At 47.3% G+C, this 115,343-nt stretch carries 103 protein-coding genes and 4 pseudogenes (1 of these 107 running past the window's edge); 88 read left to right on the top strand and 19 right to left on the bottom strand.

What is annotated here, in order from left to right:
- From L696_RS0122275 to L696_RS0122260, 4 genes and pseudogenes are all read left to right on the top strand, one after another.
- Positions 1-633: the 3' portion of an acyltransferase gene (locus L696_RS0122275; RefSeq protein ID WP_025685618.1), read on the top strand. Its footprint begins 540 nt before the window's first position; 633 of the gene's 1,173 nt are visible here — the last part of the coding sequence; its start codon lies off the left edge, out of view; its stop codon occupies positions 631-633.
- A 167-nt stretch (positions 634-800) separates the two neighbouring features.
- Positions 801-1,440: pseudogene (locus L696_RS0122270) on the top strand (CatB-related O-acetyltransferase).
- 245 nt (positions 1,441-1,685) lie between these two features.
- On the top strand, positions 1,686-2,048 hold the full coding sequence (locus L696_RS0122265; protein ID WP_014281229.1) for a replication termination protein: 363 nt from the start codon (positions 1,686-1,688) through the stop codon (positions 2,046-2,048).
- 19 nt (positions 2,049-2,067) lie between these two features.
- On the top strand, positions 2,068-3,072 hold the full coding sequence (locus L696_RS0122260; RefSeq protein ID WP_025685617.1) for a Gfo/Idh/MocA family protein: 1,005 nt from the start codon (positions 2,068-2,070) through the stop codon (positions 3,070-3,072).
- A 116-nt stretch (positions 3,073-3,188) separates the two neighbouring features.
- Here L696_RS0122260 and L696_RS0122255 read toward each other — a convergent pair whose 3' ends face one another.
- A complete protein-coding gene (locus L696_RS0122255) occupies positions 3,189-3,758 on the bottom strand; it encodes a TraR/DksA C4-type zinc finger protein (RefSeq protein ID WP_025685616.1) in 570 nt (189 codons plus the stop codon).
- Positions 3,759-3,912: 154 nt separating this feature from the next.
- Here L696_RS0122255 and L696_RS0122250 point away from each other — a divergent pair, with 154 nt between their 5' ends.
- The 7 genes from L696_RS0122250 (at position 3,913) to L696_RS0122220 (ending at position 7,931) form a co-directional block, all read left to right on the top strand.
- Positions 3,913-4,290: a DivIVA domain-containing protein gene (locus tag L696_RS0122250; protein ID WP_014281231.1), complete on the top strand. Its 378-nt coding sequence runs from the start codon at positions 3,913-3,915 to the stop codon at positions 4,288-4,290.
- Positions 4,291-4,389: 99 nt separating this feature from the next.
- Positions 4,390-4,824: an Rrf2 family transcriptional regulator gene (locus L696_RS0122245; RefSeq protein WP_025685615.1), complete on the top strand. Its 435-nt coding sequence runs from the start codon at positions 4,390-4,392 to the stop codon at positions 4,822-4,824.
- Between the two features lie 23 nt (positions 4,825-4,847).
- Positions 4,848-5,348: a metallophosphoesterase family protein gene (locus L696_RS0122240; protein ID WP_025685614.1), complete on the top strand. Its 501-nt coding sequence runs from the start codon at positions 4,848-4,850 to the stop codon at positions 5,346-5,348.
- Positions 5,349-5,380: 32 nt separating this feature from the next.
- Positions 5,381-5,695 (top strand): (2Fe-2S) ferredoxin domain-containing protein, encoded by a 315-nt coding sequence (locus L696_RS0122235; protein ID WP_025685613.1) that lies wholly within the window; start codon positions 5,381-5,383, stop codon positions 5,693-5,695.
- A gap of 112 nt (positions 5,696-5,807) precedes the next feature.
- On the top strand, positions 5,808-6,038 hold the full coding sequence (locus L696_RS0122230) for a hypothetical protein (protein WP_025685612.1): 231 nt from the start codon (positions 5,808-5,810) through the stop codon (positions 6,036-6,038).
- A gap of 105 nt (positions 6,039-6,143) precedes the next feature.
- Entirely contained in the window at positions 6,144-6,746 is a 603-nt protein-coding gene (locus L696_RS0122225; protein ID WP_025685611.1) for a nitroreductase family protein, read from the top strand.
- Positions 6,747-7,007: 261 nt separating this feature from the next.
- The gene (locus L696_RS0122220; protein WP_025685610.1) at positions 7,008-7,931 is read left to right on the top strand and encodes an NAD(P)/FAD-dependent oxidoreductase; all 924 of its coding nucleotides are present in this window, start codon (positions 7,008-7,010) and stop codon (positions 7,929-7,931) included.
- A 10-nt stretch (positions 7,932-7,941) separates the two neighbouring features.
- On the opposite strand, the gene L696_RS0122215 is transcribed toward L696_RS0122220, so the two are convergent.
- Complete coding sequence (locus L696_RS0122215; protein ID WP_025685609.1) at positions 7,942-8,271, bottom strand: hypothetical protein; 330 nt, start codon at positions 8,269-8,271, stop codon at positions 7,942-7,944.
- 134 nt (positions 8,272-8,405) lie between these two features.
- Positions 8,406-8,726, bottom strand: a complete 321-nt coding sequence (locus tag L696_RS0122210) for a winged helix-turn-helix transcriptional regulator (RefSeq protein ID WP_025685608.1) — start codon at positions 8,724-8,726, stop codon at positions 8,406-8,408.
- Between the two features lie 292 nt (positions 8,727-9,018).
- Between L696_RS0122210 and zwf the strand changes: the two genes are divergently transcribed.
- The 7 genes from zwf to L696_RS0122175 all read left to right on the top strand — a co-directional run bounded on the left by zwf (position 9,019) and on the right by L696_RS0122175 (position 15,577).
- A complete protein-coding gene (gene zwf / locus L696_RS0122205; protein ID WP_025685607.1) occupies positions 9,019-10,521 on the top strand; it encodes a glucose-6-phosphate dehydrogenase in 1,503 nt (500 codons plus the stop codon).
- Positions 10,522-10,578: 57 nt separating this feature from the next.
- Complete coding sequence (gnd, locus tag L696_RS0122200; RefSeq protein WP_025685606.1) at positions 10,579-11,472, top strand: phosphogluconate dehydrogenase (NAD(+)-dependent, decarboxylating); 894 nt, start codon at positions 10,579-10,581, stop codon at positions 11,470-11,472.
- Between the two features lie 148 nt (positions 11,473-11,620).
- Positions 11,621-12,295: an SOS response-associated peptidase gene (locus L696_RS0122195; RefSeq protein ID WP_025685605.1), complete on the top strand. Its 675-nt coding sequence runs from the start codon at positions 11,621-11,623 to the stop codon at positions 12,293-12,295.
- A complete protein-coding gene (locus tag L696_RS0122190; RefSeq protein WP_025685604.1) occupies positions 12,274-12,543 on the top strand; it encodes a hypothetical protein in 270 nt (89 codons plus the stop codon). Before L696_RS0122195 ends, L696_RS0122190 begins: the two co-directional genes overlap by 22 nt.
- A 170-nt stretch (positions 12,544-12,713) precedes the next feature.
- On the top strand, positions 12,714-13,922 hold the full coding sequence (locus tag L696_RS0122185) for an MFS transporter (protein ID WP_025685603.1): 1,209 nt from the start codon (positions 12,714-12,716) through the stop codon (positions 13,920-13,922).
- A gap of 55 nt (positions 13,923-13,977) precedes the next feature.
- Entirely contained in the window at positions 13,978-14,424 is a 447-nt protein-coding gene (locus L696_RS0122180; protein WP_025685602.1) for an OsmC family protein, read from the top strand.
- 67 nt (positions 14,425-14,491) lie between these two features.
- Positions 14,492-15,577, top strand: a complete 1,086-nt coding sequence (locus L696_RS0122175) for a lactonase family protein (protein ID WP_025685601.1) — start codon at positions 14,492-14,494, stop codon at positions 15,575-15,577.
- A gap of 63 nt (positions 15,578-15,640) precedes the next feature.
- Here L696_RS0122175 and L696_RS31035 read toward each other — a convergent pair whose 3' ends face one another.
- The gene (locus tag L696_RS31035; protein ID WP_025685600.1) at positions 15,641-15,874 is read right to left on the bottom strand and encodes a hypothetical protein; all 234 of its coding nucleotides are present in this window, start codon (positions 15,872-15,874) and stop codon (positions 15,641-15,643) included.
- A gap of 303 nt (positions 15,875-16,177) precedes the next feature.
- Entirely contained in the window at positions 16,178-16,273 is a 96-nt protein-coding gene (locus tag L696_RS32820; RefSeq protein ID WP_425339341.1) for a MerR family DNA-binding transcriptional regulator, read from the bottom strand.
- Between the two features lie 141 nt (positions 16,274-16,414).
- On the opposite strand from L696_RS32820, the gene L696_RS32815 reads away from it, so the two are divergent.
- The 12 genes from L696_RS32815 to L696_RS0122100 all read left to right on the top strand — a co-directional run bounded on the left by L696_RS32815 (position 16,415) and on the right by L696_RS0122100 (position 27,374).
- Positions 16,415-16,534 carry a helix-turn-helix domain-containing protein gene (locus L696_RS32815; RefSeq protein ID WP_081750777.1) on the top strand — a complete coding sequence of 40 codons (120 nt, stop codon included), beginning with the start codon at positions 16,415-16,417 and terminating at the stop codon, positions 16,532-16,534.
- Between the two features lie 305 nt (positions 16,535-16,839).
- Positions 16,840-17,169: a hypothetical protein gene (locus L696_RS0122150; RefSeq protein WP_025685597.1), complete on the top strand. Its 330-nt coding sequence runs from the start codon at positions 16,840-16,842 to the stop codon at positions 17,167-17,169.
- A 15-nt stretch (positions 17,170-17,184) separates the two neighbouring features.
- Positions 17,185-18,198: an aromatic ring-hydroxylating dioxygenase subunit alpha gene (locus L696_RS0122145; protein WP_025685596.1), complete on the top strand. Its 1,014-nt coding sequence runs from the start codon at positions 17,185-17,187 to the stop codon at positions 18,196-18,198.
- A 30-nt stretch (positions 18,199-18,228) separates the two neighbouring features.
- The gene (locus L696_RS0122140) at positions 18,229-19,275 is read left to right on the top strand and encodes an aromatic ring-hydroxylating dioxygenase subunit alpha (RefSeq protein WP_025685595.1); all 1,047 of its coding nucleotides are present in this window, start codon (positions 18,229-18,231) and stop codon (positions 19,273-19,275) included.
- Positions 19,276-19,349: 74 nt separating this feature from the next.
- Complete coding sequence (gene uraD / locus L696_RS32545) at positions 19,350-20,210, top strand: 2-oxo-4-hydroxy-4-carboxy-5-ureidoimidazoline decarboxylase (RefSeq protein WP_025685594.1); 861 nt, start codon at positions 19,350-19,352, stop codon at positions 20,208-20,210.
- A 48-nt stretch (positions 20,211-20,258) separates the two neighbouring features.
- The gene (locus L696_RS0122130; protein ID WP_025685593.1) at positions 20,259-21,650 is read left to right on the top strand and encodes an allantoinase; all 1,392 of its coding nucleotides are present in this window, start codon (positions 20,259-20,261) and stop codon (positions 21,648-21,650) included.
- Entirely contained in the window at positions 21,647-22,948 is a 1,302-nt protein-coding gene (gene allC / locus L696_RS0122125) for an allantoate deiminase (RefSeq protein WP_049827488.1), read from the top strand. Before L696_RS0122130 ends, allC begins: the two co-directional genes overlap by 4 nt.
- Positions 22,932-24,176, top strand: a complete 1,245-nt coding sequence (locus tag L696_RS0122120) for a pyridoxal-phosphate-dependent aminotransferase family protein (protein ID WP_025685591.1) — start codon at positions 22,932-22,934, stop codon at positions 24,174-24,176. Before allC ends, L696_RS0122120 begins: the two co-directional genes overlap by 17 nt.
- Positions 24,177-24,258: 82 nt before the next feature.
- Positions 24,259-25,677, top strand: a complete 1,419-nt coding sequence (locus tag L696_RS0122115) for an NAD(P)-binding domain-containing protein (RefSeq protein WP_025685589.1) — start codon at positions 24,259-24,261, stop codon at positions 25,675-25,677.
- A gap of 103 nt (positions 25,678-25,780) precedes the next feature.
- Positions 25,781-26,233, top strand: a complete 453-nt coding sequence (locus L696_RS0122110) for a nucleoside deaminase (protein ID WP_049827491.1) — start codon at positions 25,781-25,783, stop codon at positions 26,231-26,233.
- Between the two features lie 302 nt (positions 26,234-26,535).
- Positions 26,536-26,691 carry a hypothetical protein gene (locus L696_RS31300; protein WP_162833925.1) on the top strand — a complete coding sequence of 52 codons (156 nt, stop codon included), beginning with the start codon at positions 26,536-26,538 and terminating at the stop codon, positions 26,689-26,691.
- A gap of 173 nt (positions 26,692-26,864) precedes the next feature.
- Entirely contained in the window at positions 26,865-27,374 is a 510-nt protein-coding gene (locus L696_RS0122100) for a hypothetical protein (RefSeq protein WP_025685587.1), read from the top strand.
- A gap of 143 nt (positions 27,375-27,517) precedes the next feature.
- Here the strand turns inward: L696_RS0122100 and L696_RS0122095 are convergent, their stop codons facing one another.
- Complete coding sequence (locus tag L696_RS0122095) at positions 27,518-28,144, bottom strand: FMN-dependent NADH-azoreductase (protein WP_025685586.1); 627 nt, start codon at positions 28,142-28,144, stop codon at positions 27,518-27,520.
- A 300-nt stretch (positions 28,145-28,444) separates the two neighbouring features.
- Here L696_RS0122095 and murI point away from each other — a divergent pair, with 300 nt between their 5' ends.
- The 10 genes and pseudogenes from murI (at position 28,445) to L696_RS0122045 (ending at position 37,572) form a co-directional block, all read left to right on the top strand.
- On the top strand, positions 28,445-29,248 hold the full coding sequence (gene murI, locus L696_RS0122090; RefSeq protein WP_025685584.1) for a glutamate racemase: 804 nt from the start codon (positions 28,445-28,447) through the stop codon (positions 29,246-29,248).
- A gap of 89 nt (positions 29,249-29,337) precedes the next feature.
- Positions 29,338-29,571 (top strand): hypothetical protein, encoded by a 234-nt coding sequence (locus tag L696_RS0122085; protein ID WP_025685583.1) that lies wholly within the window; start codon positions 29,338-29,340, stop codon positions 29,569-29,571.
- A gap of 60 nt (positions 29,572-29,631) precedes the next feature.
- Positions 29,632-29,874 (top strand): annotated as a pseudogene (locus L696_RS0122080) (VOC family protein); the annotation flags it as partial.
- A gap of 65 nt (positions 29,875-29,939) precedes the next feature.
- Positions 29,940-31,340 carry an MATE family efflux transporter gene (locus L696_RS0122075; protein WP_025685581.1) on the top strand — a complete coding sequence of 467 codons (1,401 nt, stop codon included), beginning with the start codon at positions 29,940-29,942 and terminating at the stop codon, positions 31,338-31,340.
- A gap of 259 nt (positions 31,341-31,599) precedes the next feature.
- Positions 31,600-32,580 (top strand): S8 family peptidase, encoded by a 981-nt coding sequence (locus L696_RS0122070; protein WP_025685580.1) that lies wholly within the window; start codon positions 31,600-31,602, stop codon positions 32,578-32,580.
- 163 nt (positions 32,581-32,743) lie between these two features.
- Positions 32,744-34,102: a hypothetical protein gene (locus L696_RS0122065; RefSeq protein WP_025685579.1), complete on the top strand. Its 1,359-nt coding sequence runs from the start codon at positions 32,744-32,746 to the stop codon at positions 34,100-34,102.
- Between the two features lie 21 nt (positions 34,103-34,123).
- A complete protein-coding gene (locus L696_RS0122060; RefSeq protein ID WP_025685578.1) occupies positions 34,124-34,654 on the top strand; it encodes a TIR domain-containing protein in 531 nt (176 codons plus the stop codon).
- Positions 34,655-34,841: 187 nt separating this feature from the next.
- The gene (locus tag L696_RS32810) at positions 34,842-35,009 is read left to right on the top strand and encodes a TIR domain-containing protein (RefSeq protein ID WP_209440993.1); all 168 of its coding nucleotides are present in this window, start codon (positions 34,842-34,844) and stop codon (positions 35,007-35,009) included.
- A gap of 17 nt (positions 35,010-35,026) precedes the next feature.
- Positions 35,027-37,054 (top strand): TIR domain-containing protein, encoded by a 2,028-nt coding sequence (locus tag L696_RS0122050; protein WP_025685577.1) that lies wholly within the window; start codon positions 35,027-35,029, stop codon positions 37,052-37,054.
- A gap of 32 nt (positions 37,055-37,086) precedes the next feature.
- On the top strand, positions 37,087-37,572 hold the full coding sequence (locus tag L696_RS0122045) for a tetratricopeptide repeat protein (protein WP_025685576.1): 486 nt from the start codon (positions 37,087-37,089) through the stop codon (positions 37,570-37,572).
- A gap of 206 nt (positions 37,573-37,778) precedes the next feature.
- On the opposite strand, the gene budA is transcribed toward L696_RS0122045, so the two are convergent.
- Both budA and alsS read right to left on the bottom strand, forming a co-directional pair.
- A complete protein-coding gene (gene budA, locus L696_RS0122040) occupies positions 37,779-38,525 on the bottom strand; it encodes an acetolactate decarboxylase (RefSeq protein ID WP_025685575.1) in 747 nt (248 codons plus the stop codon).
- 162 nt (positions 38,526-38,687) lie between these two features.
- Positions 38,688-40,385, bottom strand: coding sequence for an acetolactate synthase AlsS (gene alsS / locus L696_RS0122035; RefSeq protein ID WP_025685573.1), 1,698 nt, complete (start codon positions 40,383-40,385; stop codon positions 38,688-38,690).
- Between the two features lie 620 nt (positions 40,386-41,005).
- Here alsS and uxaC point away from each other — a divergent pair.
- The 3 genes from uxaC to L696_RS0122020 all read left to right on the top strand — a co-directional run bounded on the left by uxaC (position 41,006) and on the right by L696_RS0122020 (position 45,070).
- A complete protein-coding gene (uxaC, locus tag L696_RS0122030) occupies positions 41,006-42,430 on the top strand; it encodes a glucuronate isomerase (protein WP_025685572.1) in 1,425 nt (474 codons plus the stop codon).
- A gap of 148 nt (positions 42,431-42,578) precedes the next feature.
- Positions 42,579-43,979: a glycoside-pentoside-hexuronide (GPH):cation symporter gene (locus L696_RS0122025; RefSeq protein WP_025685571.1), complete on the top strand. Its 1,401-nt coding sequence runs from the start codon at positions 42,579-42,581 to the stop codon at positions 43,977-43,979.
- A gap of 86 nt (positions 43,980-44,065) precedes the next feature.
- Positions 44,066-45,070: a LacI family DNA-binding transcriptional regulator gene (locus tag L696_RS0122020; RefSeq protein ID WP_025685570.1), complete on the top strand. Its 1,005-nt coding sequence runs from the start codon at positions 44,066-44,068 to the stop codon at positions 45,068-45,070.
- Between the two features lie 103 nt (positions 45,071-45,173).
- On the opposite strand, the gene poxB is transcribed toward L696_RS0122020, so the two are convergent.
- Positions 45,174-46,898: a ubiquinone-dependent pyruvate dehydrogenase gene (gene poxB, locus L696_RS0122015; protein WP_025685569.1), complete on the bottom strand. Its 1,725-nt coding sequence runs from the start codon at positions 46,896-46,898 to the stop codon at positions 45,174-45,176.
- Between the two features lie 272 nt (positions 46,899-47,170).
- Between poxB and L696_RS0122010 the strand changes: the two genes are divergently transcribed.
- The 3 genes from L696_RS0122010 to L696_RS0122000 all read left to right on the top strand — a co-directional run bounded on the left by L696_RS0122010 (position 47,171) and on the right by L696_RS0122000 (position 51,301).
- Positions 47,171-48,664, top strand: a complete 1,494-nt coding sequence (locus L696_RS0122010) for a tagaturonate reductase (protein ID WP_025685568.1) — start codon at positions 47,171-47,173, stop codon at positions 48,662-48,664.
- Positions 48,665-48,681: 17 nt separating this feature from the next.
- On the top strand, positions 48,682-50,181 hold the full coding sequence (locus tag L696_RS0122005) for a UxaA family hydrolase (protein ID WP_025685567.1): 1,500 nt from the start codon (positions 48,682-48,684) through the stop codon (positions 50,179-50,181).
- Between the two features lie 262 nt (positions 50,182-50,443).
- Positions 50,444-51,301, top strand: a complete 858-nt coding sequence (locus L696_RS0122000; protein WP_025685566.1) for a hypothetical protein — start codon at positions 50,444-50,446, stop codon at positions 51,299-51,301.
- A gap of 196 nt (positions 51,302-51,497) precedes the next feature.
- On the opposite strand, the gene L696_RS0121995 is transcribed toward L696_RS0122000, so the two are convergent.
- Positions 51,498-52,388 (bottom strand): hypothetical protein, encoded by an 891-nt coding sequence (locus L696_RS0121995; protein WP_025685565.1) that lies wholly within the window; start codon positions 52,386-52,388, stop codon positions 51,498-51,500.
- Between the two features lie 167 nt (positions 52,389-52,555).
- Between L696_RS0121995 and L696_RS29840 the strand changes: the two genes are divergently transcribed.
- Positions 52,556-52,750 carry a helix-turn-helix domain-containing protein gene (locus tag L696_RS29840; RefSeq protein WP_342447950.1) on the top strand — a complete coding sequence of 65 codons (195 nt, stop codon included), beginning with the start codon at positions 52,556-52,558 and terminating at the stop codon, positions 52,748-52,750.
- A gap of 131 nt (positions 52,751-52,881) precedes the next feature.
- On the top strand, positions 52,882-53,694 hold the full coding sequence (locus L696_RS0121985) for a DUF3891 family protein (protein ID WP_025685564.1): 813 nt from the start codon (positions 52,882-52,884) through the stop codon (positions 53,692-53,694).
- Between the two features lie 116 nt (positions 53,695-53,810).
- Here the strand turns inward: L696_RS0121985 and L696_RS31295 are convergent, their stop codons facing one another.
- Positions 53,811-53,948 carry a hypothetical protein gene (locus L696_RS31295; protein WP_162833924.1) on the bottom strand — a complete coding sequence of 46 codons (138 nt, stop codon included), beginning with the start codon at positions 53,946-53,948 and terminating at the stop codon, positions 53,811-53,813.
- 255 nt (positions 53,949-54,203) lie between these two features.
- Between L696_RS31295 and L696_RS0121975 the strand changes: the two genes are divergently transcribed.
- The 6 genes from L696_RS0121975 to L696_RS0121950 all read left to right on the top strand — a co-directional run bounded on the left by L696_RS0121975 (position 54,204) and on the right by L696_RS0121950 (position 64,019).
- Positions 54,204-55,349, top strand: a complete 1,146-nt coding sequence (locus L696_RS0121975) for a glucose-1-phosphate adenylyltransferase (protein ID WP_025685563.1) — start codon at positions 54,204-54,206, stop codon at positions 55,347-55,349.
- Between the two features lie 23 nt (positions 55,350-55,372).
- Positions 55,373-56,476, top strand: coding sequence for a glucose-1-phosphate adenylyltransferase subunit GlgD (gene glgD / locus L696_RS0121970; RefSeq protein ID WP_025685562.1), 1,104 nt, complete (start codon positions 55,373-55,375; stop codon positions 56,474-56,476).
- Between the two features lie 46 nt (positions 56,477-56,522).
- Positions 56,523-58,976 carry a glycogen/starch/alpha-glucan phosphorylase gene (locus L696_RS0121965; protein ID WP_025685561.1) on the top strand — a complete coding sequence of 818 codons (2,454 nt, stop codon included), beginning with the start codon at positions 56,523-56,525 and terminating at the stop codon, positions 58,974-58,976.
- A gap of 192 nt (positions 58,977-59,168) precedes the next feature.
- On the top strand, positions 59,169-59,720 hold the full coding sequence (locus L696_RS0121960) for a DUF2062 domain-containing protein (protein WP_049827490.1): 552 nt from the start codon (positions 59,169-59,171) through the stop codon (positions 59,718-59,720).
- 238 nt (positions 59,721-59,958) lie between these two features.
- On the top strand, positions 59,959-62,634 hold the full coding sequence (locus tag L696_RS0121955; RefSeq protein WP_025685559.1) for a YhgE/Pip domain-containing protein: 2,676 nt from the start codon (positions 59,959-59,961) through the stop codon (positions 62,632-62,634).
- Between the two features lie 410 nt (positions 62,635-63,044).
- On the top strand, positions 63,045-64,019 hold the full coding sequence (locus L696_RS0121950; protein ID WP_025685558.1) for an aldo/keto reductase: 975 nt from the start codon (positions 63,045-63,047) through the stop codon (positions 64,017-64,019).
- 206 nt (positions 64,020-64,225) lie between these two features.
- Here L696_RS0121950 and L696_RS0121945 read toward each other — a convergent pair whose 3' ends face one another.
- Entirely contained in the window at positions 64,226-65,206 is a 981-nt protein-coding gene (locus tag L696_RS0121945) for a DMT family transporter (protein WP_025685557.1), read from the bottom strand.
- 193 nt (positions 65,207-65,399) lie between these two features.
- Between L696_RS0121945 and L696_RS0121940 the strand changes: the two genes are divergently transcribed.
- Positions 65,400-66,611, top strand: a complete 1,212-nt coding sequence (locus L696_RS0121940; protein WP_025685556.1) for a GTP-binding protein — start codon at positions 65,400-65,402, stop codon at positions 66,609-66,611.
- A gap of 40 nt (positions 66,612-66,651) precedes the next feature.
- On the opposite strand, the gene L696_RS0121935 is transcribed toward L696_RS0121940, so the two are convergent.
- A complete protein-coding gene (locus tag L696_RS0121935) occupies positions 66,652-67,521 on the bottom strand; it encodes a LysR family transcriptional regulator (RefSeq protein WP_025685555.1) in 870 nt (289 codons plus the stop codon).
- A 131-nt stretch (positions 67,522-67,652) separates the two neighbouring features.
- On the opposite strand from L696_RS0121935, the gene L696_RS0121930 reads away from it, so the two are divergent.
- Positions 67,653-67,982, top strand: coding sequence for an antibiotic biosynthesis monooxygenase family protein (locus L696_RS0121930; RefSeq protein ID WP_025685554.1), 330 nt, complete (start codon positions 67,653-67,655; stop codon positions 67,980-67,982).
- Between the two features lie 98 nt (positions 67,983-68,080).
- On the opposite strand, the gene L696_RS0121925 is transcribed toward L696_RS0121930, so the two are convergent.
- Positions 68,081-68,950, bottom strand: coding sequence for a DUF421 domain-containing protein (locus L696_RS0121925; protein WP_025685553.1), 870 nt, complete (start codon positions 68,948-68,950; stop codon positions 68,081-68,083).
- 340 nt (positions 68,951-69,290) lie between these two features.
- Here L696_RS0121925 and L696_RS28895 point away from each other — a divergent pair.
- From L696_RS28895 to L696_RS0121860, 12 genes and pseudogenes are all read left to right on the top strand, one after another.
- Positions 69,291-69,703 (top strand): annotated as a pseudogene (locus L696_RS28895) (M20/M25/M40 family metallo-hydrolase); the annotation flags it as partial.
- Between the two features lie 257 nt (positions 69,704-69,960).
- A complete protein-coding gene (locus L696_RS0121915; RefSeq protein WP_025685551.1) occupies positions 69,961-71,367 on the top strand; it encodes a discoidin domain-containing protein in 1,407 nt (468 codons plus the stop codon).
- A gap of 137 nt (positions 71,368-71,504) precedes the next feature.
- Positions 71,505-71,655 (top strand): annotated as a pseudogene (locus L696_RS32535) (ArsR family transcriptional regulator); the annotation flags it as partial.
- A gap of 89 nt (positions 71,656-71,744) precedes the next feature.
- Positions 71,745-72,065 (top strand): MazG nucleotide pyrophosphohydrolase domain-containing protein, encoded by a 321-nt coding sequence (locus tag L696_RS0121905; protein ID WP_025685550.1) that lies wholly within the window; start codon positions 71,745-71,747, stop codon positions 72,063-72,065.
- A 300-nt stretch (positions 72,066-72,365) separates the two neighbouring features.
- Complete coding sequence (gene rpsN, locus L696_RS0121900; protein WP_025685549.1) at positions 72,366-72,635, top strand: 30S ribosomal protein S14; 270 nt, start codon at positions 72,366-72,368, stop codon at positions 72,633-72,635.
- 262 nt (positions 72,636-72,897) lie between these two features.
- On the top strand, positions 72,898-73,890 hold the full coding sequence (locus L696_RS0121895; RefSeq protein WP_025685548.1) for a cation diffusion facilitator family transporter: 993 nt from the start codon (positions 72,898-72,900) through the stop codon (positions 73,888-73,890).
- Between the two features lie 208 nt (positions 73,891-74,098).
- Entirely contained in the window at positions 74,099-76,012 is a 1,914-nt protein-coding gene (locus L696_RS0121890; protein ID WP_025685547.1) for a heparinase II/III family protein, read from the top strand.
- A gap of 16 nt (positions 76,013-76,028) precedes the next feature.
- Positions 76,029-77,951: a hypothetical protein gene (locus L696_RS0121885; RefSeq protein ID WP_025685546.1), complete on the top strand. Its 1,923-nt coding sequence runs from the start codon at positions 76,029-76,031 to the stop codon at positions 77,949-77,951.
- Between the two features lie 55 nt (positions 77,952-78,006).
- Positions 78,007-79,128: a glycoside hydrolase family 88 protein gene (locus tag L696_RS0121880; protein ID WP_025685545.1), complete on the top strand. Its 1,122-nt coding sequence runs from the start codon at positions 78,007-78,009 to the stop codon at positions 79,126-79,128.
- Positions 79,129-79,313: 185 nt separating this feature from the next.
- The gene (locus L696_RS0121875; protein WP_025685544.1) at positions 79,314-79,709 is read left to right on the top strand and encodes an RDD family protein; all 396 of its coding nucleotides are present in this window, start codon (positions 79,314-79,316) and stop codon (positions 79,707-79,709) included.
- A 543-nt stretch (positions 79,710-80,252) separates the two neighbouring features.
- Positions 80,253-82,220 carry an ATP-dependent DNA helicase gene (locus L696_RS0121865; protein ID WP_025685542.1) on the top strand — a complete coding sequence of 656 codons (1,968 nt, stop codon included), beginning with the start codon at positions 80,253-80,255 and terminating at the stop codon, positions 82,218-82,220.
- On the top strand, positions 82,214-82,513 hold the full coding sequence (locus L696_RS0121860) for a DUF6509 family protein (protein WP_025685541.1): 300 nt from the start codon (positions 82,214-82,216) through the stop codon (positions 82,511-82,513). Before L696_RS0121865 ends, L696_RS0121860 begins: the two co-directional genes overlap by 7 nt.
- A gap of 113 nt (positions 82,514-82,626) precedes the next feature.
- Here L696_RS0121860 and L696_RS0121855 read toward each other — a convergent pair whose 3' ends face one another.
- The gene (locus L696_RS0121855; protein WP_025685540.1) at positions 82,627-82,989 is read right to left on the bottom strand and encodes a hypothetical protein; all 363 of its coding nucleotides are present in this window, start codon (positions 82,987-82,989) and stop codon (positions 82,627-82,629) included.
- A 249-nt stretch (positions 82,990-83,238) separates the two neighbouring features.
- Between L696_RS0121855 and L696_RS0121850 the strand changes: the two genes are divergently transcribed.
- The 3 genes from L696_RS0121850 to L696_RS0121840 all read left to right on the top strand — a co-directional run bounded on the left by L696_RS0121850 (position 83,239) and on the right by L696_RS0121840 (position 88,240).
- The gene (locus L696_RS0121850; RefSeq protein WP_025685539.1) at positions 83,239-84,162 is read left to right on the top strand and encodes a PLP-dependent cysteine synthase family protein; all 924 of its coding nucleotides are present in this window, start codon (positions 83,239-83,241) and stop codon (positions 84,160-84,162) included.
- Between the two features lies 1 nt (position 84,163).
- Entirely contained in the window at positions 84,164-85,303 is a 1,140-nt protein-coding gene (locus L696_RS0121845) for a bifunctional cystathionine gamma-lyase/homocysteine desulfhydrase (protein WP_025685538.1), read from the top strand.
- Positions 85,304-85,492: 189 nt separating this feature from the next.
- Positions 85,493-88,240, top strand: coding sequence for an alpha/beta hydrolase family protein (locus L696_RS0121840; RefSeq protein ID WP_025685536.1), 2,748 nt, complete (start codon positions 85,493-85,495; stop codon positions 88,238-88,240).
- 122 nt (positions 88,241-88,362) lie between these two features.
- Here the strand turns inward: L696_RS0121840 and L696_RS0121835 are convergent, their stop codons facing one another.
- Positions 88,363-89,280 (bottom strand): hypothetical protein, encoded by a 918-nt coding sequence (locus tag L696_RS0121835; protein ID WP_025685535.1) that lies wholly within the window; start codon positions 89,278-89,280, stop codon positions 88,363-88,365.
- 445 nt (positions 89,281-89,725) lie between these two features.
- Here L696_RS0121835 and L696_RS0121825 point away from each other — a divergent pair, with 445 nt between their 5' ends.
- The 13 genes from L696_RS0121825 (at position 89,726) to L696_RS0121765 (ending at position 107,487) form a co-directional block, all read left to right on the top strand.
- A complete protein-coding gene (locus tag L696_RS0121825) occupies positions 89,726-91,531 on the top strand; it encodes a vWA domain-containing protein (protein WP_025685534.1) in 1,806 nt (601 codons plus the stop codon).
- Positions 91,532-91,555: 24 nt separating this feature from the next.
- Complete coding sequence (locus L696_RS0121820; RefSeq protein ID WP_025685533.1) at positions 91,556-94,945, top strand: tubulin-like doman-containing protein; 3,390 nt, start codon at positions 91,556-91,558, stop codon at positions 94,943-94,945.
- A 3-nt stretch (positions 94,946-94,948) separates the two neighbouring features.
- The gene (locus tag L696_RS0121815; protein WP_025685532.1) at positions 94,949-97,315 is read left to right on the top strand and encodes a hypothetical protein; all 2,367 of its coding nucleotides are present in this window, start codon (positions 94,949-94,951) and stop codon (positions 97,313-97,315) included.
- Between the two features lie 46 nt (positions 97,316-97,361).
- Entirely contained in the window at positions 97,362-98,651 is a 1,290-nt protein-coding gene (locus L696_RS0121810; protein ID WP_025685531.1) for a vWA domain-containing protein, read from the top strand.
- A gap of 17 nt (positions 98,652-98,668) precedes the next feature.
- Positions 98,669-99,322 (top strand): hypothetical protein, encoded by a 654-nt coding sequence (locus L696_RS0121805; protein ID WP_025685530.1) that lies wholly within the window; start codon positions 98,669-98,671, stop codon positions 99,320-99,322.
- 16 nt (positions 99,323-99,338) lie between these two features.
- On the top strand, positions 99,339-100,604 hold the full coding sequence (locus L696_RS0121800; RefSeq protein ID WP_025685529.1) for a TRAFAC clade GTPase domain-containing protein: 1,266 nt from the start codon (positions 99,339-99,341) through the stop codon (positions 100,602-100,604).
- Positions 100,601-103,621: a GAP1-N2 domain-containing protein gene (locus L696_RS0121795; protein WP_025685528.1), complete on the top strand. Its 3,021-nt coding sequence runs from the start codon at positions 100,601-100,603 to the stop codon at positions 103,619-103,621. The genes L696_RS0121800 and L696_RS0121795 overlap by 4 nt, the downstream gene beginning before the upstream one ends.
- A 230-nt stretch (positions 103,622-103,851) precedes the next feature.
- Positions 103,852-104,319, top strand: coding sequence for a MarR family winged helix-turn-helix transcriptional regulator (locus L696_RS0121790; protein WP_025685527.1), 468 nt, complete (start codon positions 103,852-103,854; stop codon positions 104,317-104,319).
- Between the two features lie 89 nt (positions 104,320-104,408).
- A complete protein-coding gene (locus tag L696_RS0121785; RefSeq protein ID WP_049827485.1) occupies positions 104,409-105,791 on the top strand; it encodes an MFS transporter in 1,383 nt (460 codons plus the stop codon).
- A gap of 80 nt (positions 105,792-105,871) precedes the next feature.
- Entirely contained in the window at positions 105,872-106,441 is a 570-nt protein-coding gene (locus L696_RS0121780; RefSeq protein WP_025685525.1) for a hypothetical protein, read from the top strand.
- A gap of 68 nt (positions 106,442-106,509) precedes the next feature.
- Complete coding sequence (gene rpmG / locus L696_RS0121775) at positions 106,510-106,659, top strand: 50S ribosomal protein L33 (protein WP_007430271.1); 150 nt, start codon at positions 106,510-106,512, stop codon at positions 106,657-106,659.
- A 94-nt stretch (positions 106,660-106,753) separates the two neighbouring features.
- On the top strand, positions 106,754-107,221 hold the full coding sequence (locus tag L696_RS0121770) for a hypothetical protein (RefSeq protein ID WP_025685524.1): 468 nt from the start codon (positions 106,754-106,756) through the stop codon (positions 107,219-107,221).
- Positions 107,222-107,244: 23 nt separating this feature from the next.
- Entirely contained in the window at positions 107,245-107,487 is a 243-nt protein-coding gene (locus tag L696_RS0121765) for a type B 50S ribosomal protein L31 (protein ID WP_014281334.1), read from the top strand.
- Positions 107,488-107,753: 266 nt separating this feature from the next.
- Here L696_RS0121765 and L696_RS0121760 read toward each other — a convergent pair whose 3' ends face one another.
- The 3 genes from L696_RS0121760 to L696_RS0121750 are packed head-to-tail and all read right to left on the bottom strand — an operon-like array spanning position 107,754 to position 110,869.
- Complete coding sequence (locus L696_RS0121760; RefSeq protein ID WP_049827484.1) at positions 107,754-108,863, bottom strand: GTP-binding protein; 1,110 nt, start codon at positions 108,861-108,863, stop codon at positions 107,754-107,756.
- Between the two features lie 18 nt (positions 108,864-108,881).
- The gene (locus L696_RS0121755; protein WP_025685522.1) at positions 108,882-109,859 is read right to left on the bottom strand and encodes a TIGR03943 family putative permease subunit; all 978 of its coding nucleotides are present in this window, start codon (positions 109,857-109,859) and stop codon (positions 108,882-108,884) included.
- An 8-nt stretch (positions 109,860-109,867) separates the two neighbouring features.
- Positions 109,868-110,869, bottom strand: coding sequence for a permease (locus L696_RS0121750; protein WP_025685521.1), 1,002 nt, complete (start codon positions 110,867-110,869; stop codon positions 109,868-109,870).
- A 234-nt stretch (positions 110,870-111,103) separates the two neighbouring features.
- Between L696_RS0121750 and L696_RS0121745 the strand changes: the two genes are divergently transcribed.
- The 4 genes from L696_RS0121745 to L696_RS0121730 all read left to right on the top strand — a co-directional run bounded on the left by L696_RS0121745 (position 111,104) and on the right by L696_RS0121730 (position 115,250).
- Positions 111,104-112,171 (top strand): CobW family GTP-binding protein, encoded by a 1,068-nt coding sequence (locus L696_RS0121745; RefSeq protein WP_025685520.1) that lies wholly within the window; start codon positions 111,104-111,106, stop codon positions 112,169-112,171.
- Between the two features lie 534 nt (positions 112,172-112,705).
- A complete protein-coding gene (locus L696_RS0121740) occupies positions 112,706-113,413 on the top strand; it encodes a metal ABC transporter ATP-binding protein (RefSeq protein WP_025685519.1) in 708 nt (235 codons plus the stop codon).
- Positions 113,359-114,207, top strand: coding sequence for a metal ABC transporter permease (locus L696_RS0121735; protein ID WP_025685518.1), 849 nt, complete (start codon positions 113,359-113,361; stop codon positions 114,205-114,207). Before L696_RS0121740 ends, L696_RS0121735 begins: the two co-directional genes overlap by 55 nt.
- 50 nt (positions 114,208-114,257) lie before the next feature.
- Positions 114,258-115,250 carry a metal ABC transporter substrate-binding protein gene (locus L696_RS0121730; RefSeq protein ID WP_025685517.1) on the top strand — a complete coding sequence of 331 codons (993 nt, stop codon included), beginning with the start codon at positions 114,258-114,260 and terminating at the stop codon, positions 115,248-115,250.
- Positions 115,251-115,343 lie beyond the last annotated feature (93 nt).

Here is a 115,343-nt window from a genome sequence, read left to right as displayed (position 1 = left end):
CCGATGTACCGATTGATGGATGGGCTCCAGCTTCCGGTGGTTACTTCCTGGTTCACCATCTATGCTGACCGTAATGTGATTTATTTTTTCTTTTATTTTGTGTTAGGGGCAGCAGCCGGGATGAACGTCAAGCGCTGGAATGCTTGGGTAACCAAGGCGCAGATCGTATATTGGCCGCTATTTATTGTGATTACAGGCTACTTGCTGTATGAGATGATTGGTCTGTTTCAGACGCCGAGAGGCACGGTCTTTTCCTTTAACTATTTGTCTCTGCTGCGTCCGGTCATGGCTGTATATTGTGTCACGTCTATTTTTGTGGCTTATCGTGTAGCGACGTGGATTGCTCATAAGGGCGGACGTGCGGCGGGGTTGCTGACTGCCATCGGAACCTTGTCCTATGGAGCGTATCTGATGCACGCCTTTATGCTGCGTGTGACGTACTATTTTGATGAAACGTTGTTTGCAGACTGGAGCCATGTTCTTCGTACGCTGGTTTCGTTCGTTCTCTGTACGGCTTTTTCCATTGCCGGCACATGGCTACTGGCACGTTTGCCTCTGGGAAAATGGATAGTGGGGCTTCGAGTTCGTCCCCGCCCGGCCGAAGGCCCGCCAGCCTTGCAAAAGCAAGCCTGATTTGGTAATCCCAATCACATATTTTCACGAAGAGTATCCCGAAGCCCATATAACAAGGCCCAGGGATACTTTTATTTTCTCCATTTGTTTAATGGTATGCATACGGTTAGACTTGAACGTGTCTTTTCATTTAAAGATAATCTATATCAATATAGGGGTGTTGCTAAATGAGTGGTCCAGATCCAGGAAGCGTTTTCCCGATGAAAAATATTAGAAGTCTGTGTTTTTTGAAAAATGTAGTGGTTAATCCACATATCGAAATTGGGAATTATACCTATTATGACGACCAACATCATCCTCTGGATTTTGAAAAAAACGTCCTTTACCATTTTGATTTTATAGGGGACAAATTAAAGATCGGTAAGTTTTGCGCAATTGCAACCCAGGCCAAATTTATTATGAATGGGGCAAATCACAATACAAATGCGTTTACCACTTTTCCTTTTGGAGCGTTTGGTGGTGAGTGGGAAGTTGGCTTACCCAATTTAAGTGGGGGCTACAAAGGGGATACCGTGGTTGGGAACGATGTTTGGATAGGCTACAATGCTACCATTATGCCTGGAGTACATATAGGAGATGGAGCGATCATTGCGTCCAATGCCGTGGTGACTAAAGATGTTCTGCCTTATTCCATTGTAGGGGGGAAATCCGGCAACATTAATTCGTTATCGGTTTGACGAGGAAACTATTGAAATTCTCAAAACACTAGAATGGTGGAACTGGGATATCCAAAAAATAACAGAATGTATTCCTGTTTTGACAAGTAACGATACGGATGCCTTAAAGAAATTAAGTAAATCTTCGTAATCTGTAATTCTTTTTTAGTTTTTATTATATTATTTCAGTATATGAAAAATTCATAACAGTAAATGAAAAATCACAGACCGCCACTTCGCCAACTATCTCACAACGCTTCATTTTATATCTCCACCTAACTTCAAACAGGTCACAAGGGAGAGATTGAAAATCCCCCTATCATTAGTGTATGGACGCTGAGTGGTTTATAATGGAAGGTAAGATATAAGACTATGGTGTGGAGAGGAGGCCGTGAAATGGCGTTTATGATATCCCAGCGGGCTTTTATCAAAATTTATCTGATCACAATGGTGGAGAAGCATCGCGGTTATGGATATCAGATGCTTGAATCGATGAAGGATGAGTTTAGTGGTTTTGGATATGTTCCGCCTCAGAGTGAGGTCTATCGGGCGCTGCACGAGCTGGTGCAGGAGGGCGTTTTTTACCGTACCAAACGGTTAAAAGGAACAGATCCCCGCGTAGATTTTCAGGAAATTGTACTCTATCATTTTACAGATGATGGGGAGGAGAAAGCGCGACTATACAAGAAGCAGGTCAAAACCGATTTGGACCGTTGCTTAGGTATGCTGCACAAAGCGGAACAAGACAACTATTCCTGACCACGAAAGGATGAGAATGATGGGGAGAAAGCTGAGATGGGGAATTTTAGGCACTGCCGAGATTGCCAAAATTGCTGTAATTCCGGCGATTCAGCAATCCGAGCGCGGAGAAGTACTTGGAATTGCTAGTCGCAATGCGGATAAAGCCGCTGAGGCCGCCCAGGAGTTCGATATTCCAAAAAGCTATGGAAGCTACGAGGAATTGTTGGCCGATCCCGAAATCGGGGCGGTGTACATCCCGTTGCCGAACCATCTGCATGAAGAGTGGACGATCCGGGCCGCGGAAGCGGGGAAGCACGTTTTGTGTGAAAAACCATCCTCTCTTAGCTCAGCCGGGACAAGTCGCATGATTGAAGCATGTAAAAGCGCTGGAGTCATCTTCGCAGAAGCCTTCATGTATCGCTATCATCCAAAACATCGGCGTATTAAGGAAATTATCAATAGCGGAGAAATCGGTGACATTCGCGGCATGCATTGCACATTTACATTCAACAATACCGATCAGGCAGATAATGTGCGTTTCAATAAAAGCATGGGCGGCGGCTCCTTATACGATGTGGGCGTATACCCGATTTCGGCAGCCCGCATGTATTTGGATCGGGAGCCCGAGGCCGTAACTGTGCATGCTTTGTATTCCCCCGAGCATGACAACGTTGATATGATGGCATCCGGCTTGCTGGAGTTTCCGGGCGGGGTGAACCTTACCTTCGATTGCGGCATGTGGGCAGCGAACCGTTCCAATATGGAGGTACTGGGGAGTAAAGGCACGATTGCGATGCCCAAAATGTTTGGCTGGGAAAGATCGTCTGTCGTACCACAAATTTTCGTTCATGTCGGTTCGGTTACACGGGAGGAACGACTTAAAGGCTTCAATTCCTTTGAGCTGCAAGCGGATGCTTTTGCCAAAGCGGTGCTTGATGGTGCTCCGTTGCCATATGAACCCGAAGATGCGGTAAGCAATATGAAGGTGATCGACGCTTGTATCGAGTCGGCACGCAGCCGGAAACGGGTAGAAATCGGATAAACCGGATAAGCGTGTTCTCGGAAAGCATCTAAAAAAGCAGCCTGTCACAGGGACAAGCTGCTTTTTTAGATGAAATGAATACATAGACATACAGAGAAGCGTGAAGCCTTCGACGATTACATATTTTCATCGTAGTCAGCAACATCGCGTTTGGCGGCTGTGGCAGGCGAGTTGGACGTACCGTATTCTTCCACCGCGTCCCACGCGCCCGCATCGTCAAACCGTCCTGCATTCCGCTGGCGAACCTCACCAGCACCCTTGGGCGGGGAAGTCATGACCTGCTCCTCAACAGGGCGGTCATTAGATAACTCGCGATTGGGAGTATGCTCGACCGTATAGGCCGTGTGCGGAATCGCCTGAAGGCGTTCAAAAGGAATTTCTTCGCCGCTTTTCACACATATGCCGTATGTCCCGTCCTTCATCCGTTGAAGGGCGGCATTGACCTGATCCAGCTCGCTTTCCAGCGAATCGTTAATGGCCAGATCACGGGACCGTTCAAAGGTTTCTGTCCCTACATCTGCCGGATGGTTATCATACGAAGATAGCTCCCCGGTGGAACCCGTCAGCGTTTCTCCCAGCTTGGAGTTCTCCTGACCATTTTGTTTAAAATGTTTTTCCAAATCCTTTTTCTGCTCCAGCAACATATGTTTCAGCTCAGCAAGCTGTGAATCGCTCAAATGGCTCATGATCATATCTCCCCTTCGTGGTCTGAATGAATCTGTACATACTGTGCGTATGCTCTTTTATACCCGTTCATCGGGGGAGGCAATCAGCAGAGACTTTTATTCCCAGCCTAGAATGTGATATAAAAAGAATAGTGTGTTAAGGAGGGAATAACCGATGGATGAACATATGAAGCGTCGTCTGGATAAGCAAAAGCAGTTGTTTAAGCAACTGGGGATTCAGCTGGACGCGCTCTCCATTCATGAAAAACAGTTTAAAAATAAAATGCGCGGCTATGATCCGGACGAGGTGGACGCCTTTCTGGATGAAGTGATAAAGGATTATGAACGCTTCTATGCGAACATAGCCGACCTGATGGACAAGTGGCAGGAGCAGCAGGCAACCATACGTGATTTGAAAAACGCACCCAAGCCTGCCGCCGATTATAATGCACTTGACCGACGCCAGCTGGAGGACATCGTTAAGCAACTGGAGTATAGCGTCCGCCAGCTAAAGGTGCGAGTACGCCCTGAAAATGACTATTTTCCGGAGTAAGGTGCAGTAAGCGCTGTGTCGGTGCCTCTCATTGTGGTATGATGGAACTATGCATATGTACACAAACATTAATGAGGCACACATATAAAGGTGGTTAACATGAGTACCCATTTTTCCGTTAGTATCCATTGTCTGCTTCTTTTGGCTGAAGGAGCGCCGGAGCGGATGACTTCGACACTTGTCGCTTCCAGTATCAATACGAATCCGGTGGTTGTGAGAAGAATCATGAGCCGACTCAAGCAAGCCGGTCTGGTTGATTCCTCACCAGGAGCACGGGGCTTTCGTCTGAGCATGTCCAGTTCAAATATTAATCTTAAAATGATATATGAAGCGACCAAAGACGACGGTCCGCTGTTCGCTATCCATAGTGACAGCAATCACAATTGCGAGGTAGGCAAGAACATCGATGCTTTGCTGGACGGATTATATACCGTAGCAGAGCAGAAAATACAGGCGTTTTTCGAGACGGTTACGCTGCGGGATCTGGAGCAGGCGCTTCAGCAGCGGGTTGGGCAGCAGAGCTCATCCGTGTAAAGACGCTGGTAAGGAGAATTGCTATGAAAATCATCGTACTTTCAGATACTCATATGCCGCACCGAGGCAAAGCACTTCCTGGTCGGCTTGTACAGGAGCTCAAAGGCAGCGACCTCATTCTCCATGCCGGAGACTGGACGGATTGGTTCGTATACGAAAGGCTATCCGAATTTGCACCTGTGCAAGGGATTGCCGGAAACAATGATGGAATAGACATCGTAGAGCGTCTGGGCTATCAAAGAATCGTTGAAGTCGAGGGCAAACGGATCGGCATGGTCCACGGTCACGGCTGGCGCGGCTCAACAGAGAATATCGCACTGAATACGTTTAAGGGAGAAACGCTGGATTGCCTGATTTACGGACATTCGCATATTCCGGTTGTCAAAAAGTTGGACGGACTGCTCGTCCTCAATCCCGGATCTCCGACAGACAAGCGCGGCGAGGAAGAATATTCATTTATCGTGCTGACGATTGAAGCTGGGCAGATGGATGCACAGCTTGTTCTTTATCCAGATAAGTATTAATTAACCAACAACCGTTGATTAAAGGGGAAGCTATGGCTATTTTTGAATTGGAACCGATGAAGCATCATGTGTTGATCTGTAATGGGAGCACGTGTATGCGACATGAGGGAGAAGAAGTTACACAAGCAATTCGGGATGAAATCCGTGAACAAAACGCAGAAGCTTATATTCATACGACTAGAACTCGCTGTAATGGCCGTTGTCACGATGCTGCGGTTGTGATCGTATATCCTCAAGGGGACTGGTATGGTCAGATGACGCCTGCTGCGGGCACAGAACTGGTGCAGAAGCTTGTTGCAGGAGAGAAGCTGAAACCACATCTTTTTCACACAACAAACTATAAATAAAAACGTGAGTAGAGAAAATCTTTGCGGAGATTTTCTTTTTTTTGCGTTTAATCTCTGACCTGAAAGGTAAAAGTATACTGTGGACACCAATCCGATAGGGAGGGAAGCGAAAATGACCCCATTTGACAATGACCTGCACCATCAGGAACAACCCGTAAATCGGGATCACGCTGAGCAGTATCCGACGGAGCAGGAGAGCTTGTTCGACCGATTTGAAAGTGAACAGACGGTAGACGCCATTCCCGTAGAGGATTTGAAGATGGAACGTCAGGAGGAAAAAGATAAGGATGTCACTAAGCATACCTCTTCCAGTGAGAAAAAATACAATGGCGGCCCATCATGAATCAAGGAACTGGTAATATTTAAAAATAAATCTCTTGACTTTAAGATAAATATAATATATATTTAGTTACGAAAAGTAATTAATTTTTCTCGGGAGGTAGCAAAAATGGCTAAAGATTTCTTCACAGCTCTGAAAGAAAGACGCTCCTATTACGGTATTAGCAAAGAACAAGTAATTTCCGACCAACGGATTCAAGAGATTGTAGAGGAAGCAGTTAAATATACACCTACCTCTTTCAACTCCCAAACTTCACGTGCAGTTGTACTGCTCGGAGAGCATCACGACAAACTGTGGAATATTGCAGAAAATATTTTGCGCGAAGTTGTAGGCAATGAAGAGCAATTTAAATCTACTGCTGAGAAAATGAACGGCTTCCGTAGCGGCTACGGTACTGTATTGTTCTTTGAAGACAACAATGTAGTGGCTGGATTGCAACAACAATTTGAAGCTTATGCGGACAACTTCCCAATCTGGTCTAACCAATCCAACGGCATGCTGCAATTGATTGTATGGACAGCTTTGGAGCAAGAAGGACTGGGCGCATCCCTTCAGCATTACAATCCTTTGATCGACGAAAAAGTGAAAAATGAATGGAACATTCCTGAGCATTGGAAATTGATTGCTGAATTGCCATTCGGTAAACCGACATTCCAACCAGGTGAAAAAGAATTCCAACCTGTTGAAGAACGCGTAAAAACATTTAAATAAGCCAGACGATGCAACGATGATTCAGGTTTGGCCTGAACAGAGCACTGTGGATATCCACAGTGCTTTTTGTCATTCCATTTTTAAGGAGTGAACTTCTGGATATGCTTTTTTCTTTTTTGTGAACGGGATGGTTCAGGGGTTAATTCAGGCGTAAGCGGGTGATGCTATGTTTAAATTTGCATGAGAGGGTTACCTAGGTGGTATTGCTGCTTTACGCGCTTGTTTGGGATGGGTAAGTATGGATAAGGGAGGATAAAACATATGACATACGATTGCATTATTGTTGGCGGAGGGATTGCCGGGCTGCAAGCAGCCATTCAATTGGGAAGATACAGCAGTCATCGGGTTCTGGTGATAGATTCGGGTTATGGTCGATCCACGTTGTGCCATCAGTATCATAATATTTTGGGCTTTCCTGACGGGATTTCAGGTGAAGAGCTGCGACGGCTTGGACGAAGTGAGGCCACGAAGCTAGGCACTGAATTTGTTGAAGGTAAGGCGGTAAAAGCCACCAAAAAAGATGAGCTTTTTGACATTCAAGTGGAAGAGGGGACGGTGTATTCCTCAAAGACGCTGCTGCTGGCAACGGGGCTGACCGACCGCTTTCCAAAGCTGGACGGGCTTCTGGCCTGCTTGGGCAATAGCGTGTATATCTGCCCGGACTGTGACGGATACGAGGTTCAGGATCGCAGTACGGTCGTGATGGGGGCGGGAAAAGCCGGGGCTTCTATGGCCCTGATATTATCCGCGCGTACGGACCACCTGGTTTATGTGAACCATGAGCGTTCAGAGGTGCCGGACGAGCTGATGGAGAAGCTGCGCGAGAAAGGAATTGGATACAGGGAAGAATCCATTTCCAGAATCATGATCGGGGAACCGGGACATTTTGAAGGGGTTCGACTGGCTAATGGAGAGGTTGTTCGGGCGGAGCGAGGCTTTGTGGCGTTTGGAGGCAACCATGTCCATTCAGAGCTGGCGGAGCAGTTGGGCGTGCACTTGCTGGATAACAAGCATATTGAAACTCACCCCCGCAGCAAAATGACCAGTGTAGAAAATGTATGGGTAGCCGGAGATTTGGGGGCCCATGCCGAGCAAGCGACTGTCGCGATGGGAGAAGGAGCAATGTCAGCAATCTGGATACACAAAGTATTATCCGGTATAAAAACAAAAATACCGCAGCTCTAGGAGCTGCGGTTTAAAACGGTGGACGTATACCTGTGTGAAGATGAAGACCGAACCGTTCCAATTGCTCGCTCATGCCATACCTGCGCAAAATTTCCGTTTGCTTGTTGCCGATCAGGTCAAAATGGGGATAGGGCTGACGCTGGTGAATATATTGAGGGTCCAATCCATTATTGCTGCACCATAAACGCAGCTTGTCCAAATTGGAACAACCCACCTTGGTTACGGTTGTAATACCTGGAAAGCGGTCATCCAGCCAGTAATGCGTCAGAAAACCAATTTCGCCGCGACTGACCTCTCTTTTCCAGGCAGAAAGTTCCTGTCGGTTAATACCAAACGCCATCAGTCTCATCCTTTCTTGGTTCGCTCCGAAATCATAAGCGGTCGGGTAGGTGTACCATTATGTATTATAGCCTATATTACGATTTCTAAAGGGGAACACAATAACAGGAGACTGTGACGATCTCCTGTTAGCGGTTAGAGCCATCTTTCGGCCCAGCTCTCTACGCCATTCAATGCATCACCGAGCTCTTTACCCTTGCGTGTCAGCGAATACTCGGTGCGCACGGGCCGCTCTGTAATGACATTGCGAAGGATCAGGCCACTAAGCTCCAGCTCCTTAATGCGTTCGGTCAGCATACGTTTGCTAAGATCAGGTATGGATACATGAATTTCACTGAATCGTTTGGGATGTTCCATCAAAGTATGAATGATGAGAGCGGTCCATTTTTTGCTGATGATCTGAAAGGACTGTTCCACCTTGCCGCACAAATGCTTAGGCTGCCTGTCGTCGCTCATCTGAATCCCCTCAATTTCATTGGTTGTTTTTTATAGTATACTAAAAGTAACTCTATATACCAATAGTAACTATCTTGGTTTGTGTCAACCGTGACATTTTTAACAGTTTTTTCTCATTACTTACGTTAATCATATCACAGAAAACGTTATCATTACAGGGAATATCGAAAGTTCACCATTTCGCTAAAATTTGATTGACTTGCCCCTTATTTTGGGTGTATTATGGGTTACGTTAATTCCTCAGGTAACTTTTAATAACCTCATCTTTTATAAAGGGAAGAAGGAATAATTCATGGATTCAATGACATTTGTCTTATTTGGAGCGACAGGGGATTTGGCTAAACGCAAAATCTACCCTGCCTTGTATAATTTGTTTGTAGAAGGTAAAATTCCGGCTTCCTTTTCTGTAATTGGTATGGGGCGTCGTGAAGTGGCTGACGAACAGTTTCAAAGTAACGTAGAGCAATCCATCAAAGATTTTTCCAGACATGTGAATGATGACCGTGCACAGATGGATCAGTTCTTGAGTGCTTTCCGCTACAGTGCATTGAACGTCAATCACCCGGAAGATTATAAAAAGCTATTACAGCTTGCTGAGCAACGTGAAAATGACTTGGGAATTCCGGGGAACCGCATGTTTTACTTATCGGTGGCACCGGAATTTTTTGATGTGATTGCCCTCAACATCCGGGAAAGCGGTTTGGCTGAAACGAAGGGCTGGAAACGGCTTATTATCGAAAAACCATTCGGACATGATCTGGAATCGGCACGCGAGTTGAATGATCGCTTGAGCAGAACATTTGCCGAGGATGAAATTTATCGTATTGACCATTACCTGGGTAAGCCGATGGTGCAAAACCTGGAAGCCTTGAAATTTGCTAATCCATTGCTTCAGGGTGTGTGGAACAATCAATACATTGCCAATGTGCAAATTACCGCTTCCGAAACTGTAGGCGTCGAGGAACGCGCTGGTTATTACGATCACTCCGGAGCTATTCGGGACATGGTACAAAATCACATGCTGCAAGTGCTGATGATGGCGGCTATGAACAAGCCGGGACATGTAACGGCAGATCAGGTACGTGACGAAAAACGCAAGGTGATGGATGCGCTGCGTGCGCTCGATCCGTCCGACATTGCTTCCAGCGTGGTGAGAGGCCAATATACGAACGGTGAGATTAACGGAAAAGCAGTTCCTTCCTATAAAGAAGAACCGGACATTGGACCGGATTCGCAAAATGATACTTTCATCTCGGCTCGTCTGTGGATTGACAATGAGCAATGGTCAGGTGTGCCGTTCTATATTCGCACAGGCAAACGCATGAAGGAAAAATCCACACGTATCGTCGTGGAATTCAAAAAGGACAGCACAGACCCGTATGCAGCCCAAGGACAGCCATCCGAACCGAACCTGCTTACGATTCATGTGAACCCGGATGAAAAAGTAACGCTGCGTCTGAACAGTAAGGACCCGCTGAACAACGGTCAACTGGAGACGGTGCTGATGAATTATACATCAGAGGCCAAGGATGTACCGGAAGCTTATGAGCGTCTGATCTTTGATGCGTTGCGCGGCGATTCCACCTTTTTCGCTCACTGGAATGAAGTTGAGCTTTCATGGATGTGGGTACAGCCTGTGCTGGAAGCTTTTGCTCGCGGAGAGGCTCCACTTCATACGTATGCAGCAGGCTCCTACGGTCCAGAGGCTTCTGACAAATTGCTGGAGGAACAGGGCTTTACATGGTGGCTAGACCAAAAGTCCGAAACTTCTGAAAAAGCGGTTGTTCGTTCGTAAATATGTACACATCACTATATTGAACATATATTTTTGCTACGGCAGGAGGCCTTTACAATGCAAGTTGGATTAATCGGTTTGGGAAAAATGGGCTTGAATCTCGGAAAAAACTTGATCGATCACAAGCATGAAGTTGTCGCGTATGACGTCAATGCAGCAGCGATTCAAGAAATGAAGGATTACGGTGCTACAGGTGCTTCCACACTGGAAGAGCTTGTGCAAGCGACCCAAACCCCGAGAGTGCTGTGGATTATGGTTCCCCATCAATTTGTTGATTCCGTACTGGATCAGCTTCAACCGATTTTGTCCAAAGGGGACATTATTATTGAAGGTGGTAACTCTCATTACAAAGAGTCCATTGCCCGTCATGCTCGTCTGAAGGAATACGGCATCAGCTTCATGGATGCCGGAACCTCTGGCGGTATGGAAGGTGCACGCAGTGGAGCTTGTTACATGATCGGTGGCGACCCGGAAGCATGGGCGTTTGTTGAGCCTATTTTCCGGGATACAGCAGTGGAAAATGGTTATCTGTATGCAGGTAAATCCGGTAGCGGACATTTTCTCAAAATGGTTCACAACGGTGTGGAATACGGCATGATGGCCTCCATTGGTGAAGGCTTTGAAGTGCTGGAGAAAAGCAGCTTTGACTTCGATTATGAGCAAGTGGCGCGTGTTTGGAACAACGGTTCCGTTATTCGCTCTTGGCTGATGGGCTTGACCGAGCGTGCATTTTCCAAGGATGCAAATCTGGATGAAATCCGCGGGGTTATGCACTCTTCCGGCGAAGGTAAATGGACAGTTGAGGAAGCATTGGACATTCAGGCTGCAACTCCTGTTATCGCGTTATCCCTGCTGATGCGTTACCGTTCACTGGATGCAGATACGTTCAACGGTAAAGTCGTTGCCGCGCTGCGCAATGAATTTGGCGGTCACGCGGTAGAAAAGAAGTAATAACGATATAAGCTAGTATTTATCCCCGTAGCTTCACAACTGCGGGGATATTGCTATATGTCTTGCCGTGCGCTTTTTTGCTTTATGCATATTTTTCCTTGTATAACCGCACAATAGATGAAAAAGAAGGCGGAAGGATGAATAGCTTATGTGCAAAAGGTTTTCGTTATCGGCTGATTTGGACGAGGTAAGGGATCATTTTGGCATACAACGGGTGATGTATTATTATAAAACGCGTTATAACATGAGCCCTACCCAGCATGTTCCCATCGTGCTACATCAGGATGGAGAACGGGTACTGGACGAATTTCGCTGGGGATTTATCCCCTACTGGGGCAAGGATTGCGTCAATGCTGATTTGAATACAGTCCGAGTGAATCCGAGCTATCGCAAAATGGCCGAAACCCGTCGCTGTGTCATTCCCTGCAACGGTTTTTATTATTGGCGAAAGCTCGGTAAACGTATGTGCGCGGTGCGGGTGGTGCTGCCGGGACAGAAAATGTTTGCGGTCGCGGGATTGTATGAGGTGTGGCAGGATAGCCGTAAGGAGCCGCTGCGTACCTGCACGATGATGACGGTACAGGCCAATGCGGATATTCGTGAATTTGACAGTCGTATGCCCGCTATTCTGGAATCTGCACATATGGATTCATGGCTGGACCCGTCCATAAAGAACATCGATGAGTTGCTACCGTTGCTGCGCACGTATGAACAGGGCAACATGAGCATCTATCCGGTGACCCCACTGGTCGCCAATGACGAACACGATAACCGCGAATGCATTCAGGAAATGGATTTGCAATGGTCCTGGATCAAGCCTTAAATGAATATGGAGATTTTTCATTCACTACAGATCATAAGCTTCCCGCCGCCTGCATAGGTATGTATTGGGGAACAAGCGTCATGATCCGGGGAGAGGGGAAACGGCCGAAGGAGTATCTCATATGGGATGGAGGCGACTGGAATGAGCAACGATACACTCATCCAACTGCTAGTGCTCATGGTGACGATCATCGGTCTGGTCCAAAACCGGTAAGTGGCAGGTTCCAGAAGGCGGGAGAATTGCCCTAGGCAATCTTCCGCTTTTTTCGTTTTCCTTTCAAGAGCGACAACAAGAGATTTTTTTACGTTAAAATGCTCGCAGATGAAGGGAGCTTGCGGTACAATAGATGCTAAGCTACAGGTGACAAGACACCTGAATATACGGCTATATACGATGCATTTTTAAGGGAGAGCGAATCATGAGTGAATTGACTTCATTACCACCATCCAAAAAGCGAAAGCTGCTGTTTAGCGCGGGACTCAGTTGGCTGTTTGATGCCATGGACGTGGGGCTGCTTTCGTTCATAGCCGCAGCGCTGGCTAAGGAGTGGCATTTGGGTTCAGAGCAGATTGGTCTGCTGACTGCGATGAATTCAATAGGGATGGTGTTTGGGGCCGCTTTAGCGGGGATTTTGGCTGATCGCTATGGCAGGCGTGCGATATTAGTGTGGACGCTGTTGATCTTTTCCATTGCAAGCGGCTTGTCGGCTTTGGCGACCGGGCTCGGTGTACTGCTGGTGCTGCGTTTTATTGCAGGCGTAGGCTTGGGAGGGGAACTGCCTGTGGCTTCGACGCTGGTGTCGGAATCGGTGCCGGTTCAGGAACGGGGAAAAGCGGTCGTTCTGTTGGAAAGCTTCTGGGCGGCGGGATGGATTCTTTCGGCGCTTATTGCCTATTTTGTTATTCCAAAGTACGGCTGGCAGATGGCCTTTATTCTCGGCGCAGTACCAGCCCTGTACGCCCTTTATTTACGCAAAGCGGTAGAGGATTCACCGCGATACAAGCAGCAGAGTGTCAAGCTTCCGCTGCGTGCAAAACTGGCTTCCATTTGGTCAGGGCCGAACCGCAAGTCCACGCTCATGCTGTGGATTTTATGGTTTACGGTTGTATTTTCCTATTACGGAATGTTTCTGTGGCTGCCAAGCATTATGTTTATGAAGGGCTTTGAGCTGGTTAAAAGCTTTGAGTACGTCCTGATCATGACGCTGGCGCAATTGCCAGGTTATTTTACTGCCGCATATCTGATTGAGAAGCTGGGCCGCAAATTCGTGCTGATTGTCTATTTACTGCTGACGGCCATGTCCGCCATTTGGTTCGGTACCTCGGAAACGGCAGGAATGCTGCTGGCTGCTGGTATCTGCTTGTCCTTTTTCAATCTCGGTGCGTGGGGAGCGATGTATGCCTATACCCCGGAATTGTACCCGACAGCCGTCCGCTCTACCGGAGTGGGTATGGCGGCTGCGTTTGGCCGTATCGGTGGCGTGATCGGACCTTTCCTGGTCGGTATGCTGGTCGGACAGGGCATGGCGCTGCAATCTATCTTTGTGATTTTCTTCGTAGCGATCCTGATTGGAGCGGCGGCGGTATGGTTGCTCGGGACCGAAACGAAAAATCGGGAGATCGACTGACCTTTACATTCACATGTGTAAAGATTCATAATACAAGAGAGAGGAGTGACCTGAAATGGAGCATACCTTTCTGCTCAAGGCAGACTGGAACGGGGGGCGCAACAGCGACGGTCATATTGAGGCCGGACAGCTGCGGACAGCGATTTCGATTCCGGCGGAGATGGGTGGTCCCGGTGTGGGCACCAATCCGGATGAAATGCTGCTAGGCGCTGCCGCGACCTGCTATTTGATTACATTGGCGGCGATGATGGAGCGCGCTGGTCTTCCGGTGGCTTCACTGGCACTGGATTCCGAAGGCATTGTTGATGTAACGAACAATATTTTTACATATCGTCGAATTATTCATCGTCCGCAAGTTCAATTGGCCGCCGATGCGACAGAATCGCAGATCGAACAGGCATTGCGGCTGGCAGAGCAGGCAGAGAGCTCTTGCATGATCTCGCGTGCCGTAGCGGGAAATGTGGCTTTGTCTACAGAGCCCGTCGTGCAACGCGCCTCTTAGCGCTATTTGAACCAGGAGCAATCATTCCAATTGCCCATTATTTTTCTAATTCGAGGAGGACACAACCATGACAGCACAACAAAAATTGCTCGTATTCGCAGGCTCTTACGCCGAATTGGAAGGCAGCGGAGTTTATGCGTACACTTTTAATGAAGAAACAGGGGTTCTTACATTACAGGATGAGTTCTCCGGATTGAAAAATCCAACCTTCCTGAATGTGGACGTAAAGAACCGGAAGCTGTATTCCATTGGAGAAACGACTTCTGCCGCTGGGGCGAAGGTGGGCGAAGCTACTGCTTTTGAAATTGATCCGGTCAAGGGAACATTTACATTGCTTAACCGGGCGGAAAACGTTGGCGCAACAACCTGTCACATTCAGCGTGATCCATCCGATCGCTACCTGATCGTAGTCAGCTACCACGGAGGTATGGTGGGACTGGTGTCTCTAACCGAGGATGGTCGGATCGGTGAGTTGCTGGATGTTAAACAGCATGAGGGCAAGGGAGCGCATCCTGAGCGTCAGGATCGTCCGCATCCACACTCCAGTTTCTTTAGCCCTGACGGTCGTTTCCTGTTCGTACAGGATCTCGGTCTGGATCTGATCCGTGTCTATACTATTGATGACAGCAAAGGACAACTGGTGCTTCATGGCGAAACGAAAACCCATGCAGGTGCAGGTCCACGTCACTTGACGTTCCACCCGAACGGTAAGTTTGCTTTTGTCATTAATGAGGTGGATTCTTCCATTACTTCTTTTGCGTATGACGCAGAAGCAGGCAAGCTTACTGAGCTTGAGAGCGTGCCTACATTGCCGTCTGATTTTACGGGCGAAAATACAACCGCTGAGATTGCTATTTCGGAGGATGGTGCTTATGTGTACGGTTCTAACCGTGGGCATGACAGCATCGTAGTGTTCGCTGTAGACGCTGCAACAGGCAAGCTGAGCCTGGTAGAGCATGTATCTGCTGAAGGCGAGCATCCGCGCCATTTTGCTTTGACTCCAAACGGAGATCATTTGCTGGTGGCAAACCGCGATACGAATAACATCGTTACATTTAAAGTGGACAAGGCTAGTGGACGACTGACCTACACGGGACAACAAGTAACTGTGTCCAAGCCGGTATGCGTGCAACCTTTTTACTTTTCTGTATAGCAATCCGGGGCTCACTTATGTGAGCCCCTTTTCCTTGATTTTCTGCAAGTCCTATTGTGAGAATCACACCATCTGTTCAACAAGAATCTGGATTTCATAGCAGGCCTCGTCTGGCTGATCTGTAAGAGAAATATCCACTTGAATAATATTCCATGCGCCGCCCAAAACTTTCCACCGATTTTTTTTGCAATACATAAGCAGTTTTTCAAGACATTCAATACAATTCACATGATTGAGCCCGGTGTAATAAGAGCACACATACGTACCGGAAGGGATTGCTTCGGTTGAATCCGTCATATTCAAAACAGCCGGGAAAGGGGGGGGGCGTCTTTCAGGGAGATTTCACAGGATGATATCCGATTTCCTGTAATCCTGCTTGAAGCGCTCGACCTGGGTTATCCGCGTTTTCAGGATGGAAGAAAATTGTTGCAATACAGCAATTTGTGGATCTATTTTTCCCAAAGCTCTTTGTATGTGCTCTATCGACTTCTTCAGATTACTATTTTGCATAAACTGTTTTATTTCTTCAATAGAGAGTCCGATCTGGCGAAGTTCCATGATCGTACCGAGAGCTTCATATTGTAATATCGAATAATGTCGTTAACCCGTTTTTTCATCTACCTGTGAAGGTTTAAACAAATCAATCTTGTCATAATACCTCAGTGTGTCCACGGATATTCCACGAAGTTTTGCCATCTCGCTTATATTCAGCTTCTCTTTACTCATTGGCAGGCACCTTATTTCAGTTGATTAATGTATATTATCTGACATGATTTCGATCGAAACATAGAAAAAAATCTATAATTTATAATTTTGTGTTAAATAAAGTGACATAAAATGGGGGCGGGATCTGTTCTGGAAGAGTTTGCTGATAGAGCAGGTTTATCTTCTTCCGCAATTGGCATGTATGAGCGTGGGCAGCGTGTTCCTCATATTAAAACTATATATTTTTGCTAAATTCTTTGAAGTGGATATAACTTATTTTTTTATAGGAATTACAGTATCTCAGGAGCAACTGAATAATGCGTTTGTCGCAACAATATGTAATATTTCCTCCCTAAAATATGTGAAGTCGAAGAAATGAAGGGTTATTATTTCCGCTTACAAATCTTTTAGTGTTAATTATATTGACACATTTTCTAAATTAGTCTTATAATGAGAAAAATAAATGAATTATATGTTATGAAAACTAACATATGTGGAGCGGACATCAATGAACCTAAAAATTTGCAGTGCGGGTACTTTGTGTGGAGTTTACCAATTTGTCTCCAGGTGATATCCCGGAGCAAATGGAGCAGAAACGCTGCATTGATTCGCTGGAGCTGGGCTATCTAGTTGAAATGATGCTTGCAGAATCGCTGAGCCGAAGCGGGATACCTGATCTGTTCGAGGAAGGAATCGTACCCGTGGACGATGAAGGGGCCATTCGTTATGCCAATGAATGTGGCAAAATTCTTCTGAACTCCAGCCGATCGGTGGTGGCGAATACCTTGGAACTGGAGGATGAGCTTCGGATCGGTACCAGAGTGTATGCCCGCAGCGACTTAAAGGATTTGCTCGCAAAGGCGAACGAGCAACGCTCCGGATTTTAAAAGGAGAAGGTGACTATGATGAAAGATCACATATTGGCAAAAGATTGGATAGCAGCAGTTTATTCTCAGGATATCGGAAGCGAACCGGTACCTGTTACGATTTTGGAAGAGAGGGTCGTCCTTTTCCGAACCCGGGACGGAGTTCAGGCATTTAAAGATTTATGCATACACCGGGGGGCGGCGTTGTCGCTGGGCAAAGTGGCAGACGATTGTATCGTTTGTCCTTACCACGGCTGGAAGTATGATGCGGAAGGAAAATGCGTCAAAATCCCTCAGCAGCCAGCAGGACAAACCATTCCTCCTAAAGCTAAAGCGGTGGTTTATTCCTGCACGGAGCAATACGGCATCATCTGGGTGAAACTTGATGCTGGTTCCGGGAACGAAGCTCCGGTCCCCTTTTATGAGGAATATGAGGATTCAACTTTTCAAACCGTACATGCGGAGCCGTATATCCTGCATGCAACTGCGCCGAGAGTCGTTGAAAATTTTCTGGATGCAAGTCATTTGGCTTTCGTTCACGACAGACTATTGGGCGACTCTGATTTTCCTGAAATACCACATTACAGCGTTTATTGGCATGAAAACCGCTACGTTTCCGACGAAATCGCCATTTACGCAGATGCGGACGGCTCGGGAAATTACGCAACGATTTACTATACGTTTGAAATTTTGCGGCCTATGACGGCAAGACTCAAAAAAGTGAACTATGAAAACAACCAGATTCTATCCATGTTATTTACAGCGCTTCCCCACGAAGAGAGAAAAACAGCTGTTTTTGCACTTATTTCTAGAAATTATGCATTAGACCAGTCTGACGAATATTTTCGGGATTTTCAGAAGCGGGTGATCGAGCAGGACGCGGGGATTGTAGAAAGCCAGAAGCCGGAGGAACTTCCTCTCGACTTACAGGCGGAGCTTCATTTGAAGGCGGACCGGGTCAGCATTGCTTACCGGGGGTGGCTGAAAGAGCTGGGTGTGACCTACGGCAGCGACGTTTCGGTTGTCTCTTCAAAGAACACTAGACTATAAAATCAATATACGGATAAGGAGAGTGCCATGATGGTACCTAAAGCTAAAAATAACCATTCTGAGGTTCAACTTCCGCGGGATTGCACGTTCACTCCGGAGGATTGGCAGGTGTTGGCCCAATATTGGTACCCGGTGGCGCAGGCAAGCGAAATCACGGATAAACCGGTTGGCGTAAAGCTGCTTGATGTGAAGCTCGTATGCTACCGTAGCAACGGCAAGTTGGTTGTCGCCCGTGACCTTTGCTTTCACCGAGGAGCTCCCCTTAGCAAGGGTTGGGTTGAAAACGGAGAAATTGTTTGCCCATATCACGGACTTCGTTACAACTGCGAGGGCAAATGCACATCAGTTCCGGCGCATCCCGACGCCAAAATTTCGCCTAAGCTGAAATTGATCACGTATCCCGTAGTAGAGCGATACGGTCTGATCTGGACATCTCTTACGTCCAGCGACGTGCAAATTCCCGAGTTTCCGGGATGGGATGACCCGGATTACCTGAACGTGCTGCCGCCGAGCTTCGACATTGTAGGTTCGGCAGGGCGCCAGATGGAAGGCTTCCTGGATGTATCGCACTTCGCCTTTGTGCATACCGATACCTTCGGAGACCGTGATAACCCGTTTGTGCCTCAGTACACTGTCAAGCGCGAAGGCAGCGGCTTGCTTGCCGAATATTGGAGCACGGTTAGCAATTACGGCAAAGGTCAGGACAATCTGGTCCCGGAAGGCTTTAAATGGCTTCGCGAATTTCGCGTATTTCCACCGTTCGCGGCTTCGCTTACGGTCTACTTTCCAAACGACGGCAAGCTAATGATCCTGAACTGTGCCTGCCCGGTATCGGCCCGCTACACCCGGTTATTTTGTCCGATTTCACGAAATTTTGATAAAGATGCATCCGTTGAAGATACCATCAAGTTCAATTTACAAGTGTTTCAGGAAGATCGAGAGATGGTAGAAGCGCAGACTCCAGAGGATTTGCCACTCGATTTGCAAGCAGAGGTCCATATTCCGGCAGATCGCACCTCTATCGCTTACCGGCAGCTTCTTAGCGAGATGGGGCTCGGCAGGTCCTATACAGCATAAAGGGAATTCTCGAAAATTGGAAAAGTGTCACAATGGAAAAATAACAACTGAAAAAGCATATGAAGGGGAGCAAAATGAAATTATCCTTGGATTCTATTAATCGAATGAATAGAGAGCAGTTTGTCGATGCGCTGGGATGGGTATTCGAGCACTCGCCTTGGGTGGCGGAACGCGCATGGATATCCCGTCCTTTTGCTTCTTTTGGGCAATTGTCCAGTAAATTGGAAGAAGCGGTGGAGCAATCTGCGCTTGATGAACAACTTGCCCTGCTCTGCGCTCACCCTGATCTTGCTGGCAAGCTGAAAATGACGGAGGTATCCGTTAATGAGCAGCGGGGCGCTGGCCTGGATGAGCTTTCTCCCGAGGATTATGAACAATTTAGGGCCAGCAATCAGGCCTACAAGGATAAATTCGGATTTCCTTTCATTATAGCCGTACGCGGCCTGAATAAAGATTCGATTTATGCCGCCTTGGGCAAACGGCTTGGTGGCGAATGGGATAAAGAGAGAATCCTGGCCTTGAAGGAAGTATTCAAGATTGCCCAATTTCGATTAAGTAACTTGATTACGAGTCCTAACGACGGAAAATTAACTACCCACGTGCTAGATGTGTCCTGCGGCACACCGGCGTCCGGAATGAAGCTTGAGCTGTGGGAGATCGGCGGTGAGGAGGGACGGAGGCTGCTGCGTTCTGTCGTAACCGATGCGGACGGACGCCTGGATGCGCCTCTGCTGTCAGGCGGCGAGTTGAAGGTGGGGCAGTATGAGCTGGTTTTTTACGTTGCCGATTATTTTCGGGAGAAGGGCTTGGCCGGGAAAGAACCCCCTTTTCTGGAGTGCATTCCGATTCGTTTCGGTGTGAGTGATGCGGGCAGCCATTATCATGTTCCGCTGCTTGTAGCTCCTGGCGGCTACAGCACGTACCGGGGAAGCTGATGAATTGAAACAAAATACTGTATTTTTTGTTAAGTGGGTGCATGGATTATGACGGAGCGTTTAGAGGTTATCATACGTGGAGGCCAAGTCGTTTTGCCAGATGGGGTATATGTTCTCGATATCGGAATTAAAAATGGAAAAATCCACGTACTCAGGAAATTGCTGGATCCATCGCGGGAATGCAAAGTCATTGATGCAAGCGGACAGTTTGTACTGCCTGGAATGATAGATGTTCATGTTCATTTCAACGAGCCGGCATTAGGTGATTGGGAAGGTTTTGTCAGTGGATCGGCATCGCTCGCTGCAGGAGGGTGCACCGCCTACATTGACATGCCTCTAAATGGCCGGCCGCCTACAACTTCATTAAGCGCATTAAATCAAAAATCGGCTTTGGCCTATGGTCAGTCGTACGTTGATTACGCGTTCTGGGGAGGACTTGTACCAGGAAATCTGAAATCACTAGAAGCTTTGGCGGAGGCAGGGGTTGCCGGATTCAAAGCCTTTATGTCCGACCCGGGAGGAAAAGGAGAGGACATTTTCCGGGGAGTCGATGATGTTACCTTATATGAGGGGATGCAGCGAATTGCTGCAATTGGCGGCATTCTTGCCCTTCATGCAGAAAGTGAGCCACTGGTAGCGGGGCTTGGCGCTGAAGCGCAGCATACCGGCAAAACCGGGTTTCGCGATTATGCGGCATCCCGGCCGGTACTTGCGGAATTGGAAGCCGTTCATCGTGCACTGTTTTATGCGAAGCAGACAGGTTGCGCGCTGCATTTCGTGCATATTAGCAATCCTCAAGCTGTAGAGCTGATTGATCAGGCAAAACGCACAGGCATGAATGTTACGTTGGAAACTTGTCCGCATTACTTGATGCTGACCTGTGATGATATGGGATCCCTCGGAACCATTTCGAAATGTGCCCCGCCGCTCCGGTCCGAAGCGGAACGGGAAGAGATGTGGAAGGCAATTGCTGCCGGGAAGATAGACATGATCGCTTCGGATCATTCACCGTGTCCGACCGAGTTAAAGCGATCCGACGACTGGTTTCAAGCTTGGGGAGGCATTTCCGGAGCACAGAGCTCGATGGAACTGATTCTGGATGAAGGACACCTGAAACGAAAGATTCCTTTACCCTTGTTATCTCGGCTGCTGTCTGAAAATCCGGCCCGCCGTTTTGGTCTATTTCCCTGCAAAGGCACGATTCAAGTAGGAATGGACGCAGATTTGACGATTTTCAACTTGAACAGTCCGTATACCTTGGCCGCGAATGATTTGTATTACCGTCATAAGCATAGTCCTTATGTTGGCAGGCAATTGAACTGCCGGGTAACTGCCACTTTATGCCGTGGTGAAGTGGTATATAGGTTGGGCGAAGGAGTTTCGCTGTCGAGAAAGGGAATGCTGCTGCATCCATTCAAACGTAAAGGGGGGGATAGATGATGAACAATGTCATACCACGCTTACCGCAAGAGCTGCCGGATATCAACCGATTAGCTGCTTCTATCGAAGAAACATTGCATTGGTTATCCGAATATGGTGCAGACGGCGGGGGAGGTATTACCCGGTTTCTATACTCGAATTCCTGGAAACAAGCGCAAACGGCTCTAAACGACAGGATGAAGCAAGCCGGGCTTAAGGTTTACTTTGATGAAGTGGGGAACCTTTATGGACGAATTGAAGGAACGGAACCGAATCGGGGAACGATTCTGACAGGCTCCCATATAGATACCGTCATAAATGGAGGCAAATATGACGGGGCTTTCGGCATTGCCGCAGGGTTAGCAGCTCTTCAGTTTTTATTGGAACGATACGGAAGACCGAAATGCAACCTTGAGATCGTCTCGTTCTGTGAAGAAGAAGGAAGCCGATTTCCGTTAACATACTGGGGTTCCGGTAATGTTTCAGGACGTTATTCGGTCGATCAAGTACCGGAAATATGCGACTCCGAAGGCGTTAGTTTAAGGGAAGCGATGATGTCGGCAGGATTTGGTTCCAAGGCGGGGCGCGCTGCAAAACGGGACGATATCCAAGCGTTTATCGAGCTTCATATCGAGCAGGGAAAGGTTCTTGAACGGGAAGAGAAGGGGATTGGGGTGGTCAAAGGCATTGTCGGGCAAAAGCGGTTTACGTGCGAGGTCACAGGCGAAGCAAATCATGCGGGAACGACGCCGATGGCCTTGCGGCGAGATGCGCTTGTGGGCGTATCCGAAATGGTTCAGTTGCTCGAAGGGCTGGCGCAAAGCTACGGCTCCCCGATGGTAGCGACCGTAGGAAGCTTGGAAGTGATCCCTGGTCTATCTAACGTGATTCCTGGCAAAGTCACGTTTACACTTGATGTGCGGCATTCGGATTCTATGGCATTATCCGCTTTTTGTCAAGCCGTGAAAATAAGCTTCGAAGAAGTTGCAGCCAGACGAGGGCTTATGCTGACCCTCAGCCAATGGATGAACGCAGAGCCGGTCATGATGGACGTAGAACTGACTCGAATGGTGGAACATATTTGTATGCATAGAAATTTGAGCTTTCTCAGCATGTTCAGCGGTGCCGGTCACGATACGCAAGTGATGCAGTCTGTCTGTCCAACCGCACTCGTATTTGTTCCTAGCCGCGGCGGCATCAGCCACTCTCCCGATGAATACACGTCCACGAGGGAGCTTGCTGCTGGTGTTTCCGTCCTAACCGATTTCTTGTATGTATTGGCCTATGACAGGGGGGAGCGCTTTGAAAATGTATCGTGATCTGTCACCGTCCCCTCGTACAATCATGACCCCCGGACCGGTGGAGGTGGATCCGCGTGTGCTGCGGGCGATGTCGTTTCCGATCTTGGGGCAGTTTGATCCAGAATTTACCGACATCATGAATGAAACGATGGACATGATCAGGGCGTTGTTCCAAACGAACAATCACTGGGCATTTTCGGTTGACGGTACATCTCGTTCCGGTATCGAAGCTGTGCTGACGAGCTTAATTGAACCGGGAGACCGTGTATTGGTTCCGATTTACGGCAGATTCGGCCATTTGTTGGTAGAAATTGCGGAACGCTGCGGAGCCGAGATCTCTACCATGGAGCAGGAATGGGGGCAAGTCTTTGATCCGGAGCAAGTGGTGAAAAGGATCCGTCAAGAGCGTCCGGATATTGTGGCGATCGTCCACGGCGAGACATCGACAGGACGTATGCAGCCGCTGAAGGAAATAGGGAAAGCTTGCCGGGAGTTGGATGTTCTTCTCGTCGTCGATGCGGTTGCGACGGTCGGTGGAACGAAGGTTGCGACGGATGAGTGGATGCTGGATGCCGTGATCGGAGGAACACAAAAATGTCTTTCCGTTCCGGCAGGCATGGCACCTGTTACCTATAATGAGCGGGCAGAAGCGAAAATATTGAAGCGAAAACGAATCGAACGTGGGCTTCGCGATCCCCAGACGGAAACCGGTTGGAGCGGTAAAGGAATTCAAAGTAATTATCTGGATTTAAGTCAGCTTCAGGACTATTGGAGTCCAGTCCGATTAAACCATCATACCGAAGCGACTTCGATGCTGTACGCCCTGCGGGAAGGCTTACGTCTCGTATTGGAAGAAGGGTTGGAGCAGCGTTTTGCCCGCCATCTCGAGCATGAAGCGGCATTGGTGGCTGGAATTCGTGCGATGGGATTAACGCTGTTCGGCGATCCTGGCTGCAAGATGCCGATGGTTACGTGCGTAAATATACCGGACGGCGTTGACGGCGAATCTGTTCGGAAGATGCTTCTTCACGAATTCGGCATTGAAATCGCCAGCTCGTTCGGGTCGCTCAAAGGGAAAATATGGCGGATCGGCACTATGGGATATAGCTGCAATAAAAAAAATGTGCTGCACTTGCTTGGAGCGCTTGAGGCCGCATTGCTCCGTCATCGCGTCCCCGTTCATATCGGAGCTGCTTCGCAGGCCGCATTGGACGTTTATAGCAGAAAGGCGAATACGAATGAATAAACCGGTAATCGGAACCAAAGTCATGGTCGTCAGCCCGATCGCTCTCTTTCGTCTTACCGACCGCTGAAAGGAATGAGCAATCATGAGCCTAGAGGCTTTAAACGAACGAGTAATAACCGATCTTTCGTATCTCAACTTCAGGGGACCTAACTGGGTTCGCCCACTGAGCCATCCTGAGGGACATGTCTATGACGTTGTGATCGTCGGCGGCGGACAATGCGGCTTGGGCGCAGCCTTCGGCCTTTTGCGAGAACGTGTTTCCAACATTCTCGTTATCGACGAAAACAAGGAAGGCTCCGAAGGACCGTGGGAAACCTATGCCCGCATGGTGACGTTGAGAACACCCAAATATTTGACCTCCATCGACCTGGGGATTTCTTCGCTGACCTTTCGCTCCTGGTGGGAGGCACAAGCCGGGCAGAAAGGCTGGGAAGAGGTGGTCAAGATTTCGCGGGGCGACTGGATGAATTACTTGCGCTGGTATCGAAAGGTCCTTGATCTGCCTGTCGTTAATGAGGTCAGGCTGAAGCAGATCGAGCCCGTGGAGGGTGGGGTTCACCGCCTGCATATCGAAGGGGCGAGAGCGTCATCTGCTCAATTGCTGTCACGCAAGGTTGTGTTGGCCACCGGTATTCAGGGCGGTGGAGAATGGTATGTTCCGCCCGTGATTGCTGATAAACTGCCGCACCACCTATATGCCCACACCTCGGAAACCATTGATTTTGATTCGCTGAAAGGCAAGAGAATCGCTATATTGGGCGGTGGGGCTTCGGCCTTTGATAATGCCAATTTCGCACTAGCCGAAGGAGTGGCTGAGGTCCATATTTTTGTCCGCCGAAAGGAACTGCCTAGGATCAACCCGATCCGTCAGATGGAATTGTCCGGCATGATTGAACGGTTTGCTACGCTGTCGGATGCCGAGAAATATGCGGTGATCGCCCATTTTTTCAAGCACAGTCAGCCGCCGACCAATGACACCTTTGAGCGCGCGGTTTCATGGCCCGGTTTCCAATTGCATTTGGGTGCGCCATGGCTTGATGTGGAGGCTGCGGACGAAGGGGCGACAGTGACTGTGCCTCAAGGCAAATTCACCTTCGATTTTCTCGTTATCAGCACAGGTCTCCTCTCCGATCCGGCTTTGCGACCGGAGTTGAGGCTTGTCGAAAGCCACATTGCGCGCTGGGAAGACCGCTATAAGGCCCCGAAAGCGGTAGCTAATCCTTTGCTTGATGCACATCCTTATTTGAGTCCGGGCTTTGCTTTCTTGAGCCGCGATGACAAGGACCCAAAACTGCTGAACGGACTTTTTGCTTTTAACTATGCTGCTTTGGTCAGTTGCGGGCTCTCGGCTTCTGCGATTTCTGGCATGAGATTTGCTATACCCAAGCTCGCGTCGGCAGTGGCAGATCAGCTATTCATCGATGATCGCGAAGAGATTCTGAAAGACTTCTTTGCCTATGATAAGGCTGAATTTGTTGGCGAGTGGCCGAAAAAGGCATGAACCAAGGGTTAAAACTCACACACGGCTGATACTATCGTTTTTATTGGATGAATGACCTTGAAATGAATAGCAGGAGGATGATACCGTGAGTAACGAAAACTTAATGAATCAAGCAATCCAGTTAGCCCAGCAAAATGTTGTTTCTGGTCATGGTGGCCCATTCGGTGCCATTGTAGTTAAGGATGGAAAAATTATCGGAAGAGGGGTTAATGAAGTTACCTCGTCCTGCGATCCTACAGCACATGCAGAAGTACAGGCTATACGAGAAGCGTGTAAGCATTTAAATGATTTTCAATTAAATGGTTGTGTGATCTATACAAGCTGTGAACCATGCCCAATGTGTATTGGGGCCATTTACTGGGCAAGACCTGATGCAGTCTACTACGCATGTACAAAAGAAGAAGCAGCAATCATAGGATTTGACGACCAATTTATATATGAGCAAATTGCTTTGCCTATGGAAGATCGTTCAATAATTATGAGTCAAATATACCCGCCCAAAAGCAAACTGCCTTTTGAAACATGGAGCATATCAGTTCAAAAAATAGAATATTAATACTGTCATGTACTGTCATGTACTGTCATGTACTGTCACGCTGCAAAATGCTTACTAAGCAATTAGTATCCTTTAAATCATAAGTCAACATTATTGCCACCATTGATTGAAGTTCGATGGTGGCTTTTTATGGTGCATGATCGTATGAACACTTCATTAGCATGTTTTTCTGTATGTTCTTCTAATTAAGATACGAATAATTTCGGCTGAAAAAGGGTACATATGTTATAAACAGAACAATGATGAGGCAAATTCAGGACAAGCTTGCGGATTGAATATATTTTACAAGAGGAGGAGCAGCTATGAAAATAATGATTACACAAAAGGAAGCTGCCGACAAAGGAATCTGGACAGAGATCATGGGTATGTTCGCTGTAACCAAAGAGGACGAGGTATGGCAAAATGAAGAGTTTATTCTCACCGAAGAACAGGCACGTCAGGTCGGATTGATCAAATAATAAGGCGTAAATAGGACATGTAAGCAAGTTTTAAGACCAAGTCTTAAAAAATCGTAACTTCTTTTTACGTATCTGATACACTTTTTAACCTTACAACGTTTATAGTAAGTACATAAGGGTAATGAAGCTTACAGACACCGTGTACATACCCTAACGGTAAGGAGAGATCAGACATGATGAAACTAGCTTCGAAATGGACCGTATTGGCTTTGATGATGATGCTGATTACGACGGCAGGGGCAACAGCACAAGGCTACACGCCAGTAGCACCTGCTGAAAATCAGGAGACCGTTTATATAAACCAAATGGAGATCCGTAACGGACAAATCTATTTGTCGGCTGACCCGATTGAATGGTATGAAGGTGCGGCAGCAGATAAGGCATTTTTGGAGCATGAAGGAGACACAGGGTTGGACGGAGCACCGGATGGCTACTATATCGTAAATAATTCCGTGCAAAATGACGTGTACCAGGTTGCGCCAGATGCTTCGGTAGAGGTGCAAATTTATGATCATACAGGTCATATAGAAGATACAGATGTGAAATGGAACGAATCGATCCCTCTGGCACAGTTTGAAAAAGATTTTGCAAAAAAAGATGTACTAGATCTCAGCCAATTTCCATACCATGTTACGCTGCGTGACGGTAGGGTCGTTAAAATCGTGCAGCAGTTTATTCCTTAACATACCAGGTATTGCATAACAAAACACGTGCTTTTCACTTGATTCATATCAGGGGAGCACGTGTTTTTCATACTTTATAACAAAAAAAGAGATATCCATCCCAACTAGGGGGCGGATATCCTCTTCTGCTCATATATATGGATTTAGAAGGATTTTGCAGCTTCTGTTGCACTTTGTACAGCAGCTTCAACAATGGCTTGTGCTTGATCTGGAGCTTGGTTATGTCCTTCCAGTACAACCTTCACGATGTCTTTCACACCGAAGAAGGATAAGATATTGCTCATGTAGTTCAAAGACATTTCAGCAGCAGCAGCAGGCCCTTCGGAATAAACGCCGCCTCTTGCATTCAACAGCAATACTTTAGTTTCAGTTACCAGACCAACTGGACCCTCAGCAGTGTATTTGAATGTTTTACCAGCTTGGTTCAAGTAGTCAATGTACGTATGCAGTACAGCTGGAATCGTCATGTTCCAAAGCGGGAAAGCGAATACGACTTTGTCTGCTGCCAGGAATTGATCCAGATATCCGTTAGCAATATTTGCCAGGCGAGCTTCTTCTGCGTTCAACTCCAAGCCTCTAGCGGATTTGAACGTGCCGTTAATCATGTTGGCGTTCAAATAAGGAAGCTCGACGGAGAACAGATCCAGTTCAGTGATTTCATCAGATGGATGGGAAGCTTTGTAGCTTTCCACGAAGGCGTTATACAGTTTAACGGTTGCGGATTCTTCGGCTGTACGATCATTAGCTTTGACAAATAATACTTTAGACATGGTTTATTTCCCCCTAAGTAAGTTCAGTAAGTAAGTTCAGTAAGTAAGTTCAGTAAGTAAGTTACCTCGTAATATTACAATATAAAGATAATATTCGTCAACACTTTTATATTAAATTTATTTTAAAAAGCTACTTTATTTTTTACACTGTAAAATTTATGTGTTTCTTTTGCAAAATATCTGTTTTGCGGTAAAATTTAAATATGAGCCGAATATAAGTTTGGATTCAATAGGTGAAAAATGAAATTACCATGTAGTCAGTAGGATAGGCACAACAGATAAACGAAAAAGGTGAGTAGCTTGAAGATTGGTTTTTTTGATTCAGGATTGGGTGGAATTACGGTATTATCTGAGGCCTTACGACGGCTGCCAAACGAAAATTTTGTATACTTGGCGGATACGCTTCATGTTCCTTACGGGACGAAAACACCGCAAGAGGTATGTGGATACGTCAAGGCTTCGGTACAAACTATTTTAAAAGAGGACATTAAAGCGCTGGTCATTGCCTGCAATACAGCCACGAGTATCGCGGTTGCGGAGCTGAGAAACGAATACCAGATTCCGATCATTGGCATGGAGCCGGCCGTGAAGCCTGCGGTAGAGATGAATCGAGCGAATGGTAAAAGAGTGCTAGTGTTAGCCACGCCGTTGACGTTAAAGCAATCCGGTTATGCAGCACTGGTGTCCAGAGTCGACGATCATGGAAGTGTGGATTCGTTGCCTTTGCCTGAGCTGGTACAATTTTGTGAGCAGTTAAATTTTGACCGGACAGAAATGGCCGAATATTTTAACTGTAAGCTGGCTGCGTTCGATCTGGACTTATACGGTACGGTTGTTTTGGGATGTACCCACTATCCTTTTTATAAAGAGATCTTGAAGGGGCTGCTTCCTTCCCATATTCAGCTAATCGACGGAAGTCATGGAACAGTCAGACGGTTAATACAGGTGTTGTCTGATCGTAATTTGCTGGCATCTCCGGCAAAAGCAGGTCAATCGCAGGAGGGACACATTACGTTCCTGTGTACCAGTCAGGATGCGGACTATGTCCATAAAATGGAGCGTGCGCTTGAAATTTATACGGAGCATGAGAAGATATCTTTTTAAAGTAGGTGCGGCTGGCGAACGGATTGAGTCATAGCGATGAATTCCAGCGCCAGTCGCGTAGCGGATTAAAGACATGGAGGGGGCTTTTGATGGACGTTCAACTGATCCTAAAGGAGCTTCATGAAGCAGGTGTATTTGAAGGTCATGTGCAAGAACTCATGCCCTTGACTAGAGGAACTTCAAGCGAAGTGATTGCCTTCATGGACGGAGCTGATCGCACACTACAAGCCTCTGGGAGAGGAACGTCATTATGGTTATCCAGACCATCCGTTTGTGGAATGGAGAGATTTTCTGCTGCACAGGACGAAGGAATCCTTATATGATCTGATATACGCCTTTTGCTCGAATATGAGTATACAAGGATGGAATCATATTTGCTTTTAATTCATCATTCCTATACGCATATTGCATTTTCGGTAGCGGAAGCGGATTTTGAGGATATGCTTAACAAGCTGAGAGCTTTCAATGTCACAATTTTGCCCGGACGAGAGCGGAATGAACAGGACAAAAGGTCAGTCTATTTTACAGATCCAGACGGACATAAGTTTGAATTCCACACAGGACAATTGCAGGATCGCCTGGAATATTATAAAAATGAGAAGAAGCACATGACTTTTTATGATTGAGTAAGCGGTATCCATAATAATGTCTGAGCATACACAGGGTTCTCATCCGGGAGGAATACAGAAGTATGTCACTTTCGCAGGAAAGCGGCTCCAAGCAAGCGCAAGTCGTTAAAACGATGACGGTTTTTGCAATCACTTGGCCGATCTTTATAGAAATGCTGTTTCATATTTTGATGGGTAGCGTGGATACATTCATGCTGAGCCATGTGTCGGACGAGGTTGTGTCGGCGGTAGGTGTGTCGAGACAGTTGATTGAATTTACGATTATTTTGTTCAATCTGCTTGGTCTTGGAGTAGGTGTCATCATCGCTCAACTATTGGGTGCACAAAAGCATGTGGATGCGAGCCGTGTTACGGCCTCGGCCCTGACCTTTAATCTGGTATTCGGTCTGGCGCTGAGTTTGACGTTTATCGTGAGCCGGGATTTTCTGCTGTCCTTTTACCATATTACCCCGACGATTAAGGAAAATGCCGAGATTTATATGATGCTGGCAGGGGGCTCGCTGTTTCTGGAAGCGCTTATGCTAACCGCAGGTCCGGTTATTCGTTCTCATGGTTTTACCAAAGACACGATGGTTGTGGGCATTGGTATGAATATTTTACATATTGTAGGGAATGCGCTGCTGATTTACGGCTGGTTTGGTCTGCCGCAAATGGGCGTGGCAGGAGCAGCGATTTCAACGGTGATTAGTCGTGCTGTAGCCTGTGTCTGGATTTTTATTCTGTTATACAAACGTGTAAGTGCGCCGATCCGTATCAAGTATTATGTACAGCTTCAATGGAGCAAGCTGGTGGCCATCTTGAAAATCGGCATTCCGGCTGGACTGGAATGGTTGTCTTATCAGCTCAGCCAAATGATGGTGACCCGGTTTGTCAGCTTCATGGGGACAACGGCGATTGCTACTCATTTTTATACGAATACGATTGTGTACTTTTTTATGGTGTTCGGAATGGCAGTGGGTGAGGGGACGGAAATTATTGTTGCTCGCCTGATAGGTGCAGGAGATAAGGAAAAGGCGTATCACCAACTGCTGCGCAGCCTGAAATGGTCGCTGGTCATTACGATTGCGGTGATCGTGGTGGTATCCTTTTTCCGGTATGAAGTGATGGCGATCTTTACGGATGAGCCGGCGATTATTCAACTGGGAGCAGCGATTTTGTTGTTCTGTATTTTGCTAGAGCCGGGCCGTGTGTTCAATCATGTCGTCATTAACTCCTTGCGGGCAGCGGGGGATGTACAGTTTCCGTTGATGATGGCGATCATCTCGATGTGGGGGATCAAAATCCCGTTGGCGTATGTGCTGGGCATTCATCTGGGATATGGTGTGCTTGGGGTGTGGATTGCACATGCCTGCGATGAGTGGGTACGAGGCATTTTCCACTACCTGCGCTGGAAAGGTCGGAAGTGGCAGCACAAGTCGCTGTTGTCCAAGGCTGAACTTCAAGCGGATTCGTTGTCAGGCTGACGCTCGAAGCTGTAGTTTCTCAGGCATCTCTATACATAGGCATTCTCCATACATATTGGGGATGTCTATTTTTTTACAAAAATAAGCAAAATGGGATGTTCAAACTTTTCAAAAATTGCTAGAATATAGTAACCTCGAACAAGAGTTTCAGTAGAGGTTTTCAAAGTTTCGGTTTTGAAGGTTTTGGTTTTGAAAGTTTTGGTTTTGAAAGTTTCAAAGACGGATGGTTTCCGATTGAATCCATGAAGGAGGGAATAGGATGGAACGTAAAGTGCATATCATTCCTTACCAAGTGATCAAGCAGGAGCAACAGGTGAATGAAATACCGCGAGGGGTGGAACTGATTCAGGCCCCTGCGGTGTGGAGCCAGACCCGAGGCCAGGGAGTGAAGGTCGCTGTGCTGGATACGGGCTGTGATGCGGACCATCCTGATTTGAAGGAACGCATTATTGGTGGCCGAAACTTCACAGATGATGATGACAGTGACCCGAATATTTTCACGGATTACAACGGTCACGGTACGCATGTGGCAGGTACAATCGCGGCAGCAGAAAATGAGGATGGTGTGGTGGGTGTGGCCCCGGAGGCGGATTTGCTCATTATCAAGGTGCTGAACAAGCAAGGTTCCGGTCAATACGACTGGATCATTCAGGGCATTCATTATGCGATTGAACAAAAGGCAGACATCATTTCTATGTCGCTTGGCGGCCCCGAGGATGTGCCTGAGCTGCATGAAGCGGTACAGAAGGCGGTAGCGAACCAAATTTTGGTCGTCTGCGCAGCGGGTAATGAAGGAGACGGTGACGACAGGACGGACGAGCAGGGCTATCCCGGCTGCTATAATGAGGTGATCAGTGTAGGTGCTGTGAACTTTGACAGACATGCTTCCGATTTCAGCAACTCCAATAATGAGGTAGATTTGGTTGCGCCGGGGGAAGATATTTTGTCTACCGTTCCGGGCGGCCAATATGCGACCTTCAGCGGTACTTCAATGGCTACCCCGCATGTAGCGGGTGCTTTGGCGCTGATTAAGCAGTTGGCGAACGCGAGCTTTGAACGGAATCTCACCGAACCGGAGCTATACGCCCAACTGATCAAACGTACCATTCCACTCGGTCATTCTGCTAAGCTGGAAGGCAATGGGCTGTTGTACTTGACGGCGGTAGAGGAGCTTTCCCGTATTTTCGACGCTCAGCGTGTAGCGGGGATATTGAGTGCAGGATCATTAAATGTTAAATAAGCCGTAACTACGGTTATATAGCGGTTCTCCTGAGGGGGAGCCGCTTTTTTGTGCAAAAATTTATCTTATGAAGAAAATTTAGGTTGACAAAATATTACATGATTCAACATAATAATATAGTACTAAAGTTTGTATAAATATGAAAAGGGGTTCTAAATAACTAATGAAAACAGGGATAACGCGTTATTTGTGTGCTGCTGCAGAACTAGATCGAAATTTTCGGCAAAAGGTGTTAGAACAAATCGTTTATAATCGTTACTGCTTTGTAGCTCCTAGCTATGGAGCAGATATTGCTACAGTTGCTGTTCAATGTATACAGGCAAAAAAACGGGACTTTTTTATGGATTGCGCTTTATTATTTCTTTTAGGATGGTTTGTTACGGCGATTTTTACAGATTTATTGATTTCTTGGCCGTTATTCTTATCCTTTCTAGTTAACATTGGATTTAGAATATATCCTTACTGGTATGTAACAAACAAGCTTTCTTCAGAAAATATTTCAAGTGACAAAGCACCTGCTCTCAAAGAGATAGGGAATGATTTTTCGAAAAAAATGGAGGAGATGAATCGGGAAGGCAACGTAATCTATTTCGGAGGGGACTCACCATTTGTAGGAGCCGGTAATCGCTTATCAGGATGGTCTTTTTTAGCAGAAACAAAAATTAAAAACTCGGACGAATACATCAAACTTAACAACGCTGATCTGTATACATACATTGATAGTAAAATGAAAGAGCTAAGTATTTCTCACATGACTACTGCAAATGCTCTTTATGTAGATGGCAGTAAAATCAGGAATGATTCAAGGTTCCTGGAGAAAGAAATGAGTTCTCCTAAGAGAATGATTGATGCGAAATTTTTGCAAGAATACACAGAGCTAGAAGAAGAGCATGTTCGCTTCTATAAATCGATTCAAATTACAGCGTGGGACGGAGATTTTGTGTTCAGCACATTTTTTAGAGTACACTTTACACCACAAAATCTGTTTGTAGAAATGCAGAATTATCTGTTACCCCCTTTGAAAAAGGAATTTTATGCAATAGATAAGCATGGCTCTGATATTCCAGTACCTTTTATTATAAAAAGCATTCTATCTTCCATTATCCCAACATTTACAGGACTTTTTAAATCCATTGGTGGTGTTTTGCGTGGGTTTAATGAATTTGTAGCTCAATCTTATAAAAAAGAGATGACACGTACGGAAATTAAACACAATCTAATTTTTAACTATGGGGCTAGAAAGAGCATAAGAGAACTCGCAGCAGATCATAAGTTGCATAATTTCTTTCAGGAATCGGATGTGGATATGTATAGAAAAAGAATAGAGAAAAGGCTTTTACAAAGTATTCTCGAGTATCTTGAAGAAGTTAATGTGGATACAAGAGAGTTTAAAGCACGAGAGAATGTGATTGTAAATAATGGAGTCATGGTTACAGGTGGAGAGATTAACAACTCTCAAATAACAGGTAAGGGCAATTTCAAAAATAAACTTGCAAAAGTAGCAGAACAAATAACAAATTGAACCTCGAAGGAAGTGTAGGTTATGAAATTCGGGTCCATAGTTAACAATGGGGTCATGATTACAGGTGGAACTGTGAAAAATAGCAGTGTTGTTGGGCAACAAATATCCGCGTCAGTACAATCTTCAGAACAGAATTCAAAGCAGGATAAAAAATATGATGTTGGCCTGTCATTCGCAAATGAAGATCGTGCTTTTGTAGAAATGGTGCTTCATCATATTAAGAAAACTGAAATGCGCTATTTTTATGACAAGGATGAGGTAGCCCAAATTTGGGGAAATGACTTGTACAGATATCTAACCGATGTATATGTTAATCAGTGCAAATATACAGTTGTATTTCATTCAGCTTCTTATACAAAGAAGAAGTGGACCCAAGTAGAATGGGGTGGCATACGAACAAAGCAACTTTTGGAGCAGAAGGACAGCTTACTGTTGGTATTACTGGATGATTCAAATATCAGCGAAATTACGGATCAATGGTCATATCTGGATGGTAGGGAGTACAGTGCGAAGGACATTGCGCAAATTATTTGTCAAAAAGTATTCGGTTAATGATTAACAAATTTAAGTAGGGAGGTGAATTTTTTGGCCTACAAAGTATTCGTTAGTTATCATCACGCTAAAGATCAAGCGTATGCAAACCTATTCAGAGATTTCTATGGGCAAGACAATACTTTTATTGATTCCTTCACTGTCTCGTGAAATTATTAGTCATGAAGATGACTATATACTTAAGTAGATTCGAACTAAGCATCTTAAAGATTCAACTGTAACATTTGTATTAATTGGCGAGTCTACTTGGTCAAGGCGATGGGTTGATTGGGAAATTTATTCATCCTTGTGCGGGTATGGTGAGAGAACTGCCAATTTAAAGAGAAATCTTTTTGAATGGAGAAATTTACTTTAAATTAAGGGAGAAGCTATATGCAAGAGTTTAAGACGCCACTAAATATCTATGTGGGCTGGCATCATGAATTTAATGAGGGTTTAGAATTGGCTGAAAACATTTTCACCTTTTTCAATAGAGATGTTAATGATTCTTTTTCCAGAGGTATAAGCATACCTGTTTTCTTTCGGAGTGGAGAAAACTTAAGTCCAATTTCTACAGAAGATTCAGTGTTTACAGCGGTAGTTTTGCTGGTAGACTCGAATATGGTCATTGATAATGAATGGGACAAATATATTAATCAATTGTTAGCAGTTAATGAGAAGTTTCCCAAAAAATTTATGTTATATCCTATAGCAATAGAGAGAAATGCATTTAACCTGAAAAATAGTTTATTGAAAAAAAACTTTATCAGGTCATATGAGCATGATAATGACTGGATTTATATAGCTAGTATGCTCACGCATGAGTTTTGTAGGTTATTGTACAACGTTAAAAGAATCAATGAGGAAGATAAAAACAGTCGAGCGAATGGACCTGTCAAACTTTTTATTAGCCATGCTAAAGAAGACGGTGTTAACTTTGCTAAAAGTTTATGTTCCTTTATCAGTGCTGAAACTCCTTTGAAAACATTTTTTGATGCTAACGATATTGCATTCGGATATGATTTTCCACAAGAGATTGAATCCCATATTAATAAATCTGTATTTGTGGCAATACATACCGATAAGTATTCTTCTAGAGAGTGGTGCCGGAGAGAAGTGGTATTGGCCAAAAAACACAATCGACCTATGGTATTAATCAATCTGTTTAATGAGGGGGAGAGTCGCAGTTTTCCTTACATGGCCAATGTAAAAACTATTCGAATAAACCAGAAGGGGAATAAAAAAAATAAAAATTTCAAAATTATTCTATTTACTTTGGCGGAGACACTTCGTTTTAAGTATCATGAAATGTTTATGGATTATTTGGTGAGGAAATTACCCATTCCAGCTAAGGAAAGAAATATTTTTTCTTATCCTCCCGAGCTGCTGACTCTTTTTTCGGGTCTTGTTCAAGATGAAAAATATATTATTTATCCCGATCCTCCTCTGAGTCAGGAAGAAATCGATATTCTTAATCTTGCTAACCATCAGATTCAATATATTACCCCTACAATGCTTCCGGCTGTTAATAAGGTTGAAATTGAGAATGATATATCTGGTTCCAAAATTGGATTATCTATTTCAGAAGTTGAAGAAATGCATCAAGAGGGATATGGAAAAATCCACCTTCGTGACGCTTTAGTAGAAGTATCCCGATATCTTCTTGCCAGTGGGTACCAACTAGCCTATGGTGGTGATGTTCGTTATAATTCCACTTTTAATTTCGCTCAGTTATTATTTGATTTAGCTAGGACTTATAATAAGGCGCAAATCAAGCCATTTGAAAAAATAGACAATTATTTAGCATATCCTTTGTGTGCTGTTATTTCAAAAAAAGAAAAGGGAGATTTACAAGATATTGTGAATCTGATAGATGTCATTCCTACAACATGTACCTCTAGAGATCCGTATAAGGTATATGATGCAAAAACAGCAGCTGACAAAGTAATCTGGTCGATATCATTAACAAAGATGAGGACAGCAATGAACAAAAATATCTCTGCAAGGGTTATTATCGGGGGGAAGATTAGGGATTTTAAGGGTAAGTACCCGGGAGTTTTTGAAGAAGCATATATATCTTTAATGAGTGGTACGCCAACGTTTGTGATTGGAGGTTTTGGTGGAGCAGCTAGTGTAATTTCTGGAGCTTTACTCGGAGAACAACGAGAAGAGCTAACCGAAGATTTCTATACAAAAAATGAAGAATACAAGAGATTTTTTGATTTGTTCAATTTAGAAGCAGCCTTGAATGATTATGAATCTATAAACTTTTTAAAGCTTCAGAAATTATTTAATGAAAAAGGGGTAGCAGGTCTGCATAATGGGCTTACCCTGAATGAAAATAACATTCTGTTTCAATCAAAAAATCTCAGTGAAATAATAGGCTTAATTTTCACAGGATTAGGTAGATTGTCTATTTAAAATTAGCTAATATTCGAAACGAGTGATCTGACATGAACGATATTATTGCAAAAGCCAGCGAGCTAAGGCGCACAGGGCAGGCGGAGGAAGCGCGCAAGCTGTTATTGAAGGCATTGGAGCAGGAGCAGAATGATGCCGAGCTGTGGTATCAGACGGCTTGGACGCATGATACATTAGGACTGGAGAGGGAAGCAGTACCTTTTTACGAAAAAAGTCTGGGTATGACGTTATCGGCAGAATCGAGGAAAGGGGCGATCCTAGGATTAGGCAGCACGTACCGTGTTTTGGGAGAGTATGCCAAGGCGAAATCGTGCCTTGAAACAGGCATGAACGAATTTTCGGATTACAGGCCGTTTCGCGTATTTTATGCGATGGTGTTATACAATCTTGGAGAACATGGGAAGGCCATGCAAGGCCTGTTAACGGAGCTGGCTGAAACCACCTCGGACTCGCCAACACAAGCGTACTCACGAGCGATTCAATATTATGCAGATAAGCTGGATCAGATTGAGACGTAAGTATGAAATGATGAGAAAAACAATAGATAATCATTATCGCGCATTTATTCGGAAGTGCATACTAAAAAAGATCGCAGCCAGAGAGCATCAAGTATCTCTTCTGGGCTGCGATCTTTGGTTTTTACTTGGGGTTGGCGGAGTGGCACGTCATGTACATTTCCAGTTCAATTTATATAGACTGTACCTTGTTGAATCATACACTGCGATTATTGCGCACCCTCGGTAACGGCGATTTCCTTCTCCAGATTTTCTCTGGACAGGTTGGCGGCCAAATAATCCGGTGTTTCGGGCAGGACGAGGTGCAGATTGGATTTTTGACAAACACGAATTGTGCACTTGTCGACAACAAAATCAAAGACATGTCCGCCTCCGGTGCGTTCGTCGTTAATAAAGTGCAAATGGAAACCGGCCACTCCAATTCCTTGAGCATACGCAGGTGTCCAAAACCCGGTAATCACGCCGGAAGCGTCGTTAAAGGAGAACGTGGGCTGTGATTTGGTCGCTTCGATAAAAGGCTTGTAAGGCTTCACCTGGTGAGGCACGGTGCGTGTCTTCACTTCACGAAAAGTGCCGTCCATACGGAAGGCATAGAACAGATTACGACTTGGAAACAGCTTTAGCAGCAGAGCTTCCAGCTCTTCACGATGCATGGGACGGTCAATAGTATATGTGAAATCTTCACGGAAAAAGGTGACTGTGGAAAAGGGAGTTGTCTCTTCCGGTTTTACACGATGGGCCGTACCGTCTGGAAGCAAGTGATAAAACTCACCATCAAACGCAATCATCTCGCCATTCAGTTGATCAAAGGTACCAATTCCGAAATCCCCGTGCTTTTGCAACTCCTCAAAGGCAACAACTCCGTCATAAAGACCATCTAATAGAGCAAGCATAGTGGACGTTTGGTAAATATCATGATCAGTTTCTTGCTTGGTTTCCAGTCCTGCAACGGTCATGGTAATACACTTCCTTTTGTAATTGTATGCATTTATTTTCTTTCTTTTTCAATAATAAACGTAAAATTTCAGTAAATAACATGGATAACCCAAAAAACTCATAAAAAAAACGTTAAACTCCATTCATTGTCACAAAGCCGTCACGATTGGGCAACTGTGAATTCAGTTTAACTGATTGGGCAGCAGTTTACGTCCCAACTGGATATTATCCTGATAATCAATCGGAATATCGACGACCACGGGGCCATCGGTATGTAGTGCCTGTTGCAATACGCTCTCCAGTTCTTCAGGGGAATGCACGCGCAATCCGGTTGCCCCGAAGCTTTCGGCATATTTCACGACATCCACATCTCCGAATTCTACGCCGGACGTTCTGCCGTATTTAATCTGTTGTTGAAAGGCGACCATGTCGTAGGTACCGTCTCTCCATACAATATGCACAAGTGGGGAGTTGAGACGTACGGCAGTTTCAAGCTCCATGGATGAGAAAAGAAATCCTCCGTCGCCAGAAATGGAAACGACTTTTTGACCGGGATTGACTAGTGTGGCAGCAATGCCCCAGGGAAGAGCTACACCGAGTGTCTGCATTCCGTTACTGAACAGAAGGCGACGCGGCTCATAGGAGCGGAAATACCGGGCCATCCAAATGTAGTGTGAACCCACATCGCAGGTGACCGTGACGTTATCATCAATCAGGCTGCGCAGCGTACGAATGAATTGTAATGGATGAATCAGATAGTTGTGCTTGCGAGCAGGAACGGCGGCTTGCTCGTTCAGCTCGTGACGAAGACGATTCAGTTGGGCGCATGAGGCTTCAGGTAGTTTTACTGTAGGCAATTCTTCTGCGAGACTGCGCACGATCAGGGCTATATTGCCGATCAGTTCGTAATCCGGTTGATAATCATGGTCGATATCCGCCTGATGATCATCGAGATGAATGAGGGTCCGGTTTGCAGGAATGTTCCAGTTTTTCGGATCGTATTCAATGGGGTCATAGCCAATAGTCAGCACCAGATCTGCGGCTCCAAGGAGCATGTCACCCGGCTGATTGTGGAACAGACCGACTCGGCCAAAATAATGATTCTCCAATTCGCGGGAAATGGCTCCGGCAGCCTGGAAGGTTTCGACGACAGGCAAATCCGTATTTCGAATCAGTTCACGGATGGCTGCTGTGGCTTCAGGCGTACTGGCTTTCATACCGAGGAGAAGTACGGGCAGTTTGGCTTTTCTGATTTGGCCTGCGACTTGTTTGATGAGACCGGCTGGTGCGATTCCAAGCTGTGGGAGAGAAAGCTTCTCAATGGCTGTCACTTCGGATGACGAAGTCAACACGTCCTGCGGCAGACTGACAAACGTGGCTCCAGGCTGGGCTGAGGTCGCAATCCGAAATGCGTTAGTAATAGCTTCCGGTACATTATCAGGATGTTCTACTTCTACACTATATTTAGTGATCGGCTCGAATAAACCGGCATTATCCATGGATTGATGCGTGCGTTTCAGGCGTTCGGATCTTGGGACTGCACCTGCAAGAGCGACGACGGGATCACTCTCTGCATTAGCAGTGACAAGTCCTGTCGCCAAATTGGATGCACCGGGACCAGAGGTGACAAGGCATACGCCTGGCTTCCCAGTTAATCGACCGACTGCAGCGGCCATAAAGGCGGCATTTTGTTCATGACGGCATATGATCAATTCTGGACCTCGATCTTGAAGGACATCGAAAACCGAGTCAATCTTGGCACCTGGAATACCAAAAATGTGCGTTACACCTTGTTTAATCAAGCAATCGACAACGAGGTCAGCTCCTTTTGTAGCGGTTTTAGCATGGATAGTTTGCACTTTTGTGCTCAACGCAATCACCTCTTCTTTGGATATGGTTACAAAATACTTTCAATGTAAAACATTGGTTGTATATGACAATTATAATACAATAACTGGTACTTTCAAGAGTAAAATTTTCTGAAAAAGAGCGAAAATATATAAAAACGTTTTCAAAGCGCGGTTTAAGAGGAAAAATAAAAATTGCGGAGATTTGGAAATAAAGGATTTTCAAACAATGCTCATGCCCTAAAATAAGTGAGGGGCATTTTATTGAAAATGACAAGATGAAGGGGAAGAGGGAGTGAAAGTTGAAACGTTTCATAATAGTCTGAAATAAAGCTGGACGAAGAAAACAGATCTGCAGAGGTTGTGGCAGGTCTGTTTTTTTGTTCCTCCACATGATAAAAATCACTTTCCTCTGCAAAGGATAGCGGTTACAATGTAATTGTTGTTAACGTAAACATTAAATTTAAGGAGAAGTAATCAAGGGTGATTCGACATGCCATGCAGGTATCGTATTATAGCGGTATCATTTGATATAAGTAGGTAACCTGCTATGCGTTATAGAATGCTATTACTGAATAGCAGCAAGATCGAATTCTTTTTTGTTCACGTTAACAATTATTCAGAAACATGATTATAGAAGGGACGAATGAGCCATGACCAAAGCATTTTTAGACGACAACTTTTTGTTGAGCAATCCAACCGCTGAAATTTTGTATCATCAGTATGCCAAGGATCTACCGATTATCGACTATCACTGTCATTTAAGTCCACAGGAAATTTACGAAAATAAAACGTTCAAAAACATTACAGAAGCATGGCTGTACGGAGATCATTACAAATGGAGACTCATGCGGGCCAATGGAGTTGAGGAACGCCTGATTACTGGAGATGCGGAAGATTATGACAAATTTTTGGCTTGGGCCAAAACCGTACCTACACTGATCGGCAACCCGCTGTATCATTGGACGCATTTAGAGCTTCAGCGCTTTTTTGGTGTCCATGAACTGCTGAACGAACAGAATGCGCCTGTGATTTGGGAAAAGGTGAACCAAAAGCTGCAAGGAAAGGGTTTTAGGGCACGTGATCTGATTGTGAATTCAAAGGTAACCGTTGTGTGCACTACTGATGATCCGACGGACCATCTCGAATATCATAAGCAAATTAGCAAGCTGACGGATTTTCCAGTGGCTGTACTGCCAAGCTTCCGCCCAGACAAAGCACTGGAAATTAACCGCGAAACATTCCAGCCTTGGGTCGCTCGATTGGGTGAAGTGAGCGGACTGGATGTTTCCGGTCTGGAAGGATTTTTGAACGCGCTGGCGAGCAGGGTCCGTCACTTCCATGCTGCTGGAGGAAGGGTGTCCGATCATGCGCTGGATACGGTCGTTTATGAAGAAACAACACATGAGGAAGCGGCAGCGATATACAGCAAGGCGCTGGAGGAAGGCCATGTGACTCCATTAGAAGAGGCGAAATACAAATCGTACGTCCTTGTATTCCTTGGGAAACAGTATGCAGAGCATGGCTGGGCTATGCAGTACCATATTCACGCACTGCGTAACAATAACACGGCCATGTTCCGCAGCTTGGGACCGGATACAGGCTATGATGCAGTGAATGACGGCTCCATCGCTCGTCCGCTGGCGGCATTGCTGGATGCACAGGAGCTGGCAGGAGGTCTGCCGCGAACAATTTTGTATTCACTCAACTCAGTTGATTATCCGGTGCTGGCAAGTCTTGCAGGCGGTTTCCAGTCTGGCGGAACACCAGGTAAAATCCAGTTTGGTACCGCTTGGTGGTATAACGACCATATCGAAGGCATGCTGGAGCAATTGAAGCTGCTCGCAAACTATGGTGTGCTGTCCCGCTTCATTGGTATGCTGACGGATTCCCGCAGCTTCCTGTCCTATACACGGCACGAATATTTCCGGCGGATACTTTGTGATTTGATCGGAACATGGGTACAGGAGGGCAAGGCACCTGAGGATCTGGAGCTGCTCGGAGAAATGGTACAAAACATTAGCTACAATAATGCCAAGCAATATTTTAATTTCCCGACGGTTGTTCACAGCAAGTGATGATGTACAGAAGGAACTTGTAAATTCACATTTCAATAGATGCCCTTGCCGGGAGGCAATTCAAGCTCCGGGTAAGGGGGATTGAAAACAGAATACGTATCAGACAAGAATGTGAAAATAATTACAAAGATAGAGGAGTGAGCAGGCTATGGGAGTGCCTATCGTTCAGGAGAGCATCCAAACTGACAACAAGACAGGTGAGCATATCAGCCTGAAAGAAAAGATTTCGTATGGTATGGGTGACTTTGGAAACGGATTCATGTTTGATTTGGGACAGTTGTATTTGCTGAAATTTTTTACGGATGTAGCAGGAGTTTCAGCAGGAGCAGCCGCAATCATTTTCTTGGTCAGCAAGCTGTTTGCCGCCGTCTGTGATCCCATTGTCGGGTCCTTTGTTGATTATCGCAAGCATATTGGTACACGCGGAAAATTTAGACCTTTTCTTATCGTTGGAAGCGTTATCCTTGCTATTCTTACGGTTCTTACCTTTATTTCACCGAATATTTCACCCACAGGCAAACTTATTTACGCCTATGCGTCTTATATGATCTGGGGTGTTGGATATTCTATTGTAAACATTCCATACGGCTCGCTGGGTGCCGCCATTACGCAGGATACTATACAGCGTGCCTCATTGTCATCTTTCCGTCAGGCAGGATCACTGGGCGCATTGTTCGTAACCAGTGTCATTGTCATGCCGCTTATTTTACTGTTTCCTAACCATCATGTTGGATATCCGGTCGTGATGGGGATCATGTCTCTCATTGGTGTGATCGCTTTCATCGTATGCTATCGGGGAACGAAGGAGCGTATTGTCAGTCAGTCGGGACCGAAGGAAAAACTTTCTTTTGGCGTGATCGTGCATACCTTTACGACCAACAAGCCTCTGCTGGTACTCGTGTTGATGACGATTTTCACCATATCCGCGTACAATATCAAGTCTGCGTTACTGATCTATTTTGCCGAATATAATTTGGGACATGTAGAATTAATGGCTTATATGAATTTTATTATAATCGGTTCTTCGTTGCTGGGTGTATTATTCCTGCCCAAGCTAGTGCGGCGCTTCGGTAAACGAAAAACAGCCATGCTTGGGATGCTGGTCAGTGTCATTGCCGACTCCATGAACTTCTTTATGCCTTCGAATGTATATATTTTCACCATTCTGGCCAGTATTTCGTTTATTGGTATTAGTATTCCTAACGGGGTTACCTGGGCCTTTGTCTCCGATATCATTGACTACGGCGAATGGTCATCCGGGGAGCGGAAGGAAGGGATTACCTACTCGCTTTTTAACTTTTCACGCAAATTGGCTCAATCCTTGTCCGGCTTTCTGTCCGGGATCGGGCTGGCGTTTATCGGATATGTCCCAAATGTAGTTCAAACCTCTGGAACGCTGCTCGGAATCAAGGCGCTGCTGTGTCTCTATCCGGCTGTTGCCCTGCTCATTGCCATGCTGGTAATCGGTAAAATGTACAAGCTGACAGACAGCAGACACGCAGAAATGGTTCAAGAGCTACAGCGTCGACATGCTGATAACCGCGTATAATTTGTGAAAGTCTTCTTTTCCGGGCGGCTCCTGTGGTATGGTGGGTATATAATTTTTTAGAGCCTCAGTAAAGAAAGGATACGTATATGGCAGCTACCATTAAAGACATTGCCAAATTGGCGAATGTTTCCCATACGACCGTTTCCCGGGCGCTCAACAACAGCCCACTAATCAAAGAAGATACCAAACGCAAAATTATGGAGCTGGCGGAGCAACTCAATTACATTCCAAATTTTAACGCCAAAAGCCTTGTTCTCCAGCGCTCGCATACAATTGGCCTGTTTTTCACCAGTATTTCGGAAGGCACTAGCTCCAGCTTTTTTGCGGATACCATCCGCGGAGTTAATCATGTCATCGGGGTGGATTACAATCTGTTTGTGGGAGGGATTGACGATTACGCCGATTTTTCGGCCATTCACCGCAAACGTTTTGATGGCATCATCCTGATGAGTCAGAGCGAGGCGGACAACCCGTTTATTTATCATGTGCTCGGTCAGGGCATTCCGCTCGTCGTGCTGAATCGGCAGGTGCCCGGGGCAGGTATTGTGAATGTCATTTCGAACGATAAGGAAGGGTCCTATGCGGCAGTTTCTTTTCTCATTGAAAGCGGTCATGAACGCATCGCGATCATTGAAGGGGTAGAAGGCTTTAAGTCCACCCAGCAACGGCGAGAAGGTTTTATGAATGCGCTGATTGACAGCGGCAAGCCGATTCGGCACGAATACATCGTGCATGGACATTATGACACCGAAAGCGGAAGTCAGGCGATGAAGCAGTTGCTTTCCTTGGAGGAACCGCCGACGGCGGTGTTTTGTTCTAACGATGACATGGCTATCGGGGCGATGAACGCGGTATTCGAGCACGGCTTAAAAGTACCGGACGATATCTCGGTCATTGGCTTTGACGATATCGGCTTTTCGATGTATACGACCCCGCCGTTAACGACGGTCAAAAGACCGATTGAGCAGATTAGCGCGCGTGGAGCCGCGTGTATTTTGGAACGGATCCAGTCACCGTCGAACGAGGGCGAGCTTATATTTATGGAAACCGCGCTCATGAAGCGGAAATCAACGGCAGACAGGCAACGTTAAGCTTGATTTTATTGGAAAAAGGCAGGCCAAAAAGGGCAGGTTCAGTGCATGACGCGCTGTTCCTGCCCTTTGGTATTCAAATCTGGGCGAGTGCGGCGGCTTTCTATCTTAAAAGATTGGTTTTCGCCAGTTCAATAATTTCGTCACCGCGCCCGTTCAGCACAGCTTTCATCATCCATAGCGAAAAACCTTCAGCCTGTTTGAGATTAATCTTAGGTGGCATGGATAGCTCCTGACGGTTTACCACCACATCCACCACCACAGGACCATCGTGAGCCAATGCCTGTTGAATTGCGTCCTCCAGCATCGCCGGATCTTCGACTCGAATTCCCTTGAGACCCATAGCTTCCGCGACTGCGCCAAAATCAGGATTCACCAGCGCGGTGCCGTTTTCCAAAAAACCGGCTGCTTTCATTTCCAGCTCAACAAAACCGAGGGCGCCGTTATTGAAAACAATAACTTTTACAGGTAACTGATGCTGTTTCAGGGTGAGGAGATCGCCCATCAGCATCGTCAATCCGCCATCGCCAGAGAGAGCAATCACCTGTCGGTCAGGCTCAGTGGCTTGTGCCCCAATCGCTTGCGGCAATGCACTTGCCATCGTTCCGTGATTGAAGGAGCCGATCAGTCGGCGTTGGCCGTTCATTTGCAAATAACGTGCTGCCCACACGGTAGGCGTACCCACATCACAGGTGAAAATGGCATTTTCATGCGCGGCATCACTAACTACCTTGGTGAGATATTGCGGATGAATCGGCGTATGACCCGGTTTGCCAACCGCCAGTTCATCCAACTCCTGACGCACCTTGGTATAGTGAGAGACGGTTTTTTCCAAATGCTTGGCATCATGCTCTGTCGTTAAAAGAGGAAGCAGCATTTCCAACGTTGCTTTTACATCCCCGCACAGCCCATACGTTAAAGGAGTGCGTCTGCCGAGGTGGGCAGGCTCTATATCCACTTGCAGCACAACTGCATTTTCGGGATAAAACTGTCTGTAAGGAAAGTCTGTTCCGAGCATAAGCAGGACGTCACAATCCATCATCGCATGGTATCCGGAAGAATATCCGATCAGACCTGTCAAGCCTGCATAATAAGGATTGTTATACTCCAGGTATTCCTTGCCTCGAAGGGCAGCGACCATAGGGGATTTCAGCTTGTCGCACAATTGCATGAGCAACTCATGGGATTTAGCACAGCCGGAGCCGCATAACAAAGTGATTCGTTTACCTTCATTCAGGTACTCGGCCAGCCGGGAAATTTCAGAAGCTGACGGATGCACCACAGGTGCAGTGGGATGGTAGACATGTTCGGGAATAGGCGCCTTTTCCGCTGCTAAAGCCGCCACATCTCCGGGAAGAACAATGACGGAGACACCTGAACGTGAAACCGCCTGTTGTATAGCCATCGTAATCGTTCTTGGAATTTGTCGTGGAGTCGTAATGACTTCACAGAAGTGGCTGCATTCCCCGAAAAGATGCTCGGGATGCGTAGCCTGGAAATATTCGCTTCCAATTTCGTCGCTTGGAATATGGGCCGCAATAGCGAGTACAGGTACCCGATTGCGATGACAATCATATAATCCGTTAATAAGATGTAGATTTCCGGGACCACTGCTGCCAGCGCACACTGCAATGCTGCCAGTAAGATCAGCATCTGCCCCGGCTGCAAAGGCAGCCACTTCTTCGTGCCGCACATGAATCCATTCAATTTGACCGTTCCTGCGAATGGAATCGACCATATTATTTAAAGAATCTCCAACGATACCATAAATTCGCTTGACCCCTGTATTGACTAAAACTTCTACAATAGTATCTGCGATTGTCTTCATAGATGTTCCTCCTGCCTAGTAAGTAATGTTATCCTGCCCATGCTATCTTGCATCTATTCTAATTAGCCTTAACCGTCTTGGTTCAGGTGCGAAACAGCGGGAAGATAATCATAGATCCGCGTAAGGTTGCATAGTTTGCATGTTAACGTGTTCATATTATTGTCATTAATAATTTATAAAACTAAAAATATTGAGAAAACTATTTTGTTAACGTGTGCATTGTGATAAAATATTGTTGAAATCATTAAGGTAATAATGGGAGGTTACTCCGGATGAAACAAGCAGATGAATTGGACCAATTAAACAGAAAAAGCTTTATCGTGACAGAGCCGTATCCTGAAAGAGTGCTGCAATTCGGGGAAGGGAATTTCCTGCGTGCTTTTGTAGATTGGCAATTTGACAAAATGAATAAGCTGGCCGATTGGAATACGGGTGTTGTCATTGTACAGCCGCAGGCAGGAGGTCTCGTAGAGAAGCTTAATGAGCAGGATGGCCTGTACACGGTTATTCTCGAAGGGATGAAGGATGGGCAGGCCGTGAAGGAGCATACCGTTGTGGAATGCGTCACCCGCGGGCTTAACCCGTACAGCTCAGATTGGTCAGAATATGAGGCGTTGTCCCAAAAACCGGAGCTGCGCTTTGTCGTATCGAATACGACGGAGGCAGGAATCGCTTACGGACCGGAGGATCGGCTGGAGGATCGCCCCCAAAAGAGCTTTCCGGGTAAGCTGGCTGCTTTGCTGTATAAGCGCTTTCAATTTTTCAATGGAGATCAAAGCAAGGGCCTGGTTATCATCCCATGCGAGCTGATCGACCGTAATGGAGATGCGCTCAAGGAAATTGTGTTGAAATATGCAGATCAGTGGAAGCTTGGGACTGAGTTTACATCCTGGCTGGAGGAAGCGAATACGTTCTGCAACAGCCTTGTGGATCGGATTGTGCCGGGTTATCCCAAGGACCGGATCACAGAGATTCAAGCAGAGCTGGGTTATAAGGACAGTCTGGTCGTTGTCGGTGAACAGTATCATCTGTGGGTCATCGAAGGCCCACAATGGCTCAAGGAAGAATTACCTGCTCATCTGGCTGGACTGAACGTACTGATCGTCGACGATATGGCGCCATACCGTACACGCAAGGTACGCATTTTGAACGGGGCTCATACAGCGCTTACGCCTGTCGCTTATTTATATGGTTTGGATACGGTAGGGCAGGCGGTCGAGCATGATGTCGTGGGTGCTTTTATCCAGTCACTCATTCGAGAAGAAGTTATTCCAACGCTGGATTCGCCAGCAACGGAATTGAATGTATACGCCGATGATGTTGTTGAACGGTTTCATAATCCGTATGTGAGTCATTATGTCATGAGCATTGCATTGAATTCGGTATCCAAGTTCAAGACACGTAATTTGCCTTCCCTGCTTCAATATGTGGAGCAGCATAAGGCATTACCTGCCAAAACGGTATTTTCGCTGGCGTCTTTATTCGTATTTTACCGTGGAAAGAGAGACGGCGAGCCGATTGTTTTGGCAGATGAAGCGGAAGTGTTGACCGCGTTTGGCGAGCTGTGGAGCGGATATGATGGAACACTTGCCGGAGCGAAGCAATTAACGGCGCAGATACTGGGCAAGCAGACCTGGTGGGGGCAAGACCTGAACCAGATTGCAGGATTGGCTGAACAGACGGCACAGCATGTGTATGAGATTACAAGCAGGGGAATGAAGGAAACGCTGGATTCTCTAACCGGGAACAGCGTGCCCAGAGTATAAGCAAGGAGGAGACTGGAATGCTGGAATTCATTCAAATTCATGATCAAGATAACGTGGCTGTCGCTTTGCGTGATTACAAGCAGGGCGAGACGCTGGCGTGGGGAGCGCAAGCAGAACAGCGCGTGGAGCTGGCTGAGGATGTGGCGCGTGGGCATAAAATTGCGTTGCAGGACATTCCTGAAGGCGGGAACGTGCTGAAATACGGATATCCGATCGGTCATGCCATTCAGCCCATTCAGGCAGGGCAGCATGTGCATACGCATAATACGAAGACGAATCTGACGGGCGTAGAGGAGTACACCTATAAGCCTAAACCCGCGCCTCATTTATATGAACAGGAGAGTCGTACGTTTCAGGGTTATCGACGAAAGGACGGCCGCGTGGGGATTCGCAATGAGTTGTGGATTGTACCAACGGTCGGTTGTGTGAACGGGATTGCCGAGCTTATTTTAAATCGTTTCAAGCAGGAAGCGGGCGATATTTCGCCTTTTGAAAATGCACTTGTACTCAAGCATAACTACGGCTGTTCCCAGTTGGGAGACGACCATGCACATACGCGCACGATTTTGATTGATGCGGTCAAGCATTCCAATGCGGGTGGCGTGCTGGTTCTTGGCTTAGGTTGCGAGAACAATGAAATGAAGGAGTTTAAGGAAGCTATCGGGGAATATGACCCGGAACGAGTGAAGTTTTTACTTTCCCAGGAAGTATCGGATGAAGTGGAGGAAGGGGTACGACTGCTTCATGAAATTTATGCGGCCGTGCAGGAAGATCGGCGAGAGCCTGTACCTTTAGCTGAGCTGAATATCGGCTTGAAATGCGGCGGCTCTGACGGCCTATCCGGTATTACCGCCAACCCGCTGCTTGGTCGGCTGTCGGATTATATGGCCGCGCAGGGCGGAACGACGGTACTGACTGAGGTACCGGAAATGTTTGGCGCAGAGACGATTCTTATGGAACGTGCGGCAGACGAGGAAGTATTCGGCAAAATCGTGCATCTGATTAACGATTTCAAGCAATATTTTCTGGATTACAAGCAGCCGGTATACGAAAATCCGTCGCCGGGCAACAAAGCAGGAGGCATCACGACACTGGAGGATAAATCGTTGGGCTGTACGCAAAAATCTGGCTCTTCCACGGTCACCGATGTCATTCAGTATGGGGAGCGTCTCAAAACCAAGGGGCTCAACCTGCTCAGCGCACCGGGGAACGATCTGGTTGCTTCTTCGGCGCTTGCGGCAGCGGGCTGCCAGCTCGTTATTTTCACAACTGGACGCGGTACGCCTTTCGGTTCCTTCGTTCCGACGATGAAGGTTTCGACCAACTCGCCGCTGTATAAGGCCAAACCCCATTGGATCGACTACAATGCAGGTTCACTGGTGGAGGATGTTAGCATGGAGGATGCACTCCGCAGCTTTGTGGATTACATTGTCGATGTAGCCAGCGGAACCTGGGTGAACAACGAGAAGAACAATTTCAGAGAGCTGGCTATTTTTAAAAACGGTGTTACGTTGTAAAAGAGGTTGTAACGTAGGGGAGGCGGAAGGATTCCGCTTCCTTTTTTGTGTTGGTGTGACCTGCTTCGGCATAATTCATAATTGGAATTTATTATTATAAAAAGCTTGCGGCATAGTTGATTTTATGATATAACTTAATTAAGTAATAATTACGTAATTAAGTTACTTGATCAATCATATCATGAACGGTATTCAGTTCTTTCTTTTGCTTGGCGAACTTCTATTTGGTGAATATGAAAAGTCGGACAAGGAGGTGGGGAGGGTGGATGATCTTGTTCACTCCGACATCACAGATTTAGACACACTTGTTAACATGATTAAGCTGTCATTTTCGTTTAACGACGGAGCCAATATGATTGCTTTATGTGATCATCTGTACGACCGTGCCAGTCAGAAGTATCAGGAGTTACAGTTCTACAAAGCGCACAAGAAATCCGTACAACTCATACATACCAAACGTCCACTAGTATATTACTATGGATACAGTCATCTGATGAAAGGAATGGCCTTCCAGAAACAGGGTAAATATGATGAAGCCCGAGATTGCATCGAAAAGTATTCGGAATTGGGCTGGTTTAATGGTCTTGATCCACACGGGGAAGCGGAAGTCGAGTATTATCGCCATGCCGCCAAAGCCAATCTGTATGCCCTTGATATTTTGTCAGGCCGTTTTGAAGTGTTGCAGGAATACGTTCAATTTCTTCAAAACAATCCGGAAGAACTGTTACCGGGGCTTCTTTCCATCGTGGAGGGGGCATCCAGGCACGACTATCCTTTAGAGGCTGTGCTTGAACCCTTTGCTGAACAAATTGACGATTTCAAATATCTCGAAGAGCCTGTGAATGTGTCTTATTATTTTCGCTTTTGCTATCAATTGTCTCTCTACTACATCAAGCAGCAGCGGTTTACAGTTGCGCTGAACTATATTCTGCAATCCCTCATGCTGTCAGATACCCTGGGTATGGAGCATGAGCATGAATTCAGGAAGTGTACCGCAATATTTGAGATTTTCAGAACCCAAGCTACGGCAACACAGCAAGACCAATATATAACTATTTTAAAAGGAGTGTTAAAGGATGAAAAAATTGATTTCACAGCCTCTGTCGCTCAGTCTGTTTAGCTTGCTGGTGTTTGTTACAAGTCATGACCTCATTTCCGTGTTTTATCATGGAGCAAATCATTAATTGGACAGAAGTAAGTAGAAAAGAAGCTCTCCGACAACTAGATAAATGATGTAAAAGTATGCTAAATCATGCCAAATAGCAAGCAAGCTCATTAGGAACCGGGCTTGCTTGCTATTTGGTGTTTCATGAATACTAAGCCGTAGTAGGCTTATGCAGAACACCCTGATCTGATGGATGCAATGAAATTTTCAACTGCTGGTAGGCCGGGAATGTTTCTTCCATTTGGTATGGACTGCTCTTTAAGGCCCCATCCAATGCTTGTAGTAAAGAGCTCACGAACTGCTCTGGTGAAAAGAAAATACTTTGTCCGACCATATGAACGTGAAGCTCGTTATGGTCACGGTTGCTCACTGACAAAAGCAATCCACGACCCTGGAAACCAGTGCCGATCGCTCGTACCTTGTTTATGCCCGAAAGCAGCATTTCCGTTTTCAACGCACGACCCTGTTCCTCTATAAACACGGAAATCAGGCGTTTATCCGTCACGATAATAATTTGGTTCCCCCGAAACGTATGGGTAAGATGCACAAAATCTTTATACACTCCAATAGCCTGCTCATCGGGAGAGATGATCCCCAAACGCACAAACTCAACTAACTCGGCAGCATCAGGCTCCTGATGATTTTTAATCCGTTTCTTGATACTAAATTGAATAGTGAGGATACACAAAATAGTTATGACAAAAGAAGTCAGTCGGGCATGAAACACGAAGAACATCAGGGCGATAGAGATGCCTACAACCCATTGTGCCCAGGTGAGATAACGCAGCTTTTGTTGAACCGTAAGGCGATAGTACCAATGGCCCTTTCCTGGCTGATATTCCGAAGTAAACCGGGTCATACCGCGCAACAGCCTTAAAGCATAAGCGGATAAAACCGTTATCCCCAGGGAAAGAATCGTCAAAAGCCATTCTTGAGCCGCAACGCCGACTAAAGTACACAGGCCAAACAAAATGATCCCCGCCCAGCAGGCTACCTTTTTAATCCGTATCTGTTTTTGAATCGAACGAACCAATTCTTCCACTTTTTTAATCCTCCTGATCTAGATGTATAGGTAATGATTGGAATAATATATAGGCTTATCGTACCATTGGATAGTCTTCTTCGTAAATCAATAGATTGTAAAAATTCGCAACAGGCCAAAAATATTCTGCGACTCGGAACGCTGCTACCTGAACTTTAGACACCAAAATCAAAAAAATCGGTATATGTAAAAAGGCTGGCATTGCAGAAGCCAAAAAGCTACTGGGGTGTCTAGGAGGCAAGATTTATGAAATTGCTGCTAACGTGGGCTTTGACAATGCAAAGCATTTTAACAAGGTGTTTCGTGAGCTGGAGGGGATGACCCCGCAGCAGTTTCGAGTGAAGAATCAAAGGGGTAATTAGACATAAGGAGGCAGAAAACTTCACTGCCTTTTTACCCTTATCCTGATATAATAAACGTAAGCATAACCATGGCCTTCGATCAGAGAGTTTGTACACAATCACACGAATCGCCGAACGGAAGGGGAGAGCATATGGTTATTTATGAAACGGACCAAGCTTATATCATGACGACGCAGCATGACCATGCCCATATTTCAGGTGAGTTGGCTTCACAATGGGAAGAGAGCGCCTTCAAGAATAGACGTCATAAGCAGGATTTTGTATATGCAGCAAGGGAGCATGATCGGGGTTGGATACAGTTAGACGCTGCTCCTTTCTGGAATGATCATGTGTCTGCACCTTATACGTTTATTGATTTTCCGCTCAGTCCACGTTTTGTTTTCTATCATCTTGGGATTGATGAAGTCGAGCAAGGAAATACGTATGCGGCGTTGCTGTGCAGCTTGATGTACAAGGAGCTAGTCGGACGGACCGAGCATCAAAACGCTCAGGACAAGCAGATTACGAATGTTTATCAGGAGGCAGAGGAACGGCGTCGGCAGAGGCTCAAACAGGAGCTGGCATGTGGCGTAACTTTCGAACATCAAGTGCGGACGGATGTACGGAGAATGTTGTTTTGCGACGAATTGAGTCTGTTTCTGTGCAGTCGAGAGCCGGGTACGCCTACAGCAGATTATGAATGGTTTGCTGAAGGTTTGAGCTTCCCGGCTGTTCGTCATGAAAGCGGGCGAGTTTGGGCAGAGTGGTTATCGGATCAGACTGTAGGTCTTTCCTTTTTTCCTTTCAAGGGCAAGGTAGGGATTACTCATACCTTTAAGAAGGTGGACAAAGAGAAAATTCGTACCTTTGGTCTCCTAGAGGCCTATCGTTCCTCCGAATGGAAGCATCGAACCTTTACCATTGAACATATCATGGAAATAGAAGAACACAAGGAGAATGCCTGACCGTCTACTGATACAGCCTCGAACAGATATATTGTTCGTGGATGCAGAGAAAAGTCAGAGCAGAGCCTCCCTGAACAATGATTCAGAGAGGCTCGCTTTTTTCTTGCTTTAACATTTTACGATTTAGCAGATGTTTTTGCACGGTTGACAATAGTCTGTACCTTATTCAGTATCTTATCGCGTGCCCCTTTATTTTTCATCAGATACGTAACACCCATTCCTAATACTGCTACCACCCATTTTTTATTCTTCATGAATAACGCCTCCTTATGATCATGTTGTCATACACAAATGCTTTAAAAGCATCCAAAATGTGAAAAGATGAACGGGATTTTACGATTTAGTGATTCCTTGCACTCGTTCCGCATAACTATGATTTACCCTTTCCATCACATCTTACCCGTTCCTTCAGGACTAAAACGATTACGACTGTCTTTTCACGTTTAATGGATATTATCAAGTATCCTGCCGCAATTGCTTCAGATGCACATGACAGGGAGGTCTTTGTTATGAGAAAGAAGGAAGTAGTTGCCATGCTGCTCGCTGGCGGACAAGGCAAAAGGCTCAAAGGACTGACCCGTACACTTGCCAAACCGGCTGTATTTTTTGGAGGAACCTACCGCATCATTGATTTCCCTCTCAGCAATTGCACTCATTCCGGTATTGATACCGTGGGCGTGCTGACCCAATATGAACCGCTGGTGCTTCATTCCTATATCGGTGTCGGCAGCGACTGGGATTTGGACCGCCTGGACGGAGGAGTTTTCGTTTTGCCTCCCCACGAAAAGGAGAATGGAAACAACTGGTATCGGGGTACGGCGGATGCTATCTATCGGAACCTGCATTTTTTGGATCAATATGACCCGGAGCATGTACTCATTTTGTCTGGAGATCACATCTATAAAATGGATTACAGTCGTATGCTCGATTATCACAAGGAAAAGGGAGCAGACTGCACCATTTCCGTTATCGACGTCACAATTCAGGAAGCCAAACGTTTCGGGATTCTGAACGCCGATGATGATCTGAAAATATACGACTTTGAGGAAAAGCCGGAACAGCCAAAAAGCACGCTGGCCTCCATGGGCATTTATTTGTTCAAATGGGAGGTGCTGCGCCGATATCTGCTGGAGAGCGCGAGTGATTCTGAATCCTCGCATGATTTTGGCAAGGATATCATTCCGTTGCTGCTCCAGCATGGGCGGTCGCTGTATGCGTACCCGTTTGCCGGGTACTGGAAGGATGTAGGCACCATTCAGAGCTTGTGGGAGTCCAACATGGATCTGCTGGCTCAAGACCCGCCTCTGGACCTGAACGACCCTTTCTGGCGCATCTATACCCGTAGCCCCAATCAACCGGCCCAGTATATAACCCAACGGGCGATTCTGAAAAACAGCATCGTGAATGAAGGCTGCGTGGTGGATGGAGAGGTCAGGCATTCCGTGCTATTTTACGGAGTTGAGGTAGGGGAAGGGAGTGTTATTACCGATTCTGTCATTATGCCAAACGTTAAAATTGGTCGCAATGTTCGCATTCACCGGGCCATCGTGAGCGAAAACATAATTATTGAAGACAACGCGGTCATCGGATCTGAGGGCAGTTCGGATGAAATTGTTTTGTTCGATCAGGAAAGCCAGCTTCATGCACGAATATAACCCGGATAAGGACGGTGTCCGCTATGAGCCGACTCATTGGAGTCATCAACCTGGATCACGAACTGGATCAGTTGAAGGAGTTGACCTATTTCCGGTGCGGGGCCGCAGTACCCTTTGCCAGTCGATATCGGCTCATTGATTTTACCTTATCTAACATGATGCATGCAGGGGTGCATGATATTGCACTGTTTATCCGTCGCAAATACCGTTCGCTTTTGGATCATCTGGGTGAAGGACGGCCTTGGGATCTGGACCGCAGACGGGGCGGATTGTTCATTTTACCACCGGACTGGAATGATCCGACGGATGCATCACTTGGAGATTTGCAGCATGTACACAACAATCTGGACTTTTTTCATCGTTCATCGGGTCAGACCATTGTTCACGCCGGAACCCAGCATGTCAACAAGGTTGATATTGAGGATGTATACCGTTACCATCGGGAGAAGAACGCGGACGTCACCCTTGTGTACAAAGCAATAGATCAGCTCGAATCTGAGCACGCTCCTTGTGTTCGACTGGAGATTGATGAGGACGGACGGGTGACGGGCATTCACCAGGAGCAGGATCATCATAATATTTATCTTGAAATTTTCGTCATGGACAAAAGCCTGTATCTTGATCAGGTGAAGCATTGCATTGCTCATCAGGATAACCATTTTTTCCGGGATGCCATTCAGAAAAATCCTAGTGGGCTGCGCATTTATGCATATCCCTATGAAGGCTATCATGCCGTGATTAATTCCATTGAGAGTTACTATAAAAACAGCATGAAGCTGCTGGATCAGCAGCAGTATCAAGCGCTGTTCCAGAATCAGCCGGTGCATACGAAAATCAAATATGAAGCCCCAACCCGTTATACGGACACTGCCGAGGTGGATCATTCGCTTATCGCCAACGGCTGCACGATTGGGGGGAAGGTGGAGAACAGCATCCTTTTTCGCGGGGTACGGGTGGAGGAGGGCGCACGGGTAAGCAACTCGATCATTATGCAGAAATGTGTGATCCGTAAAGGCGCAGTGGTGGAGAATGTGATTTTGGATAAGGATGTGCAGCTTTCACCGGATCGTACCCTGATTGGAGACGCCAGAGTACCCTATGTCATTGCCAAAAATAGCGTGATTTAAAAATATAATTGAGCATTTAAAACGGAAATAACAGGAGGTCACACCTTTGTTCAGCAATAAGGAAGCATTTAAGCAGGCTTTTCGAGAGCAACTGGTCGGAAGGCTGGGCAAGCCGATGCAGGAAGCTCAGGCGGAAGACATATATAAGGTTTTGGGCGGCATGATCCGCGAACAAGTCGGCAAAAATTGGGCGGAAACGAACCAAGCCTATAAAGAAGGACAAGAGAAGCAGGTCTATTACTTTTCACTGGAATTTTTGATAGGTCGTCTGCTGGGCAGCAATTTGCTGAATTTGGGCGTGCTGGATATGGTCCGGCAGGCACTGGGAGAGCTGGGCTGGGATCTGGAAGAGATTGAAGAACAGGAGGCAGATGCGGGGCTGGGCAATGGCGGTCTCGGCCGTCTGGCGGCTTGCTTCATGGATTCGCTGGCATCCCTTGGCTATGCAGGACATGGCTGCGGCATCCGTTACAAGTACGGTCTGTTCGAGCAGCGTATTGTGGACGGAAACCAGGTGGAGCTGCCGGATTACTGGCTGCAAAAAGGGAACGTCTGGGAGGAGCGCCGCCCCGACAAGAAGGTCGAGGTTCAGTTCTGGGGACGTGTGGAAACTCGGGAGGAGGACGGTCGTCTTGTATTCGAGACGCAGGATGCCGAAACGGTCTGGGCTGTTCCGTACGATATTCCACTTGTGGGCTACGGACATGCGCAGGTGAATACGCTGCGGATCTGGAGTGCGGAGTCGGCGCTTGATCCTGTCCGAGGGCCGATTCATGGCGAAGGCGGTTACTACCGCTTTCTTGACTACAATCGCTCGGTAGAATCCATTTCGGCGTTTCTGTACCCGGACGATTCGAATTATGAGGGCAAGCTGCTTCGCTTGAAGCAGCAGTATTTCCTCTGCTCGTCCGGCTTGCAAAGTATTTTGCGGACGTTTGAGAAGCTGCGGTTGCCCTACAGCCAGTTGCCTGACAAAATAGCGCTGCATATTAACGATACACATCCGACGCTCGTTATACCGGAGCTTATGCGTATTTTAATGGACGTGAAGGGCTTGGGCTGGGATGAAGCGTGGAATATTACAACGCGGACGGTTTCATATACGAATCATACGATATTGAGCGAGGCGCTGGAGCAATGGCCTGTCAATATGGTGCGGGAGCTGCTTCCGCGTGTTTCTCTTATCATTGAGGAGATAAACAAGCGTTATTGTGCAATGCTGCTGGAGCGTTATCCGGGACAGGACATCAAAATTGGTGAAATGGCAATTATTCACGGTGAGCAAATTCGCATGGCCCATCTGGCAATTGTCGGCAGCTACAGCGTCAACGGGGTGGCTGCGCTGCATACGCAAATTTTGAAGGAGCGGGAAATGAAGCCGTTTCACGAGCTGTACCCCGGCCGTTTTAACAATAAAACGAACGGAATTGCCCATCGCCGCTGGCTCATGCACGCGAATCCCGAGCTGGCAAGCTTGTATGATGAAACGATAGGCACACGCTGGAGAACCCGTCCACGCGAGCTGATCGATCTGCTTCGTTACAGCGGGGACGAGTCGTTCAAGGAGCGGATACAGGCGATTAAGCGAAGTAATAAAGTCAGGCTCGCTGAGCATGTTTTTGCTAAACAGGGCGTGCGACTGGATACGTCCTCGATTTTTGATGTACAGGTCAAACGATTGCATGGATACAAGCGACAACTGCTTAATATTTTACATGTGATGCATGTTTACAACCAGCTCAAGCATAATCCTTCTCTGGATGTGGTACCGCGTACGTTTATTTTTGGGGCTAAAGCTGCTCCCGGCTATTATCTTGCCAAGCAGACGATTAAGCTCATTAACAACGTGGCGGACACGATCAATCGGGATGTGGATATCAGGGACAAGCTGAAAGTCGTTTTTCTGGAAAATTATTCGGTTTCACTGGCCGAGCTGATTATTCCTGCGGCGGATGTCAGCGAGCAGATTTCCACAGCAGGTAAGGAAGCCTCAGGCACCGGGAACATGAAATTTATGATGAATGGTGCACTCACCCTGGGCACGCTGGATGGAGCCAATGTAGAAATGCATGAAATGGTGGGCGACGCCAATATGTTCATTTTCGGACTGAAGGTGGATCAAATCGAGGCGTATTACCGGGACGGACAATATTCAGCACGCAAAACAGCCAACAGTGACGAAAGATTGCGTGAAGTGCTGGATCAACTGGTGAACGACGCTCCTTTTACGCGGCATGAACGGGAGTTTGAGGCTATTTATCAATCCCTGATTGATCATAATGATGAATACTTTGTGCTCAAGGACTTTGCCGCATATGTAGATACTCAAGTGCAGATCGAGCAGGTGTACCGGAATCCGTCCGAGTGGACGTGGCGTGCCATTGTAAACATGGCGCACGCCGGCAAATTTTCCAGCGATTGCACAATTCAGCAGTACGCGGCGGATATTTGGGACATTGTACCTCTCCAAAACGAAGTCAACAAGCGAATCTTGTCCTAAAACCGGCGAAACAGGCGGAATGGCATTGCTTTTCGAACGCTGAGGGTTATAATGACAGTATAGACATAAGTAAGGATGGGGAGCTGTATATACTCATTCCTGAACTTGAATTGTACTGTTGAAGGAGTCCTCCTATTGATAAAGCTCAATCCGAACAGGCTCAAACCTCATAAATCGAAGAAGAAATATAATATGTTTCATAATATATGGCGTGCGATTCGCCTGAATTTCATCAAGCTGTTGCGTGCCCCTGGTGGCGTAAAAAAGATCTCTTTGGGCTTCGCCATTGGCTTTGCGCTGGAGATGATTGTGATCTCCACGGCTTCACTAGTATATCTCGTGTTTTACCCGGTTGTCCGGTTGTCCGGCGGTTCGCTGCCTGCGGCAATTGTGGGCAACGTTGTAGGTAAGCTGACCTTTTTGCCGATTGTACTGATGCCATTCGCCAAGCAACTGGGAGCTTGGGTTTATCCGTCCCATTACCCGGTCCATGTCCGGGGAGGTCGGCTTCACGAGCATTCCTTTATGGAGCTGTTTCATGGCAACTGGTCTGTATTCAGAGACCTGCTGCATGGAGGATTGCATATTTTGATCGGCATGTCGATTTTTGGCGTGGTGCTAGGGATTATTTCGTATTTTGTCATTCAATTTCTGTACAACCGTTCGCTGCACAAACGGCTGGAAAAGCGGAAACTGCGTCACGGCGCAGCCTTTTCAGGGGCCAGACTGCTGAAGAATGGATAACGAAGTGAATAAGAAGCTCCTTAGCCTATGTATTAGGCCTGAGGGGCTTCTTTTTGGTTTGCCTAAAGTCGTTGAGGAAATTTTGGAATTATCTTCGGAATTCGAAAGCGCTGAGGAACTTATTCGTTATTTTTACGATAGTAAAGGGTTAATTTGGCTTCATTCGCTCGAATCGTTTACAATACGTGTGCATACAACACTGGACGACAGGTTAATGTACATACAAGGAGTGGTGAAGTTGCGGAAGATATGGCAAATCTACTTAACAGACTGGAAAAATGTATTCAAAGTATCAACCGGGACTTTATTGGTCATTGGTATTATTCTTTTGCCTTCCGTCTATGCATGGGTAAATTTGAAAGCAATGTGGGACCCTTATGCGAATACATCTGGTATTAAAATTGCAGTAACGAGTCAGGATCAGGGCACTGAGGTGAACGGGAAGAAGATTAATATCGGTGACGAGGTTTTGCATAATCTTCAAAATAACAAGAAACTGGGCTGGACCTTCGTCAATGAAGCGGAAGCGCGAAAAGGTGTGCTGAACGGAGATTATTACGCAAGCCTGCTCATTCCAAAGGATTTCTCCAAAAAAATTACGAGCGTGCTCACGGAAAATCCGCAAAAGCCGGAGATTGATTACGTCGTCAATGAAAAAATCAATGCGGTTGCTCCCAAAATTACTTCTTCTGGAGCAACCGCTCTGACGAATCAGATTAGTCAAAACTTTATTGAAACCGCCAGTCAGGCTGTGCTGACCAAATTGAAGGAAGCCGGGGTGAAGCTGGAGGAGGAATTGCCGACCATTCGCAATATTGAGAACCGAGTGCTGGAGTTGAACAACCGATTGCCGGATATCGACAGATTAGGAAAGCAGGCTATCGAACTGGAGCAGAATTTGCCGAAAATTAAGGCACAGGGACAAAAGATCATTGCATTAAAGGAGAAAATTCCTGAAATTAACCGCGCTGGCGATCTGGTGCTGAAAATTGAAAAAAACTTGCCCGAGCTGGACAAGGTGGCGGCGGTTATTTTAGATATTCAAAAAAGGCTGCCAGACATTCAAAAGGCCGGGGATCGGATCGTGGAGCTGGATCAAAATTTCGGTAAGGTAGCAAGCGCATTGACTACGGCTTTGGAGGATACACAAACGGCGCTCAAGGTCATTAATGCCGCACAAAAAGCGTTGCCTGAAGTACAAAAAATTGCGGATACTGGCAAGGATTTTACAACCGGATTGCTTGATTTTCTGGATAAAAATGATGGTGCGCTGGATTCAATCGGCACGGTGGTCAAAGAGGATTTACAGTTGGTACAGCAAATGGCGAATGGAGTTTCGGAGATCACAGGAATCATCCGCGGTGTTGACTTTGATCCTAGAGCGGCACAGGCTGCGGTGAATCGGGTTAGCGGAAGACTGACCACTGCCGTGGAAGTGCTGGATCGTATTTCTCAGTTGTTGACCCGTGTTAACGGATATTTGCCGAGTCAGCCGCTGGATTCGCTTATTTCCCGTGTGAGTGGGGTAGAGGATCGATTCCGTCGCTTGAATAGCACGGTTACCAGCATCGGAGATGCCATTCAGCGCGGTGAGAAGCCTGCACAAAATCTGCTGGATGACGCTGACCGCCTTGCTGGAGAAATCAGCAGCGGGATCGACAGCATTTTGGGCAACTATGATACGGAATATGCACCAGCCATTCAAAAGGCGCTGGATCAAATCAAGACCGTTGCCCGCAATTCTGCGAATGTGCTGAATACGGCCCAAGAGCAGCTACCGAATATTGAAAAAATATTAAACGATGCTCAGGCTGCCGCACAATTCGGTCAGGAAGAACTGACTCGACTTCAGCAGGACCTGCCACAATATCGGCAAAAGCTGCATGAAGCAGCTACAACGATTCAGGGACGCATGGGTGAATTTACGAATGCTGTAAACAAGGCAGCGGACTTCGTGAATAACGATTTGCCTGGGGTTAAAAGTAAAATTCATCAGGCGGCGGACTTTGTGCGTAACGATTTGCCGAAGGCGGAGCAGCAGTTTGTCAAAATGGCTGACCTGATTGAGAACAAGTTTCCTGAGGCAGAACACGCGGTGCACCAGGTAGCCAACTTTGTGAGGACGGATCTTCCTGCGGCTGAGGATTCCATACGCCAGGCTGCGGACACGATTCGCAAGCTAAAAGGTGAAAATGCCCTCGGACGGGCCATTACGCTGCTCAAGGGCGACGTGAAAAAGGAGAGCGATTTTCTCGGCAGTCCGGTGTCGTTGAAACAGGAGCGGATTTATCCGATTCCGAACTACGGTTCTGCGATGTCGCCTTTTTATACCACATTGTCGATTTGGGTAGGTGCGATGCTGCTGGTGTCGATGTTCAGGGTAGATGTGGAGGACCCGGAAGGTAAATATAAAAGCTACCAGGTGTACTTCGGGCGACTTATGACCTTCTCCACCATTGGTATATTTCAGGCGCTTAGTGTGTCGCTGGGTGACTTGTTCCTGCTCGGTGCGTATGTGGATGCCAAGGTGGCATCTGTACTGTCCTCCATCCTGATCAGTCTCGTGTTCACAGCCATGACCTATACACTGGTTTCGGTGTTTGGCAATATTGGTAAGGGGCTGGCGGTTATTTTGCTGGTGCTTCAGTTCTCCAGCTCAGGTGGCACATTCCCGATTGCGACAAGCACGCCGTTTTTTCAAGCGCTGAATCCGTTTGTACCGTTCACCTATGCGGTTAGTCTGCTACGGGAAACGGTAGGAGGAATGCTTCCTTCGACGGTGACGCGGGATGTGGTAATGCTGTTTATATTCATCGGGGTTTGCTTCCTGTTTGGATTAGTGCTTAAGAAGCCTCTCAGCAAGCATACGAAGAAGATGGCTGAGCGTGCGAAAGAGACGAAATTGATTCCTTGATTGTTAAAAAGAGAGAGAGAGTTACGGTGTGGGGGCGGGCGGCTCCGCGAAGGATTTGATCTTACGATCGCTGTTGCCCCTGAATTTTTTGGATTGTATAAGACATGATAAGGTTAAAATTCAGGGGCAAAGGCGAACGCTCCGCTTCTACAGATTCAAATCCTCCGCTCCGCTGGGGCTACCACCGTAAAGTCACTTTCCTTTTAACGGTGGGTGATAGTATGAGGGGGGAATGGCCTCGCGCTGACTGCTTCGGCAGGGTGTGGGGCTTTTTTGTTTGCGCTAAATAATACATTTCTATTTCAGGGTGTTTCAAGGTAGTGTTTTCTGGTGAATAAAGTGGGTATGGTCTTTTTTGGCAGGGGATTTTTATGAAATTTTAAAATTCTTAGGCAAAGGCGGGAGGCAGTATGGAATATTCATACTTGGGGAAGTCAGGCTTGCAGGTTAGTCGGTTGTGTTTGGGGACGATGAATTTTGGACCGGAAACCGAAGAAAAGGATGCGTTTAAAATTATGGATGCCGCGCTGGATGCGGGCATTAACTTTTTTGATACGGCTAATGTATATGGCCATGACCGTAAAGGCTGGACAGAGGAAATTATTGGACGCTGGTTCCAACAGGGCGGCGGAAGACGAGAGAAGGTCGTGCTTGCGACGAAGGTATACGGGGATATGAAAAATGAGAACGACGGTCCGAACGCAGGATCAGGCTTGTCAGCTTACAAAATTCGCCGTCATTTGGATGCTTCTCTGAAACGCTTGCAGACCGATCATATCGAGCTGTATCAGATGCATCATGTTGATCGAAACGTGTCATGGGATGAGCTGTGGGGCGTATTCGAGTCAGTTGTGGATCGGGGACAAGTCGATTATATCGGTTCCAGTAACTTTGCGGGCTGGCATATTGCTGTGGCGCAGGCCGAAGCGAAGGCACGCCGTTTTTTGGGGCTTGTATCCGAGCAGCATTTGTATAATCTGAACGAACGTTCCGCCGAGCTGGAGGTATTACCGGCGGCTCAGGAGCTGGGACTCGGCGTTATTCCATGGAGCCCGCTGGCTGGCGGACTGCTAGGGCGTAATGCATTGGCGGGTACAGGCTCACGTAGCGCACGTTCCAAGGAAAAGATTGAACAGAATCGTGCGAAGCTGGAGCAATTTGCAGCGTTGTGCCGCGAGCTGGGCGAAAAGGAAGACGTGATTGCGCTGGCATGGGTGTTGTCTCATCCGGCCGTAACGGCTCCGATTATCGGTCCACGGACATTGGAACAACTGGAGGATGCTCTCCGGGTGCCTGAGGTCAAATTGAGCGAGGATGTACTTGCCAAGCTGAACGAAATTTTCCCTGGTCCCGGCAAACCTGCGCCGGAAGCCTACGCTTGGTAAGTTGAACCCTTTCTATTCAAGCATCATTCCTATTTAGGCATCATTCGTGGAAGCGAAGTGAGCATTGACGGTGAGTGCCAAGGTGACAAGAAGCGAATCGCAAAAAAGCAGCAGAGCAGGAGTAGCCTCCTGAGTCTGCTGCTTTTTTATTAGATTGCCCTGTCAGAACCTGAACAATAAGCGATCATGACTAGAATAATCCTGCGCTAAACGCGATCTGTCTTTTTGGGCATTATCCGAGGGATGATTTTCTTATCATGTGTAACATAACTGTGCAGAACCATGCCGAGAATGACGATGAACATACCGATCCATGATAAAAGAGAGGGAATCTGTATGGATAAAAAGATCAGTTCTCCCATTAATGCGAAAAGCACTTCCAGAGATTGTGTTGCTTCCACCGTTGCTAACTTTTGCATATTTCCCCGAACTTGATCTGTTGCTTTAAAAAACAGGACTGTAGCAATCACTCCTGAAAACACGGCTACCAAAGCGGATTGCAGCGTCTGCTCCTGACTCGGCATTCCCACGCTAAAAACCCCGTATAACGAAAGGAATAACCAGAACGGCAAACTGGCTAATGTCATCCCGAGAACACGTTGATAGGCATCCAACCGCCCTGCACAAACTTCCATCATTTTACGATTACCTAGTGGATAGGCAAATGAAGCGAGTACGACAGGCAGAATGCCGAATACAAAATTCTGGGTAGAAATGGATTGCGACTGTTCGAATTGCATGAGAATAATCCCAAGTAAAATAATCAAAGACATCATAAGTCCCTGAATGGGGATTTTTCCTCGTACTTTTAAAGGGCCATTTTCCGTTTGCACAATTTCAGAAAATAACGGAACAAGCAATGAACCGGAAATAATGGTAACTTGCCATGTTCCCGCGATCAGCCAGCCTGGTGAATAAGCCGATGCGAAACACAATGGAGCATAAAACAGTCCAAATCCGACGAAGCTCCATAAAACCCAGATCCCCGGTCGTTCTCTCATGACGTTCCAAAGAGGTTTAAGCTTGCGCTGGGTCAAAACGATGACGAATAAAACGGGGAGCATAAACAGATAGCGCAAAGAAGCACTCCATATCCAGCTTCCGCCTGATAACTCCATTGACCGATTGAGAACAAATGTAAAAGCAAAAAAGAAAGCCGCTAATATTCCGAGCCAGATTGATCGCAAAACATTCACCTTATTCTTTAAGTATCGTTATTACCATATATTAATAACTTTTTATGATTCATTACAAGGGTTTCTTCGTAATTGACAAGGCGAAAGAGATACTGTATATTACTGAATGCTAATGATAATAGTAATGATTACTATTTAAATGACGTGAAGATAATGAGCTTATATTAAAGGGAGCGTACCACCAATGAATAAGAAAGTAATACCAGTAACGGTGCTGAGCGGATATTTGGGAGCAGGGAAAACAACGATTTTGAATCATGTGTTAAACAATCGGGACGGAATGAAAGTGGCCGTGATCGTCAATGACATGAGCGAAGTGAACATTGATGCCGAGCTGGTCAAAAAAGAGGGTGGCTTGTCCAGAACAGAAGAGAAGCTGGTTGAGCTGTCCAACGGCTGTATTTGCTGCACATTGCGTGAAGACCTGCTGCTGGAAGTCAAGAAGCTGGCTGAACAAGGTGAGTTTGATTATATTTTAATCGAATCCACAGGGATCAGTGAACCTGTGCCTATCGCTCAAACCTTTACGTACGCCGACGAAGGGACAGGCATTGATTTGGCTTCCCTGGCAAAGCTCGATTGTATGGTGACCGTGGTCGATGCGAACCGTTTCTGGCATGATTTTGAATCGGGAGAAACGCTGCTGGATCGCAGGCAGGCTACGGGAGAAGACGACACGCGTGATATTTCGGACTTGCTGATTGACCAGATTGAAGCCTGTGATGTACTGATTCTGAATAAATGCGATTTGGTTCAGCCTGCGGAGCTGGACAAACTTGAGGGCGTTTTGCGCAGATTTCAGCCTGAGGCCAGAATCATTCGTACCTCCAAGGGACAGGTCGCTCCTTCAGACATTTTAAACACGGGATTGTTTAACTTTGACAAGGCCAGCCAATCCGCCGGATGGATTCGTGAGCTGGAGCTGGAGAACCATACACCGGAAACGGACGAATATGGCATCAATTCCTTTGTATATCGCCGCAGAAGACCGTTCCATCCTGCGAGATTGGCTGAATTTATGAGCTACTGGCCGGAGGAAGTCGTTCGTGCCAAAGGCTTGGCCTGGATTGCGACCCCTCAGGATTGGGCGGCCAGTATCAGCCAGGCAGGCCCCTCCATTCAATTTGGCCCTGCTGGAAGCTGGCTGGCGGCGTTGTCCGAGGAAGAACGTCAGGAGATCGTCGCGGCTGATCCTGAGGCATTAGATAACTGGGATGAGCAGTGGGGCGACCGCATGAGCGAAATCGTCATGATCGGTATCGGAATGAATCGACCGGAGCTGGAAGAAGAGCTGGATGAATGTCTGCTGAACGATGGCGAAATGGACATGGACTGGTCCGGCTTTGAAAATCCGTTACCATGGCCGGCAACGGATGAATCCTCGTTTGCAAATTAAAAGGTGTATTTAATTTACAGAAAGAGGATATAGTTTATTGTCACATGGATCTATTGATCCATTCAGCAATGAAGTCCATACATTTTTTGGCCGCTGGAGAAACATTCTTTAAAGAAGCGGTAGCAATACCAATAGTGCGGGAATGTTTTCCTTCCAAAGGTCGAATAGAGATGTCATAAGGAATGTGAGATAAAATCATTTCAGGAAGAATACTCACACCTAAGCCGTTCTGTACCATGGCCATAATGGCATGATCATCTTCTAATTCATATTTGATTCTCGGTGAAATATTAAACTGTGAAAAAATATTTCGCACATCGGTGTCACAGCCTGCAACAGGCATAATGAAAGGCTCATCTATGAGCTGTTCCACACGAATAGCGGCTCGTTCACCAAGAATGTGATTGGAAGGAAGCAGGCAAAGCATTCTTTCTTCTTTTAGTGGCAAGGCCTCTAAAGTGTCTAACGTGGGCAGGTTTACGAAGCCAAAATCAGCCTCGCCGCTGACTAACCAACTCTCAATTTCATGGTAGTTCCCATCGAGCAGTTTCATCTCAATGAGAGGAAACTGCTCGTTGAATTTTTTTATAATACGCGGCAGCCAATGAATAGATACACTTGAGAATGTACCTATTTTTACGGTTCCGATTTCCAATCCTTTAATTAAAGCTACCTCTTGATAGAGCTTTTCGTCCATTTGTATAATCTCTCTGAAGTGCTTCATTAATCTTTCTCCGTTGTTGGTTAATTTGATGCCTGAACGACCCCTGATCAGGAGTGTTAACCCTATTTCATGTTCTAAAGCAGAAATGGCATGGCTGATTGCTGATTGTGTAAGATTTAGAACTTCCCCTGCCTTTGTGAAACTTCCCATTTCAACTACGCTAAGAAAAACCTTATATTTAAACAACTTGTGCTCACTCCTACCTTCTATGAAATATATTCATGTATCGTATCATATAAATTCATTTTTTTTATTTAATAATTATGATTATAATCAAATTAAAGAAAGATTACTTATATTGTTCTTGGGAGGTACACATGGACTCAATTGCTAAAACTCCACAGCCGCCTTATTATGCGGCCATTTTTACTTCTGAACGTAACGAAGGAGATCGTGGGTACGAAAAAATGGGTGACAAAATGTTGGAATTAGCTGCTAAACAACCTGGTTTTTTAGGCGTGGAAAGTGTTCGTGACTCACAAGGAGTGGGCATCACCGTCTCATATTGGGAGTCCTTAGACGCTATCAGGAGTTGGAAGCATCATGAAACGCACCAAGTCGCACAGGAAAAAGGAAAAGCAGAATGGTATAAAAGCTACGGTCTTAGAGTATGTAAGGTAGAACGGGATTATTTTTTTGAAATGTAAAGTAAGGTAGTTATAAGTTTAAGAGAGCACTTTCATAGCCATTTTTGGCTTTGAAAATGCTCCCTTTTGGATGTTTCAGATCTTAAAATATGAGGTGCTCAGGAATTGGCAGAGTTGATCGGCTTCATATTCTGTATGGCTTCCTTCAAACTTTGGGAGCATTGCTCATACAGTTGTTTTCTTTGCTGTTCACTGGAGCCCGCCGCCAGCTTTTGCAATTCCGTCGTGCATTGTTCCAACAGCGTCAGCACGGCTTGATTAGAATCCTGTACCTTGGACAATTGCACATTATCGCTGTATTGGTCAATGTATAGCTCCCCTTGCGGGTTCAACTGGGCGAAAAATACGTCCTTGACCGTCAGGCTTTTTTCTTTCAGCTTTGCATCCAGCCATTGTTGAGTAATTCCCATGTACGCCATTTCCTGCTCCATGAGTTGTCCATCCATAATAATGGCTGTGGGTTCCTTCTCCGGTAGCTGCAGCATATTGAGATCCTTAAGCGTCACAGCCTGCTTGTCTTTGGCCAGCAGCACGTTGACCTCACCGCTGGTCTCCATAAGGGCAAATTCCACGTCAGCAACCTTGAATACATTTTTGCTCCGCAACTGCTCCATGAGTTCATCCAGTGTAAGTCGTTCCTTTTTCAGATTATCCTCTAAAATTTTTCCGTCTTTGACCAAAGTGGTCGTCTTTCCGTCGATAAAATCTCTGGCCTTCTTACTTTTAATTTGCAACAATTCAATGAAAAACGTTGTCAAGACCCATACTGCCATGGATACAGAGCCCAAATACCAAGCGGATTCTCGTTCCAGAGGAATGGAAGCAGCCAGGTTACCGATCGTAATTCCGGTTATATATTCGAACAAGGAAAGCTGAGATACCTGACGTTTCCCGAGAATTTTGGTAATTAAAAATAATATAGCGATAGCTATTAGCGTGCGTAAAGCAACCTCGGCCCATTCCTGCATATGCTCAACCTCATTTCATTCCGCCGCAAGTGCGCTGATATTCCAAGCATGTCCGCACCAAGGTTTGTTTAAACGCTGGGTCATCCAATTTTAGATAACCGTTTAAGGTATGTATATGTCATCCAAACCCAAAGTTGTCTTGGCATGACGACTTGGCGTCACCCTGAAGGCCTGCGGACGCGAGTGTTAATTTTGAATTTTATAAAACACAGGCGCAAAAGGCGGAGGATGGACGAAAGTTTCTTCCTTATGCCGAGCAAATGCTGCAAGTGCTGCAACGGGGCAAGCAAAAGCTTCAACAGCGTAAAAAAAGCCCCTCAGCAAGTCTTTAAACTAATTAAGCTTATTTCCAGACCGTGCCCATCTGGACGGCACGATCCGGACGTTCGATGAGAACGTGCGCGCACAGGTGGCTGAACGTTTCGAGCAGGTCGTAAAAGGCGTTGCCGATGCTTTCGGCACAAAGCGAACATCTGCTGGATCGAGGGCCCGCCCCCCGTGCTGAATGACGGAAAGCTGATCGTCCTCGCGGAGCAAGCGGCCCAAGCGGCCGGTCTGGAGGTCGTTCGTCCCGTGCCTTCCTCGGCGAGCGAGGATTTTGGGCTTTACCAGAAGAGCATCCCCGGTGTGTTCGTCTTTGTCGGCACTTCGGGGAGTCAGGAATGGCATCATCCAGCCTTCGATCTGGACGAACGCGCGTTGCCGGGAACCGCGAAGCTGCTGGCTTCACTGGCAGATTCGGTATTGGTATAAATAGAGTAAGGCAGGACGTGAGTCTACTTTTTCAATGCTAGGCCCCTTCTTGTATAGAGAAGGGGTTTTTGATTTGTTAAAAGATCAAAAGAATAACCTTTTTCTAAAGTATAAAGGAAAATATTGACGTTATAGTATCCTAATGATAATATAAAATTGTATTTTTTTTCAAATCAAAAGAAAGGAGGGAGATAAGAGATTTCGATTGCCATTTTATGAAGTCAACAATCAAATACAAAGGTATGGTGGTTACATACATGTTGAAGAGAAAAGGAATGATGATGGCTTCTTTTTCGGTAGTGATTGCTAGTTCATTACTGATGGGAAACGCTGCGACGATGTCCGCAGCATCTTTAGGGAATGGAAATGCTGTGGTTGCGGCAAAGGGTGATTCAACGCTCGCTGATATGCCAGCTTATCTCAAATCATCGGTGGAGTGGGTTTGGAAGAATAGAATGCTGACCGAAGGCTCGACTAACCGTAAAAATTTGATTTTTGATCAGATTTTTGCGGGAAAAGGAACTCTAAATTATGTAGTACGTTGGCAATCTTCTAAGCCAGTTACGCTTCAACAGCGTCAAGATATTGCTAAAATGCTAGGTCGTCAGATGAACTATTGGACGGAGCATCTCCAGGGATATGATGGATGGCCCTATAAGAATATTAAAGTGAAAGTAGTAGGCTGGGCTGTTGCCGATCCTTCACTGCTGCTGGACAAGCAGCCTGACGAGGTTGTTTATACGAATACGATTGAAGATGCACTAGCTTCCGAACAACCGGAAATTCCTGCTGCACTTCCTGTTGCGCCTAATGAAATATCCAGATTCGAGCATTTTTCGGACCCCAACTATTCGTATCCGGGTGGATTGGATAAACGCTTTGATATGTATCTTTGGGCTACAGAAAATTTCGGTGGGGGAGCCGGCGGCGACTGGGGACAGCGTATGAGTGATGAATATGTTCTGAGCACGGTGAACGCTGATGAGATTTTGATTACCGAACATGAGATTGGGCATGGCTTTGGATTAAACGATTTCTATGAAGAACATGAGCGTCCACCGGGTGGCTTCCCAACGAACACCATTATGTGGGCCGGGAATTCCGATCATATCACCGACTGGGATGTTTGGATGCTGCGTTATACCTGGAGCCAAATCAAAAAGGATACGGCTCGTTTCCCAACCACGACTAAAGATGATGATGGTCCAATCGAAACAGATCCTAATGAAATCGTGAACATAGCGCCTGCGGCAATGGCTAGCAGCTCTTATACTTCATCTTGGGAAAATGTAAGCGCGCTAAACGATGGCTTTGAGCCTACTAATTCCAACGATAGAAGTCATGCCGTATACGGCAACTGGCCTGAAACGGGAACGCAATGGGTTCAATACGATTTTGATCAAGAACATACGGTATCCCAAACCGATGTCTATTGGTTTAAGGATGGCGCTGGCATAGATGTGCCTAAGTCTTACAAGATTAAGTATTGGAATGGTCAGGGTTGGTCTAATGTCAAGCAAGCCAATGGTTTTGGGACTGCGGCAGATCAGTATAATGCGACCACTTTTGCTCCTGTAAAAACAACGAAATTAAGAATTGAAATGGTATCCAATGGTTCCGCATCTACCGGAATCCTGGAGTGGAAAGTTGCGGCTAAGCAATAAGTCATTCTAAGGCTGTCTCTTGCGATATTGCAGGAGACAGCCTTTTCTAATTCATAGCTGGAACAACTGGAGTCTGATCATATCAGGCTTTTTTTGCATCTTGATTATGTCGCTTGTTTCGTTCTATCCGGTTGTGTAGCACAACGGAATGGGTAGATCGCATAACCAATGGCTTCCAGTTTGAGCCTTCCCATGGACTGTCGCGGGTACTGTTGGTACCGCAATACCATTTTTGAGCTGCTTAATATCATTTACCGTTTTGGATCGCTCCTGCTGTGTCATTATTCGCGGGTCTCCTCGTAAAATTTTCATCATCATATTTTATCTGACTTTCAATATTTGATAAACTTGAGAAATGAAAATGGAGGCTGATGAAAATGAATATTGCTGAGTTCCAAGAATGGGTAAAAGATTACTATGAAAGCAGGGGCTGGTCAGAGTTAGATATTTTTATTCGTATCGGCTTTTTAGCAGAAGAAACGGGCGAGGTGGCACGAGCGATAAGAGCTTTGGAAATCGGTAGAGATAGACCTGACGAATCAAAGGGCTCATTTGAGGAAAACAAACAGGAGCTTATTGAAGAATTAGGAGATGTATTAGGTAACCTAATTGTAATAGCCAATAAATATGATATTCCTTTAGAAGAAGTATTTCACTCCCATAAAAAGAAACTATCAGAACGTTATTCTAAAATTTAATTTCATTCATTTACGAAAGAGCAATGATAACATGATGATACCTCAATAGCGGCGGCAGTCTGAAACTTTTATGTTCAAATTTCAGACTAATGCTGTTTTTTTTTCATTCGGTTAGTTAAATCCATGATGTTCCTAGGACATCAGATGGGGTTGACAACCCACTCGAAACAGCGTTATATTAAATGATAATAATAACGATTACTATTTAAATGAAAATCATGTCCATTTCCATGTTCGTCCATCCAGTGGCAGGGGTGGAGAGCCTTCATGATTGGCATATATCACAAGGAGGAGCTTTGCGTGGCTAAGAAGTCGAAAGTAGTAAAAGAGAAGAAACGTCAGGAAGTTGTAACTAAATATGCAGACCTGAGACGTGAACTGAAAGCAAAAGGGGACTACGAAGCATTACAGAAGCTTCCACGTGATTCTTCCCCGACTCGTCTGAAAAGCCGTTGCGAGCTGACAGGCAGACCGAGAGGTTACCTGCGCAAATTCAAGCTGTCCCGTATCGCGTTCCGCGAATTGGCTCATAAAGGCCAAATTCCAGGCGTTACGAAAGCCAGTTGGTAATAAGTTGTCCTAACCACTTACAGAATCCGATTCCGCTAGCGGAGGCTCACATACTCAATGTATTACAGAGGGTCTGACTTGGAATGCTTCGCGTCATGGGATGACGTGGAGCATTCTTTTTTTATAGCATTTATATTGCTGTTTGTATTGATTCTCCCCGGATGGTTAGGTAAAATGTGGACGGGTTAAAAATAATACATAACAAAAGATTACATAATGTGGCGATATCAGATTATGTATACCTCAGGAGGAAAGCTACAGGATGGTTGAGCAGCAGAAAAAGGATTCATTTTGGAGTCTGGTGAAAAAGGGGAACAAATCCTCAGGCTCGGCGGCGCTGGGTAATACCGGTATTGCGCTAATTAAGGGGATTGCTTTTGCCCTGACAGGCAGTGGTTCCATGTTTGCCACGATGATGCATTCGATTGCAGATGCGGTGAACCAGGTGTTTGTGTTCGCGGGCAGCGTGCTGGCAGAGAAAAAGCCGACAAAGCGCTTTCCTACCGGTTTTGGACGGGTAATTAACCTGTTTTGTATGGTCGCTGTTATTGTTGTAACGATCATGGCCTATGAAACCGCGTTGGAAGGCATCCATTTGTTGCAGCATCCGGCTGAATCCACGCATGGATTTTGGATTAATGTGGTGGTCTTGATCTTGTCTCTGGTGGTTGACGGTTTTGTATGGAGCAAAGCGATGAAGGAAGTGCTGCATGAATCCAGAGTTGAGGCGAAAGGGTTCGGCATTTTCACCTCTGCGTTTCGCAATGTGGGACGTGCTGCACCGCCAACTCGTCTGGTATTTTATGAGGATCTGGTAGCAACAACGGGGGGTGTGCTTGCCCTGCTGGCTGTTGTGGTCACATCGCTGACAGATTTTAAACTGCTTGACGGAATATCTAGTATTCTCATCGGCTGTCTTATGGTGGGCGTTGCGTTTCGGGTCGGCTACGACAATATGGTGGGCTTGATTGGGGTATCTGCTCCCCCTGATATCGAAGAACACGTGGCCTCCATTATTCTTGCAGATACGCATGTGACGGATATTTACCAAATGCGTATTTTGCAGGAGGGACGCTATTATCACGTAGAAGGGCTGATCGAGCTTACACCGGGAATGACACTGGCAGATGCGGACGATATCAAATTCAGAGTCGAGGATGCTTTGTTGCGTGATCCTAATATCTCAGACGTCGCGCTTGGTATTCTGGAGGATGACGGGATTAAAAACTGGAAATCGGAAAAGCCAAAGGTCTAGAAACGATAAATCCAGGCCAATCTGGACTCAGTCTGGCAAAAGAGTAGAACAAGAACTTCCATGACCACAGCAACGTGGCGTGGAGGTTCTTTTGTGTTTTGCGTTATTGTTTTTCTACCTCTTTGAATTTAGGGTGATTGTTAGATACAATGAAAGCGTTAACAAAAAAGAAGCCGAAATGAATGTGTCTCATGGGGAGGAAATGCAAATGAGTCTTCTGAAGGAGGCTTGGCCTGCTTCGCAGCTCGTCACGGTGCTGACTGGCGGCGTGCAGGATGCAGCAAGGCGACGCTTAAGGCGTGAGTGGACAAAAAGGCTGCGGGCGACTGTCTCTGAGCCGATATATACCGGGCTTTGGAAGGATATTGAGCGTGTCTGTGAGAATAACCGGCAAACATCATGGCCGACGCTTCCGTTGACTCTGTTCAGGCAATTTGCGAATACAGGGGAGCGCAAGCCGTATGAGGATGTGTACTTTGAACGGCGTGGACGGCTGGTTGCCCTCGTGCTGGCAGCCGTTGCCGAGCCAGAGCCTTGGCGAATCAAAGAGGTGGAACGCGGTCTGCTGGACATCTGTGGGGAGTATACATGGGCACTTCCTGCACATGTCAGGGAAGAGGATACGGTCACGCCGCCTTGGCAGCAGGTGGATTTATTCGCTTCCGAAACCGCGCAAACGCTGGCTGAAATCATACTGCTGCTCGGCGAGCAACTGGATAGCCATGTGGTCGCTCAGGTGCGCGGTGAGGTAGAACGGCGTGTTGTAGAGCCTGTATTTTGGGAGCCGCGTCACTTTCAATGGGAAACAGCGGATCACAACTGGGCGGCTGTATGTGCTTCCGGCTGTGGAATCGCCGTGTTGCTGCTATCAGAAGATGACCCGCGCCAAGCTGCGGCTATTGAGAAAATGCTAGGTGCGCTGGATTGCTTTCTTGCAGGGTACAAGGAGGACGGCGGCTGTCCCGAGGGTGTCGGCTACTGGGTGTACGGCTTCGGCTATTTTATCTATTTTGCCGATATGCTGGGTGAGCTTACCGAAGGTGCTGTGGATATCCTTAGCTCGCAAAGGATTAGGCAAATAGCGGTCTTTGCGGAGCGGGTTCATCTATCGGACGGCGTTTTCGCCAATTATTCGGACAGCAGCGAAGCCGAACGTCTTCCTTCCGGACTCATCTCTCGTGTGAATGCTTTGCAGGGACGACCGTCCACATTGCCTTTCCGCGTACCGGGTCTGCTGGAGGACCCTTGCCGTCGTTGGGCGCATGTATTGCGCAATCTGGTTTGGACGGATCCTTTGGCCTTTGGGAACAGTGAGGCTGTAGTCGATTATTTGCCACAGCTTGGGTGGTTGATGTGCCGCAGTCACTGCCACAGCATATCTGGAACCCCGACAATTGAACAGGGCACGATATTTGCCTTTTCATCTAAGGGTGGACATAACGATGAACCGCACAATCATAACGATCTGGGACATTTTATCCTTCATGGCGGCGGCGAAAATCTGCTGTGTGATCTGGGAGCCGGCTTATATACGAAAGCCTATTTTTCACCGGGGCGAGAGTCGATCATCAACATTTCTTCCGGTGGTCATTCTGTGCCTGTCATTAACGGGACCATGCAGCAATCAGGTGCGGAGGCACAGGCGGTTGTGCTGGATATTGCCTTGGAAGAGCAAGGGGCGGCACTAGCGGGGGCGAGGCTGAAGCTGGATTTGACATCTGCGTATCCCATAGAAGAATTGGCGCTGTTCACCCGCTCGTTTGTCTGGAATGTATTGGAGGGAAACGAGGGGGCGAGGCTTACCGTCACAGATCATTTTGAGTTTGTAGCGTCTTCGGACGGGAGCATACAGCCGTGGGATGTGCAAGAGAACTTGATCAGCCGTATTCAGCCTTACACGGGCACGGGCTTCGTGGAATGGAAGGGAGCGAATACATTGGTCAGGCTGGATTATGATGCCAGGCTGCTGCGTCTGGAGGTAGAGGCTGTGCAGCATATGGATCATGACGGGGTACCGTTTGTGTTTTACAAAACATCGTTAAGCCTGGTCCCGGATCGCTGTGACGGCACTACAAGCGTGGATTGCGAGCTGTTTTTTACCATAAACCAATCTTCATTTTGAAGGGGAGGCAGACAGGATGAATAAGCTGCATACAGGCAGCGTGTATCCTTGGCAGACGGAGCTGGAGGAATTTATAGAGCAATTGGATGAACGGTTGGAAAACGGGCTGAATCGAGTGGATGACGGCTGGACTCACCAACGTAAGCTTGCTGTGCTGGAAAAGCTGGTTCGTGCTTATACTCCGCATCAGGAAGAAAATGGGGCCATTATCGACCCTCATTCTGATAGTGAACGGTATTACTCGACTCCATCTTATGCTTTGGCAGCGGCGGTACTGGTCAAAGAAGGTCGGCATGACTTGCTCGAATCCGCTGCGGCGGCTCTAACGCACAGCATAGCATGTGTGGTGGAGGAAAGGGCCCCGGATCACCATCCGGACTTTTTTCCGATCATGATGATGGGGGCGTATCGGCTGCTCAAAAACCTGCTGCCAGAGCAGGCCACAGCATGGAAGCAGCAGTTGAGCCGGATTCAGCCGGAAGACACCTACATTTTTACGATGAGCAAAATGAAAAATCCGAACCGCATGATCAACTGGAACGCGATTATGATGTCCGGTGAGTATATGCGTGCGGCGGAAGGGATTGCCGCGGATGCTGAATGGATGGAGACGTATATCCGCAGCTATCATTTGCCACGCTTTACCGGACTGGGCTTGTATGAGGACGGCCCGCTGGATCGGCCCAATAGCCCGTTCGCCTACGACATCGTCACACGCTTTCATCTGGGCGTGATGCTGGAAAGCGGATATGATGGCGGCTGCGCCACTGAGCTGCGCGACCATCTTCGCAAGGGGGCGCTCAGTTCGTTGCTGGCGTTATCCCCACACGGGGAAATTCCGCCGCGTGGAAGAAGCGCGCAGCATCAGTGGAACGAAGCGGCAGCGGCCTTCGTTTTCACGACACATGCGCAGCAGGCTTTTGCAGCGGGCGAGCATGGGCTGGCAGGCGCATTCCGGCGGGCAGCGGACCTGTGCTGGCAGGCAATTGGCCGCTGGCAGACCGCCGATGGCAAGCTGCATATCGTCCGCAACCATTATTCGTCCGAGGCGCGGCATGGCTTCGAGGTGTATTCGAACCATACCTGCTACAGCCTGTGGACGGCCGCTGCACTGGCTTACACACTTTTGCACGGAGCGGATGTGGAGCGCATTTCACCATCTTTAATTCCGGCGGAAATCGGCAGTCGAGTGCTGGAAACGGACGGCTGGTTCCAGACCGTCATTGCGACCGTAGATGGACAGCAAATGCTTGTGCAAACATCGGTCAATGACCCGTACAATATTCCCGGCATCGTGCGTATTCAGCGTTCCACGCTGCCACCGTTAATCGGCCCGTCCTCGGCGGGGCATGCAGACCGCGGCTTTACAGGCTTTGCGAAAGGGGATATTTTCCCGCTCAGCTATACCCCAGCCTGGCAAACGGAGGACGGGAAATGGCACAGCCTGTCGGAAGGCATTCCCGGCACGCTGGAGTTCGACCGGGACGGAGGCATTGATCCGCTGGACGGTGGAGGATCGGTACAGATGGAGCAAAGCTCCGCATCCAACGGAGCGACTGATTTTACGTTGTTGTGGAAGGGCCCATTCCCGGGCGTATGGGAAATTCGAACACATTTTCGGCAGGTACCCGGCAAAATTGAGGTGACGTATGAGCTTCAAGGCAATATTCAGGCAGTGGGGGCGCTTATTCCTTTAATGGCGTATGACGGCCGGGAACGCAGTACCATTCATCATGTGATGTCCACGGGTGAAGAAAAGGAAAGCATTCGGGTGGAGTATGCAGGTGCGAGTCTGGAGGTTATTCCAGCAACAGAAGGAACGAATGTCGTGTGGCCGGAAGAACTGGCTTCTGTGGCCTGTCGGAATGGTTTGCTCAAGGGAGCGCGTTTGGAATGTGAGGGTAGTCGTATTTCCTTTATCATTCGTTTGCCTGAATAAACAGGGCGGGAACAATAGATTTTTTTAACATGTGGAAAAGGGAGAGTGAAAAGCAATGACTGAAACAGAAGCATGGCTGGAACGATCGTGGGAGCTGGCTTTGGATAAAACGCTTGCCTTGGCGGCAAGACTGGGGAACGCCTTTCCACATGTTGCAGAAGGTGGACGTTATGATCATCGTGAGGAAGAATGGTGGACGGCTGGCTTTTATCCGGGTTTGCTATGGCTGGTACATCGGGCGCGCCCTGACAGCGAAGCCGTCAGAATTGCACAGCAGTGCGAGGAACGTCTGGAAAAGGTGCTCTACAACAGTGAAGCTGTAGACCATGATCTTGGCTTTATTTGGCTGCCCAGCGGTGTGGCAGCCCATCGGTTGACTGGAGATCCAGAATCCAGAAGACGTGGGCTGTTAGCCGCTAACCTGCTGGCTGCACGTTTTAACGTGAATGGCCGTTTTATTCGCGCGTGGAATTTCCACGCCAAGGACATGGATACACGGGGTGTAGCGATTATAGACAGCATGATGAATTTGCCCCTGCTCTATTGGGCTTCGGAGGAAAGTGGGGACCCGCGTTTTGCCGCTTTGGCTGTACAGCATGCCGATACCGTAGCGCGTGAATTTGTCCGTGCTGACGGTTCGATTGTCCATGTGGTCGAGTTCGACCCGGAGATTGGAAAAAAACGCGCCGAGCACGGCGGACAGGGGTTTGCTCCCGGCTCTGCCTGGGCACGTGGCACGGCATGGGCTTTGTACGGTTTTACGCTTTCGTACGGGTACACGCGCGATTCGCGTTATTTGAAGGTAGCCGAGAACACGGCAGACTTTTTTCTGTCCCAACTGGGTGATGCTTGTCTGCCTGTGTGGGATTTTAGAGCCGGGGAGGGGCACCGCGAAGCTTGGGATTCGTCTGCTGCTGCGATTGCAGCGAGTGGCCTGCTGGAGCTGGCAAAATACTCGACGCGTGCGGAGCATTTTACGACGGCAGCAGAATCCATTCTCAAGGGCTTGCATGAGACATGTACAGCATGGGAGCAGGATCATGAGGGACTGCTCATGAATGGAACAGTGCACTATCCCGAGCAAAAATATATCAACGTGCCCATCATCTACGGCGATTATTTCTTTGTCGAGGCACTGGCAAAACTGCGTGGAGAAGAAGGCTTATTTAGTGTGTGATGTCAAAATTTAATTAAATTCATAGTAAACAAATAGTATATTAGGAATCTCGATGCCAAAGAACTATTACTAGCAGGAGAGAGGGCATAGCTGTGCTTAATTCATATTGAATCAGAGCAAAAATATTGCAGATAAGCTCTTGCTCTTATAAAATTTTTCATTTTAATGTAGGCGGAGTATTTTCCATGATTCCAGTCCTTCTAGACATGGAGGAGGTTGGCTTCATAAAAGCATTACTTATGTTGTGGCCGCTGATCCTATGGCTTATAGTGCCGTGGCTGTATTGTGTGTTGTGGGAGTCATCGAATGCTCAAGCAACACCAGGCAAGCTTACATTTTCTCTAATTGTCGTGGGCGAGGGAGGAAAGCGTCTTGGATTCATGCATGCCTCGGGGCGTTATTGGGTTAAAGCCATATCAGGTGCGATTGCATGTATTATATATATCGTTGTTGCTTTTACTCCAAGAAAACAGGGATTACACGATTTTTGTGCCAAAACCTTGGTTGTGAATAAAAAAGAGCTGCAACGACATGAACAGCAACCGTCATTCCCCCCGGTAGCTACGAATATCATGAATTAAGGAAATTGCCGTTGCAGAAGATGGTCCTATTACAAACTCGACAGCTCATGGAATTTTGATGATGCCACTACGAGAGAGCGGCTTCTTGAACAAATCCCGAATTTAATGAAGCAAAAGTAAACAAGAAACCAGCCAGTGTCTGAAAAGCATTAGCTGGTTTCTTGTTTTTTCATTATGCCATGAAACTTCCCTTGCTTAACCTATCTCTTTATCATAGCTTTCCCCACAAAATGCCAATATAATGGCCGTTTGCAGCGTAGCGGAGGATTTGAATCTGGAGAAGCGTAGCGCTCGCCTTTGCCTTGGGATTCTAACCTTGAAAAGGTTTATTATAATCAAGAATCCCACGGCAACAGCGATCGTAGGATCAAATCCTACGCGCAGCGCCCTCACACAGCCGAACCCCTGTGTCCTTTCTTTTATAGAATTTCACGTCGAAATAAAAAAATGTAAGCTGTTCGCACAGTTTCCATGTTCTTTTTAGCTTGTTTTGCGTTATAATGAAAGGATGCACATTATGAACGAATTGGAGGCACAGCCCGATTGACTACTTATCCTTTTGCCTTTGATCCGTCCAAGCCGTTTATTGAGCAGGCAAGTGACTGGATTGCGGATGTATTTTATGAAGTTTTGCCTGAAGTCGGCTTTGAGGTTCGGGATGAACAAATTTATATGGCATTCCAGTTGGAGCGTGCCTATAAGGAAAAGAAAACGATTTTCGCGGAAGCAGGTGTGGGCACAGGCAAAACGCTGGTGTACCTCCTGTACGCTATTGCATATGCCAGGTACATGAGAAAGCCCGCGATTATCGCCTGCGCGGACGAGTCGTTGATTGAACAACTGGTGAAGCCGGAGGGGGATATCGCCAAGCTGGCGCGGCATTTGAGCCTGACGATTGATGCCCGACTGGGTAAGTCGCCGGATCAGTATATTTGTCTGAACAAGCTGGATAATGTACGAGGCGGACTGGATGAGGACGCGGATGTGTTTCGTGATATCTATCAGGACTTGCCGGATTTTGTCCATTTTCCGGATACGCTACAGTCCTTTACCCCTTACGGGAACCGCAAAGAGTATCCTGAGCTAACGGACGGACAGTGGAGCAGACTGGGCTGGGATGTATTTCAGGATTGTCTTGTTTGCCATCAGCGGCATCGTTGTGGACAGACGTTGTCCCGTGATCATTACCGCAAAGCGGCAGATCTGGTGATCTGCTCTCATGACTTCTATATGGAGCATGTATGGACCTATGAAGCGAGAAAGCGTGAGGGCCAGCTGCCGTTACTGCCGGAGCACAGCTCTGTCGTCTTTGACGAAGGGCATCTGCTGGAGACAGCGGCGCAGAATGCACTCACTTATAAGCTGAAGCACGCTCAATTCGAGGCCATTATTACCCGTCTGCTAGAGGGGGAAGTGCGAGAATCGCTGGCAATGACGATTGAAGATGCGATAACCCAAAGTGAGGTTTTGTTCGCTGCGCTCGATAAGAACAGTCAGCCTGTACAGGGTTCTAATCGCAAGGAGTTTACCTTGAATGAGTCGCTGATTCGAGAGGTAAACCGCTTTGGCGATCTGATTGGCACGATTGAAGAAGAGCTTGTATTTGAAAGCGGGTTATTCTCTCTGGATGAGTACCAGGTCAAAATCGTGGAAGAGCATCTGGAAATGATTCAGACGGCGCTGGCCTTGTTTAAGCGCCCGGAACTCCTGATTTCGTGGGTTATGGAGGATCAGGATGGATTAACACTTGTGGTTATGCCCAAGATGGTAAAAGAGATTCTCAAAGAACGGGTATTTTCACAGCATATACCGATTGTATTCTCCTCAGCTACACTTTCCGTGGAGAACTCCTTTGATTATATGGCGCAAAGTCTCGGTATTGAGAATCCACTCACGTTTTCCGTTGCTTCACCGTATGATTACAACAACCAGATGCAAGCGGCATTATATCCGTTGCAGGCGGGGCATGATCCAATCCAGAGAGCGTTGTCCCTGCTGGAGAAATCGCAGGGAAGAGCGCTTATCCTATTTCCATCACAGGAGGAACTGGTTGCATTCAGAACGGGTCTTGCGGCTTACCGTGAAGCGTCTGCTTTTCGTTTTCTATATGAAGGATCGGCTGAAATCAGCCATCTGATCTCATCTTTCCAGAATGATGAGGAAAGCGTCTTATGTGCTGTTACGTTATGGGAAGGACTGGATATTCCGGGCCCGTCCCTGTCGCACGTCATCATCTGGTCGCTGCCTTTTCCTCCAAATGATCCGGTTTTTACGGCACTGCGCAAGGATGCGACAGATCCGTTTATGGAAATAGATATGCCTCACATGGCGCTCAGACTCAGACAAGGCATCGGGCGATTAATTCGCTCGCGAAATGATCGGGGCTGGATCTCCATCATGGGCCAGGATCTGAACCGCCAAGAAGTACGTACACAGGTTTTACAACTACTGCCTGCGGGCGTAGAATGCACTGTAATCGAAGGAAATCCGGAGGGAATGAAGACATGTTAAATTTTACATCGTACACGGTAGATCAGATTAAAGACGCTTTTGGTATTTTGAGTGGGCAGCGTTATGAATTTATGATTGATGTAGAGGTTGAAGAGGACGACGAGCTCTACACCGAAAACGGGCTGTATATTCGTACGCTTTATTTAGTAGACGAAGAGAAAACAGGAATATTGAAATACGAGCTGATTGAAAAAGTAACGAACCGTTACATCGAGCTTGAATTGGAAGAGGATGAGTTGCAGGCTGTCGAGAACTTCTGCAAAGAGCATGTGCAGGACGGAGCCGTAAAGTAACGAAATAGAACGCTTGGGTGTGATAGCCCCCGTATAGCGAAGTATGTAAAGGAGTCCTGATGTAATTGATCAGGCTCCTTTTTTCATGCTCATTCAAGGAATATCAGTCTGCCTCAGCGCAGTCTGTCCCATACATTCATCATAAACAGTACAACCCCGGCCGCCAGTAGTACCCAGCCTATGATAATCAAAACCCCAATATCAGGCACCTCATACTTTTTCCCTGCTATCGCTAATACTAATAACGGAAGGCCAATATTATGCAGCCAAAAATGGGCGCGTGCCAGTGCGGTAACCGAAAGCGCAGGAAAGGCGACATAGATCAAACCTATAATTCCGAGAGCCGTCCAACCGAGTAAATGAATATGAGACTGAACGCTGGTCAGGCTGTAATCGCCCGACACGCCAATAATCACACTGAGCAGCGCAGCGAGGGCAAAATACACAGCAGCTATTTTAATAAACTGCTTTCCCATATGAAGTCCTCCTTATGATTGCAGGCATTGTGAACATATCATCTATCATATCGAGGAAGAAGGTCAGGGGTGTGGATGCTGTGAAGAATACTATTTGACAAATGCTTGAAATAAACATAAAATCTTATTGCATAAATACACACCGCATTACTATGTTTTTTGGGGATGACGGCGAACTTCTCCGGCAATAGGTCGCTATTTTTTGACCATTGATTTATTAGGATTCGCCATTAAAAGGAGCTTGAAATCATGAATGTATATCATAATACTTTGGGATTAATCGGACGCACGCCGCTAGTAGAACTGAACAGCTATTCTCTGCCGAGGGGGATTCGTCTGTTCGCCAAGCTGGAGTTTATGAACCCCGGCGGTAGCGTGAAGGACCGGGTGGGTAAGGCTCTGATTGAAAAAGCCTTAAAAACAGGTCAGTTGAAGCCAGGCGGGACTTTAATTGAAGCCACAGCAGGCAATGCAGGTATTGGCCTTGCGATGGCAGCACTTCATTATAATATTTCTGTTATTTTTGTGGTGCCTGAAAAGTTCAGTCAAGAAAAGCAGGATCTGATGAAGGCGCTGGGAGCACGTATTGTTCATACCCCGACAAGTGAGGGGATGAAGGGAGCCATCGAGAAAACGAAGGAGCTGGCTGCTGAATTTCAAGATGCCTATTTGCCGTGTCAATTCAGCAATCCGGATAATCCAGAGGCTTTTTACACGACGATGGGGCCGGAGATTTGGAACGATCTGGAAGGAAAAGTAGATGTATTTGTAGCAGGAGCAGGTTCGGGGGGAACCTTTATGGGAACCTCGCGTTACCTTAAGGAACAAAATGCATCCATTAAAACCGTAATCGTGGAGCCGGAAGGTTCCATTTTGAACGGCGGAGAACCGGGTTCGCATAAAACCGAAGGGATTGGCATGGAATTGATTCCTGAGTTTATCGATAAGGATTATTTTAATGCCATTCACACGATTAGCGACGTCGATGCGTTCGACCGTGTCAAGGAGCTGGCAGCGCGTGAAGGACTTCTTGTCGGCAGTTCTTCCGGGTCGGCATTACATGCCGCTTTACTGGAAGCAGAGAACGCAGCGGATGGCGCACATATCGTCACCATTTTCCCGGATAGCAGTGAACGTTATCTGAGCAAAAAAATATATGAAGGCGGGATATAAAATGAAACGTAAAACAAAGCTGATTCACGGCGGCCTCCCTACCGATCCGCATACAGGTGCAGTTAACGTCCCTATTTATCAGGTAAGCACATATGAGCAAGAGGAAATCGGCGTTCATAAGGGCTACGAATATTCGCGTACAGGCAATCCTACCCGCTTTGCGCTGGAAGAGTTGATCAAGGAGCTGGAGGAAGGAAAACGCGGTTTTGCTTTCGGCTCGGGGATGGCGGCAATCCATGCGGTATTTTCATTGTTTAATGCAGGGGATCATATTTTGTTGACCGATGATGTATACGGGGGCACCTACCGTATTGTAAGCAAGGTGCTTAACCGGATCGGTATAGAGGCTACTTTTGTGGATACGACCGACCTAGAGGCGATCTCCAAAGCGATCCGTCCGAATACGAAGGCACTGTATGTAGAAACGCCTACAAACCCGCTGCTGAAAGTTACGGATATCCGTACGGTCTCGGAGCTGGTGAAAAAGCATGACCTATTGCTGATCGTCGACAATACATTTGCCACTCCATATTGGCAGACACCACTTACGCTTGGAGCCGATATCGTCATTCACTCGGCGACCAAATATTTGGGCGGCCACAGCGATGTTGTAGCTGGTCTGGCTGTTGTGAACAGCGACGAGTTGGGAGAACAGCTTCATTTTCTGCAAAACGCCATTGGTGCTATTCTCGGCCCGCATGATGCCTGGTTACTGATCCGCGGTATTAAAACATTGGGTCTGCGTATGGAAGCGATTGAGCAAAATGCCAAGGAAATTGCAGCCTTTTTGGAAAAACATCCGAAGGTTAGCAAAGTGTACTATCCTGGACTGGAAAGCCATGCGCAGCACGAGCTGTCCAAAACCCAGGCCGAAGGCTTTGGCGGCATTATTTCCTTTGATGTAGGTAGCGATGCTAACGCGGTTGCACTCCTGAGAAAGGTGAAATATTTTACACTGGCTGAGAGCCTAGGGGCGGTTGAAAGTCTGATTAGTGTTCCGGCACGCATGACACATGCATCTATTCCGGTAGAACGCCGCGCAGAATTGGGAATTACCGAAGGACTGGTACGGATCTCAGTAGGGATTGAAGATCTTGAGGATTTAATCGAAGATTTACAGGCGGCATTGCAAGGAGTATAGAAATTTTCAATAACGAAGTTAAGCACTCTGCTTTCTTCGTTTTTTGTTTTTTAAGAATAGCCTCTTTTTTTTGGAAGAAGAAAGGAGTACGCAAAGGCGATAACGAATAGCTTTATATAGTTAAAATGAATGTTAACGGAATATTATCGCGACGTCTCTGAGGAAACAAAAACCTGGAGGGGGAATGTTATGAGGTTCACGCATCTGGAAAAAGCGACAACTGTGCTGTTGGATCATCCGGTTCGTCTGACGTCTGCTTATGCAGTCGGTCCGGTCAAGCTGCCGGAAAATTGCGGTGTGGGTAGGGCATGGTCCGATCATTTTACCCCTGAGGAATGGGATTTGGAAAGGGCTTGTAATGAAGATGGACTGGAGCTTTCGGCTGGAGGAAAGGCAGCGTGCCGCTTATTAACTGAGCTGGACCCTCGAAACGCCGAATTGAATTTAGGTGTCTTTCCGCCCCTGACTGAGCAAGAAAGGCTTTTGCTGGTTTCGAATCTCCGCTGCGCGGCAGCACAGGAGGTTATTTTCAGACCGTTTGAAGGAACAGGACAAATTTGGGTGGACGGCATATTGGTATATGCGGAATCCGGTCCTTTGCGCTTGTATTTGGAGGAAGGTAATCATACAGTAGTGGTCGTTGCAGCCTTTATTCCCGATGAAGCTCGCTCTATTCGGATCAGTGGAAATCAGACGTGCGACAGCCCGGATGTGGAGGAACTACATCAGGAATTCGTAGAGCGCAATATACGTTTTCATATGGCATGGCTGGAAGTGGAGAAACCCGCTGGCAGAGAGGGGGAAGACAGTCCGGTCTCGTTTTATTTGCTGCGCAAGGATCGCATAGATCTTCCTGTAGATCAGCCATTATGGGTCGAGGTAACGAACGATGAGGGAACGCTGCTGGATCGGTTTCAAACGGTTTGGGAGCAGGAGCAGCAATATGCCTGGAATGAGGAAGTTACCGGGAATACGGGAATGCTGCATTTTACGGTTACATATCAGGACCATGAGGCAAGAGAGCATTATTTTGTGTACTCATTGCTTGTGCGGCCTTTGTCGGCGGTTGTGGAGGACTTGCAAGAAGAGTACGACCAGTATAATCGAGCTTATAATATAGATGCTTCCGGCTCTGCGAGGAATTTACAGGCAGAAGGCTTGCTGGAGGAGCTGAAAAGGTTAACGGCTTTGCCGGAAGACCCTTTTGAAATCTGGGATTATGGCATAGTGCGGGAATATATCAAGCTGCTAAAACGGATTTTCACACATGCATATACGGAGCGGTCTCAGCATCCATCTCGGGAAGATAACATCCTTTTGTGCCCTGACGGGATTGGCGAAGGCTTTTTTGTCTCCCGTTTGGACAACAGCCTTCAACGCTACACGATACAGCTTCCCCGAAACTATTCGGCGGATCGGCAGTATCCTCTGATCGTCCTGATGCCGGGCAAACGGTATGAGCTGGGTCTGCCGGACTTTCAGAAACGGGGCTTTGGACGGGGCTGGGAGGAAGAAGCGATATTCGTTACTTTTTCGTGCCGTGGAGTTACGCTGGGCAGTTACATTGGCGAAGCCGCTTTTCTGGAGGTGCTGGATGTCATTCTGCAAGCGTACCGGGTGGATGAAGACCGAATCTATCTGACGGGCTATTCTAACGGCGCATACGCTGCCTGGGCGATGGCACAGGCGTATCCTTCGCGTTTTGCGGCTATTGCTGTCATTGCTGGCGCACCGCATCCGAAGCATCTGATGAACTTACTGAATATGCCCATATTCAATGTGGTTGGAGATCAGGATTACTTGTTTGCGCAAGCTTATACGGCTCCTGAAACCGAGCTTTCATCCGACCATTATAAAGGAGTAGTGGAACGGTGGTCCAACCATTGGGACACGCATGAACTGAGGCTTTTGGACGGTGTACTGAGCTGGCTTATGCAATGGAAGAGAGTGATGGTACCTCAGCGTATTGCCTACCGAACGGAACGGGGGAGACATAACCGGGCTTATTGGCTGGAGCTGACGCAAGTAGATGAAACAGAGGAATACGCCGAACTGTACGGTGAATTGAGCAAAACGGGTAAACTGGATGTTAGAGCCGTCCACGTCGATGAATTTATTATTCATCTCTCACATAAGATCGTACCATTGGAGCTTGTCCATGTCCGTATTGGAGCACGGGTTTTCGTGTTGGATTTACTAGAATATAACCGCTTTCGCTTTGTTAAAATAGAGTCGCGGAAGCGCCCCTCACCTGAATATCGATTGATTGCTGAACGGGGTAGCGAAACGTATGGGAGTTCTCGAAAAGAAACGGATGACGAAACGGCAACGTTCAGGTTAAAAAGCACAGGCCGGAATCCTTCTGGCCATGGTATGGGAGTGCTCGACGTTTATATGGGGCGCCTGCACATTGTCCTTCCGTCCAGCTATGCTACACCCGAAGAAGAGCGGGCGGTAAAACGGACGGCGAAGGCTTTGGCCAGCCCACGCACAGCAACCTGGAATCCGTATATCGGTGTTCATTACCCTGTTGTGGCTTCTCATGCTATTTCGGAGGAAGAGTTGGCTGACAGTAACGTTATCTGTATCACCTCGGGCTTGTCCAGACACGAGCTACTTCAGCGGCATCAAGCCCATTTGCAGATCACCTGTACGGAAAAAGGGTATATACTGGACGGCGATTTTACGGCAGGCGAGTATTGTCTTTCGTATATCCAGCCTGCCCCGTGGTCCAAAAGCCAACAAATGCTTGTTGTGGCGACAAATTCTTCCCGCATGCTAGGTAAAAACCTGTTTACGCGCAGACTGATTATGCCCGGTTATTTTAACGGTCTGCACCCGTATTTGAATAAGGATATTATCGTGTATGACAGCAAGGGTGTACGTGCTTTTAATTTTACTTCCATAAATCAAGCGCAGCAAAAGCTGCAAGGCTGATCCAAAAGCCAGAACTAAAAAACCGTCCGGAGGCGCTGGCGATCCTGACGGTTTTTTTTGCTGCTTCATTGCAGTGCTTTGTCATGGTAATGACGTCATATATAGAAGGGCATTAGGACAGATCAGTTTTTATACTGCTCCATCAGGTATACGATCTTGACCTCATCGGCCAAATCGCCAAAGGGTTCATAAGGATTCTCTTGAATGATATGATATAAACGCTGGACTCGTTCCTTCGGCAGTTTGCGCACATATCTGGAAATAAAACCAGCGTGCGTGACCACGTAGCGCTTTTTACGGACTGCCGCGCTGGCAACACGGACAAGAATATCCTCGCCTCCTGCCATTTCCAGAATGCGGCGCTCATAAAAGATGACGTAACGGAACGTTCGATCCTTAATTAGCTCGCGATTTAATCTCGTAATCTCTCCGATATATCTGACCATAAGCGGTTCAAAGCTTTTGATCAGGAGAGGGTCGAGCGTTAGCTCCATATCCTTGCGGAGAACAAAAGATTGCAGCAAGGCGACCTGTTGGAGCCTTATTCGGTCGTTGTGAATGAGTACGGCAATCTCACGCAGCATTTCATAGGAGACACGCTCGCTGAGCTGTCGCAGGGCAACCGCGTTTTTATGATTGATGTTCAGGCCCTCTTTAAGCTGCTCTATGCGGCCTCTGAACAGGCGTATAAGCTGCCTGCGCTGCTCATAGGGACGAATACGCTGCTGTAGAAGCACTAAGGGTAGCAGGAGAAGCGTGCCGACAATACCGCACAAGAGCATTTGCTGGGGTGAATGGCCGAAAAAGACGGCGGCGCCCAGCAGCACGATGCCGAAGGCAAGGTCCTTGCGAAAATAAAGCTTGGCTTTGCGGTTGGCATATTGCTCTACAGGCACCAACGCATCGCGACCGCATGACGTACATTCCTTCTCCCATAGGGCAGTGAACTGTCCGCATCGTTTGCAGATTCGCAGCTTTTGGTACGCATGCTCGGTGTGGGTAAACGGACGAAATTGTACAGGCTGCTTGGCACTACTCATTGCGATCACTTCTCCGGTTCAGCAGGGCTAGAAGCTCAGTGTTTATTTGCGTAATCGAGGGAGCGCGTTTTTTATGTATAGAGTAAATGATTAATTTGATGGCGACAAAAAGAAACAAAATCGCCAAACATCCGTATGAGATCATAGTGTACTTCCTCTTTCTGCTCAGATTTTTACAGCGATATTTTACAAGGGCGGGTTTCGCTTCTGTCATTTTTGTCGTATAAAGGAGAAGGCTGGTGCCCAATTGCCCTCGTTGGGGTATAATTATATCATTACTGCAGGATATTGGTAAAATCCTGCGGTGTAATAGACTTCTTGGCTGTATTCAGGCTATTCGGGCACCATTTTCAGCTAGCTCTCATGTAAAACTCATTATAATTTAATAGTAGGGGAGTACAACTGTAATTTAGAATGAGAACTAATCGGCAAAGGGGTACAGGCGATGTTTAGTAGAGACAGAAAATGGTTTTTGGTCATCGGAATCATATGTACAATGATCATGACCTCAATTTCGGCATGGCAGCCGCAGACGGCGAATGCCGCTTCAACCTCGGCCTCCAAGGTGGATGCGGTGCTGCTCGTCGATGTGAGTAATTCCATGAACACCAGTGATCCAGGCAAAATTGGCAATGAAGCCATGAAAATGTTCATTGATATGCTGTCGACGCAAAATGACAAGGTCGGCATTGTAGCGTATACGGATGTCGTACAGCGCGAGAAGGCTTTACTTAATATTACGTCCGAAGCAGACAAACAGGAACTGAAGTCGTTCATTGACGGGCTGAACCGGGGGGCGTATACTGACACCTCCGTTGGTGTCAAGGAAGCGATCCGTATTTTGCAGGATGGCAAGACAGCGGGACATGCGCCTATGATCGTTATGCTGGCCGATGGTAACAACGATTTAAATAAAACGACGGGCAGAACTGAAAGCCAATCCGATCAGGATATGGCAAAGGCTGTCGCCGAAGCTAAAAATAGCGGCGTTCCGATCTACACCATCGGTTTGAATGCAAACGGAAAACTGAATAAAAACAAGCTCGCAGACATTGCGCAGCAAACGGGCGGTAAATCCTTTATTACAAGCTCGGCGGATGATCTGCCGAACATCTTGAGTGAAATTTTCGCCAGCAATTTGAAGCTGAAGGTTGTTCCCTTGCAGTCCATTACGGCTAACGGCAACTATCAGGACGTTACGGTAACTGTACCGAACGATAGCGTGCTGGAGGCTAATATTTCGATTATGTCCTCCAAGCCGGTGGATGCGAGACTGATAGACCCGTCGGGCAACACCAAGCCGATTCCTTCAAGTGATGTACTGCTGTCCAAGTCGAAAAGCTACTCGCTGATTAAGCTGCTCAAGCCTGTGGCTGGCGACTGGAAGCTCCAGGTCAAGGGAGTCCAACAGGATCAGATTGATATTAATCTGGTGTTCAACTATGATTTGGAACTGAAACTGGATGCACCGCCTGCCAAAGCTTACAAAAAAGGTGACGCAGTCCAAATTCGTTCCTACCTGACGAGTAACAACCAGCAGCTTCAGGATCAGGAACTGTATGCAAATATGAATGCAGTTCTAAAGGTCAAGGACCTTGATTCCGGTACAACGAATGAGGTTCCATTGAAGAATGAGGGGGACGCCTTTACCGGCTCCTACACGATACCGGATGAGCATGACTATGAACTGACCGTCAGAGCAGAGGAAAAGAGCTTCTACCGTGAAACCCAGCCTGTGACCGTCAGTGCCAAAGCTGCGGCGGGCAGTGGCACGAATACGGGCACTACGACTGCGCCGGCAGTACCTGCCGAGAAGTCCAAGCTGCCATCACTCATTCTTTTAGGGCTGGGGCTGGTCGTTCTGCTGATTGCAGCCTACTTCATCTGGAAAGCTGTCAAAAAAGCCAATCGTGGCTTTGTCGGACAAATCGTTCTGGAAATTCGGGATGAAAATACCGGCGAAAAAACGTATCCGCAATACAAGAAGCTGAACACCTTCCGGGGTAAATTCAATCTGCACCAGTTGCTGCAACTGGCACCGGAATTTGCCGGAACCGATAAGGTGGTGTTCACGCCAGCCAATCAGGACCGTATCATTGTGCGCAGCACTCCGGAGATTACGATTGAAAAATCCGGACGCGCTGTAGATACAGGCAGTGGTCTTGAGCTGAAAAACGGCGATCGTCTGACGATACCGCTGGCAAGCGTGGACAAAACCATTTTGCTGGAATTCATTTCAGTAAACAGCTAAACGAACCCTTAGGAGGTCAAATCTATGAAACCAGTAGTTAGAGAGCATATCCAGCAATTAGATGTATCACTCGGCGGAGGGATCGTAAGCGATAAAATCAGGGTTGATACCATTGATAATCCCATTTTGATTATCGGACTCGGAGGGACGGGGATTGATGCCCTCCTCCGTTTGAAATATCAAATTAACCGCAGATTCAAGCTGCCAGCAGATCCGGTTTCCAAGAAAAAGAGCGAGAAGCCGGACAACGTGGAATTTCTCGCTTTTGAAACGAATGAACAGGACCGTAACAAAAAATATAAAGGGATTGGCTTGGACCCGATCAACGAGTTTGTCCTGCTGTCCAATGCGGAAATCGGTGGCTTGCTGCAAAACCGCAGCATTTTGGAGCCGTACATTACGGATTGGCTATCACCTGAGCTGAGCATTACCGATGGCATGAACGGGGCAGCAGGGGTGCGTCAGGCTGGACGTTTGCTGCTGTTCACCAAAATCAATCAAGTCGTGCAAAGCATTGATAAGAAAATCAAAACCCTGTCTGAAGGCACCAATAAGAAGCTGATGGTGTTCCTGCTGTCCGGTTTGTCCGGCGGTACGGGTAGCGGTACCTTCCTCGATATCTCGTATATTGTTCGTGGGATTATTGAGCGTGATTACGGCTCCGCAGGTGTAGACCGTGTAAATACATTAGGGTATTTGTTTACGCCGGACATTAACCTGGCGAACAAAAGCCTCAGTGAGCATACACGTGAATATATTAAAAAGAACGGCTATGCCGCGCTGAAAGAGCTGGACTACTGGATGAATGTGGACAGCCGCGGAGAACGGTTCAAGCAGCAGTACGGCAACATTTTGACCGTAAATTCACCGTTGCCGCCATTTAATCTGTGTCATCTCATTTCAGCGACGAATACAGAAGGCAAGCTACTGGAAAACGCTTATGATTACTGCATGAATGTTACCGCCGAGAACATCACCAACTTTATGGCGAGCGAGGAAAAGCAATCGGGCGAAGAGTTTGCCATCCATGACTATATCAGCAACATTCGTACCAATATTGCACAAATGAACAAGGCATATCCTGCCAACTACGATTACAATATTATCGGGGCTTCCTCAGCGGTACTGCCGATGGAGGAAATGACAACATATCTGGCCTATCGGATGTTTGGTAAAATGTCCAAAATGTTCGAGCAATCGCCGAATCAAGAGGATGTCGAGAAGTTTGCTCGCAAGCTGGGTGTCGATCTGGACAGCATGATCAAAAACTTTGAATCTCGTGTTCCTGAACCGCTGCCGGGCTTTGAAAACAGTGAACGACTAAGCTACAACAATGTGGTCAAAATGCAAGTCGTTAATATGGACACAGAGCTGGAGCAGACGTTCCTGACCCGTGCCCGCGAGGAATATATCAAGGCGAAGAAGCAACTTCCGGGTGAAATTACCGGGCAGTTTACCGACCAAATTCGCCGGATGTTCCTGCATCCCGAGCAAGGGCCGTTTTATGTATCCCGTATGATTTATACGGAAAAAGGCTTTAGCTTGCTGAAAATGCTGCTTTCGTACATTGAGACGCTGCGTGAATCACTGCATCGTATCCCTACGGATATTGAATGGGCGCGTGAACAGGCGGGTGAAAAGCTGGGCGATGCTAAGAGCGCATTCGTGTCCAAGGATAAAAAGAAAAATGCTTACATCGAAGCGAAAATTAATGAATACTGGCTTCGGGCCGATGTGGAGCGTACAGAGCAGCTTATTGAATTTTATGAAGACCTGTATGATCTGCTGAATAAGGAAAACAGCCGCATTTATAATGTATTTACTGAAATTTTGAACGCACTGAGCGCGATTTTCGAGAAGAATGGCGATTTGCTGATCAACGGCGAAGAACAGTCCGATCACAGAGGCAACAAGACGTATTATTGGAATCTGGTCAGCGTGCCGGATATTTCCGAAGTCGTAACCAAGCTGCTGGATAAGCGTGATGGTGATGATCTGATTCGTGATTTTGCCCAAGAGTTGTTAGAAAATTCAGATCAATGGGTGAAGGATCAGGATATCGACATCATTAGTTCCATCTCCAACTTCCTGACCGACAAGTTCGGTGATCTTATTACCCGTTCGATGGAGGATTTCCTCGTTATGAAATACGGGCAGGATGAGGCCATTGAAAAATTCGTGGAGCGCTATATTGCGAGCAAACTGGATGAAGAGGCCGTGCCTGTTTTCCATCTGAGCAATAGCTCCGGTAACCTGTACTTCCCGTCATGGGGCTTCGTTTCGGTACCTGTACAGTCGCCTAATATCCTGAAAGGCGTTCGCAATTATCAAAATAATGCAATTGGTAAATCACACTTTACCATTAAAGAGAGCGAAGTCCGTAACCGGATTTTCTGGCTCAATACGCGCAATGGTGTGCCATTGTTTGTTTATACGCCGCTCAAGGTGTATGAAGAAAGCTATGAAAAAACGATTCTCGACCGCGAAGGTATTGGCCGCCATTTGGTGCAAACAGGCCAAAACAACTGGACGAATCTGCCGTCGCCAATTCCTGAAAAATCGTGGGGAGAAACGTATGTTAATTCGCGTGTGCAAGCTTACAATGCCCGCATCCGTAACGACTTCGACCGTGCCAAGTCACTTGGCGTGATCCGTGAGAAGGATGTTGACCAGAATACGAGCAGTCGCTTTACTGTGCTGCGTTCACGTGCGCTGGATCTGAATGGTCTGCTGGCAGGCTACGATATGCGTTTGCAAGAATCCAAGCCGAATCTGGGTGAGGTGAAGAGAGCATGGTCTGAGCTAAAACGTCTACTGGCTGAAGGGCTGGAACAGGCGGGAAGCAAGGACATCTTTGGCAGCATCAATGAAGAGATGGCGAAGGAAAACCTGATCCGTTCACCGGAGTTAACGCAGGTGGTTCGTGAAGAGCTGGCGAAATATACTCAAATTGAAGCGAAGGCCGCCGAGCTGGAAGCCTTGCTGGGCAAATATCAGGATGAGGAAAAATGGCTGGATCAGTTCATTCAGGCACTCTATACCGACACGATTACGAAGAAAGGTGCTTTGTACGTCTATGACCGTGACGAAGAGGAAGAGGCTTGGGAGCCGTTTGCCAATGTCATGAAAAGCCGTAATTACGTGGAGTTTGAAGTGTTTACGAACTTCCGTGGTCTGGAAGAGAAGAAATATGCAGCCCTGATGCGTAAGGCGGATCGTCGTGATGCTGTCCTGACTTCGTCCGAGGATATTACGCCGTTGCTGGCGAAGCTAGATGAACTGGCTGCAACCTACATGGAAGCCCGGAATCAATTGGAATATGAAAAGGTGGAGCTGGCTAACGGAGCGGAGCTCTATGCGTTCTACGCTCAAATGTCCGGGAAACTAAACGATATCCGCAGAAAGTTGAAGTAAAGTATGAGAGAGCAGCTGTTACGTTATGCGGCTGACTATGCAGTCGCAGAGGATCAATTAATCGGTAGCGGGGATGGACGCAGCAGCATCCATTTCCCGTCCGTGTTTCTTTTTATCGGTGACCGTATGGGCCCGGCGATGAACACCATTGCAGATATCAACCGGGCCAAGTGGGATAACAGTACAGGGGTAACGTACATCCACATCCGCTCGCAGGAGGATCATGCCGCTGTTGACCGTTCGATGGATGTCATTGCCCATACAGTAGCGGTACCGGAGGAAAGCAGCCACAAAACCGGACGCCGTGATTTGCATCAGGCTTTTTATACACATGAATCGCAGTTGATTGAGCTTAACGCCGCGTTGCGCCGGGCTAGTGGGCACTTGGCAGATTACGGTCGCTTGTATTCCTCGTTCGAGCGTGTCCATTTGTCGATCCTGACGACAGCCGACGATCCCTTGAATGTATTGGTTCCCGAGATTACGCTGTTGGCGGAATACATTTTTGCGCAGTCCTTTAAGTCGGTGCAGATGGATCTGTACGTTTTGGTCAGCGAAAGCGATCAGGCAGCCCAATTTGGCTACAGCAGCGCAGCGTCAGTCGCTTTTATGCGGGAGCTGGACTATATTCAAAGTCCGGATTATACGTTTACGGCGCCACTGCATATGACTGAGGACAAACTGACCATTCCTGTATCTCATGCTCCGTCGCCGTTGTTCGATCTCGTCTATGTGCTGTCCGACAAGAACGAACGCGGTGTAACGGTGCCGAATAGCCTGCGGGAGAGCTGTGACATCATTTGCCACATTCAGCTTCTTAAAAATCGTTATCAGGCGGGGGATTCCTATCGATCCCAGGATGGGGGATACAACAATACATCGTTTAAAAACAACATCATGACGGAATCCGGGCGGCAGGGCTATGTGTCGGCCGGATTTTCCCGGGTAAAGCGCCCTAATGAGTCGATTGCGCTTACGGTGCTGTATCACTTTTATGTGAAGCTGCTGGCGCGTATGAGAACAGAGCAGGAATGGGATATACGCGATAAGCTGGATTATTTCGGTCTGGATGCTACCGAGCGAGGCCGTACACGTAATGACCTCGTTCCTGGCAATGAGGCCATTACCGACATGAGCGCCCTCATGACCAGCGGAGCCAGCTACGGTTCGTTAAAGCGGATGACACTGCGCGAGGCGGAGGAAGCCTTGTTCGGACAGGGCTGTGAAGCCTTTTTCCGTGATAATTGTGAACGGATCGCACACAAACGGTTGGGGGATTTTCAGGCAGAATTACGTCTGCAAACGGCTGTGAACGAATCGGCCAAGGAGCACCCTGAGATCGGTTTGTTCGAGCTTACGGACTGGACGGATGAGAATAAGACCGGGAATGTGCTTACCGCCATTCGGGGATTGATTCGCGATACGTCCAATGATTTGCAGGTCAGCGCTGCCGAGCTGGATGCCCTGTATAGCGGACGAGTGGAGGACCAGCCTTTTCAACGCTTACCGCTGATGGATAAACATAATGTGCGCAGCTTGATCCGTTACCTGACCGAGACGGTCTATGGGCACAAGCTGCACATGTTGCGGATTCAAACGGATCTGGAGCTACTTCGCCGTTATGAGCTGGCTCTTGAAAAATGGCATATGCAGGCGAAACATATTACTGTACAGCTTGCCAATTTGGAGCGTGACCTGCATCAGGCTGCAACGGACAGCGTCCGTCAGGCTGACAGCTACACGGGCCAAAACCTGTTTGAGTATTACGAGCGTGTGACGGAAGATGTCATGCAAGAGCTGGAGACCAAGCGGGGCAAATCTGTATTCTTTGATGTACGGCATATGGGTCCTGTGTCCAATTTGCTAGATGGAGGTCCGTCAAAGCTGGTGGATCGACTCACACAGACTTGCCGCACCCTGATACTCAGCGCACAGCCGTTTAACCAGACATTCGAGGAAGAATTGCTGCGGCGGGCGAATGTGGCTGCTGCCTATGAAAATCGGCTGGTCGTTCCGAAGGATGAGCTGTTTAAAAAACTGTACCAAACGCTGGAGGAAAACGGCGGCATTAACGTGCGTTTACTGGATTACACTCATGAGCATCGGTATGAGGAAAAGTATTTCTTTGGTGACTACGAAGGCGAATTTCTTCCTTATGCGCTGGATGTGGATATTACCTCGCGCATTTACAAGCTGGGGTTTGTGCATGAGCGCCGCAGCAGCGGGGTAGAAAAGCTTCATTTGATGGGTGGTTTCCATCTGGAGGATCTGATGGTCTACCGTAACGGTAAGACGTATTATGAGACATATATGGCGAATGGTTTCGTGTTTCACGGGATCAGCGCGGATCGGCTGCCGGAATTGCGGTAGCAACATGTGTATCCTACTTTAATTATGGAAGGAAGCAACGATTCTTATGAAGCAGCGTAAATTTAATGTTCTCCTGCTGCTGTTCGGCTTGCTGGGCGCCGTAGTGGGCTTCATCATTGGAGAGCTGATTCTTAACAAACTGATAGGCCACTGGCCGCATATCATCGTGCTTGGGCTGTATTTTGGCATCATGGCGCTGTGTATTGGCCTGGGATGCCTTATCGGCGAATGGATTTCGCCACAACTGAACGGGCCTTCATGGCGGCAGCGGTACTCCGGGCTGTCCTGGAAGCTGCTGGTGCCTGCTACGCTGGTGATGCTGTTCGTGGCAGGGCTGCTGCTGGAGCTGGGCTATCAGGTGAACCCGGAAGGTCGCAAAAGCGTACAGGACCTCGTGCTCGTCATTGATAATTCCGGAAGTATGCAGCAAACAGATCCCGATAACGAACGCTTGACGGCCGCCAAGAGTCTGATCGGCCAAATAGATGGAGACAAGCGGGTAGCCATTGTTTCCTTTGAGTCCACTGCGCAGTTGGTTCAGCCGTTTACCCCGATTGGCACAGATGCGGAGAAGCAAGCCGTTTATGCCAAAATCGACAGCATGCAGACCTTAATGACAGGCGGCACAGAAATCGGTCTTGCTTTGGATGAAACCATCAAGGAAATTGAAACTCAGGGTAATGCAGAAAAGGGCTCTCTCGTTATTATGCTGTCTGACGGCTTTAGTGATCTGGATACTCAGACGGCATTGGCTCCTTACATCGCCCGGCAGATTCCGATTAATACGATCGGTCTGAAGCTCGCTGAATCCGATGGTATAGCATTATTACAAAATATTGCCCAAATGACGGGTGGAACTTACTCCAATGTAGCGAATGCACAAGGTCTTACTCAGGCGTTCGGTAAAATTTATGACAAAATCGGCGACCGTACACTGGTAACAGAGCGAACAGGTGAGTATGCCAACAGTCTGTATTTTGCCATTTACCGTGTAACTGCGCTGGTAATTATTGGAGTCTTGCTGGGATTGGCGCTCGGCCTGATGTTCGATAACCGTTTTCTGGCGCGGAATTTCGCGATTGGCGGGATTCCTGCGGGCTTGCTTGCTGGCTTTATTTTGGAAAAGGGCCTGTCCGGCTCGCCCATCGGTGATTTGATGATTCGTTTGATGGCAGCGCTCGTATTGGCGGCCCTGATCGCCGTCTTCTCGCTCGTGCTGCCGATTGCGGAAAATACTCGCCGTTCTTCCGGCGGAGGAAACCCCGGTGCGCCATCAGGTCGCCGGAGGGGAGCACCGGAAGGCCCGCCGCGTAATCGACGCAGCAGTGGATTTTAGAACGGGAGGCGGAACTTATGCAGTATAGGGATGCACAGCCCGGTGATCCTGTTATTTCGGAGCTGAGCCACAAAATTGACGACAACCGGGTTGTGCTTCGCTGGCAGTGGCCGGAAGGAGCCGCCGTGGTATATATTGCGAAACAATTAGCCGATCCGGGTGTGAACGGGCAGGAAAACGCCGAAGCCTTGCCGCCTTTTTCAAGCCTTAAGCTCTTCACACGTGAGGAGTACAAGGCTGCTGGCAGCTACCGCGACCGGATCGATGGCATTGGACGCGTGCGGTATACTGTGTATCCGGCTGTGCGGGAGGATGGAGATACTTTTGTGATCCGTCAGCAGAATGGAGCTAACCGGCTGGAGCTGAGTACGGGCAAAGCTAAAATCAGATATGCGGTTCACCACAAAAAAAGCTGGTTTCGCAGCCGCAAAACAGTGCAGATTCAGGTGACGGCTGAAGTTCCTGTTCCGCAGGAGGCGCTTTGCTATGTGAAAAAGCGTGGTGGCTATCCGGCGGATCGGGAGGACGGAACCTTGTACCCGTTCACGGCACCGTTTGCTGCGGGACGGAATGTGTTGCCCGCTGTCGAAGTGGGCGGAGATGAATATGTGCGGCTGTTTTTTACGGACGGTCAGAAATATGGCACGGTATATGAATTAGTCCCTGAATGAAAGGAGGCCACAACCGATGAGTTTTCTTAGCAATTTATTCAGAAGAAAGCCACAGGCAGCACCACGGCCGTTATTTTATGATATTGTGTGCCCTTATTGCTTTAGTAAATTTTCCCCGGAGGAAGTTGTATTCCGAGCTTCCCATCACCGTGAGGATGACGAGGATTATGCTTTGGGCGAGGATGAGCTGCTGAACAAATATCGGGAGCGCTTTGGCTTGGACAGTGTACATGATATGGAAGCCATTCTTCACCCTCTTGATGTTCCTGAGGAGCATCGTTTGTACTCGGATCATGTACTGACAGGTCTGACGGATCGCTACGGCGAGCTGACACGTCGCAGATTGTGTCCGCATTGCCATAACGAACTGCCAGTGACCGCTGGTAAGGTGCCGAGTAATATTATTTCGATTATTGGAGCTTCGCAGGCGGGCAAATCTGTCTATATGACCTCCCTGATTCATACGTTGCAGCATGTTACGGCCGATCATTTTGATGCGGCTTGCATGCCGTTGAATGCGGAGATCAGCCGCAAGTTCCGTACGATGTATGAGGAACCGTTGTTTGAGCGTGGGGATCTGCTGACCTCAACACAGAAGGAAAAGATGCAGGAGCCTTTTATCTTCCAGTTTGTGTTTAAGGATGAGGAAAAGCCGCCACTGACGCTGGTGTTTTTTGATGTCGCCGGTGAGGGGATGGTCGATCAGGACTATCTGGGTCTGCACGGACAGCATATTAAAAATTCGGCGGGGATTCTGTTTATGGTCGATCCGCTGCAAATCCGCTCTATTCGGGAGCGTATCAAGATCAACATCGGCGACAAGCCGGGCGAATGGGTTTCGCAATATGATGAGCCGCGTGATGTCGTGCTTACGATGTTCGGTGATTTTATCGCGTATCAGGAAAAAGGGAAGACGGATATTCCAACAGCCGTTGTTCTGACCAAAAGTGACATGCTCACTGCGCTGGCAGATGAAGAAGGCACGTACATCAAGACGAACAGCAATATCTTTAATCCGATGGAGCACCGGAAGTATATGGATTTGGATGAGTTTGCTAACATTGATGGCGAGGTTCGACGGTTCATTGAAAAGGTGGATAAGCCGTTCAAGGGCACGATGGATGTGTATTTTACAGATACGGCCTATTTTGCGGTTTCCGCCTTGGGTAGCAATCCGGTGGAGCAAAAGCTGCAAGGGCTGGTTAGTCCGATCCGTGTGGATGAGCCATTCATCTGGTTGCTTTACAAGCTGAAGTACATTGAGGGGAGAGAATCACAGTGAGTTATTCTACCTCTCATTTGATACAGCAGCAGATGTATACACGGGAACGGCGCGGTATTTTCCGTTCAACGGAAGGCTTCGATACGGTGGCCAATTCCAAGGGGCTGGACACTTCTTTTATTAAAAAGGTGCTGCATCCCTTGTGTGTGTATGATGCGCCTGCTGCTTTAACAGCGCGTGGCGAGAAGCAGGAGAGCGTCTACCCAGAAGCCATGCATCTGGTACGGACGGAGTCAGGGGATGTGGTGCTGGGACGCAGTATCTACAAGGCAGCGGATTTTACCGGGCTGCGGAGCGCCTTTTTTACGCACAATTATGTGATTCCAGCGGGGCAGGGTGAATCTCCGTCTGATTATAAGCAATGGCTGAACACATCGTTTGTCGATGCTTATGATATTGAGCGAGGAACGGAATTGCCGGAACTGGAGCGTCTGCCGGGAGGAAGCGTATTTCCATCAGTTGATCCGTCTGCGGTGCTGTCTCAATTGCAGCTCGGCGAAGAAGTGTTCAAGCAGATTCTATATGCAGTCATGATGTCGGCCACGGGCCGTAAAAAGGTATATATAGCACTGAACGTTCCCGTAGAAGCGGTAGCATCTTCAGCCAAGCTGCTGCTGGTTGTGTTGTATGCAGCATTGCCTTATGCATTTCGCAACAGGCTCGGATTTCTTACATATGCGAAAGAGCCGCACAGCAGAAAAGGCATTCATTTGATGTTTGTTGAGCCTTTCAGTTTGCGTCCCGGTGATCGGAATGTGGAAAAGGATTTTGTATTTGACCTTACTAACAGTGGCCGAATACTCAATGTGGATGCAGAGCAGGTGAGACAGCCGTATTTTGACTGGATTACCCGTACGCTGCTGAATGATGGGACGCCGGACGATTTTTTCAAATTTGCCGAGCAAATGCTGACAGGCATGGAGGCGGGGCGTGATCTAACGCTATCCAGCTATCACGAGCTCATTACGCTGTACAAAATAGAGCAGGGAGAGCGTGGACTATATAACGAACGGCGAATTTCCGTGCTGAGAAGCTTGACTGATTATTTGTCTTCTCCCGATGCGTTGCCACGTAAAATGCGGCTGAATGACTTGTTTCTGTCGTTTTTTGATCATGAATTTGATCGGGTGAAGGATGGATATATTCCTGACGTGGGTCTGGTCGACTGCTTCAAGGATTACTATAAAGTTCATGCGCGTAGCGAGAATCGGTTGGTGGAGTATTTGATCCGCTCGCTGAATAACGCCTATACCGCCAAAAATACGGAAGCTGTCACTTTTATTTATCATACGATTGAAGAAAATCCTTCATTGGGCAAGGCGTATTTTACGAAGGTGCTGGGTAATCCGGCGCTCACGAAGCTGCTGTTCATTCCCTACATGGACAGTCAGATGAAAAGAACACCGGATGTGAAGGGGTTGCTGGCTGTCGTGCATGAATGGGGCAGTCGATATATTGAAGTATCGGCGAATGCCGATTTTCAGCTTTTGGCTGAGTCCGCATTGATGGGCAGGCTGCGTGCCGAAAGAAAGCCGGTAGAGGCTGTGGCTGCTATTCATCAACGGTTGCAGCAATGGGAAAGTAGCTCTACGGGGGGCCAACTCTCTCCACTGGAGCAATCCGGGTTAACGGAACGCTTGCAGGAAGCGTCGGATCGGTATTTGCTTACCGAAGTGGAGCTAAAGGAAATCTCACCTGATCAGGTCGTACAGATTCCGTTCTTTACCCGTCCTGATTTGGTGCAGTGGGTCGGGAAGCTGCCAGCCCCGCTCAAGGGACAAGCGGTGCGCTTGATTGCGGCTTACGATTGGTTTAGCTCGGAGAACCCGGAACCGTCCGTGCTGGACGGTCTGGAGCCGAGCGAAGTGGAAAAGGTGCAGGACTGGGCTTACAGCTGGCTGCCTCAGCAGCTTGCGGAGGGCCATTTTGCCCGCCTGCTGCCCGCCTTCTATCGTTCCGATGGCACGGGCGAAGGAATATTGGATTTTGCTCGACTGGTTAGCTCGATCCGCAAATGGGCGAAGGATAACGATACGATGTACCGTTTTATCCGCTGGTCGGAGGGACATGCTGAATTCGCTACGCCACGAGGCGGTTTTGAACCAGCCTATCGACGTGCGTTGCTTTTGTTCTTCCAGAAGGAAGGACGCGAGGGGCTGCATAAAAAAACGCTGTGGCGTGAATATTTTGAGCCTGCCAAGCCTGTCTTTAAAAATTTCTATCTGACAGCAAAGCGTGAGACGGATACGTCTTTGGTTAAAACGCTTCGTCGCTTCCGCAAGGGTGGGGTGATTTCCGGGATCGTGCTTGTCGTCATTGCTGGCACGCTAGGCGGCCTGAAAGCAGCGGGAGTAATCGGCTCTGATGCCGCCGCGCCTGCGCCTGTCAATACACCCAAGCCAGTGCAGCAGCCTGTAGTGAAGCCTACAGTACCCGTGAAGGAAGAGCCTACGGCGATTGTGACTCATGTGCCCAACACCAAGGCGACTACGAAAATGGTCAAGCTGCTGTTTGCTTTTCAAACATCGGCGGAGCAGGCGGCGTTTAAGCCTAAAAAGCTCGTCATAGTCGGTGCGGATCAACAGGAGCATTCATACGAAATTTTTACGCTTGCTGAACAGAACGACAAGGAAGCAGCCAGTAAGGCTAGCACTGGACAGTCTGGTGACGCGAAAACCGGCAGTGCCGCTACAGGAAGCACGACAGCAGGGGGGGCCACTGGCAGTGGTTCAACGGCTGGCGGTGGCAGTACTTCCAGGGGGAACAGCGCTGATCAGGCCGAAACGGTGACAGGAAAATCGGGCGCAGGCACGACGTCAGGGACTCCTACAGAGGGGAGCGGTACGGCAACCGATGGAACCGGAACGGACGCTGACGCGACAACCGAGTATGACCTGAAGCAGTATCCTTATCGCACACTGCTGACCATTTGGCAACGACTGGAGCTAGACGATGCTAGTACAGTTACGGTGGATGGAAAAGAGTACCCGCTGGTTCAAGTGAAAACCGCAGACTAAGCCGTATTCCAATGGTTTCTCATATACAAGCAATTATATATGAACCAACAAGCAAAGAGACGGGCTTCCCTTACTGGGCTCGTCTTTTTGCTATACATAAGATTTTAAATAAGCTTAACTAGAAAATATACTTAAAAACGATCAAAGTATTGACACTAGATAGGTGACTGTTTAAGATTAGTTGGAATTCAAACTATTAAAATTCAATGATTATGGAGGTTAGTAACCACATGGGAAGTGAGGTGTATCCCGTTTGTCTTCCTTGGGAGGAAGAGAGCACGATGTATTTAATTAAATGGATTTTCACAACAGTCCGGCGCGAGATTGAGACGGCGTTGCGTCCTTTGGGGCTTACCTCCCCGCAATCGCAGACGCTTTATATATTGGCAATGTCGCCTGGAGTGACCAACACGGAGTTGGAAAAGCTGCTGCTTATTGATAAATCAAGCGTCACCAGCCTGGTGAACGGGATTGTTAAGAAAAACTGGGCAGTACGCAAAAGTCACCCGCAGGATGCGCGTATGAAGCAGATTTATTTGACTGAGGAAGGCTTGAAAATTCACAAGGTGGCTGAGCATACGGTTGAGAAAGTTAAAAGCTCGGTAGGCGAAACGTTATCTGTGGGGGAGTTAGAGACTCTTCGAGGTCTGTTGAAAAAAATACTTCACGATTACTGTCCTGCGAACGCCCGCGTTTGAACGGATATATAGAAATTTGCCCGGATAGGGGTATTCAAAGGCTGAGTTATTGCAGCGTAGATAGTTTTTACAGGAGAGGGAGAGACCAGATGATAAAAGAACAAACTTATCCCAATGCGGATAAGCTTATGCGTGTGTTGGCCTTCACACTTGTTTTTTCAGTGATGAACGCCTTTATGTTTAATGTAGTCATGCCTGTGATTCGTCAGGAGTTCCATATTAGTGCTTCCGATGTGAGCTGGCTGTTAACCGGTTATATGATTGTGTATGCGGTTGGCTCAGTGACCTACGGTAAGCTGGCGGACAAATACCGTCTCAAGGATTTATTGACGTTTGGGATTATCTTTTTTGCGTTAGGTTCGCTTATTGGTCTGTTGGCCAATCAATTTTGGATGCTGATTGTAGCCCGTTTGCTTCAGGCCGTAGGGGCTGCTGTCATCCCGGCAACGGCTATGATCGTTCCTGTCCGTTATTTCTCTGCTGAAAAAAGAGGACGCGCCTTGGGCGTTACAGCAATTGGCTTGGCCCTGGGTACGGCACTGGCTCCGATTATATCCGGTTTGATTACAGGCTTTGCAAGTTGGCGCTTTTTGTTCCTTATTTCCATGCTGCCGCTTATCGCCTTGCCGTTTTTTCGCAAATATTTGGACGACCAGCGGGGAGAAAATCAGAAATTTGATTTTCTGGGTGGATTGCTGCTGGGCGGAACAGTAGCCTTCTTACTGCTTTCCATTTCGCAAAGCAGTATTATATTTTTTCTGGTCGGTATTGTGCTGTTTGCTCTGTTTATATGGAGGATCGCCACCGCTAAAGATCCATTCATTCAGCCCAAGCTGTTCCGCAACAAGCAATATTCTTACGGATTGCTTATCGCCTTTTTGGGAGCAGGGGTCAGCTTTGGACTGCCGTACCTGGCGCCGCAGTTTCTGAACAGTCTCAATCAGCTTACGCCTGCAACGATTGGATTGATTATGTTTCCGGCGGCCATTGCGTCGGCGTTGCTTGGTAAAAGCGGTGGGCGTTTGGCCGATAGCAAAGGAAATTCATTTCTAGTCTACACGGCAATTACGTTTATGTTTATCTGCTTTATCAGCTTGTCTACCTTTGTGGGCGCGTCTCCGTATCTCATTTTATTTTTACTCATTTTCGGAAACGTAGGTCAAACCTTTATGCAGATTGCCATGTCTAATACGATTTCCCGTACCTTGTCGAGGGATCAGATTGGTGTTGGAATGGGGCTGCTGTCTCTGCTGAATTTTATTTCCGGTGCAGTGACGACCAGTATTTTGGGTAAAACGCTAGATAGCTCGTCTACCTTTCACCTGAATCCTGTCGTATCCAACGTGCAGGTGTTCAACTTTAGCAATATATTTACAGTTCTTGCGCTGATTGCGCTCGCAACCATGGGACTTTACGCTTTGCAGTTTCGCCGGGGCCCACGCCGCAATACGACTGCTGCCCAGCAAGGATAAACATTTTATGCAAACTCATGTCAAAACAAGGGTATAATATAGAAGGAAAAGTTCATCTACGGAAGGATGGAGTGTCCGGCATGACAAGAAACCTTCAATATGTACCCTATGGCTATGAGCCTCCAGTCGAGACGCATAAAGGGACTATGATCTATTATGATACGTTTGAGCAGATTACAGTCAGGGAACTGGAGATTTTTGCCAAAACGGGAGCTACGCTATCCTTTAAAAAGCTGGTACTATACCCGTTACATGAGGAAACAGTTAGGAGAATGTGGAAGCAGCCGGTTCGCTCATATTACAAGCGGGTGGACGACCTTGGGGAGTGGCAGCGGGAGCAGGCTTTGAGCGCTGTTGTAATCGAGAGCTGGGAAGGTAAACGCAAAAAGTATACGCCGATTGAAGCAGCAATCCGTTTTCTGGCGGAAAAATATCCTCCCCCGCTTTTTCTGTATATGAATCCTGAAACTGCAAATTTGTGCGCATCCTATGCATCGTTCGATGAATGGATCAGAAACGTCAGATTGGTGCTTTCGACCGAACCATTGGAACTTCATCCGAAGCTGGCACAGTACTGTAATCGCTGGAATACAGTAGAAGAAGCGATAAACCGTCAGTCAAAGGTTGACAAAGAGCACCCTGAATTATAGAATGGAACTAACCGTAAAAATTACTATTGTAATTGAATACCATGTATTCCATTTAAGGAGGAAGAGAAATGCGCGTAATTGTTACCTTGGCATGCACCGAATCTGGTGATCGCAATTATACAACAACCAAGAACAAAAGAAATCATCCGGAGCGTCTTGAAATGAAAAAATACTCTCCGCGTCTGAAAAAGTATACGATCCATCGTGAAACTAGATAATTTGGGGCTTGCTACATAGCAACCTGAATTGTTTTGCATCCTGAAGGGAGCCTGAATTCTACTGAATATAGGGCTTCATGAAAGGAGCCATGGCATGGTCTCTCCACTTCATGTTGAAGAAATCGTGTTAAGTTTGCAAAAGCCTGCGTTATGGAACCGGCGAAAACTTGAATTAGTCCAGTGGATAGAGCGTCCAAAGATAAAGCTTGCACCTAAGCAAACAGCCTTTTTTCATGGCTGTACGATAGATGCCGAGCTGCATGGTACGCTTTGCCTTTTGAATCGAAAGCACGTGGCTACCGAGTTCTCCTGTGCTGGTGTCAGCATTTGGGACGAGCCGGAGGACCATTCACTATATGCTTATATAACGATGAAGGCTGACGAAAGATCGGGGGCGTTCGTGCAATGGGCGATGCGATATATACGGCATCGTTTGCTTGTCGTTTACGAACCTGAGCGCAACCGTTACGATCTGTCGTCTTTTTTTCTGGGGCATAATCGTTCCTTTTGCCAACTGATGGAGTATTGCGCCAGTACGTATGAGTTTGAACCAATAAAATAATATGAAAGCTTAGGTGAAATAATATGAAAAAAGATCTTCATCCAACATTGAACAAAGTTATCTTTTTGGACCCTAGCTGTGGATTCTCTTTCCTGAGTGCTTCCACTAAGTATTCCCAAGAAACGATGGAATGGGAAGACGGCAACACATACCCGGTTATCCGTGTAGATACCAGCTCCGCTTCTCACCCGTTCTTCACTGGTAAACAAAGAAACGTGGATATCGGTGGACGTGTGGATCGCTTTAACAAAAAATATAACCTTTAAAACAAGACGAGCGTTATGTTCGCGGATTATACAAATAATTCGTGAACATCGCTTTTTTATTATCTGCAGATAGTTACATACGCAAATGAGAACAACAAATCATTTTACACAATCGAAATTGAAGACTCTTAGTGGATATTGGTGTTTTGGATGAGATTCATGGTTATTGTGACCGTTGTACGGATTAATTACGTAAGAAGTCTTAATGAGTGAACCCCCCGACAGAAGTGGAGGGTTCTTCTTTTATATCAAAGCGGATGTGCCGATTAAAGCGAAATAAAGCACTGCTCCCATTGGTCGGCAATGGCTGCTTTGTCGAGCTGCTCTCCAATGAGCGTGACATACCCCTGACTCACGGGGAGCGCGGTGGGCTGCCACTCCAGGTGGCTGCCTGAAAATTGCAAAAGCATCGTACCTTCGTGCGGAAGCACGCAATAGCCTTTCGCCCGAAGCAGCGAGGAACCGAGCCCGGTCAGGAAGCTTTCCAATCGTTGCTTTTCAAGTGGCTGTGGAGAATATTGATGCAGCGTTAAGCTCTCCAGACGGGAAAACGAATGGGGCTGGTTGGCATCGTGGTTAGGGCTATGACTGTGCGCAGAAATGACTTTGAATACCGTACTTCTGGAGATACTGCCAGGTCGTCCGATACTTTTGGAGGAAACAGGGACGGACGCTGCGGCTGCATCGGTTCGCTGCGCCTGTGCTGATGTGGGTTGAGTTACCTGTACAGGTTTTGCGGCAACGGATACGGAGGCCAGAACAGGCTCTAGCAGTGGTTCAAGGTCAACCCGGCTATATTCAGCGGTTTGCAGCTTGGCCGTATCGTTGAGCTTGCGGATGCTTTTGACGACCTTCGTCACTTCACGGCTACTTGCGACATCCGTCTTGTTCACCACAATGAAGTCTGCGGTGCACAGCTGTCCGTGCAGGGTCCGAACCAGCTCCTTATCAGCCGTAAAGCGGCTGTTGTATTCATGGAACAGCTCAGCATCCACAACACTGATGCTGTGAACCAGATACAGCCGATCTGCCAGCAGCGGGGAGCGAAGCTCTTCCAGCACTTGCTCAGGGTTGGCTACCCCGGTGGTTTCCATGAAGATCAGATCCGGCTCCTGACTGAGCAGGGTGTGCAGAGCGCCTGCCAGTTCATTTCTTTTGCTGCAACAAATGCAGCCTTCCAGTAGTCCCTCGACCGATACGTCAGGCATTTCTTTAGAAATAATGGAACCATCTACATCGTATTCACCCATTTCGTTCATTAAAACAGCAGCACGAAGGGGAATTTGGCGGGTATGTGCCAACAGGCGCAGAAGCAGTGTTGTTTTGCCGCTTCCAAGAAAACCACTGATTAAAATCACAGGAACTTTGTTCATCATTCTTCCTCCTTAATAAGTTTAGTGTGCTGCATTCAAGCGATCAAAGGTGGCTACCGAGTCGGCCTGAGTATAAACATAGGGGGATTCCGGCTGCGCGACAGCGGTTATTTTCTCGGATCGAATTTCGAGTACGGGTACATTGTCTTTTTGTGTGGCGTGTAATGTTCCTTCAATAGTCACCCACGTATCCTTGTCAAAGGACGGTGCCTTCTTGGATTGGATGATGATCCCGAAAGGCATGGCATCGGCAGTACAGCACATAACGAGGAATCTTCCTACCGCAAACAGACCATTGCCCGGCAGGCTGCCGTCTTTATAGACAAAGCCAGTCACCTGCACTTTTTTTCCTTCAAAAGCGTGCTTATACAATTCGATGGCTCCAATGGTTTCGGAAAAAATCTCCGGTTTGATCTGTATGGTCGGCTGCTGGTACAGACGTTTCGCCAGCTCGGCAAATTCTACGTTGTATTTATCAGGTGGAACGAACAGCTTATCCAGCGTTTCCTGACTCCATTTTCCCCCTGAAGGGAGTGAAGCTGGAGTAGAAGATACGGTTGATAACATGGAGACTTCCGGTGCTTTCGTGGTCTGTATATCTGTTTTGCGTCGGATCTCCGGGTTGGGATACGTGAAGGACATGCCTTTTTTGGCCGCCATGTCACTGCCGAGCGCCTGATTGGGCAGCAGAGAACCGAATAGCAGCGGAATGAGCAGCATTCCGTATACAAGTGTTTTTTTTACCCAGCTTTGAGGCAACGGATGCTCACAATCACATAAATCCTCGCCTTCCTGCTTCCCGGCTATGCCGTGCCACGCCATAGCCAAGGCGATAAACAGCAGGGGTACGGGGCAGAGCAGGAGCAGCTTTTGCATTTGCGGAGCCAAGTAGTAATGAAGGGAATTCGATTGACTCAATGTGATGATATACACAGCCAATCCAATCATGAGCAAGGAGCGCATGCCATACTGCCAGCGGATGCTAAAGGTTGAATTCACGTTCGTAATCACCTCCCCAATAACCATTCAGCAGCTATAGAGCCCACCAGGACAAGCGAAACAATAAGCAAGCACAGGACGGCGACAAATTTGGTGCGGAAGGTGCTTAACAGCATGAGCGTGCCTTTGAAATCCAGCATTGGGCCGAGTACAAGAAAGGATGCCAGCGGACCCAGTGTAAAGGTATGCGAAAAAGCAGTAGCGACGAAGGCATCGGAGGTGGAGCATAGCGACAGGACGTAGGCAAAGCCCATCATAAAGGCGTACGAGCCAGCCGTTCCACCACTTAACGAAAGCATTTCATCACGCGGGATGAAGGTCTGGATGCAGGCTGTCAGCAACGCACCGATAATGAGATATTTGCTCATGTCCAAAAATTCGTCGCCAGCATGTACAAAAAAGCCCCGCCATGTGCGATTATGCCGATGAGTCTGGTTGCTCTGCTTTTGCTGGTTAAAAGAGAGCAACGACCGTTTGAGCGGATGCACACGCACAAAGGCATACACGATCAGCCCGATGATTGCAGAAACGACAAAGGCCAGCCCCATTCGAACGGCAGTGACCTCGGGATGGGAAGGAAACGCCATCATCGTCGCAGCCATCACCACAGGATTGATCATCGGCCCGCTTAAAATAAAGGTGATGCCCATATAGGCAGGCATTCCCTTGAGCATCAATTGGCGAACGACAGGGATCATGCCGCATTCACAGATGGGAAACAGTAGACCCAGCAAGGAGGCCAGCAGGACACCCGGCACAGGATGCGCAGGCGCTATTTTGCGAATCCATGTTTCCGGTACGAGCCATTGCAAAAGGGATGAGACGAGCACGCCGATAAGGAGAAACGGGACAGCTTCCAGAAAGATGCCCATAAATACCGTTTTTAACGGCTGTAGCTGACTCGTATCTAACGAACGAATCCACCGGGGAGATAGCGTAACAAGCACAGGGATGAGAAAGGCAAACGGAATCATAAAAGGCAGCATCTTCAACAGCGTACTGTTTTTCATTCTACGTCTCCTTGGGAATAAGGGTTCTTGTCTACATCCTATGCCTGCAATGGGACAAACATGACCGCTGAATCGTGCTTGAATCACCCCCTATATTGACAAATCCGAACGTATTCATATATATTTATGCTCATTAATCGTAATTATTATTATTAAATATCACTAAACGATTGCAAGAAGGAAATTTTTACGGTACGATCCTTATTAAAACGTTGTAAAGACAAGGAGGATTTTATGATACCGATTGTTGTTTTATCCGGATTTCTGGGCAGCGGTAAAACAACTCTTCTTCAGCATGCGCTGGCTTATTATAAAGGGCAGGGGCTCAAGCCGGCTATTTTGATGAATGAGTTGGGTGATGTTAATTTGGACGGCAGTTTGGTGAACGGTCAGGCTCCCATGAAGGAAATGCTTAGTGGTTGCATATGCTGTACCATTCGCGGAGATTTAGGCGTGGAGCTGATGAATCTTGCCGAGGAATATAAGCCGGACGTGATTATCGTTGAATGTACCGGAGTGGCCAATCCGCTGGAAATTGTAGATGCGGTGACAGATGCCTCCATCTATTCCTCAATGATTTTACAATCCGTTATTACGGTGGTGGATGCGCGTCAATTTCTGGATTTTGCCTCGGGCAACGAGAGAAGCAAGTCACATCGCTTGATGCAGGATCAGCTTCGATGCGCTTCCAAGCTGATTATTAACAAGACCGATTTATTGGCTGCGGGGGAGTTGCAGAAGACACAGGCCCTCGTAAAAGAATTAAATCCGTATGCGCTGACGGTGAGCACGCAACGGAGCGACGTGGACGCGGATACTTTTTTCTCCATTCAGGGAGAGGATCGTATGGACGCATTGCGGCAAAAGGAGTCCACAGCCGATAGCAGAAATGATCATCATCATTTGGAAAATCATCTGCACGCTCACGCTCATGATGACCATGCAGACCATCACCATGAGCACGATCATAACCACGAACATGACCACGAACATGGGGAGCATTATCATTCCTACGACCATGTAGTTGTTCATACGCATTTCTTTGGACAACCTGTGCCACGCTCCGAGTTTGAACAGTTGTTCCGCAGTTTGCCTGCTGAAATTTACCGAGCCAAAGGAATTGTGCGTTTTCTGGAATCAGAGGGTCAGATGATGTTCCAGTTTGCCTACCGGGAGTTGGAAATCATTCCGATTCGTCCGCAAAAGCAGGTGAACGATGTAGCGGTTGTTATGGGCGAAAATTTCTCTGCTTCCGAGATCGAAGAACGGTTGAGAAAGCTGGAAATGGCCGAAAACCATTGACTGGTTCATGACGTCAGGAACGAGCGGCATTTATCCGTCAAAACATAAATCCCACGCTCACCTGGCTGGAAGAGTGCCTTTAACGACAAAAATCTCGGCTCCTGTGAGGAGCTTGCCAAACAGGGCGTGGCGACTTATGTGCAGGAATTATCAAACAAACCGGGCTCCACATTAGGAGACGTATATCAGGATATACTGATATTGGACGTATTTTCCGGGTTGAGAACTGTGTGGAAAAGACGGTAAGCAGCATCCGTGAACAAGTGGAGCCCATTCAGACTCAGATCGGTACTGTAGAAAAGGCCGAAAATATTAGTAAACGAGCAAAAGACCTGCAAAACATTGACGAACCTTTCCTAAACTGTTAAACTTGCTAATGCGTAAAGGTTACGTTTATCAACGCTTGTTTTTTTATTATCTAATCGTAATAATTACGGTAGATAGTTTCATGAGAATAAACGACCTGGAGAATCTGCGCGGAGGTAAATCGTTCAGATGGCTCCAGGCTTTTTAAAGGAAAGGAAGATCTGCGTCATGTTATTAGCCTCACTGGAACAAGTTACATTTGGCTACGGGGACGTTCCTAATCTGGTGGATGCCAATGTTGAAATTTTTTCTGGCGAATTTGTGGCCATTACCGGGCCGAATGGGGCTTCCAAATCGACAATGCTCAAGTTGTTGCTCGGTTTGCTTCAACCTTGGAAGGGCAAGGTGTTTATGTCCGACCGTACAGGTGAGGGTAAGAAGCTCGTTGTCGGATTCGTATCGCAGCAAATTGCTGCTTTTAATGGCGGATTTCCAAGTACCATTCTGGAATTTGTCCGTTCAGGAAGATACACTCATGGCTCGTGGTTGCGCCGTATGCGGCCCGAGGATCATGATTTGACAGAGCAGGCGCTTCGTCAGGTAGGTATGTGGGATTTACGTCATCGTAAAATCGGCGAGCTGTCCGGTGGACAGAAGCAGCGCATTTGTGTGGCACGAGCGCTCGCTCAGGAATCGGATTTGCTCATTTTGGATGAGCCCACGACCGGGATGGATCAGGAAAGCCGCCATCACTTCTACGATCTGATGAATCAGCAGGTTAAGGAATATGGAAGAACCGTAGTCATGGTTACCCATGGACTATCGGAAGTGCAACATTATCTGGATCGTATTATTGAGCTTGAGAGGAAGGAAGATGGCGGATGGAAATGCTGCACTACGACTTCATGCAGCGGGCATTTTGTGCCGGTGGGGTAATTGCACTGCTGGCCTCGGTGCTTGGAGTGTACCTGATGCTGCGGCGCCAGGCTCTGATGGCGGACATGCTATCGCATGTATCGCTGGCAGGGGTGGCAGCGGGCGCCTATCTGGGCATTAATCCGACGATAACTGGTTTTATCGTAGCTATAATCGGAGCGATTATCGTTGAATACGTCCGCAGGTCTTATAAAACGTACAGTGAGATTTCTGTGGCCATTATTATGGTGGGCGGCCTGTCGACGGCTGTTATTTTAATGAACCTGAATCAGAGTATTAATAAAGGCTTTTCCGCTTATTTGTTCGGTTCAGTGGTGGCGGTCAATCAGACAGAGCTGATGTTGATGATCGCAGTGGCTGTGATCGGGGGTATTTTCTTTTTCGTATTCCGGCGTCCTTTGTATCAGATTACCTTTGATGAAGAAACGGCGAAGACAAACGGCCTTCCTGTCAAATCCATTTCATTTGCGTTTAGCATTTTGACAGGGATGATTGTAGCCGCTGCAATGCCGATTGTCGGTGTGTTGCTTGTCTCCTCACTGATCGTGTTACCGGCTGCATTGGCGATTCGAATTGCACCGAGCTTTGCCGCAGCCATCTGGATATCTATGGTGACCGCATTGATCGGGGTATTTTCGGGTTTAACTGCTTCGTATGAACTGAGTACACCCCCAGGGGGGACGATTGCGATGGTGCTGTTATTATTCCTGATCGTGGGAATCTGTATTCAAAAGCTGGTCCGCAAGCTGGGTAAGCAGCAGGCTTCCCGGCAGAAGAATGCAGCACGCCAGTGAATGAAACAGTTCGTATTCTGAAAAACCAAACAAATAAAGGAGCTATGAACATGAATACATGGTTCAAAAAATCATTTGTATTGTCTGCAGGGCTGGCACTTATTTTGTCTGGCTGCGGAGCCAAATCTGATAATGCAGCTACCAACACTCCCCAAACCGAGCCGAATCAGGCACAAACGACGGACAGCGGCAAAAAGCTGAAAGTGGTTACCACTTTTTATCCGATGTATGAGTTTACAAAGCAGGTCGCTGGAGATCATGCTGATGTAACCGCGCTGATTCCTGCTGGTGCTGAGCCGCATGACTGGGAGCCAAGCGCCAAAGATATGGCACAGGTGAAGGATGCCGACGTTTTTGTATATAACGGTATCGTGGAAGGCTGGGCAGAGCAGGCTTTGAGCAGCGCGTCTAACGACCAGCGTGTTGTGGTTGAAGCAAGCAAAGGGCTGAACCTGATGGAAGGTACTGCTGAGGAAGAAGGAGAAGCGCATGCAGAGGAAGGCCATGCTCACGATCATGTGCTGGACCCTCATGTATGGCTTGATCCAGTCTTGGCCCAAAAGGAAGTAGAGTCCATTGAAGCAGGGCTGGTAAAAGCCGATCCTGCAAACAAAGCTGATTATGAGAAAAATGCTGATGCTTACATCGCCAAGCTGAAAGAGCTGGATACCGAGTTCAAAACAGGTCTGAAAGATATAAAACGTAAAGACTTTATTACCCAGCATGCTGCTTTTGGTTATTTGGCTAAGCAATATGGTCTAACCCAAGTACCAATTTCTGGATTATCTCCGGAGCAAGAGCCTACACCGGACAAGCTGGTGGGTATTATCAAATTTGCCAAAGAGAATAATGTTAAAACGATTTTCTTTGAAACCCTTGTTGATCCAAAGGTCGCTGAGACCGTAGCTACTGAAATCGGTGCAAAAATCGATGTATTGAATCCGCTCGAAGGACTGACGGATGAAGACAAGCAGAAGAACCTCGACTATCTTGGTGTTATGAAAAACAACATGGAGGCTTTGAAAAAGGCTCTGAATGAATAAGACTGTAAACTGACATTGGAACGACTCCGGTGTCAGTTTTTTATGTCTATATAAGCTAAACTCAAAAGTTACCTATCGTGCCACTGCGCATCT

This window comes from Paenibacillus maysiensis, assembly GCF_000520815.1.
Classification (GTDB): Bacteria; Bacillota; Bacilli; order Paenibacillales; family Paenibacillaceae; genus Paenibacillus; species Paenibacillus maysiensis.
Note: the sequence above shows the minus strand (reverse complement) of the source record. Positions and strands in the feature narration are given on the sequence as shown.

Excerpts from the sequence above, each read along its gene's own strand:
- L696_RS0122265 (WP_014281229.1), top strand. The coding sequence starts at position 1,686 with ATGGCGTTTATGATATCCCAGCGGGCTTTTATCAAAATTTATCTGATC.
- L696_RS0122260 (WP_025685617.1), top strand. The coding sequence starts at position 2,068 with ATGGGGAGAAAGCTGAGATGGGGAATTTTAGGCACTGCCGAGATTGCC.
- L696_RS0122255 (WP_025685616.1), bottom strand. The coding sequence starts at position 3,758 with ATGAGCCATTTGAGCGATTCACAGCTTGCTGAGCTGAAACATATGTTG.
- L696_RS0122250 (WP_014281231.1), top strand. The coding sequence starts at position 3,913 with ATGGATGAACATATGAAGCGTCGTCTGGATAAGCAAAAGCAGTTGTTT.
- L696_RS0122245 (WP_025685615.1), top strand. The coding sequence starts at position 4,390 with ATGAGTACCCATTTTTCCGTTAGTATCCATTGTCTGCTTCTTTTGGCT.
- L696_RS0122240 (WP_025685614.1), top strand. The coding sequence starts at position 4,848 with ATGAAAATCATCGTACTTTCAGATACTCATATGCCGCACCGAGGCAAA.
- L696_RS0122235 (WP_025685613.1), top strand. The coding sequence starts at position 5,381 with ATGGCTATTTTTGAATTGGAACCGATGAAGCATCATGTGTTGATCTGT.
- L696_RS0122230 (WP_025685612.1), top strand. The coding sequence starts at position 5,808 with ATGACCCCATTTGACAATGACCTGCACCATCAGGAACAACCCGTAAAT.
- L696_RS0122225 (WP_025685611.1), top strand. The coding sequence starts at position 6,144 with ATGGCTAAAGATTTCTTCACAGCTCTGAAAGAAAGACGCTCCTATTAC.
- L696_RS0122220 (WP_025685610.1), top strand. The coding sequence starts at position 7,008 with ATGACATACGATTGCATTATTGTTGGCGGAGGGATTGCCGGGCTGCAA.
- L696_RS0122215 (WP_025685609.1), bottom strand. The coding sequence starts at position 8,271 with ATGGCGTTTGGTATTAACCGACAGGAACTTTCTGCCTGGAAAAGAGAG.
- L696_RS0122210 (WP_025685608.1), bottom strand. The coding sequence starts at position 8,726 with ATGAGCGACGACAGGCAGCCTAAGCATTTGTGCGGCAAGGTGGAACAG.
- zwf (WP_025685607.1), top strand. The coding sequence starts at position 9,019 with ATGGATTCAATGACATTTGTCTTATTTGGAGCGACAGGGGATTTGGCT.
- gnd (WP_025685606.1), top strand. The coding sequence starts at position 10,579 with ATGCAAGTTGGATTAATCGGTTTGGGAAAAATGGGCTTGAATCTCGGA.
- L696_RS0122195 (WP_025685605.1), top strand. The coding sequence starts at position 11,621 with ATGTGCAAAAGGTTTTCGTTATCGGCTGATTTGGACGAGGTAAGGGAT.
- L696_RS0122190 (WP_025685604.1), top strand. The coding sequence starts at position 12,274 with ATGGTCCTGGATCAAGCCTTAAATGAATATGGAGATTTTTCATTCACT.
- L696_RS0122185 (WP_025685603.1), top strand. The coding sequence starts at position 12,714 with ATGAGTGAATTGACTTCATTACCACCATCCAAAAAGCGAAAGCTGCTG.
- L696_RS0122180 (WP_025685602.1), top strand. The coding sequence starts at position 13,978 with ATGGAGCATACCTTTCTGCTCAAGGCAGACTGGAACGGGGGGCGCAAC.
- L696_RS0122175 (WP_025685601.1), top strand. The coding sequence starts at position 14,492 with ATGACAGCACAACAAAAATTGCTCGTATTCGCAGGCTCTTACGCCGAA.
- L696_RS31035 (WP_025685600.1), bottom strand. The coding sequence starts at position 15,874 with ATGACGGATTCAACCGAAGCAATCCCTTCCGGTACGTATGTGTGCTCT.
- L696_RS32820 (WP_425339341.1), bottom strand. The coding sequence starts at position 16,273 with ATGGCAAAACTTCGTGGAATATCCGTGGACACACTGAGGTATTATGAC.
- L696_RS32815 (WP_081750777.1), top strand. The coding sequence starts at position 16,415 with ATGGGGGCGGGATCTGTTCTGGAAGAGTTTGCTGATAGAGCAGGTTTA.
- L696_RS0122145 (WP_025685596.1), top strand. The coding sequence starts at position 17,185 with ATGATGAAAGATCACATATTGGCAAAAGATTGGATAGCAGCAGTTTAT.
- L696_RS0122140 (WP_025685595.1), top strand. The coding sequence starts at position 18,229 with ATGGTACCTAAAGCTAAAAATAACCATTCTGAGGTTCAACTTCCGCGG.
- uraD (WP_025685594.1), top strand. The coding sequence starts at position 19,350 with ATGAAATTATCCTTGGATTCTATTAATCGAATGAATAGAGAGCAGTTT.
- L696_RS0122130 (WP_025685593.1), top strand. The coding sequence starts at position 20,259 with ATGACGGAGCGTTTAGAGGTTATCATACGTGGAGGCCAAGTCGTTTTG.
- allC (WP_049827488.1), top strand. The coding sequence starts at position 21,647 with ATGATGAACAATGTCATACCACGCTTACCGCAAGAGCTGCCGGATATC.
- L696_RS0122115 (WP_025685589.1), top strand. The coding sequence starts at position 24,259 with ATGAGCCTAGAGGCTTTAAACGAACGAGTAATAACCGATCTTTCGTAT.
- L696_RS0122110 (WP_049827491.1), top strand. The coding sequence starts at position 25,781 with ATGAATCAAGCAATCCAGTTAGCCCAGCAAAATGTTGTTTCTGGTCAT.
- L696_RS31300 (WP_162833925.1), top strand. The coding sequence starts at position 26,536 with ATGAAAATAATGATTACACAAAAGGAAGCTGCCGACAAAGGAATCTGG.
- L696_RS0122100 (WP_025685587.1), top strand. The coding sequence starts at position 26,865 with ATGATGAAACTAGCTTCGAAATGGACCGTATTGGCTTTGATGATGATG.
- L696_RS0122095 (WP_025685586.1), bottom strand. The coding sequence starts at position 28,144 with ATGTCTAAAGTATTATTTGTCAAAGCTAATGATCGTACAGCCGAAGAA.
- L696_RS0122085 (WP_025685583.1), top strand. The coding sequence starts at position 29,338 with ATGGACGTTCAACTGATCCTAAAGGAGCTTCATGAAGCAGGTGTATTT.
- L696_RS0122075 (WP_025685581.1), top strand. The coding sequence starts at position 29,940 with ATGTCACTTTCGCAGGAAAGCGGCTCCAAGCAAGCGCAAGTCGTTAAA.
- L696_RS0122070 (WP_025685580.1), top strand. The coding sequence starts at position 31,600 with ATGGAACGTAAAGTGCATATCATTCCTTACCAAGTGATCAAGCAGGAG.
- L696_RS0122065 (WP_025685579.1), top strand. The coding sequence starts at position 32,744 with ATGAAAACAGGGATAACGCGTTATTTGTGTGCTGCTGCAGAACTAGAT.
- L696_RS0122060 (WP_025685578.1), top strand. The coding sequence starts at position 34,124 with ATGAAATTCGGGTCCATAGTTAACAATGGGGTCATGATTACAGGTGGA.
- L696_RS0122050 (WP_025685577.1), top strand. The coding sequence starts at position 35,027 with ATGCAAGAGTTTAAGACGCCACTAAATATCTATGTGGGCTGGCATCAT.
- L696_RS0122045 (WP_025685576.1), top strand. The coding sequence starts at position 37,087 with ATGAACGATATTATTGCAAAAGCCAGCGAGCTAAGGCGCACAGGGCAG.
- budA (WP_025685575.1), bottom strand. The coding sequence starts at position 38,525 with ATGACCGTTGCAGGACTGGAAACCAAGCAAGAAACTGATCATGATATT.
- uxaC (WP_025685572.1), top strand. The coding sequence starts at position 41,006 with ATGACCAAAGCATTTTTAGACGACAACTTTTTGTTGAGCAATCCAACC.
- L696_RS0122025 (WP_025685571.1), top strand. The coding sequence starts at position 42,579 with ATGGGAGTGCCTATCGTTCAGGAGAGCATCCAAACTGACAACAAGACA.
- L696_RS0122020 (WP_025685570.1), top strand. The coding sequence starts at position 44,066 with ATGGCAGCTACCATTAAAGACATTGCCAAATTGGCGAATGTTTCCCAT.
- poxB (WP_025685569.1), bottom strand. The coding sequence starts at position 46,898 with ATGAAGACAATCGCAGATACTATTGTAGAAGTTTTAGTCAATACAGGG.
- L696_RS0122010 (WP_025685568.1), top strand. The coding sequence starts at position 47,171 with ATGAAACAAGCAGATGAATTGGACCAATTAAACAGAAAAAGCTTTATC.
- L696_RS0122005 (WP_025685567.1), top strand. The coding sequence starts at position 48,682 with ATGCTGGAATTCATTCAAATTCATGATCAAGATAACGTGGCTGTCGCT.
- L696_RS0121985 (WP_025685564.1), top strand. The coding sequence starts at position 52,882 with ATGGTTATTTATGAAACGGACCAAGCTTATATCATGACGACGCAGCAT.
- L696_RS31295 (WP_162833924.1), bottom strand. The coding sequence starts at position 53,948 with ATGAAGAATAAAAAATGGGTGGTAGCAGTATTAGGAATGGGTGTTACG.
- L696_RS0121975 (WP_025685563.1), top strand. The coding sequence starts at position 54,204 with ATGAGAAAGAAGGAAGTAGTTGCCATGCTGCTCGCTGGCGGACAAGGC.
- glgD (WP_025685562.1), top strand. The coding sequence starts at position 55,373 with ATGAGCCGACTCATTGGAGTCATCAACCTGGATCACGAACTGGATCAG.
- L696_RS0121960 (WP_049827490.1), top strand. The coding sequence starts at position 59,169 with ATGTTTCATAATATATGGCGTGCGATTCGCCTGAATTTCATCAAGCTG.
- L696_RS0121950 (WP_025685558.1), top strand. The coding sequence starts at position 63,045 with ATGGAATATTCATACTTGGGGAAGTCAGGCTTGCAGGTTAGTCGGTTG.
- L696_RS0121940 (WP_025685556.1), top strand. The coding sequence starts at position 65,400 with ATGAATAAGAAAGTAATACCAGTAACGGTGCTGAGCGGATATTTGGGA.
- L696_RS0121930 (WP_025685554.1), top strand. The coding sequence starts at position 67,653 with ATGGACTCAATTGCTAAAACTCCACAGCCGCCTTATTATGCGGCCATT.
- L696_RS0121925 (WP_025685553.1), bottom strand. The coding sequence starts at position 68,950 with ATGCAGGAATGGGCCGAGGTTGCTTTACGCACGCTAATAGCTATCGCT.
- L696_RS0121915 (WP_025685551.1), top strand. The coding sequence starts at position 69,961 with ATGTTGAAGAGAAAAGGAATGATGATGGCTTCTTTTTCGGTAGTGATT.
- L696_RS0121905 (WP_025685550.1), top strand. The coding sequence starts at position 71,745 with ATGAATATTGCTGAGTTCCAAGAATGGGTAAAAGATTACTATGAAAGC.
- L696_RS0121895 (WP_025685548.1), top strand. The coding sequence starts at position 72,898 with ATGGTTGAGCAGCAGAAAAAGGATTCATTTTGGAGTCTGGTGAAAAAG.
- L696_RS0121890 (WP_025685547.1), top strand. The coding sequence starts at position 74,099 with ATGAGTCTTCTGAAGGAGGCTTGGCCTGCTTCGCAGCTCGTCACGGTG.
- L696_RS0121885 (WP_025685546.1), top strand. The coding sequence starts at position 76,029 with ATGAATAAGCTGCATACAGGCAGCGTGTATCCTTGGCAGACGGAGCTG.
- L696_RS0121880 (WP_025685545.1), top strand. The coding sequence starts at position 78,007 with ATGACTGAAACAGAAGCATGGCTGGAACGATCGTGGGAGCTGGCTTTG.
- L696_RS0121875 (WP_025685544.1), top strand. The coding sequence starts at position 79,314 with ATGATTCCAGTCCTTCTAGACATGGAGGAGGTTGGCTTCATAAAAGCA.
- L696_RS0121860 (WP_025685541.1), top strand. The coding sequence starts at position 82,214 with ATGTTAAATTTTACATCGTACACGGTAGATCAGATTAAAGACGCTTTT.
- L696_RS0121855 (WP_025685540.1), bottom strand. The coding sequence starts at position 82,989 with ATGGGAAAGCAGTTTATTAAAATAGCTGCTGTGTATTTTGCCCTCGCT.
- L696_RS0121850 (WP_025685539.1), top strand. The coding sequence starts at position 83,239 with ATGAATGTATATCATAATACTTTGGGATTAATCGGACGCACGCCGCTA.
- L696_RS0121845 (WP_025685538.1), top strand. The coding sequence starts at position 84,164 with ATGAAACGTAAAACAAAGCTGATTCACGGCGGCCTCCCTACCGATCCG.
- L696_RS0121840 (WP_025685536.1), top strand. The coding sequence starts at position 85,493 with ATGAGGTTCACGCATCTGGAAAAAGCGACAACTGTGCTGTTGGATCAT.
- L696_RS0121835 (WP_025685535.1), bottom strand. The coding sequence starts at position 89,280 with ATGAGTAGTGCCAAGCAGCCTGTACAATTTCGTCCGTTTACCCACACC.
- L696_RS0121825 (WP_025685534.1), top strand. The coding sequence starts at position 89,726 with ATGTTTAGTAGAGACAGAAAATGGTTTTTGGTCATCGGAATCATATGT.
- L696_RS0121820 (WP_025685533.1), top strand. The coding sequence starts at position 91,556 with ATGAAACCAGTAGTTAGAGAGCATATCCAGCAATTAGATGTATCACTC.
- L696_RS0121815 (WP_025685532.1), top strand. The coding sequence starts at position 94,949 with ATGAGAGAGCAGCTGTTACGTTATGCGGCTGACTATGCAGTCGCAGAG.
- L696_RS0121810 (WP_025685531.1), top strand. The coding sequence starts at position 97,362 with ATGAAGCAGCGTAAATTTAATGTTCTCCTGCTGCTGTTCGGCTTGCTG.
- L696_RS0121805 (WP_025685530.1), top strand. The coding sequence starts at position 98,669 with ATGCAGTATAGGGATGCACAGCCCGGTGATCCTGTTATTTCGGAGCTG.
- L696_RS0121800 (WP_025685529.1), top strand. The coding sequence starts at position 99,339 with ATGAGTTTTCTTAGCAATTTATTCAGAAGAAAGCCACAGGCAGCACCA.
- L696_RS0121790 (WP_025685527.1), top strand. The coding sequence starts at position 103,852 with ATGGGAAGTGAGGTGTATCCCGTTTGTCTTCCTTGGGAGGAAGAGAGC.
- L696_RS0121785 (WP_049827485.1), top strand. The coding sequence starts at position 104,409 with ATGATAAAAGAACAAACTTATCCCAATGCGGATAAGCTTATGCGTGTG.
- L696_RS0121780 (WP_025685525.1), top strand. The coding sequence starts at position 105,872 with ATGACAAGAAACCTTCAATATGTACCCTATGGCTATGAGCCTCCAGTC.
- rpmG (WP_007430271.1), top strand. The coding sequence starts at position 106,510 with ATGCGCGTAATTGTTACCTTGGCATGCACCGAATCTGGTGATCGCAAT.
- L696_RS0121770 (WP_025685524.1), top strand. The coding sequence starts at position 106,754 with ATGGTCTCTCCACTTCATGTTGAAGAAATCGTGTTAAGTTTGCAAAAG.
- L696_RS0121765 (WP_014281334.1), top strand. The coding sequence starts at position 107,245 with ATGAAAAAAGATCTTCATCCAACATTGAACAAAGTTATCTTTTTGGAC.
- L696_RS0121760 (WP_049827484.1), bottom strand. The coding sequence starts at position 108,863 with ATGATGAACAAAGTTCCTGTGATTTTAATCAGTGGTTTTCTTGGAAGC.
- L696_RS0121750 (WP_025685521.1), bottom strand. The coding sequence starts at position 110,869 with ATGAAAAACAGTACGCTGTTGAAGATGCTGCCTTTTATGATTCCGTTT.
- L696_RS0121745 (WP_025685520.1), top strand. The coding sequence starts at position 111,104 with ATGATACCGATTGTTGTTTTATCCGGATTTCTGGGCAGCGGTAAAACA.
- L696_RS0121740 (WP_025685519.1), top strand. The coding sequence starts at position 112,706 with ATGTTATTAGCCTCACTGGAACAAGTTACATTTGGCTACGGGGACGTT.
- L696_RS0121735 (WP_025685518.1), top strand. The coding sequence starts at position 113,359 with ATGGAAATGCTGCACTACGACTTCATGCAGCGGGCATTTTGTGCCGGT.
- L696_RS0121730 (WP_025685517.1), top strand. The coding sequence starts at position 114,258 with ATGAATACATGGTTCAAAAAATCATTTGTATTGTCTGCAGGGCTGGCA.